At 71.8% G+C, this 115,343-nt stretch carries 90 protein-coding genes, 2 tRNA genes, 2 pseudogenes and 1 riboswitch (2 of these 95 only partly in view); of the genes and pseudogenes, 41 read left to right on the top strand and 53 right to left on the bottom strand.

The window, feature by feature from the left end; translation table 11 throughout:
* Window positions 1-999: the 5' portion of an acyl-CoA dehydrogenase gene (locus AC3ET3_RS12225; protein WP_432135436.1), read on the bottom strand. 159 nt of this gene lie to the left of the window's left edge; the window shows 999 of its 1,158 coding nt (coding positions 1-999); its start codon is at window positions 997-999; the stop codon falls past the left edge of the window.
* Between the two features lie 204 nt (window positions 1,000-1,203).
* Between AC3ET3_RS12225 and AC3ET3_RS12220 the strand changes: the two genes are divergently transcribed.
* Window positions 1,204-2,550 (top strand): UDP-glucose dehydrogenase family protein, encoded by a 1,347-nt coding sequence (locus AC3ET3_RS12220; protein ID WP_432135437.1) that lies wholly within the window; start codon window positions 1,204-1,206, stop codon window positions 2,548-2,550.
* Between the two features lie 121 nt (window positions 2,551-2,671).
* Here AC3ET3_RS12220 and AC3ET3_RS12215 read toward each other — a convergent pair whose 3' ends face one another.
* Window positions 2,672-3,181 carry a CGNR zinc finger domain-containing protein gene (locus AC3ET3_RS12215; RefSeq protein ID WP_432135438.1) on the bottom strand — a complete coding sequence of 170 codons (510 nt, stop codon included), beginning with the start codon at window positions 3,179-3,181 and terminating at the stop codon, window positions 2,672-2,674.
* 109 nt (window positions 3,182-3,290) lie between these two features.
* Here AC3ET3_RS12215 and AC3ET3_RS12210 point away from each other — a divergent pair, with 109 nt between their 5' ends.
* Window positions 3,291-3,650 (top strand): VOC family protein, encoded by a 360-nt coding sequence (locus AC3ET3_RS12210; RefSeq protein WP_432135439.1) that lies wholly within the window; start codon window positions 3,291-3,293, stop codon window positions 3,648-3,650.
* Window positions 3,651-3,668: 18 nt separating this feature from the next.
* Entirely contained in the window at window positions 3,669-4,058 is a 390-nt protein-coding gene (locus AC3ET3_RS12205) for a VOC family protein (RefSeq protein WP_432157743.1), read from the top strand.
* A gap of 107 nt (window positions 4,059-4,165) precedes the next feature.
* On the opposite strand, the gene AC3ET3_RS12200 is transcribed toward AC3ET3_RS12205, so the two are convergent.
* From AC3ET3_RS12200 to AC3ET3_RS12185, 4 genes are all read right to left on the bottom strand, one after another.
* Window positions 4,166-5,293: a dipeptidase gene (locus tag AC3ET3_RS12200; protein WP_435612102.1), complete on the bottom strand. Its 1,128-nt coding sequence runs from the start codon at window positions 5,291-5,293 to the stop codon at window positions 4,166-4,168.
* Window positions 5,294-5,902: 609 nt separating this feature from the next.
* Complete coding sequence (locus AC3ET3_RS12195) at window positions 5,903-7,084, bottom strand: dipeptidase (protein ID WP_432157761.1); 1,182 nt, start codon at window positions 7,082-7,084, stop codon at window positions 5,903-5,905.
* 8 nt (window positions 7,085-7,092) lie between these two features.
* Window positions 7,093-7,617 (bottom strand): 5-(carboxyamino)imidazole ribonucleotide mutase, encoded by a 525-nt coding sequence (gene purE / locus AC3ET3_RS12190; protein ID WP_432135441.1) that lies wholly within the window; start codon window positions 7,615-7,617, stop codon window positions 7,093-7,095.
* Window positions 7,614-8,774 carry a 5-(carboxyamino)imidazole ribonucleotide synthase gene (locus AC3ET3_RS12185; RefSeq protein ID WP_432135442.1) on the bottom strand — a complete coding sequence of 387 codons (1,161 nt, stop codon included), beginning with the start codon at window positions 8,772-8,774 and terminating at the stop codon, window positions 7,614-7,616. The genes purE and AC3ET3_RS12185 overlap by 4 nt, the downstream gene beginning before the upstream one ends.
* A gap of 140 nt (window positions 8,775-8,914) precedes the next feature.
* Here AC3ET3_RS12185 and AC3ET3_RS12180 point away from each other — a divergent pair, with 140 nt between their 5' ends.
* Complete coding sequence (locus AC3ET3_RS12180) at window positions 8,915-9,478, top strand: GtrA family protein (protein ID WP_432135443.1); 564 nt, start codon at window positions 8,915-8,917, stop codon at window positions 9,476-9,478.
* A 152-nt stretch (window positions 9,479-9,630) separates the two neighbouring features.
* On the opposite strand, the gene AC3ET3_RS12175 is transcribed toward AC3ET3_RS12180, so the two are convergent.
* Window positions 9,631-10,899 carry an ATP-binding protein gene (locus AC3ET3_RS12175; RefSeq protein WP_432135444.1) on the bottom strand — a complete coding sequence of 423 codons (1,269 nt, stop codon included), beginning with the start codon at window positions 10,897-10,899 and terminating at the stop codon, window positions 9,631-9,633.
* Window positions 10,900-10,948: 49 nt separating this feature from the next.
* The gene (locus AC3ET3_RS12170) at window positions 10,949-11,626 is read right to left on the bottom strand and encodes a response regulator transcription factor (protein ID WP_432135445.1); all 678 of its coding nucleotides are present in this window, start codon (window positions 11,624-11,626) and stop codon (window positions 10,949-10,951) included.
* A gap of 535 nt (window positions 11,627-12,161) precedes the next feature.
* Between AC3ET3_RS12170 and AC3ET3_RS12165 the strand changes: the two genes are divergently transcribed.
* On the top strand, window positions 12,162-13,658 hold the full coding sequence (locus AC3ET3_RS12165) for an oligopeptide:H+ symporter (RefSeq protein WP_432135446.1): 1,497 nt from the start codon (window positions 12,162-12,164) through the stop codon (window positions 13,656-13,658).
* 90 nt (window positions 13,659-13,748) lie between these two features.
* On the opposite strand, the gene AC3ET3_RS12160 is transcribed toward AC3ET3_RS12165, so the two are convergent.
* The 6 genes from AC3ET3_RS12160 to AC3ET3_RS12135 all read right to left on the bottom strand — a co-directional run bounded on the left by AC3ET3_RS12160 (window position 13,749) and on the right by AC3ET3_RS12135 (window position 19,898).
* Window positions 13,749-15,047, bottom strand: a complete 1,299-nt coding sequence (locus tag AC3ET3_RS12160) for a hypothetical protein (protein WP_432135563.1) — start codon at window positions 15,045-15,047, stop codon at window positions 13,749-13,751.
* 179 nt (window positions 15,048-15,226) lie between these two features.
* Complete coding sequence (locus AC3ET3_RS12155; RefSeq protein WP_435612101.1) at window positions 15,227-16,567, bottom strand: hypothetical protein; 1,341 nt, start codon at window positions 16,565-16,567, stop codon at window positions 15,227-15,229.
* Window positions 16,564-17,571 carry a COG1361 family protein gene (locus AC3ET3_RS12150; RefSeq protein ID WP_435612100.1) on the bottom strand — a complete coding sequence of 336 codons (1,008 nt, stop codon included), beginning with the start codon at window positions 17,569-17,571 and terminating at the stop codon, window positions 16,564-16,566. Before AC3ET3_RS12150 ends, AC3ET3_RS12155 begins: the two co-directional genes overlap by 4 nt.
* Window positions 17,572-17,666: 95 nt before the next feature.
* Window positions 17,667-18,422 (bottom strand): LPXTG cell wall anchor domain-containing protein, encoded by a 756-nt coding sequence (locus AC3ET3_RS12145; RefSeq protein WP_435612099.1) that lies wholly within the window; start codon window positions 18,420-18,422, stop codon window positions 17,667-17,669.
* A gap of 353 nt (window positions 18,423-18,775) precedes the next feature.
* Window positions 18,776-19,252, bottom strand: coding sequence for an ATP-binding protein (locus tag AC3ET3_RS12140; RefSeq protein WP_432135448.1), 477 nt, complete (start codon window positions 19,250-19,252; stop codon window positions 18,776-18,778).
* Window positions 19,253-19,520: 268 nt separating this feature from the next.
* Window positions 19,521-19,898 carry an STAS domain-containing protein gene (locus tag AC3ET3_RS12135; RefSeq protein ID WP_432135449.1) on the bottom strand — a complete coding sequence of 126 codons (378 nt, stop codon included), beginning with the start codon at window positions 19,896-19,898 and terminating at the stop codon, window positions 19,521-19,523.
* A gap of 251 nt (window positions 19,899-20,149) precedes the next feature.
* Between AC3ET3_RS12135 and AC3ET3_RS12130 the strand changes: the two genes are divergently transcribed.
* The 3 genes from AC3ET3_RS12130 (at window position 20,150) to AC3ET3_RS12120 (ending at window position 23,420) form a co-directional block, all read left to right on the top strand.
* Window positions 20,150-21,043, top strand: coding sequence for an RNA polymerase sigma factor SigF (locus tag AC3ET3_RS12130; RefSeq protein WP_432135565.1), 894 nt, complete (start codon window positions 20,150-20,152; stop codon window positions 21,041-21,043).
* A 347-nt stretch (window positions 21,044-21,390) separates the two neighbouring features.
* Window positions 21,391-23,040, top strand: a complete 1,650-nt coding sequence (locus AC3ET3_RS12125; RefSeq protein ID WP_435612098.1) for a ricin-type beta-trefoil lectin domain protein — start codon at window positions 21,391-21,393, stop codon at window positions 23,038-23,040.
* Window positions 23,037-23,420, top strand: coding sequence for a transposase (locus tag AC3ET3_RS12120; protein WP_435612097.1), 384 nt, complete (start codon window positions 23,037-23,039; stop codon window positions 23,418-23,420). The genes AC3ET3_RS12125 and AC3ET3_RS12120 overlap by 4 nt, the downstream gene beginning before the upstream one ends.
* Here AC3ET3_RS12120 and AC3ET3_RS12115 read toward each other — a convergent pair.
* The 4 genes from AC3ET3_RS12115 to AC3ET3_RS12100 form a co-directional block, all read right to left on the bottom strand.
* Window positions 23,328-24,014, bottom strand: coding sequence for a DUF6193 family natural product biosynthesis protein (locus tag AC3ET3_RS12115; protein WP_435612096.1), 687 nt, complete (start codon window positions 24,012-24,014; stop codon window positions 23,328-23,330). The two genes, AC3ET3_RS12120 and AC3ET3_RS12115, sit on opposite strands and share 93 nt — an antisense overlap.
* Window positions 24,015-24,042: 28 nt before the next feature.
* The gene (locus tag AC3ET3_RS12110; RefSeq protein ID WP_435612095.1) at window positions 24,043-31,098 is read right to left on the bottom strand and encodes a polymorphic toxin-type HINT domain-containing protein; all 7,056 of its coding nucleotides are present in this window, start codon (window positions 31,096-31,098) and stop codon (window positions 24,043-24,045) included.
* A gap of 118 nt (window positions 31,099-31,216) precedes the next feature.
* Complete coding sequence (locus AC3ET3_RS12105) at window positions 31,217-34,828, bottom strand: LamG-like jellyroll fold domain-containing protein (RefSeq protein ID WP_435612094.1); 3,612 nt, start codon at window positions 34,826-34,828, stop codon at window positions 31,217-31,219.
* Between the two features lie 602 nt (window positions 34,829-35,430).
* Window positions 35,431-35,982 carry a PIN domain-containing protein gene (locus tag AC3ET3_RS12100; protein WP_435612093.1) on the bottom strand — a complete coding sequence of 184 codons (552 nt, stop codon included), beginning with the start codon at window positions 35,980-35,982 and terminating at the stop codon, window positions 35,431-35,433.
* Between the two features lie 218 nt (window positions 35,983-36,200).
* Between AC3ET3_RS12100 and AC3ET3_RS12095 the strand changes: the two genes are divergently transcribed.
* The gene (locus AC3ET3_RS12095; RefSeq protein WP_435612092.1) at window positions 36,201-37,205 is read left to right on the top strand and encodes a DMT family transporter; all 1,005 of its coding nucleotides are present in this window, start codon (window positions 36,201-36,203) and stop codon (window positions 37,203-37,205) included.
* Here AC3ET3_RS12095 and hutI read toward each other — a convergent pair.
* The 4 genes from hutI to hutU all read right to left on the bottom strand — a co-directional run bounded on the left by hutI (window position 37,145) and on the right by hutU (window position 42,652).
* Window positions 37,145-38,359 carry an imidazolonepropionase gene (gene hutI, locus AC3ET3_RS12090; RefSeq protein WP_432135452.1) on the bottom strand — a complete coding sequence of 405 codons (1,215 nt, stop codon included), beginning with the start codon at window positions 38,357-38,359 and terminating at the stop codon, window positions 37,145-37,147. The genes AC3ET3_RS12095 and hutI overlap by 61 nt on opposite strands.
* Before the next feature lie 77 nt (window positions 38,360-38,436).
* Complete coding sequence (locus AC3ET3_RS12085; RefSeq protein WP_432135453.1) at window positions 38,437-39,771, bottom strand: formimidoylglutamate deiminase; 1,335 nt, start codon at window positions 39,769-39,771, stop codon at window positions 38,437-38,439.
* Window positions 39,768-40,991 carry an allantoate amidohydrolase gene (locus AC3ET3_RS12080; RefSeq protein ID WP_432157756.1) on the bottom strand — a complete coding sequence of 408 codons (1,224 nt, stop codon included), beginning with the start codon at window positions 40,989-40,991 and terminating at the stop codon, window positions 39,768-39,770. The genes AC3ET3_RS12085 and AC3ET3_RS12080 overlap by 4 nt, the downstream gene beginning before the upstream one ends.
* Window positions 40,988-42,652, bottom strand: a complete 1,665-nt coding sequence (hutU, locus tag AC3ET3_RS12075) for a urocanate hydratase (protein ID WP_435612091.1) — start codon at window positions 42,650-42,652, stop codon at window positions 40,988-40,990. Before hutU ends, AC3ET3_RS12080 begins: the two co-directional genes overlap by 4 nt.
* 152 nt (window positions 42,653-42,804) lie before the next feature.
* Between hutU and AC3ET3_RS12070 the strand changes: the two genes are divergently transcribed.
* From AC3ET3_RS12070 to AC3ET3_RS12050, 5 genes and pseudogenes are all read left to right on the top strand, one after another.
* Window positions 42,805-44,370: a type III PLP-dependent enzyme domain-containing protein gene (locus tag AC3ET3_RS12070; RefSeq protein ID WP_435612090.1), complete on the top strand. Its 1,566-nt coding sequence runs from the start codon at window positions 42,805-42,807 to the stop codon at window positions 44,368-44,370.
* Between the two features lie 184 nt (window positions 44,371-44,554).
* On the top strand, window positions 44,555-44,947 hold the full coding sequence (locus AC3ET3_RS12065) for a hypothetical protein (protein WP_432135457.1): 393 nt from the start codon (window positions 44,555-44,557) through the stop codon (window positions 44,945-44,947).
* Window positions 44,944-45,420 (top strand): annotated as a pseudogene (locus AC3ET3_RS12060) (transcriptional regulator); the annotation flags it as partial. The gene AC3ET3_RS12065 and the pseudogene AC3ET3_RS12060, both read left to right, overlap by 4 nt.
* Window positions 45,421-46,411: 991 nt before the next feature.
* Entirely contained in the window at window positions 46,412-46,918 is a 507-nt protein-coding gene (locus AC3ET3_RS12055; protein WP_432135458.1) for a roadblock/LC7 domain-containing protein, read from the top strand.
* Window positions 46,919-46,931: 13 nt separating this feature from the next.
* On the top strand, window positions 46,932-47,306 hold the full coding sequence (locus AC3ET3_RS12050) for a roadblock/LC7 domain-containing protein (protein WP_432135459.1): 375 nt from the start codon (window positions 46,932-46,934) through the stop codon (window positions 47,304-47,306).
* 164 nt (window positions 47,307-47,470) lie between these two features.
* Here AC3ET3_RS12050 and AC3ET3_RS12045 read toward each other — a convergent pair whose 3' ends face one another.
* Together AC3ET3_RS12045 and AC3ET3_RS12040 are read right to left on the bottom strand one after the other, a co-directional pair.
* The gene (locus tag AC3ET3_RS12045) at window positions 47,471-48,055 is read right to left on the bottom strand and encodes a hypothetical protein (protein ID WP_432135460.1); all 585 of its coding nucleotides are present in this window, start codon (window positions 48,053-48,055) and stop codon (window positions 47,471-47,473) included.
* A 127-nt stretch (window positions 48,056-48,182) separates the two neighbouring features.
* Entirely contained in the window at window positions 48,183-49,019 is an 837-nt protein-coding gene (locus AC3ET3_RS12040) for a MurR/RpiR family transcriptional regulator (protein ID WP_432135461.1), read from the bottom strand.
* A gap of 483 nt (window positions 49,020-49,502) precedes the next feature.
* Here AC3ET3_RS12040 and AC3ET3_RS12035 point away from each other — a divergent pair, with 483 nt between their 5' ends.
* The gene (locus AC3ET3_RS12035; protein ID WP_432135462.1) at window positions 49,503-49,955 is read left to right on the top strand and encodes a hypothetical protein; all 453 of its coding nucleotides are present in this window, start codon (window positions 49,503-49,505) and stop codon (window positions 49,953-49,955) included.
* Between the two features lie 473 nt (window positions 49,956-50,428).
* Here AC3ET3_RS12035 and AC3ET3_RS12030 read toward each other — a convergent pair whose 3' ends face one another.
* A complete protein-coding gene (locus tag AC3ET3_RS12030) occupies window positions 50,429-51,817 on the bottom strand; it encodes a cystathionine beta-synthase (RefSeq protein ID WP_432135463.1) in 1,389 nt (462 codons plus the stop codon).
* Window positions 51,818-51,966: 149 nt separating this feature from the next.
* Here AC3ET3_RS12030 and AC3ET3_RS12025 point away from each other — a divergent pair, with 149 nt between their 5' ends.
* From AC3ET3_RS12025 to AC3ET3_RS12010, 4 genes are all read left to right on the top strand, one after another.
* Window positions 51,967-52,998, top strand: a complete 1,032-nt coding sequence (locus AC3ET3_RS12025) for an SGNH/GDSL hydrolase family protein (RefSeq protein WP_435612089.1) — start codon at window positions 51,967-51,969, stop codon at window positions 52,996-52,998.
* 782 nt (window positions 52,999-53,780) lie between these two features.
* Window positions 53,781-54,461: a PH domain-containing protein gene (locus AC3ET3_RS12020; RefSeq protein ID WP_435612088.1), complete on the top strand. Its 681-nt coding sequence runs from the start codon at window positions 53,781-53,783 to the stop codon at window positions 54,459-54,461.
* Window positions 54,462-54,611: 150 nt separating this feature from the next.
* On the top strand, window positions 54,612-55,832 hold the full coding sequence (locus tag AC3ET3_RS12015; protein WP_432135466.1) for an acetyl-CoA C-acetyltransferase: 1,221 nt from the start codon (window positions 54,612-54,614) through the stop codon (window positions 55,830-55,832).
* Window positions 55,833-56,102: 270 nt separating this feature from the next.
* A complete protein-coding gene (locus AC3ET3_RS12010) occupies window positions 56,103-56,891 on the top strand; it encodes a hypothetical protein (protein ID WP_432135467.1) in 789 nt (262 codons plus the stop codon).
* A gap of 3 nt (window positions 56,892-56,894) precedes the next feature.
* Here AC3ET3_RS12010 and AC3ET3_RS12005 read toward each other — a convergent pair whose 3' ends face one another.
* Window positions 56,895-57,206: a hypothetical protein gene (locus AC3ET3_RS12005; protein ID WP_432135468.1), complete on the bottom strand. Its 312-nt coding sequence runs from the start codon at window positions 57,204-57,206 to the stop codon at window positions 56,895-56,897.
* 102 nt (window positions 57,207-57,308) lie between these two features.
* Between AC3ET3_RS12005 and AC3ET3_RS12000 the strand changes: the two genes are divergently transcribed.
* Window positions 57,309-57,539 (top strand): DUF4287 domain-containing protein, encoded by a 231-nt coding sequence (locus tag AC3ET3_RS12000; protein ID WP_432135469.1) that lies wholly within the window; start codon window positions 57,309-57,311, stop codon window positions 57,537-57,539.
* A 69-nt stretch (window positions 57,540-57,608) separates the two neighbouring features.
* On the opposite strand, the gene AC3ET3_RS11995 is transcribed toward AC3ET3_RS12000, so the two are convergent.
* Window positions 57,609-58,475 (bottom strand): Bax inhibitor-1/YccA family protein, encoded by an 867-nt coding sequence (locus tag AC3ET3_RS11995; protein ID WP_432135470.1) that lies wholly within the window; start codon window positions 58,473-58,475, stop codon window positions 57,609-57,611.
* A 288-nt stretch (window positions 58,476-58,763) separates the two neighbouring features.
* Window positions 58,764-58,847: transfer RNA gene (locus tag AC3ET3_RS11990), tRNA-Leu, on the bottom strand.
* A gap of 382 nt (window positions 58,848-59,229) precedes the next feature.
* Here AC3ET3_RS11990 and AC3ET3_RS11985 point away from each other — a divergent pair.
* Both AC3ET3_RS11985 and AC3ET3_RS11980 read left to right on the top strand, forming a co-directional pair.
* A complete protein-coding gene (locus tag AC3ET3_RS11985; RefSeq protein WP_432135471.1) occupies window positions 59,230-60,003 on the top strand; it encodes an ABC transporter ATP-binding protein in 774 nt (257 codons plus the stop codon).
* Entirely contained in the window at window positions 60,003-62,531 is a 2,529-nt protein-coding gene (locus AC3ET3_RS11980; RefSeq protein WP_435612087.1) for an ABC transporter permease, read from the top strand. Before AC3ET3_RS11985 ends, AC3ET3_RS11980 begins: the two co-directional genes overlap by 1 nt.
* Window positions 62,532-62,672: 141 nt before the next feature.
* On the opposite strand, the gene AC3ET3_RS11975 is transcribed toward AC3ET3_RS11980, so the two are convergent.
* The 3 genes from AC3ET3_RS11975 to AC3ET3_RS11965 form a co-directional block, all read right to left on the bottom strand.
* The gene (locus AC3ET3_RS11975; RefSeq protein ID WP_432135473.1) at window positions 62,673-63,962 is read right to left on the bottom strand and encodes a class I SAM-dependent methyltransferase; all 1,290 of its coding nucleotides are present in this window, start codon (window positions 63,960-63,962) and stop codon (window positions 62,673-62,675) included.
* Between the two features lie 393 nt (window positions 63,963-64,355).
* Entirely contained in the window at window positions 64,356-65,744 is a 1,389-nt protein-coding gene (locus tag AC3ET3_RS11970; protein ID WP_432135474.1) for an NAD(P)/FAD-dependent oxidoreductase, read from the bottom strand.
* A gap of 677 nt (window positions 65,745-66,421) precedes the next feature.
* A complete protein-coding gene (locus tag AC3ET3_RS11965) occupies window positions 66,422-67,378 on the bottom strand; it encodes a PRC and DUF2382 domain-containing protein (protein ID WP_432135475.1) in 957 nt (318 codons plus the stop codon).
* Window positions 67,379-67,595: 217 nt separating this feature from the next.
* Here AC3ET3_RS11965 and AC3ET3_RS11960 point away from each other — a divergent pair, with 217 nt between their 5' ends.
* Entirely contained in the window at window positions 67,596-67,868 is a 273-nt protein-coding gene (locus tag AC3ET3_RS11960; RefSeq protein ID WP_432135476.1) for a type II toxin-antitoxin system Phd/YefM family antitoxin, read from the top strand.
* Window positions 67,865-68,134, top strand: a complete 270-nt coding sequence (locus tag AC3ET3_RS11955) for a type II toxin-antitoxin system RelE family toxin (protein ID WP_435612086.1) — start codon at window positions 67,865-67,867, stop codon at window positions 68,132-68,134. The genes AC3ET3_RS11960 and AC3ET3_RS11955 overlap by 4 nt, the downstream gene beginning before the upstream one ends.
* A 37-nt stretch (window positions 68,135-68,171) precedes the next feature.
* On the opposite strand, the gene AC3ET3_RS11950 is transcribed toward AC3ET3_RS11955, so the two are convergent.
* The 12 genes from AC3ET3_RS11950 to AC3ET3_RS11895 form a co-directional block, all read right to left on the bottom strand.
* Window positions 68,172-69,125, bottom strand: coding sequence for a Ppx/GppA phosphatase family protein (locus AC3ET3_RS11950; protein ID WP_432156925.1), 954 nt, complete (start codon window positions 69,123-69,125; stop codon window positions 68,172-68,174).
* Entirely contained in the window at window positions 69,122-69,652 is a 531-nt protein-coding gene (locus tag AC3ET3_RS11945) for a DUF501 domain-containing protein (RefSeq protein WP_435612085.1), read from the bottom strand. The genes AC3ET3_RS11950 and AC3ET3_RS11945 overlap by 4 nt, the downstream gene beginning before the upstream one ends.
* Before the next feature lie 53 nt (window positions 69,653-69,705).
* Window positions 69,706-70,182: an FtsB family cell division protein gene (locus AC3ET3_RS11940; protein WP_435612084.1), complete on the bottom strand. Its 477-nt coding sequence runs from the start codon at window positions 70,180-70,182 to the stop codon at window positions 69,706-69,708.
* Between the two features lie 208 nt (window positions 70,183-70,390).
* Entirely contained in the window at window positions 70,391-71,671 is a 1,281-nt protein-coding gene (gene eno, locus AC3ET3_RS11935) for a phosphopyruvate hydratase (RefSeq protein ID WP_432135481.1), read from the bottom strand.
* A 291-nt stretch (window positions 71,672-71,962) separates the two neighbouring features.
* Window positions 71,963-72,673, bottom strand: a complete 711-nt coding sequence (locus AC3ET3_RS11930) for a transglycosylase family protein (protein ID WP_432135482.1) — start codon at window positions 72,671-72,673, stop codon at window positions 71,963-71,965.
* A 4-nt stretch (window positions 72,674-72,677) separates the two neighbouring features.
* Window positions 72,678-72,844, bottom strand: a riboswitch (cyclic di-AMP (ydaO/yuaA leader).
* Between the two features lie 195 nt (window positions 72,845-73,039).
* Window positions 73,040-74,158, bottom strand: a complete 1,119-nt coding sequence (locus AC3ET3_RS11925) for a transglycosylase family protein (RefSeq protein ID WP_435612110.1) — start codon at window positions 74,156-74,158, stop codon at window positions 73,040-73,042.
* A gap of 194 nt (window positions 74,159-74,352) precedes the next feature.
* Window positions 74,353-75,588, bottom strand: a complete 1,236-nt coding sequence (locus AC3ET3_RS11920; RefSeq protein ID WP_432135484.1) for a cytochrome P450 family protein — start codon at window positions 75,586-75,588, stop codon at window positions 74,353-74,355.
* Window positions 75,589-75,840: 252 nt separating this feature from the next.
* Entirely contained in the window at window positions 75,841-76,989 is a 1,149-nt protein-coding gene (locus AC3ET3_RS11915; RefSeq protein WP_435612083.1) for a nucleoside triphosphate pyrophosphohydrolase, read from the bottom strand.
* 125 nt (window positions 76,990-77,114) lie between these two features.
* On the bottom strand, window positions 77,115-77,762 hold the full coding sequence (locus tag AC3ET3_RS11910; protein WP_432135486.1) for a SurA N-terminal domain-containing protein: 648 nt from the start codon (window positions 77,760-77,762) through the stop codon (window positions 77,115-77,117).
* Between the two features lie 502 nt (window positions 77,763-78,264).
* Window positions 78,265-79,761, bottom strand: a complete 1,497-nt coding sequence (locus tag AC3ET3_RS11905; protein ID WP_432135566.1) for a serine/threonine-protein kinase — start codon at window positions 79,759-79,761, stop codon at window positions 78,265-78,267.
* 38 nt (window positions 79,762-79,799) lie between these two features.
* Window positions 79,800-80,456, bottom strand: a complete 657-nt coding sequence (locus AC3ET3_RS11900) for a hypothetical protein (RefSeq protein ID WP_435612082.1) — start codon at window positions 80,454-80,456, stop codon at window positions 79,800-79,802.
* 188 nt (window positions 80,457-80,644) lie between these two features.
* Window positions 80,645-82,750, bottom strand: a complete 2,106-nt coding sequence (locus AC3ET3_RS11895) for an N-6 DNA methylase (RefSeq protein ID WP_432135488.1) — start codon at window positions 82,748-82,750, stop codon at window positions 80,645-80,647.
* A gap of 244 nt (window positions 82,751-82,994) precedes the next feature.
* Here AC3ET3_RS11895 and AC3ET3_RS11890 point away from each other — a divergent pair, with 244 nt between their 5' ends.
* Window positions 82,995-83,699: an Rv1352/Rv1906c domain-containing protein gene (locus AC3ET3_RS11890; protein WP_432135489.1), complete on the top strand. Its 705-nt coding sequence runs from the start codon at window positions 82,995-82,997 to the stop codon at window positions 83,697-83,699.
* Window positions 83,700-83,914: 215 nt separating this feature from the next.
* A complete protein-coding gene (locus tag AC3ET3_RS11885; RefSeq protein ID WP_435612081.1) occupies window positions 83,915-84,697 on the top strand; it encodes a hypothetical protein in 783 nt (260 codons plus the stop codon).
* Window positions 84,698-84,965: 268 nt separating this feature from the next.
* Here AC3ET3_RS11885 and AC3ET3_RS11880 read toward each other — a convergent pair whose 3' ends face one another.
* Window positions 84,966-85,694 (bottom strand): HNH endonuclease family protein, encoded by a 729-nt coding sequence (locus AC3ET3_RS11880; protein ID WP_432135491.1) that lies wholly within the window; start codon window positions 85,692-85,694, stop codon window positions 84,966-84,968.
* Between the two features lie 194 nt (window positions 85,695-85,888).
* Here AC3ET3_RS11880 and AC3ET3_RS11875 point away from each other — a divergent pair, with 194 nt between their 5' ends.
* Window positions 85,889-86,074 (top strand): antitoxin, encoded by a 186-nt coding sequence (locus AC3ET3_RS11875; RefSeq protein WP_432135492.1) that lies wholly within the window; start codon window positions 85,889-85,891, stop codon window positions 86,072-86,074.
* A 251-nt stretch (window positions 86,075-86,325) separates the two neighbouring features.
* Here the strand turns inward: AC3ET3_RS11875 and AC3ET3_RS11870 are convergent.
* A pseudogene (locus tag AC3ET3_RS11870) lies at window positions 86,326-87,214 on the bottom strand (SCO6745 family protein).
* 116 nt (window positions 87,215-87,330) lie between these two features.
* Here AC3ET3_RS11870 and AC3ET3_RS11865 point away from each other — a divergent pair.
* Window positions 87,331-88,020 (top strand): TetR/AcrR family transcriptional regulator, encoded by a 690-nt coding sequence (locus AC3ET3_RS11865; protein WP_435612080.1) that lies wholly within the window; start codon window positions 87,331-87,333, stop codon window positions 88,018-88,020.
* 236 nt (window positions 88,021-88,256) lie between these two features.
* On the opposite strand, the gene mfd is transcribed toward AC3ET3_RS11865, so the two are convergent.
* The 3 genes from mfd to AC3ET3_RS11850 all read right to left on the bottom strand — a co-directional run bounded on the left by mfd (window position 88,257) and on the right by AC3ET3_RS11850 (window position 95,467).
* Window positions 88,257-91,790, bottom strand: a complete 3,534-nt coding sequence (gene mfd, locus AC3ET3_RS11860; RefSeq protein ID WP_435612079.1) for a transcription-repair coupling factor — start codon at window positions 91,788-91,790, stop codon at window positions 88,257-88,259.
* Between the two features lie 312 nt (window positions 91,791-92,102).
* Window positions 92,103-94,682 (bottom strand): ABC transporter permease, encoded by a 2,580-nt coding sequence (locus AC3ET3_RS11855; RefSeq protein WP_432135496.1) that lies wholly within the window; start codon window positions 94,680-94,682, stop codon window positions 92,103-92,105.
* The gene (locus AC3ET3_RS11850) at window positions 94,679-95,467 is read right to left on the bottom strand and encodes an ABC transporter ATP-binding protein (protein ID WP_432135497.1); all 789 of its coding nucleotides are present in this window, start codon (window positions 95,465-95,467) and stop codon (window positions 94,679-94,681) included. Before AC3ET3_RS11850 ends, AC3ET3_RS11855 begins: the two co-directional genes overlap by 4 nt.
* A 567-nt stretch (window positions 95,468-96,034) precedes the next feature.
* Between AC3ET3_RS11850 and AC3ET3_RS11845 the strand changes: the two genes are divergently transcribed.
* From AC3ET3_RS11845 to AC3ET3_RS11835, 3 genes are all read left to right on the top strand, one after another.
* Window positions 96,035-97,720: an MFS transporter gene (locus tag AC3ET3_RS11845; protein ID WP_435612078.1), complete on the top strand. Its 1,686-nt coding sequence runs from the start codon at window positions 96,035-96,037 to the stop codon at window positions 97,718-97,720.
* Window positions 97,721-97,912: 192 nt separating this feature from the next.
* Window positions 97,913-98,374, top strand: a complete 462-nt coding sequence (locus AC3ET3_RS11840; RefSeq protein ID WP_435612077.1) for a DUF485 domain-containing protein — start codon at window positions 97,913-97,915, stop codon at window positions 98,372-98,374.
* A gap of 86 nt (window positions 98,375-98,460) precedes the next feature.
* Window positions 98,461-100,041 carry a sodium/solute symporter gene (locus AC3ET3_RS11835; RefSeq protein WP_432135567.1) on the top strand — a complete coding sequence of 527 codons (1,581 nt, stop codon included), beginning with the start codon at window positions 98,461-98,463 and terminating at the stop codon, window positions 100,039-100,041.
* Between the two features lie 29 nt (window positions 100,042-100,070).
* Here the strand turns inward: AC3ET3_RS11835 and AC3ET3_RS11830 are convergent, their stop codons facing one another.
* The 4 genes from AC3ET3_RS11830 to AC3ET3_RS11815 all read right to left on the bottom strand — a co-directional run bounded on the left by AC3ET3_RS11830 (window position 100,071) and on the right by AC3ET3_RS11815 (window position 105,317).
* Window positions 100,071-100,280, bottom strand: a complete 210-nt coding sequence (locus tag AC3ET3_RS11830; protein WP_435612076.1) for a hypothetical protein — start codon at window positions 100,278-100,280, stop codon at window positions 100,071-100,073.
* A gap of 75 nt (window positions 100,281-100,355) precedes the next feature.
* The gene (locus AC3ET3_RS11825; protein ID WP_435612075.1) at window positions 100,356-100,661 is read right to left on the bottom strand and encodes a GNAT family N-acetyltransferase; all 306 of its coding nucleotides are present in this window, start codon (window positions 100,659-100,661) and stop codon (window positions 100,356-100,358) included.
* A 387-nt stretch (window positions 100,662-101,048) separates the two neighbouring features.
* On the bottom strand, window positions 101,049-104,312 hold the full coding sequence (locus AC3ET3_RS11820; protein WP_435612074.1) for an SUKH-4 family immunity protein: 3,264 nt from the start codon (window positions 104,310-104,312) through the stop codon (window positions 101,049-101,051).
* Between the two features lie 9 nt (window positions 104,313-104,321).
* Entirely contained in the window at window positions 104,322-105,317 is a 996-nt protein-coding gene (locus AC3ET3_RS11815; RefSeq protein WP_432135503.1) for an SMI1/KNR4 family protein, read from the bottom strand.
* Between the two features lie 618 nt (window positions 105,318-105,935).
* Between AC3ET3_RS11815 and AC3ET3_RS11810 the strand changes: the two genes are divergently transcribed.
* Together AC3ET3_RS11810 and AC3ET3_RS11805 are read left to right on the top strand one after the other, a co-directional pair.
* Entirely contained in the window at window positions 105,936-106,400 is a 465-nt protein-coding gene (locus AC3ET3_RS11810) for a YwqJ-related putative deaminase (RefSeq protein ID WP_432156972.1), read from the top strand.
* 225 nt (window positions 106,401-106,625) lie between these two features.
* Window positions 106,626-107,120 carry an SUKH-3 domain-containing protein gene (locus tag AC3ET3_RS11805; protein ID WP_432135504.1) on the top strand — a complete coding sequence of 165 codons (495 nt, stop codon included), beginning with the start codon at window positions 106,626-106,628 and terminating at the stop codon, window positions 107,118-107,120.
* A 103-nt stretch (window positions 107,121-107,223) separates the two neighbouring features.
* Here AC3ET3_RS11805 and AC3ET3_RS11800 read toward each other — a convergent pair whose 3' ends face one another.
* A complete protein-coding gene (locus AC3ET3_RS11800; protein WP_435612073.1) occupies window positions 107,224-108,612 on the bottom strand; it encodes a sensor histidine kinase in 1,389 nt (462 codons plus the stop codon).
* 177 nt (window positions 108,613-108,789) lie between these two features.
* On the opposite strand from AC3ET3_RS11800, the gene AC3ET3_RS11795 reads away from it, so the two are divergent.
* From AC3ET3_RS11795 to AC3ET3_RS11760, 8 genes are all read left to right on the top strand, one after another.
* Window positions 108,790-109,662, top strand: a complete 873-nt coding sequence (locus AC3ET3_RS11795; RefSeq protein WP_435612072.1) for a hypothetical protein — start codon at window positions 108,790-108,792, stop codon at window positions 109,660-109,662.
* 11 nt (window positions 109,663-109,673) lie between these two features.
* A tRNA-Gln gene (locus AC3ET3_RS11790) sits at window positions 109,674-109,744 on the top strand.
* Window positions 109,745-109,859: 115 nt separating this feature from the next.
* A complete protein-coding gene (gene glmU, locus AC3ET3_RS11785) occupies window positions 109,860-111,308 on the top strand; it encodes a bifunctional UDP-N-acetylglucosamine diphosphorylase/glucosamine-1-phosphate N-acetyltransferase GlmU (RefSeq protein ID WP_432135507.1) in 1,449 nt (482 codons plus the stop codon).
* Between the two features lie 133 nt (window positions 111,309-111,441).
* Window positions 111,442-112,422: a ribose-phosphate diphosphokinase gene (locus tag AC3ET3_RS11780; RefSeq protein WP_432135508.1), complete on the top strand. Its 981-nt coding sequence runs from the start codon at window positions 111,442-111,444 to the stop codon at window positions 112,420-112,422.
* Between the two features lie 188 nt (window positions 112,423-112,610).
* Window positions 112,611-113,207 (top strand): 50S ribosomal protein L25/general stress protein Ctc, encoded by a 597-nt coding sequence (locus AC3ET3_RS11775; RefSeq protein WP_432135509.1) that lies wholly within the window; start codon window positions 112,611-112,613, stop codon window positions 113,205-113,207.
* Between the two features lie 74 nt (window positions 113,208-113,281).
* Window positions 113,282-113,884 carry an aminoacyl-tRNA hydrolase gene (pth, locus tag AC3ET3_RS11770; RefSeq protein WP_432135510.1) on the top strand — a complete coding sequence of 201 codons (603 nt, stop codon included), beginning with the start codon at window positions 113,282-113,284 and terminating at the stop codon, window positions 113,882-113,884.
* Between the two features lie 72 nt (window positions 113,885-113,956).
* Window positions 113,957-114,460, top strand: a complete 504-nt coding sequence (locus AC3ET3_RS11765) for a hypothetical protein (protein WP_432135511.1) — start codon at window positions 113,957-113,959, stop codon at window positions 114,458-114,460.
* Between the two features lie 169 nt (window positions 114,461-114,629).
* Window positions 114,630-115,343 carry the 5' portion of an LPXTG cell wall anchor domain-containing protein gene (locus AC3ET3_RS11760; RefSeq protein ID WP_435612071.1) on the top strand. Its footprint extends 30 nt past the window's final position, so the window shows 714 of its 744 coding nt (coding positions 1-714); it begins with the start codon at window positions 114,630-114,632; its stop codon lies off the right edge, out of view.

Genomic DNA, 115,343 nt, shown 5'->3' with positions numbered 1-115,343 from the left:
GACGTCGGAGGCGAAGCACTTGGCCGCGGCGCCCTGGAAAGTGAGGTCGCTGTCGCCGCGCTCGGACTTGGCGGCGGCCGCGTAGGTCAGCTGGCGGGCGGCCTCGATCTTCATGGCCATGTCGGCGAGCATGAACTGGATGCCCTGGAAGTCGGCGATCGGCTTGCCGAACTGCTTGCGCTCCTTGACGTAGCCCTTGGCGTAGTCGAAGGCGCCCTGGGCCACGCCGAGGGCCTGGGCGGCGATGGTGATGCGGGTGTGGTCGAGGGTCTGCATCGCGGTGGCGAAGCCGGTGCCCTCCTTGCCGATCATGCGGTCGGCGGGGATGCGGACGTTGTCGAAGTAGACCTCGCGGGTCGGGGAGCCCTTGATGCCGAGCTTCTTCTCGGGCGCGCCGAAGGAGACGCCCTCGTCGGACTTCTCCACGACGAACGCGGAGATGCCCCGGGAGCGCTTGGCCGGGTCGGTGACGGCCATCACCGTGTAGTACTCGGACTCGCCGGCGTTGGTGATCCAGCGCTTGACGCCGTTGAGGATCCAGTGGTCGCCGTCGCGGACCGCCTTGGTCTTCATGCCGGCCGCGTCGGAGCCGGCGTCCGGCTCGGACAGGCAGTACGAGAACATCGCCTCGCCCTTGGCGAGCGGGCCCAGGTACTTCTTCTTCAGCTCCTCGGAGCCGGAGAGGATCACCGGCAGGGAGCCCAGCTTGTTCACGGCCGGGATGAGGGAGGACGACACGCAGACGCGGGCCACCTCCTCGATGACGATCACCGTGGCGAGCGCGTCGGCGCCCGCACCGCCGTACTCCTCGGGTACGTGCACGGCGTGCAGGTCGCCTGCGACCAGGGCCTGAAGGGCCTCGCGCGGGAAGCGGGCCTCCTCGTCCACCGCGGCGGCGTGCGGCGCGATCTTCGCCTCGGCCAGCGAACGGACGGCGTCGCGGAGCATGTCGTGCTCCTCGGACGGGCGGTACAGGTCGAAGTCAGCCGATCCGGCCAAGGTCTCTCACGCTCCAAAGACGCTGTGATGCTGCCGCTTACTACCGTTGCTAATTACCGTTAAGTAACCCAAATTTTAGAGGGCCCGCCCCCGGCACGGGTACGTGACCTTGGCGACAGCCCGGAAACCGCCCGGTGAGGGGCGCTGCCCCACCCCCGATATGCTCGGGCAGCGCAGAGAACGCCGTCCAGTCCAGGAGCACGCATGGCCGCCCTCAGGATCACCGTGATCGGTACCGGCTACCTCGGGGCGACGCACGCCGCCGCCATGGCGGAACTGGGCTTCGAGGTGCTGGGGCTCGATGTCGCCCCCGAGAAGATCGCGATGCTGGAGCGCGGCGAGACGCCGATGTTCGAGCCGGGGCTGGAAGACCTGCTGCGCCGCCACGTCGCCGGGATCCCGGGGTCCACCGGGCGGCTCAGGTTCACCACCGACTGGGCCGAGGTGGGCGCCTTCGGCGACGTGCACTTCCTCTGTGTGAACACCCCGCAGAAGCACGGCGAGTACGCCTGCGACATGTCGTACGTGGACGCCGCGATCGCCTCCCTCGCGCCGCACCTGGACCGGCCCGCGCTGGTCGTCGGCAAGTCGACCGTGCCCGTCGGCTCCGCCGACCGCCTCGCCGCCTACCTGGCCGCGCACGCGCCCGCCGGGGAGGGCGCCGAGCTGGCGTGGAACCCGGAGTTCCTGCGCGAGGGGTTCGCCGTGCAGGACACGCTGCACCCGGACCGGATCGTGGTCGGGGTGCGCAGCGAGCGGGCCGAACACACCCTGCGCACGGTGTACGCGACGCCGGTCGAGGAGGGCTCGCCCTTCGTGGTCACCGACTTCCCGACGGCCGAGCTGGTGAAGACCTCCGCGAACTCCTTCCTCGCCACCAAGATCTCCTTCATCAACGCCATGGCCGAGGTGTGCGAGGCGGCCGGCGGTGACGTGGCCAAGCTGGCGGAGGCGATCGGGTACGACGACCGCATCGGGCGGAAGTTCCTGCGGGCCGGCATCGGCTTCGGCGGCGGCTGTCTGCCGAAGGACATCCGGGCGTTCATGGCGCGCGCCGGTGAGCTGGGCGCCGACCAGGCGCTGACCTTCCTGCGCGAGATCGACTCCATCAACATGCGCCAGCGCGGCCAGATGGTGGAGCTGACCCGGCAGGCGCTGGGCGGCGGGCCCTTCCTGGGACGGCGGGTCGCGGTGCTCGGGGCGACCTTCAAGCCGGACTCCGACGACGTGCGGGACTCGCCGGCGCTCAACGTCGCCGGGCAGATCCACCTCCAGGGCGGCCAGGTGACCGTCTACGACCCCAAGGGGATGGAGAACGCCCGGCGGGTGTTCCCCACCCTCGGGTACGCCGAGCGCGCGCTGGACGCGGTGCGCGGTGCCGACGTGGTGCTGCACCTGACCGAGTGGCGGGAGTTCCGGGAGCTGGACCCGGCGGAGCTGGGGGAGGTCGCGGCGGGCCGCGTCATCCTCGACGGGCGCAACGCGCTGGACCCGGAGGTGTGGCGCAAGGCGGGCTGGACGTACCGAGCCATGGGCCGTCCCACGGCCTAGCACGGCGCACCCGGACAGTCGCGTCGCAGGGGCGGGCCGGGCGGCGGACGGACGCCGGTTCGGCCGAGGCTCAGTCGGCCGAACCGGCGTCCGAGTGCATTCTGCACCACCTCGGGGCGCGTCAGGGCGCCTTCGCGCGGTAGCGCCGCATCTTCGCGCGGGCGCCGCACACCTGCATCGAGCACCAGCGGCCGCGGCCGGCCGGGCTGCGGTCGTAGTACGCCCAGTGACAGGTGGGTGCCTCGCACGCCTTGAGCCGGGCCCAGGTGCCGTCGACCAGGGCGCGAGCGACGGCGACGGCGACCCGGGAGAGCAGCGGGCCCTCGTCGGCCCGCAGGGACGCGGAGCCGTCGTGCTCGTCGACGGCCACGTACAGGGGCGCCCGCGCGAGAAGGTCGCCCAGGGGGGTCACCGCGCGGTGCGGTGGGTGGCCGGCGTGGGCGAGGAGCGTGGCCCGCAGGGACTCGCGCAGGTCGCGGGCTTCGTTCACGGCGTCGGCGCCGTCGGTGAGCCCGAAGCGCGCCCGGCCGTCCGCCGTGTCGAGCGCGTCGGCGCCCGACTCGATGTCCAGCGTGTTCACCAGGGCCTCGACCAGCGCCAGGCCGCCCGGCGCGGACGCTCTCTCACTCATGGCTGCACGGTACCTCCCGGGATTCCCCTTGCGACGTTACCGGCAAGAGGGCAGGATGCGGTTACACGGTTACCGGCAATCGCTGGTAACGGGTAACGAGGAGGAAGACATGGCTGTCGCCGAGCTGGGTGCCGTCGTCCTGGACTGTCCCGACCCGCGCTCGCTCGCCGGGTTCTACGCCGAGGTGCTGGGCGGGACCGTCGAGGGGGACGGGGAGTGGGTGGACCTGAAGATGCCCGGCGGTCGGTCGCTGGCGTTCCAGGCGGCCCCGGGGTTCGTGCCGCCGCGGTGGCCGGCTCCCGACCACTCGCAGCAGTTCCACCTGGATCTGACCGTGCCCGACCTCGACGCGGCGGAAGAGAAGGTGCTGGCGCTGGGCGCGCGGCCGCTGGACACGGAGGACCGTTCGCGCGGCTGGCGTGTGTACGCGGACCCCGCCGGGCACCCGTTCTGCCTCTGTGCCTGCTGACCTCACCGTGGAGGTGCCATGGCGTCCGTCGCCCGGCTGCGCAACGTCGTCCTCGACTGCCCCGACCCGCTCGGCCTCGCCCGGTTCTACGCGGCGGTCGCCGGGGGCACCCCGCAGGCCGAGGACGACGACTGGGTCGTCCTGGACGTTCCCGACGGCCCCCGGCTCGCTTTCCAGCGGGCGCCCGGCCACCGGCCGCCGCAGTGGCCGCGGCCGGACCACTCCCAGCAGTTCCACCTGGACTTCGACGCCGGGGCCACCTGGGCGGAACTGGACGCCGCCCACGAGCGGGTCATCGCCCTCGGCGCCCGCCCCCTCGACCTGACCGACCGCGAGGCCAAGGACTTCCTGGTCTACGCCGACCCGGCCGGCCACCCGTTCTGCCTGTGCCGCATCGAGCACGGCTGAACCCGCTCCCCCGTGCGCTCCCACGGCCGGTCCCGTCGCCCCGGGGCCGGCCGTCGCGGTGGCGGGGTGCCCGGGGCACGGGCGGTGCGGGGCGGCGCCCGCGGCGGCTACGCGTCGAGGGCGGCGATGTCGGCCGTCGAGGGCTCGTGGCGGTCCCGGCCGGCTCGGGAGAGGAAGTCGGCGGCGCGCAGGGCGCGTTGGGCGTTACCCCAGGTGAGGAGGGCGAGGTCGGTCTCGGACCAGCCCCGGCCGAGGAGCTCGGCGATGAGCCGGGGATAGCCGGAGGCGTCGGCGAGTTCCCGGGGGTGGGCGGCGCCGGAGTCGTAGGTGCCGGCGAGGCCCACGCTCTCCGGTCCGGCCAGGGCGCGGACGTGGTCCAGGTGGTCGGCGACGTCACGGATGCCCGGCCCGGTCTGCTCCGCGGTCAGCGGGACCATGCACAGGCCCTTGGCCGCGCCCAGCTCGGTGAGCAGGTCGTCGGGCAGGTTGTCCGGGTGGGGCCGCAGCGCGCGGGCGGCGGAGCGGGTGCACAGCACCGGCGCCTTGGACAGCACCAGCGTACGGGCGATGGTGGCGTCGGATGCGCCGGAGAGGTCGGCGAGCACCCCGAGCCGGTTCATCTCGCGGACGACCTCCTCGCCGAACCGGGTCAGTCCCGCCTCGCTCGCCCAGGAGGTCCCGGCCAGGGTGAGGACGCGCAGTCCCAGCGAGTGCAGGACGCGCAGGATGCCCAGGGAGTCGTCCAGAGCGGGCGCCGCGGCCGGACCCAGCAGCACCGCGACCCGGCCGCAGTTGCGGGCGTCGATGACCTGCCCCGCCGAACGGGCCAGCCGCAGCCCCTCGGGGTGCGCCTTGATCACCGAGCGGACCAGGTCCAGCTGCTCCAGGGTGGCGCCGACGGCCCGGTTCGCGACCAGTCCCTCGGGCAGGTGCAGGGACCAGAACAGCGCCGCGACATGGCCCTCGCGCAGCCGGGGGACGTCCGTGTCGACGGCGGTCTCCCCGGCCTGAAGGTCGTACCAGGGCAGATGGCGCAGCGCCCAGGGCAACCCGCTGTAGCCGTCGGCGATGGGGTGGGCGGCGAGCAGGGCGTGCGCGCGGTCCAGGGGGTCGCCCACGGGCTCGTCGACGCCGGGCCCCGCCAGGTCCGGGCCCTGTGGCTCCGGGAAGGGGCCGTCCAGCGGCCGCTCGCCGACCTCGGGCGCGGTGTGCAGTTCGTCCTGGAGGTCGGCCATGGCGGTCTCCGTACGTCGTGATCGGCGGCATGGTCTGCGCTGGGCGATCAGCAGTACGCATCACCGTCGCACGGAGGCGGGCGGGTCACCCGCCGGACGGTGCGTTCGGGTGCCCCGCGCCGGACCGCGTCGTCCGTACGCCGGGCTCGCGCGACCCGGCGTGCGCCGGGTCGCCCCCTCGCGCCGGGCGCACACACCGCGCACGCACGCCCCTCCAGCACACCGGACCGCGCGCGCCATCTCCCGCGCACGCCCCTCCAGCACACCGGACCGCGCGCACCGGGCCCCGCACGCCGGACCGGAGGCCGCCGGGCGGCGCACACCCAGCCCCGCACGCCGGACAGCGCACGCCGCCCACATACACCGGGCCGCGCACACCGGGTCGTGCACGCTGGACCGGGGCCGCCGACGGCGCACACCGGAGCGCGCATACGGATCCGCACGCGCCGGGCCGTGGAGGCCGCTCGCCCCACGCCGGGCGGCGCACGCCGCTCACCCACACCGGACCCCGCACGCCGGACCGGGGCTACCGGCCCCGGTCGCGCGGCCGGGCGCGCACGACTCGCCGCACCCCCGGGCACCCCGCACCCCCGGGCGCCCCCGGGCCGCTCAGCCGCCGTCCAGCGACTCGATCGTCGCGTTCGACGCCCCCCGCGTCGCCCGCAGCTCGCGGGCCACGTCCTCCGCCGCGCCCAGCACCCGCACCGCGTTGCGCCAGGTCAGCTTGGCGAGGTCGGCGCGCGACCAGCCGCGCTCCAGCAGTTCCGCGAGCAGGTTCGGGTAGCCGGAGACGTCGGCCAGGCCGTCCGGGGTGAAGGCCGTACCGTCGTAGTCCCCGCCGATGCCGAGGTGGTCGACGCCCGCGACCTCGCGCATGTGGTCGAGGTGGTCGGCGACCGTGGCGACGGTGGCGACCGGGCGCGGGTGCGCCTCCTCGAAGGCGCGGTGCACCGCCATGGCCTCCGGGGTGGTGGCCAGGTGGTGGAAGCCGTGGGCGCGCATGTTCTCGTCGGCGGCGGCCGTCCAGTCCACGGCGGCCCGCAGCACGAACTTCGGCACGAACGTCACCATCGCCATGCCGCCGTTGGCGGGCAGCCGCTCCAGCACGTCGTCCGGGATGTTGCGCGGGTGGTCGCACACCGCGCGGGCCGACGAGTGGGAGAAGATCACCGGCGCCGACGTGGTGTCCAGCGCGTCCCGCATGGTCGTGGCGGCCACGTGGGAGAGGTCGACGAGCATGCCGAGCCGGTTCATCTCCCGCACGACCTCCCGGCCGAAGGCGGACAGCCCGCCGACCTTCGGCTCGTCGGTCGCGGAGTCCGCCCAGGCCACGTTGTCGTTGTGGGTGAGCGTCATGTACCGCACGCCGAGCGCGTACAGACCGCGCAGGGTGCCGAGGGAGCCGGCGATGGAGTGCCCGCCCTCCGCGCCCATCAGGGAGGCGATCCGCCCCTCCGCGCGCGCCGCCTCCAGGTCGGCGGCGGTCAGCGCGGCCCGCAGCTGCCCGGGATGCCGGTCGATCAGCTGCCGTACGCAGTCGATCTGCTCCAGGGTCGCCGGAACCGGGTCGGGGAGGTCCGACCGCACGTACACCGACCAGTACTGCGCGCCGACCCCGCCCGCGCGCAGCCGGGGCAGGTCGGTGTGCAGGTGCGCGTCCTGCCGTACGGCGATGTCGCGGGCGTCGAGGTCGTAGCGGACCTGCTCGCGCAGCGCCCAGGGCAGGTCGTTGTGGCCGTCGACGACGGGGAACTCGCGCAGCAGTTCCCGCGCCTCGTCGAGTGAGGTCATGGCGGCCGTCACGTCCCGAAGCCGAAACCGCCGCCCGCGCCCTCGACCTTGGCGCGCAGCCGCTTGCCCTTCTCGGTGGCCTGGTCGTTCAGGTCCTGCTGGAAGTCGCGCATCCGGCCGAGCAGGTCCTCGTCATGGGCGGCGAGGATCCGGGCGGCCAGCAGACCGGCGTTGCGGGCGCCGCCGACCGAGACGGTGGCGACGGGCACACCGGCCGGCATCTGCACGATCGACAGCAGGGAGTCCATGCCGTCGAGGTACTTCAGCGGCACGGGCACGCCGATGACCGGCAGGGGCGTGACGGAGGCGAGCATCCCGGGCAGGTGGGCGGCGCCGCCGGCGCCCGCGATGATCACCTTGAGCCCCCGGTCCGCGGCCTGCTCGCCGTAGGCGACCATCTCGCGCGGCATCCGGTGCGCCGAGACGACGTCGACCTCGTAGGCGATCTCGAACTCGTCGAGCGCCTTGGCGGCGGCCTCCATGACGGGCCAGTCGGAGTCCGACCCCATGACGATGCCAACTACAGGGCTCATTCCGTGATCGTTCCTCTGAGGTAGCCGGCTGCGTGACGGGCGCGCTCCAGCACGTCGTCCAGGTCGTCGCCGTAGGTGTTGACGTGGCCGACCTTGCGGCCGGGCTTCACGTCCTTGCCGTACATGTGGATCTTGAGCTTGGGGTCGCGGGCCATGCAGTGCAGGTACGCGGAGTACATGTCGGGGTAGTCGCCGCCGAGGACGTTGACCATGACCGTCCACGGGGCGCGCGGGCGCGGGTCGCCGAGGGGGAGGTCGAGGACGGCCCGGACGTGGTTGGCGAACTGCGAGGTGATCGCGCCGTCCTGGGTCCAGTGGCCGGAGTTGTGGGGGCGCATCGCCAGTTCGTTGACGAGGATGCGGCCGTCGCGGGTCTGGAACAGCTCGACGGCGAGGTGGCCGACGACGCCCAGTTCCCTGGCGATGGTCAGGGCCATCTCCTCGGCCCGCAGCGCGAGCGCCTCGTCGAGGCCGGGCGCGGGGGCGATGACCGTGTCGCACACGCCGTCGACCTGTCGCGACTCCACGACCGGGTAGGCGACGGCCTGGCCGTGCGGGGAGCGCACGACGTTGGCGGCGAGTTCGCGGACGTAGTCGACCTTCTCCTCCGCGAGGACCGGGACGCCCGCCTTGAACGGCTCGGCGGCCTCCTCGGCGCTGTCGACGACCCACACGCCCTTGCCGTCGTAGCCGCCGCGGACGGTCTTGAGGACCACGGGGAAGCCGTCACCCTCGGCGCCGTCCGCCAGGCCCTCCGCCGCGAAGGCCGCCACGTCCCGCGGATCGCTCACGATGCGGTGGCGCGGGCAGGGGATGCCGATCGCGTCGAGCCTCGCGCGCATCACTCCCTTGTCCTGGGCGTGCACCAGCGCGTCGGGGCCGGGGCGGACGGGGATGCCGTCCGCCTCCAGCGCCCGCAGGTGCTCGGTGGGTACGTGTTCGTGATCGAAGGTGATCACATCGCACCCCCTGGCGAACTCGCGCAGGGTGTCCAGGTCGCGATAGTCGCCGACGACGACATCGTTCACCACCTGGGCCGCCGAGTCCTGTGGGGTGTCACTGAGGAGCTTGAACCTGATGCCGAGCGGGATGCCCGCCTCGTGTGTCATACGAGCGAGCTGGCCACCGCCGACCATGCCGACTACCGGGAACGTCACGCCCCTAGGGTATCGGCCGCCGCCGGAGGGGAGGATTCCGCCTCGGTGGCCATGAGAGCGACCACAGGAAATCCTCGAACGTGGATGGTTAGCATGGCTGGGTTGACGCATCCGCGACCCGGACGGGGGCCTGTACGACCATGGGACATGGTTCCTCGGGGCTGCGCCGCCTTGCGCACGAAGTCGCCAAGTTCGGCGCCGTGGGCGGGGCCGGCGTCCTGGTCAACCTGGGCGTCTTCAACCTGGTGCGGCACACGACCGACCTGCAGGTCGTGCGGGCCGGTGTCATCGCCACGGTCGTGGCGATCGTCTTCAACTACATCGGGTTCCGCTACTTCACCTACCGTGACCGCGACAAGAGCGGCCGCACCCGCGAGCTCGCGCTGTTCCTGCTGTTCAGCGGGGTCGGCCTGGTGATCGAGAACGGGCTGCTCTTCGCGGCGACGTACGGATTCGGCTGGGACACCCCGCTGCAGAACAACATCTTCAAGTTCCTCGGCATCGGTGTGGCGACGCTGTTCCGCTTCTGGTCCTACCGCTCGTGGGTGTTCCGGGCGCTGCCGGTGCGGGAGGCGGAGGCAGGGCCGGGAGCGCGGCCGGAAGCGGAGGCTGCCGCGCCGGGGACGCGGTCGTCCACGGGCGTCCGGCCGGCCGCCCCCGCCCAGCAGCAGCCGCACGAGTACCTGACCCGGACGACTTCCTGACCCGGATGACTTCCTGACCCGGACGACTTCCTGAGGCGGTCGGCTCGGGACAGCGGGGCCGCGGGCCGACGACTGCCCGGCCCGTCGGCTGCCTGGCCCGACGGCTGCCTGGCCCGACGGCTGCCTGGCCCGACGGCTGCCTGGCCCGACGGCTACCTGACCGTCTGTTCCTGCTGCTCCGACTTCCGCGGCGGCGTCCGCGACAGGAACAGGCCGAACACCGGCGGCTGGGCCTGCAGCATCTCCAGCCGCCCGCCGTCCGCCTCCGCCAGGTCGCGGGCGACCGCGAGTCCGATGCCGGTCGAGTTGCGGCCGCTGATCGCCCGTTCGAAGATCCGCGCACCGAGGTCGGCGGGGACGCCGGGCCCCTCGTCGGTGACCTCGATGACCGCCTGGTTGCCGGTGACCCGGGTACGCAGCGCGACGGTGCCGCCGCCGTGCATCAGCGAGTTCTCGATCAGCGCGGCCAGGACCTGGGCGACCGCGCCGGGCGTGCCCACCGCCCTCAGGTGCCGCTTGCCGGAGCTGACGATGGCCCGGCCCGCGCTGCGGTAGGCCGGCCGCCACTCGGCTAGCTGCTGCTGGATGACCTCGTCGAGGTCGAAGGTGACGGCCGAGCCGGTGCGCGGGTCGCGGGAGTTGGTCAGCAGCCGCTCGACGACGTCCGTCAGCCGCTCCACCTGGGCCAGCGCGACGTTCGCCTCGTCCTTCACGGTGTCCGGGTCGTCGGTGAGGGTGATCTCCTCCAGCCGCATGGACAGCGCGGTCAGCGGTGTGCGGAGCTGGTGGGAGGCGTCGGCGGCGAGCCTGCGCTCGGCGGTCAGCATGCGTGCGATCCGCTCGGCGGAGGAGTCCAGCACGTCGGCGACCCGGTCCAGCTCGGGGACGCCGTAGCGCTTGTGGCGGGGGCGCGGGTCGCCGGAGCCGAGGCGTTCGGCGGTCTCGGCGAGGTCGGTCAGCGGGGAGGCGAGGCGGTTGGCCTGCCGGACGGCGAGCAGTACGGCGGCGACCACCGCGAGCAGGGCCACCAGCCCGATGATCAGCAGGGTGCGGCCGACCTCCCGGGTGACCGCGGACCGCGGTTCCTCGACCCGTACGGTCTCGCCGCCCTCGCCGCGCTCCTCGGCGTGGATGACCTCGCCGCCGGGTTCGGTGCCGAGTTCGATGGGGTCCCGGCCGGGGATGCGGACGACCGCGTACCGGTCCTCGGTGACCTGCTCGCGCAGCAGCTCGGCGGTCACGTCCTCGTGCCCGAGGAGGCGGCTGTCCACGATGCCGACGAGGCGTACCGCCTCGGAGTCCACCCGCTCCTGGGCGCTGCTGCTGATGGTCCGGGTCTCGACGATGACGAGGGAGATCCCGAAGACGGCGATCACCACCAGCACGACGGCGAGGGTGGACTGGATGAGTCGACGACGCACGGAACGGCTCTCCGGGTCAGGTCCTGCGGCCTTCCGGCCCTGTCTGCGCTCAGCTCTTCTCGAAGCGGAAGCCCACGCCGCGGACGGTGGCGATGTACCGCGGGTTGGCCGCGTCGTCGCCGAGCTTCTTGCGCAGCCAGGAGATGTGCATGTCGAGGGTCTTGGTGGAGGACCACCAGGTGGTGTCCCAGACCTCACGCATCAGCTGGTCGCGGGTGACGACCCGGCCGGCGTCGCGCACCAGCACCCGCAGCAGGTCGAACTCCTTGGCGGTCAGCTGGAGTTCCTCGTCGCCCATCCACGCCCGGTGCGACTCGACGTCGATCCGCACCCCGTGGGTGGCGGGCGGCTGCTGGGGCTCGGTGGAGCCGCGCCGCAGCAGGGCCCGCACCCGGGCGAGCAGTTCGGCGAGGCGGAACGGCTTGGTGACGTAGTCGTCGGCGCCCGCGTCCAGACCGACCACGGTGTCGACCTCGTCGGCCCGCGCGGTCAGGATCAGGATGGGCACGGTGTGGCCGTCGGCGCGCAGCCGGCGGGCCACCTCCAGGCCGTCCATGCCGGGCAGGCCCAGGTCCAGCACCACCAGGTCGATGCCGCCCTGCATCCCGGCGTCGAGCGCGGCCGGTCCGTCCTCGCGCACCTCGACCTCGTACCCTTCGCGGCGCAGTGCGCGGGCCAGCGGCTCCGAGATGGACGCGTCGTCCTCGGCGAGCAGTACACGGGTCATGAGCCGATGGTAGTCCGCGGCGCCATTCGGCCGAGGTGTGATCGCTGAGCCGGATTCTTACCGAGGGACACACCGGACAAGCCGCCCTCCGACGAGGCGCCCGATTGGTCACCGAGAGTGGTCCAGACCTATGGTTTCCATGGTGGTACCGGATATGGACCTTGGAGCCCATGCATCTGGCTCCTTGATCGCCTGTGATCCATCTCTCAAGTGCTTCCATATCCGGCACTGTCCTGCCGTATGGTGAAACAACGCCTGTAGCACCGCAGGGACCTTTGGCGACGACTTGACGCTGAAGGTCTCTTTTGTGTGCGGGCCGGCCGAGGCCGGCCTCGAAAGGAATGACCTGTGGCCGGGCCTCATGCGCGACGACATGCGCAAGGGCGTGGATCCCGGTGGTCGCCGTCCCCGCTCCCCGACCCGGTCGGAGCGGACTCCCCCCGGGCGTGGGGCGGACGGGCCGATCGCGCCGGTGCCGGCCGCCCCACCGGGCGCGCGTCGCTCCACTCGCGCGTCCCGACCAGCAAGGAACGACATGGCGACCAGCCTGACGAAGGACTCGGTCCAGCCGGGCACCCCCGGCCCCGACAAAGCCTTCTTCGGCCACCCCCGCGGTCTGGCCACCCTCTTCATGACCGAGATGTGGGAGCGGTTCTCCTACTACGGCATGAAGGCCCTGCTCCCGCTGTACCTGGTTGCTCCGGGCGGCCTGCACCTGAGCGCGGGCACGGCGACCGCGATCTACTCGGTGTACCTGTCCCTGGTGTACCTGCTCGCCCTGCCCGGTGGCTGGTTCGCGGACCGCGTGCTCGGCCCGCGCAAGACCGTCGCCGTCGCCGGCGCGATCATCATGCTCGGCCATCTGACCCTGGCCCTGCCGTGGGCCGGCACCTTCTACGGGGGCCTCGGTCTGGTCGCGATCGGTTCCGGACTGCTCAAGGCCAACATCTCGACGATGGTCGGCCACCTCTACGACGGCCCGGAGGACCCGCGCCGCGACGGTGGCTTCACGGTCTTCTACATCGGCATCAACCTCGGTGCCTTCGCCGCCCCGCTGGCCATCGGCACCGTCGGTGAGAACGTCAACTGGCACCTGGGCTTCGCGCTCGCCGCCCTCGGCATGGCGCTGGGCCTCACCCAGTTCCTGCTCGGCGGCCGCCACCTGGACAGCCGGTCGGACGTCGTCCCGACCCCGCTGACCGCCCCGGAGAAGGCGGCGACCCTGCGCAAGGCCGCCTTCTGGGCCGCCGTCGCCGCGGTCTTCTACCTCGTCGTGGGCGTCTCCGGCGTCTACACCCTGAACTGGCTGCTGGTCCCGATCACGATCGCCGGCCTGGTCATCCCGGTCCTGGTCATCGCCCGGATGAAGCGGGACAAGGAGCTGGACCGCGCGGAGCAGTCCAAGCTGACCGCCTACATCTGGTTCTTCGTCGCCGCGGCCGTGTTCTGGATGATCTACGACCAGGGCGGCTCGACCGTGTCGCTGTTCGCCGAGTCCTCGGCGGAGAACTCGGTCTTCGGCTGGGAGTTCCCGGTCTCCTGGTACCAGTCGGTCAACCCCGTCATGATCATGGCGCTGGCCCCCGTGTTCGCCTGGGCCTGGCTGGCGCTGGCCCGGCGCGGCAAGGAGCCGAGCACCGCGGTCAAGTTCACGATGGGCCTCGTCCTGATCGGCGCCTCCTTCTTCCTCTTCCTGGCGCCGCTGTCGATCGCCGAGGGCGGGCACAAGGCCGCCGCGCTGTGGCTGGCCGCGATCTACTTCGTGCAGACGCTCGGTGAGCTGACGATCTCCCCGGTGGGCCTGTCCGTCACCACCAAGATGGCGCCGCAGAAGTACGCCTCGCAGATGATGGGCGTCTGGTTCCTGGCGGTCACCGCCGGTGACGCGACGACCGGTCTGCTGTCCATCGCCGAGGTCGACCTCAACCGGATGGGGGTCGTGGCGCTGGAGGCGGTGCTCGCGGTCGTCGCGGGTGCGGCCGTGTGGATGTACCGCAAGAAGGTCAAGGAACTCATGGGCGACGTTCACTGACGTCCGCCGTCGGCAGGGCCGTGAAGGCCGTCGCACCCCGGTGGGGCGCGACGGCCTTCCCCTGTTCGTGGGCGGCCGCCGGCGGGCAGGTCACCTGGCCCGGCGACGGGGCATGTACGTGAAGACGGCCGCTCCCAGGAGGACGGTGGTGCCCGCGACCAGCCCCAGGGCCTTGAGGGCACCGTGGTCGCCGGAGCCGGTGTCGGCCAGGCCGCCGCCGGTGGACGTACCGCCGGAGGAACCGCCGGCCCCGGAGGAACCGCTGCCGCCGGAGGCGCCGCTCGCCTGTTCGGTGGTGTCCAGAGTCAGGGAGACGGCCGTGCGGTCGGGTGCGCAGGTCGTCGTCGTGCCCAGGGCGTTGATGGTGAGGACGCCCGGGGAGAGGGTGGAGACGCCGGTCGCGCCCGGCCTGTAAGTGCCCTTGAGGTCGGGAATCTCGATCGGCTCCCCCGATTTGACCGGCCGGGCGTTCGCCGGGCCCTCGACGTGGACGGTGCCGGAGTCGGCGCCGCCCAGCGCCACCTCCATCGACGGTTCGACGGAGTTCGCCGGGATGTCGGCGGGGCTGTTCATCACCGACTTCCTGAACCGCACGGTGAGGTCGTAACCACCGCCGCTCTTCCTGGCGTCGATCTGGACCGGCGACGTCGCCTTCTTCTCGCCGAGGGGCGACTGGCAGGTGTACGGCACGTCCACGACCTTGCCGGTGAAGTCGGTCTGCCCGCCGGTGTCGCCGGGTGACGGGCTGGGGCGGCTCGACGGCGACGGGGGCGGCGAACCCGACGGCGGCGCCGAGGGCGAGGAGGACGACGGGGGCGAGGAGGAGGGCGGCTGCGACGCCGTCGGGGACTGGCTCGTCGGGCCGCCGTCCCCGGCCGTCACCGTGATCGTCGCCGCCGGCGCCACCGGCTCGGTCGGTGAGCAGGTCGTGTTCGTGCCCATCGCGTTGACGACGTACGCGTCCGGGGTCAGCGTCACCCGGCCCGCCGCCGTCAGCTCCAGCGTGCCCCTCATGTCCGACAGCACCATCTGGGCGCCCTTGGGGATCGGGGGGTTCTTCCGGGGCCCCCGCAGCGCGATGTCGGTGGTCTGCGCGCCGGCCGCCCGGAGGGTGCCGGAGGGCTGCACCGAGTCGGCCGGGAGATCGATGATGTCCGGGTTCCTGGACGCGGGCCGGGTGAACTTCCAGACGATGTCGACGGTCTCGCCCACCTTCGCCGTGGCCGGAACGGTGATGTCGACCTTCGTGGTGCCGTCCACCGGGGGGATGCCGGCGGGCGGCACGCAGTGGGTGGCGTACGACACCTCGGCGGCCTGGGCCGGTCCGGTGGCCAGGCCGAGCAGGGCTGCCGTGCCGACGGCCAGGGCGGCGGCGGTGACGGCGGCCAGGCCTCTGGGGAGGGGAGGGCGGCCGGAGGCACGTTCCGGAGCGCGTCGGGGAGCACGTCCGGGGGCGCGTCCGGGAGGACGCTCGGGGAGGGGTGCGGGGCCTGGGGCGGTGGCTGGGCCTCGGGCGGGGCCGGTGGCTGGGCCGGGGACCGGGCCGGGGGTGGCTCTCTCGCGCTCGCTCACGTGGGGGTTCCCTTCCTGCCGGGCGTCGTGGGGGTCGTGCGACGCGTCGGGCGGTCGTCTTCGTGCGGTGCGGAGAGCCGCCCCGCCGGGCCCGGATCGGTGTCCGGGGTGAACCACGGCAGGGTCGGGGTGCGGGTGGGTGCCGGTGCCGGTGCGGGTTCGGATGGGCGGGGGTTCCTGCGGCCGGTCAGGCGTACGGCGAGCGCGGTGGCCCCGCGTACGGCGGGCGCGGTGAGGCGGCGTACGGCGGCGAGCGGCCTCGGGGTGAGGCCGGGGTCGGGGCTCGGGGTGGAGCTCGGGGTGGAGCTCGGGTGAGGGAGAGGCTGCTCGGGGAGGAGTTGCTCGGCGGGTCGCCGCTCGGCGAGAGGCGGGGCCGGGGGAGGCGGGGTAGGACCCCGGGCGGGGAAACGTCGGGTGACGGCGGGTCGCGCGGGGCCCCGGGGACGTACCCGGTCCACCACCGCCATCCCGGCACGGAACACCCCCACCGGGACCACCAGGCACAGCAGCACCCAGAACACGGTGACGCCCCACGGCCGGCCGACGCCCCACGGCTGCCGGGCGAGGACCTTCCCGCCGTACCGGACGGAGACCGTGTAGTCGCCGTGCGCCCCGGCGGACAGTTCGACCGGCAGTTCGACGCGGGCCTTCTTGCCGGGGGCCAGGGTGCCGCGCCAGCGCCGCTCCTCCCACTGCGGGGCGAACACGCCGTGGGCGGTGCCGACCTGGAAGACCAAGTCCTTCAGCGGCTCGGTGCCGACGTTGCCCACGGTGAGGACCAGGGTGCGGGCCGGGGGCGCCCCGAACCAGGTGAGCAGGGAGCCGGAGCCCTCCAGCCGGGGCGGGGACAGCATCCGCAACCGGCCGGCGGAGGGCGGGGGCAGCGCCGCCACGGGGTGCCCGGCCACCTGGAACACGGCGTCGGCCCGTGCCCGCTCGCCGGTCGCGGTGGCCGCGTGGACCACGCAGGGACAGGGCACCGGCGGTTCGGCGACGGGGAGGCGGTGGCTGAACCGGCCGTCGGCGTCCGTGGTGACGGCCCGGCCGTCCGCGTTGGCACAGGAGTTGGTGCCGCCGATCACGCCCCGGGCCGGCACCGACTGTCCGCAGATCAGCAACATCACCAGGGTGCGGGGCCGCCAGCCGCTGCCCCTGACGGTGACCGAGCCGCCGACGCCGGCCTGGGTGGGGGCGACGGTCACGACCGGCCCGGCTTCGGCCGCCGACGCCGGGCCGGTCAGGGGGGACAGAGGGAGCAGGGGGAGCACGGCCAGGAGGGACACCAGCAGCGGCAGAAGCAGCCGCCTCGACGGCCTGGCCCTGACCCGCGGCTTCACTTCGGGGCTCCCGTCGGTGCGGGCGCCGGCCGGAGCGGTCCGGCCGGCGCAGACGGTTCCTGCGGCGAGGTCGGTGTCGTCGGCGCGGGCGGTCCGGGCACGGACGGCTCGGTCGGTCCGGGCGGTCCGGGCGGTCCGGGGGGCGCGGGCGGTCCGGGGGGCGCGGGCGGTCCGGTGAGCATGGCGTGCGCGGGCGCGCGGTCGGCTCCCCGCCTGCGGCGTCCCCGTCGCCGTAGCGAAGCGGCCGCACCCACGAGCGCCGCCGCTCCCGCCGCCGTACCCGCCACCGCGCCCCACGGGACGAAGGTCGCCGACGCGTCGGCCGTGGCGCGGGCACCACCGGGGGCGGTCACGGTCAGGCGTACGGTGACGGCGTCCAGCACCGGGCGGTCCGGCCAGGGCTCGGTCAGCCGCAGCCGGCCGCCCGGGGGCACGATCACCGGCAAGGGGCGCTCGGCGCGGTCGAGGACGGGGCCCAGGACGCCGTCGGCCCGTACGGCGAGGTGCGGTGCGAGTGCGGTCGTACCCCGGTTGACCAGCGTGTACGTGATGCCGTCGGCACCCACGGCCGCCTGCTCCACGCTGAGCGCGGCCAGCTTCGGTCCGCCGACCCGCAGCAACAACCGTACCGTCGCCTCCCGGCCCTGCGCGTCCCGTACGACCACGCTGCCCGTGCGGTCACCTGGTGCCGCGTCCGCCGGGACCGTGACCGTGAAGGGGATCTCGGCGCGGGTGCGGGCCGGGACGCGCGGTGCCGGGTCGGCGAAGACGAGGGGCGGGCCGGTGCCGGACAGGCGGACGGCGAGCGGGTGGTCGTCCGGGTTGGTGACGGCGACGGTGTCCTGCAGAACCGTTCCGGGGGTGCCCTCGGCGTAGAAGGAGGGGCGTCCGCCACCGGAGGGCGCGGCCGACCAGCCGCCCCCGGTCTCCGCGAGCGGCGGGGCGGCGCCCAGCAGCAGCGGCAGGGCCGGCAGCAGGACACGGACGGCGACGGCGTACGGCATCGGCGGCTCCGGCGGTCGTATCCGCAGTGCTCGGGTCGGCAGTGCTCGGGTCGGCTGTACTCGGGCGGGCTGTACTCGGGTCAGCAGTGCCCGGGTCAGCGGCGGGTGGGGCTGCCGGGGGCGGGCTCGTTGCGGGCGGGCCGGCGGCGGCTCAGCCACAGGGCGCCGGCCGCGCCCGCGAGGAGGACCGTGCCGCCGAGGGTGGCGAGGGCGACGGCGGAGTCCTCGGGGCCGGTCCGCGGGAGCCGGTTGCCGGAGGCTTGGCCGCCGGAGCCCTGGCCGCCTGCGCTTTCGTTGCCGGAGCCGGGTTTTGACGGGGTGTCACCGCCCCCGCCACCGCCGGCCGCCGTCACGTCGAGAGTGAGGGACGGGCCGGGGCTGTTGGTGGGCGTGCAGGTGGTGGTCGTGCCGAGGGCCTTGATGGTCAGCACGCCGGCCGTGAAGGTGACCTTGCCGCTCTTCTTCGGGGTGTAGGTGCCGCTCAGATCGCTGATCTTGATGGGGGTGTCGGCGGGGATGGCCGCCTGGTTGGCCGGGCCGGTGACGTTCAGCGTGCCGCTGTCGGCGCCGCCCAGCTTGATGGTGGCGCTCGGGTTCATCGCGCCCTTGCCCAGTTCGACGGGGCTGGAGGAGACACCCTTCTGCCAGGACATGGTGATGCGGTAGCCGGAGCCGCTCCTGACGCCCTTGATGTCGATGGGCGACACGGCGCTCTTGTCGCCGATGGGCGTCTCACAGTGGTAGTTGACGTCGACGACCTCGGCCCGGGCGCCCGGCGCGGCCGTCAGGACGGCGGCCCCGGCCAGGGCGGCGGCCGACGCCAGCGCGGCGCCTCGCTTGTGCTTCGACACGGTCCGTCCCCTCACTCCCGCGGTGTCCCTTGCCCGGCCGCCTTCCTGACGGCACATCAGATCGGCCGTCAAGGTACGCCCGGGGACCGAAGGAGGGAAGACAAGCGGCGCGCCGGAAGCGCCGGGCGGCGCCGAAGGACGTGGGGACCGGAGAAGGCGGGGCCGCCCCCGCTCAGGCGCCCCGCACCGGCAGCCCCGGACCGCTCCCTGCGCCGGGGCGCCGAAATCCTCACCGAAGCGCCAGAGGTCAACGCCGGAGCCCCCAGGATCTACGCCGGATCGCCCAGGATCTACGCCGCGGCACCCAGGACAGCAGCCTCAGGGCGCCAGGGGCTGCGCCGAAGTGCCCAGGTCTACGCCGGAGCGCCCAGCTCCGCCCAGACGGTCTTGCCGGCGACCCCGGGCGTACGGACGACCCCCCAGTCCAGGCACAGCCGCTGCACGATGAACATGCCGTGCCCCCCGGGCCGCCCGGAACGGTGCGGGGTCCGGGGTGCCGGCTGCCCGCTGCCGCGGTCGACGACCTCGACGCGGATGACCTTGTTGTCGCAGCCCAGCCGCATCTCCTGCGGCCCCTCGGCATGCAGGCAGGCATTGGTGACCAGCTCGGAGACCACGAGCAGTACGTCCTCGGCCGCGGCACGCTGGTCCGCGGTGGCGGCGGGCAGCCACCCCCACGCGTACAACGCCTGCCGGGCGAAGTCCCGGGCCAGCGGGACGACGCCACTCGCGCCGTCGAAGTCCAGTCTGCGGACCTGACGGCCGGCCGATGCCCCCGAAGCGCCGCTGGGCTCCGGGGAGCCCGGCGAGACAGGCCGGGTGGTGCTCATCAGCGCTTCACCTCACCGATTCACCAGTTCACGATGGAAAGATCACGTTTTGAAGGGTCCAGGACATCGAAGAAGTCGCGGTTGCTGCGCCACCGCTCCGTACGGCTGTCCGTCGCCGTTGCTCTGTGCCGTTGTTTGCGTGTGTGCCGATGTCCGGTTCCGTCGGCACGTCGGGACACCGCCGCCCGCATGTCTCCTGCCCGACGGATGCGACGGAACACCCCCCTTTCGGCACTCCGTGCAGGAAGGGAAGTGACCTGCGCGACAATCAGCCGTCTTCCTCGGCGAGGGCCGCCTCGACCGAGTCGTGCACGGTGAAGACGGCGTCGGCGCCGGTGATCTCGAAGACCCGGGCGACGACCGGCAGCATCCCCGCCAGATGCACTCCTCCACCTGCGGCCTCCGCCTTCAGCCGTGCGCCGAGCAACACGTTGAGTCCGGTGGAGTCGCAGAACTCCAGCCGTGAGCAGTCGATCACCAGTCGACTGAAACCCTTGGTGAGACAGGCGTCGAGGGGTTCACGCAGCAACTCGGCGGTGTGGTGATCGAGCTCACCCGCCGGCGTCACGACGGCGCTGGAGCCCTCTTCCCGCACCTCCACCAGAAGCCGGCCCGACTGTGCGCTGCCGACTGTCCCGCGGTCCATGCCGTCTCTCTCCCGGGGTCGTCTCGGTCCGTGCTGATGCCCTCGAACACTACGCCTTCGTTACGCGTTTCCACAGCCGAACAACCCCCCGTAAACGGACATAAGTACACAGATCGTACTTGCGGTGACCTCGGGAAAGCGGGTAGGGCTAGTAGAGACACGTAACCGACACGGCCGGCTTTGGAGGCGCCGCACACCGCAGTGCACGTACTGGCTTCGGCAGCCATATGCCGAGAACGATGGAGGACATCATGTCACCGCGGCTCGACGCACCGCATCCCTACGGTGCGACGTCGACACCCACTCCGGAACATCTGGATCCCATCCATCCCGTCGATGTCATCGAGGGACTCCCCGAGATCCCTCCGTACGACGAGGTCGGACCCGTCGACGCGCGGGCTCTCTCCAAGACCCTTTTCGAGCGGCTCGAATCCCTCGAAGAAGGCACCCACGAATACTCGTACGTCCGCAACACCCTGGTCGAACTCAACCTGGCCCTGGTCAAGTTCGCCGCCTCCCGCTTCCGCTCCCGCAGCGAGCCGATGGAGGACATCATCCAGGTCGGCACCATCGGCCTGATCAAGGCGATCGACCGCTTCGAACTCTCCCGAGGCGTCGAGTTCCCCACGTTCGCGATGCCGACCATCGTCGGCGAGATCAAGCGCTTCTTCCGCGACACGTCGTGGTCGGTACGGGTACCGAGGCGACTGCAGGAACTCCGTCTCGACCTGGCCAAGGCGGGCGACGAACTGGCCCAGAAGCTCGACCGCGCCCCCACCGTCGCGGAACTGGCCGAGCGCCTCGGCATATCGAACGACGAGGTCGTCGAGGGCATGGCCGCCTCGAACGCCTACACCGCCTCCTCGCTGGACGCCCAGCCCGAGGAGGACGACACCGAGGGCGCGCTGGCCGACCGCATCGGCTACGAGGACCACGGACTCGAAGGCATCGAGTACGTCGAGTCGTTGAAGCCCCTCATCGCCGAACTCCCGCCGCGCGACCGCAAGATCCTCTCCCTGCGCTTCGTGGCGAACATGACCCAGTCCGAGATCGGCGAGGAGCTGGGCATCTCCCAGATGCACGTCTCACGGCTGCTGTCGCGGACGCTCGGGCGGCTGCGCAAGGGGCTGATCTCGGAGGAGTAGGCGTCGCCGGGCGCGACCGGCGACGGAGCCGGTTACGCGACGGGCGGTGACCCGCGAACGATGCCCTCCGCGGCGCGAAGGGCGACCGGCGACAGCCCCGAGAGGCGCCCGGCGTCGCGACCGGCGAAGTGCCGGCGATGCCGATGCGCCGGTGATGTGCCCAGCGGTGTGAACCAAGAGCGCGGGCGGCAAACCTGATGAGGTGGCCGCCCGCTCTTGGTCGTCCGGACACGCACTCCCCCGAGCCCCGGTTACCCCGGGAAACCTCCCCAAACGTGTTCTGCGCCACTATGGTCACCCCACCCCAGACCGACCAGTAGGTCAGTTTCAGGTGAGGAGCGACCCCCATGCCCCGTGCCGACGCGAGCGGCCGAATCGGCGGACCGTCCATGTCCGGTGCCCCCGACACGCGTCTCGCCGAGCTGCTGCGGGCGGCGCCCGCGCTGGCGTACCCGGCGCTGCGGGAGCTGCGCGAGCGGCACGAGCCGTACCTGCTCGACTACGCGCGGCTCTGCACGGTGGGCGAGACGGCGGCCCGCGGTCTCGCGGCCCGCGCCTTCGCCCTGGCGGCCCGGGAGACGGCCCACGGCAACGACCCCGGGCTCCCCTGGCGCCACCACCTCCTCCTGCTGTCCTGCCGACTGGCCGCCGACTGGGCCGGCGACGACCGGGCCGCGTCCCTCAACACGGCCGTGGTCACCACCCCCGTCCCCACCCCGCCCCTCCTCCCCGCCTTCCGCAGCCTCTCCTCCCGCACCCAGGCCCTGCTCTGGTACGGCCTGGTCGAGCGGGAGCCCGCCCCCCGTACGGCGGCCTTCCTCGGGCTGCCCCCCGAGGACATCACCCCCGGCGTCGCCCCGGCCTTGCAGACCCTGGCCCGCACCGCCCTCCGCCTGCGCCTCACCGCCTCCCCCGACCCGGACTGCGCCGACTTCCACCGCCTCATCGAGGAGTCCGTCCGTCCCGACACCCCCCGCCACAGCGCCGACCTCACGTCCCACAAGGCCCACTGTCCCCACTGCACGGCCGCGTACGAGGAACAGTGCGCCCTGCGGGACGCCCCGGCCGCGACCCTGGCGGAGGGCCTGCTGCCTTGGGCGGGGACGGCGTACGCGGCGGAGCGGCGTACGGCCGCTGCAGCGGTCGCGGGCAGCGAACACCCGTCGACGCCGGCCACCACTCCCCCGCCGCTCCCGACACCGCTCCGGGAGCAGACGCCCGCGACGGCCTGGCCCCCACCCCGCCGCTTCGTCCTGGCCTCGGCGGCACTGGGCGTGGCCCTGGCCCCCCTGCTGCTTCTCCTCACCCCCGGGGACGCCCCGACCGACCCCGCGACGGACACGGTGGCGGCCACCCCTCGCCCCCTCCCCCCGGTCACGGTCCCGCCACCCCAGCCGTCCCCCGCACCGGCCTCTCCGTCACCTTCTCCGTCTCCCTCACGCACCGCCACATCCCCTACCCCGACCCCCACCCCTCCCCCCACCCCGGCCCGCACGCCCACCGCGCCCCCGAAGACCCCGAAACCGACCCCGAAGCCCCAGCCGGCCCCGACCTACCCGCCCGGCGCCGCCTACGCCCAGGTCGTGAACCTCACCACGGGCCGCTGCCTGGAGGTCGCCGGCGACTTCACCAACGGCACGGACGTCGTCACCGTCCCCTGCTCCGCCTCCCCCAGCCAGCGCTGGCGCTACGACGCCGACCTCGGCGTCCTCCAGTCGTACGCCGACCCCGCCTACTGCCTGGACAGCCGCGGGTCCACCGACCGGGGCGCCGGCATCTGGACCTGCTCCTCGGTCTACGGCCGCAACGGACGCAACCTCACCTTCCTGATCCCCTCCGACGGCACCATCCGCCCCGCCATCGACCCCGACACGACCCTGACCGACAACGGCTACGGCGACGTGTGGTTCCAGCCGGCGGGGTGGGGCGGGGGGCAGCGGTGGGGGGCCTTGACACTGGATCCTGAGGATCTGAGAGCGGACATCTCGTGGTCGTGAAGAACTATCCGCCGCAGTTCAAGGCGGACGCGGTCGCGCTGTACCGGTCGCGGCCCGAGGCGACGATCAGGCAGGTCGCCGCCGATCTGGGGATCAACCCCGAGACCCTGCGGAACTGGGTCCGCGCCGCTGGTGCGAGCCGGCCGCGGGGGCGCCGGGCGGAGGTGCCGACCGAGCCGCCGACACCGTTGGAGGCGGAGAACGCCGCTCTGCGCAAGAAGGTCCGCGAGCTGAAGGAAGAGCGCGAGATCCTGCGGAAGGCGGCGAATGAAACAAAGGAAGCCACCTCATTCCAAATCTGGTCCTCGCTCAAGAAACTCGGCGGCGGATACGACCGCCTCCATCAAGCCGCCAGCGACGAAAGACGAACCAGGCACTGAAGTATCTTCGACACGATAGCGACCGCTATCCAGAGGTTTGATGTGAATCTCGCGCGATCCCTGCACTCCAAAATTCGCACTGAGCCGCAATGTCCCATGGCTCAAATTCGGGAACAATCGACGGAGGCGATACTCGGCGTGAGCGGCCTCCACAAGAGGTCGCTCGTCTTCAAATATTTCCGAATTCAGAAGCCAGTCCCACTGGGCCCGCACCGGATCACCCGCCTCCCGCTCCCTAGCGAGTCGCGTAAGCACCATGAAAGGAAAATTCTCTGCGAACTCACCTACCGACATGCCATCACGCCACGCCACCGACGCAGCAACCAGAGCAGCGAGATCATCGGTGGCACCTTCAGCCCAGACAAACCGGCCCTCTTGGACGCCAACAAAGAATGTCCTTGTGGACTCGTCGAGCCACACCAAGATTTTTCCACGACTTGAATCCACCTGCGCGGTGGAGATCACGCCGGACCCACCCTCGGATTGACTGCACACTCCGGCCAAATCGAGGCCGACTTTATCTGCCACTTCAGCCATGGCCGAAGATAGCGAGCCAGCATCCCGAATCTCCGGATAGAGATCGAAGTTGATCATTCCCATCAACACTACCCCGTCCACAAACTCAATCTATGTAGGGACGAATTCTACCGAACGAACCCCAGTCAGGTTCCGGCACTGGGAATTCAACGAGAGAACCGCCCTTACCTGGCCGATAGAACTTGATACTGTCCCACGAACGTCCGCCATGAACCACAGACCTTGCAATCATACCCATCTCGATATCTGTGGCATACGGGTGCCCTGCGGTAAGCCCGTCCCTCGCAGCGTCAGCGAAAGACCCAACTCCCTTCATGTTCACGTGAAGAGTATTTTTGGTATCCCTGATCGCTGCCTCCACCGGCCCTTGCCAGCCTTCCACTTTCCCGAAGTGCTTGTAGCCCTGCTTTTCGGCCCACTCGTAGGTGCCTTCAGCCTTCTGACCCAACGCAACGTTGCAATTGTGAACGAGTATTGGAGTCTGTCCAGCCAGCACATAGTACGCATGGATGTCCTCGATGGTGAGATCATGCGTGCGCTGGCGCTTGGTGTAGTGGCTGACTGCAGTGATCTGGACATGGGTCCCAGTGCTGGTGCGGAGCATCTGGCCAACTTGGAGGTCCCCTGCCTCTACCCATTCCTTCAGGTCGGGAACCCAGAAGGGGTGGGTATCAGTTGCCACGATGCTGGAATAGTCGCCGCCCACGGACAGGACAATCTCGGTGAAGTCCTTGTCATCTTCAGTAGTGATCGTCTCAGCTACGCGCCTTTCAGTGGTCTCACCTGTCTCCGTGTCCGTGGTGACGACCACATCACCGACTTCGACGTCTTCGATAGCCTTTTGCGTTCCGTCTGCAAGGAGGACATCGGTCCCCGGAAGGAAACTGTGCCGGCACCCGCCGAGGATCGTTGAGGCCAGGTTTCCTACGATTTTTGCTTCCATGAGTGCGTAGAAGCTGCCGCCCCAAGCGGCGCCCCAGGCGGCCCCCTCGCCCTGGTCTGCGAGTTGACCTGAAGCGCTGTGATCAGCTTCGTCGTCCAGGTAGTTACCTACTGCACTGCTAGCTGCCCCAGCAACTCCACTGCATCCAGCCGCTACAGCGAACCCCGCACCACCCGACAGCGCCCCTGTGCCTCCGGCGACGCTATAACAGACCGTACCTACAACGAATTCGGTTCCGAACTGAACCAATTCTCTATGATCAGATGCCCATTCCTTGGTGTCCTGCAGTGCCTCACCTACGCCACACCATGTGTGCCAACTGCAATCATTGCCGCCGTCGTCGCCGGTATCGCCGGTACTCTCATCAGCTGTACCTCCGCCGCTTCCGGTGCTGCCCCCGATCTGGGTTCCGACAGTCGTGGCGGCAGGGGCGTCGCCACCACTGCTGTCGATCCAGCCGCCACTATCGCCCGGGAAGATCTTCCGGCCATCGGGGTCGGAGTAAGTGACAGGGCTATTCGCCGCGTAGCTGTAGCCGTTCAGGGTCTGGGCGTTGGTGGCGTCCAGGACAGGGTCGACGCTGATGAACTGGCCGATAGTGGGGTCGTACTCGCGGGCGCCGATGTGAGTCAGGCCAGTCGTGGTATCGCGGGTCTTGCCGAGGAAGCCCTTGTCATCGGGCCAGGGGCCGTAGAGGGGCTTGCCACGGTCGGCGCCGAAGGGGGTGGTGTAGCGCTTGGTGAAGGTCTGGTTGGTGTCCGGGGTGAGCGCCAGGCTGGAGGTGCCGTGGTGGTCACCGGACAGGTAAGTGAGCTTTTCGGTGCCTGATTCGTTGGAGCGGACTGCTGCCGTGACGCCGCCGGCCGCGTAGTAGCGCTGAGCCCAGGTGGTGCCGTCGGCGCGGAGGTGGAGTTCGGTGGCGCCCGCGTACAGGATGCGTTCGCCGTTCTCGGTGGCGCGGATCAGCAGGGCGCCGGTGGCGTCGTAGACGTAGTCGGTGGACTTCCCGTTCTCCGTGACCTTGCTCAGCTGACCCTCGTCGGACCAGAGCAGGTCCTGGCCGGCGGCGGGGCCAGGGCGCTTGATGGTGTTGCCGATGGCGTCGTAGGAGTAGCTGCGCTGCGGGGTGGTGCAGTCCGTGCCCGTCGTGGTGCCGGTCAGGGTGTGCGGCTGGGCGGGCTTGGTGTAGCAGTACGTTGTCTTCGTGTCGCCGTCGCTCTTGTGAACCGTTTCGCTGGTGCGCTGGCCGGCGGTGTTGTACGTGTAGCTGTTCCAGTACGGGGCCGGGCCCGAAAGGGCGGAAGCGCTGCGGGTGTCGGCGCAACCCTGGGAAGTGGGCGTCCAGGCCTCGGTCAGACGCTGGTGGCCGTCGTAGGCGAAGCACTGGGTGTCCGGTGAACTGCCGCCGCCGAGCGTCGTCGGGTCGCTGATCGCGGTGACGTTGCCGGTCTGGTCATAGGTGTAGTTCAGGTCCTGCAGCATGTACGGGTGGGTCTGGTCCGTGACATTGCTGCGGGTGAGGCGATCCGTGCCCTCCTCATAGCGGTTGGTGACGTAGAAGTTCTTGTTCTCGGAGCCACCGGTGCCCAGCGTGAGCTGGAGAGGCTGGGCGAGGGCCGAGTAGGCCACGGCTCTGAGGTAGCCGGTCGAGCCTGTGATAGCGGTCAGGTCGCCCAGACCGTCGTAGGCGAAGCTGATGATCTCCGAACTCAGGCCGCCCATCGCGGGCTCGCTGCTGTACTGCAGCGTGCCGTCGAGGTTGTAGTACGAGGTGTATGTCAGCGCCGACGGTGCGCCTGCCTTCACGAACGCTTCGCTGCCGGGCAGTTCGAGCTTCGAGGCGGTGGGGCGGTTGAGTTTGTCGTAGGCGGTGACGGTCTGCGTGTAGGCATCGCCCGTCCTACCTCCCACGTAGCGGGTGGAGGACGTCGGCAGACCTTTGAAGACCGTGTCGTACGTGTAACCGGTGAGCTGGTTGGCGTCCGTCATCGAACCGGACCATGTGCCGGTGACACGGCTCAGCTCGTCGTACGCGCTGAGGACGGAAGCGCCGCGCGCGTCTGTGGTCTTTGTGACACGGTCCAGGACGTCGTACTGGAGGGTCGTGTTGCCCTTGTCCGGATCCGACATGCTGGTCTGGCGACCGAACAGGTCGTAGACGTAGGACCAGGTGGCCCCGTCGGGGCCGTTGATCGTCTTCGGCTTACCGTCCGGGGTGTATTTGAACTTCGTCGACGTGTACGAGGCCCCGGGGCCTGTGCCGTAGGCGGCATCGGCGGGCGTCGTGCTCGCGTAGGCGCGCGTCTCCGTCGTCCGGCCGCGTACGTCCGTGATCGTGCGCTGGGCCGATCCGCCCTCCAGGGCGGTCGTGGCGACGGAGTCGCCCGTATAGCTCGTGGTGGTCGACCACTTCTTCACGCCGTAGACGTACAGGGTGCTTTGCGTCGCGCGTCCAGCGCCGTCGAACACCGTCTCCGACTGCTTGGGAGCGCCGCCGTACTCGGCCCGCGCGTAGGTTCCGTTGGGGGTGCTCGTTGTGTCGAAGATGTCCGCGTACGTCTGGTACGCCAGGCCGCGCGTGTCGTAGCGGGTGTCCGTCAGGAGCCGACCACCCTCCGGAGTCGGCGACTGGGTCTGCAGCGGGCGCAGCAGCGCGTCATAGAGGGTGTAGCTCGTGTTGTAGGTCTTGCCGTCCCTCTTCAGCGTCGATGTCGACACCCAGGACGGCTCGGGGCTGCCGAGGTGGTAGTCGAAGGTCACGCTGGCCGCGTCGCCACCGCCACGGACGCGGTTGGCCTGCCACACGGCAGTGATGCGTCCGAGCGCGTCATAGGTCGTCTCGGTCTTGTTGTTGTTCGGGTCGTAGGTGCGCAGGGCCAGGCTGCGACGCGGGTCCAGGTAGGTGATGGTCCGGTGCCCTGTGGTGGCGGATCCGACGGGAGGTGCGGTGACGGTCGTTCTCGTCAATGGTCCCGCGTCGGCCGGCACGTAGGCCGTGGTGCTGGTGCCGCCGTCGGCGTTCGTGACGCTCACCGGGCGGCCAAGGGTGTCGTAGGTGGTGGTGGCCGTGGTCTGCCAGCCCGTGGGCAGGCGTTCTCCGCCCAAGTCCGCGGTGGCGGCGTAGCCGGTGGCGCGGCCGGTCCAGGTGGGCTGGCCCTTCGTCGGCTTCTGGGTGGCGGACCAGCTGCTGGCGCCTGGGGTGTCATAGACGGTGGCGCTGTCCGCGAGCACGTCGCCGCGCGTTGCGTATGTCGCCGGCAGGTTCAATGAAGCGTCTGCGGTCGCGCAGGTGCGTGCGACGGTGCGGATTCGGGAGACCAAGCTGATCAGGCCGACGTCGGTGTTGCGGGCGTACCACGTCCGGGTACAGGTCTCATCGCCGTTCTTGTCGGCATCCCCCAGGTCCTCGACCGTGGTGGGCATGCCGTAGGCGTCGAAGGTCGTGGCTGACTGCCGCGAACGCCATGTGTTCGATGCCGTCAGATAGGTGTAGCCATATGTCTTCTGGGTGCGGACGTAGCGGGCCACGTGATCACCGGCACCGGGTGGGCTCTGGCGAGCCGTCTCCTGCGACCACGGGTCGTTCGCCGTCGCCGCGAGGGCGGTGGTGCCGTTGTACGTGACCTGCTCGCGCAGCTGTCCCGCGTAGGGGGCACTGTCGGTGATCGAGGCCACGGTCAGCCCCGGTACGGACAGCGGGGCGACGGAGACCGACTTCGTGGTCCCGTCCGTCTTCTTGTCGCCGTGCATGCCCTGCATGTACAGGGAAACCGTCTTGGAACGTGTCCTGCCGGTTGCACCCGTCCAAGCGGTGACCTGGCGGTAGCCCCGCCAGTCCGACCACGTGCGCTCGTCAGCCGGGGCGAACGGGTCGTCGTTGTAGTGCCACGCCGCACCGCTGTACTCGTAGGCGTGCTGCACCGCCTCGTTGTTCGCCGCCGGATCGAAGACGCCTACAGACAACACCCGGTACTTGTGGAACCAGTCGATCGAGGCGTTCTCGGCACCGTTGATGTTCCAGAACTGCGGGTAGCACGAACGCGTGTTGGTGTCCGGGGCCGCGTCCAGGACCTCGCTGCGCACGCACTCCTCACCCGACAGCGTCACTCGTGTGATGGCTCCCGTCTCAGACGTCACCGTCGAGATGCGAGGCCGGGTCAGCGGCAGGATGTCGTCCGTCGCGTCCACCCGGTTGGGGCGAAGCTGGTAGGTGAACGAGATGGGGTTGAGCCCGATCGCCGTGTCACCGGCCTTGCCGGTCCGCTTCAGCGACTTCAGCGTGAGCACCTGGTCGCTGCTGTCGCCGATGTCCCCACCGTCGAGGTACTCCTGGGTCAGTTCCCAGGAGTCCACCGGGTCGTAGGTGGCCGTGGTGGCTTTGTACGAGAAGGTGTCGATGCCGGTCAGACGCTTGAGGATGAAGAACGACGGACCGGCCGCGTAGCACTCGGTGTCGCCGCTGGCGCAGATGGCGTCGTAGGGAACGTCAGGCCAGTCCTCGGCGGTCTCCTTGGTCGGGCCGCCGGAGCAGTCCGAGGCTGTGCAGCGATCGGCGTAGCGGAAGGTGACCTTCGCGTCCGCCTTGTCGGTGAACAGGACGCCGGCCCGCAGACCGTACTCGACGCGGTTGAGGAAACCACCCCGGGTGTAAGCGGCGTTGGCGGTCGTCGCCTTGTTCTTCTTGTAGTAGTTGGTCTTCTTCGTGTACCAGTACGTGGCCGCGTTGCCCCGGGTGTCCTCGACATAGTCGAGATTCCAGCGCCAAGCTTGCGTCAGCGCCCGGTCGGCGAACGTGCTGCCTGCGGAATAGCCCGGCTCGCCCGAGTCATCGCCGAACACGGGGACTGTCCACACCGAGTTGGTGCGCTGCGTGTCCGCGCCGTCCAGTTTGTTCTTGCCGAACACGTACTTGGTACCGTCTCCTGTGGTGACGGTCCAGTACTCGCCGTTGTCGTCCTCGTTGTCCGCGCCTGTGGACCGGGTGACCTTGGAGGCGTCGTCGTCCTCCAGGCGCCACGCGCCGCTGTTCTTGTCCTTGACCAGCCGGGTGGATTTGCCGTTCAGCACCAGACGCGCGTTGTCGTACTTCCAGCACTGGTCGAAGACGTCAGTGTGGCCGTCGTCGTCGCAGGAGCCGTAGGCGCGCTCGATGTAGGACTCGGTGAGCGCGAAGCCCTCACCGACCGTCGTGCCCTGGTTGTTGGTCGTCGCGGTACGGCCGTCCACGCTGCCGGAGTCGTACGACAGCGACAGCGACGGCGCGGGACCCGCCGCTGCGGGCGGCATCGTGAAACCGTACGACCAGGTGAAGGAGCCCGAGCTGCCACCCGACTGCCACGCCGAGGACTCCGACAGCGGTGTGGCCGAGAAGTCCCCCGCCCCCTTGGGAGACTCCCCCGAGCCGGAGGACGTGGCGGTGACGGCCAGGACTGTGGCGGTCGAGGAGCCGCTGTCGGCGGCCCGCAGGAGCTGGGGCGACGCGCCGGACGCAGACTCGGCGAGGCTGACCTGTGCGGAGACCGACTGGCGTTCGATGTCGTTCTGCGAGTTCAGGGGCGTCTGTTTACGGCATTCAGGCTTCTGCGGTGTCGTGAGTACACAGGCGGGCAGTCGCACCAGGTGCAGCCGCTGAGACCAGCCACCGCCGATGGCCGAGGCGAAACTGCTGTAGTCGACACTCACTTCGGCAGCACCTGGCGTGGCTGCCTCAGCGGTGAGCAGCACCCCAGTGATACCGGCCTTGTCGGCAGCCTTCTGGTCCAGGACGGTCACCCGTGCGGAGCCGCCCGCAGCGGCTGTGCCGGCCTTGGCAGGAGCCATCGTGACAGGGACACCCGCCAGGGCTGCCCTGCCCGCCTTTCCGCCGGCCAGGTTGACGGCCGCTGCCCCCGGCTTCGGCCAGACGGCCTTCCGCTCCGACTCGGCGCGTCGGGCCTGCTCCGCGTTGGCCTTCTGCTCCCGTGCCACCTGTTCGCGGGCCTTCTTCGCGCCCGGCCCGTCGAACTCCTTGACCTTGCTCACACGGGACTCGGGCACTTCGGGCCGACCGAGAGCACTGGGCCCTCCGGCAGCCTCGGCCGCCTGGGCCACGCCTACCGGAACGACGAGGGCCAAGGCCAATGACTGCACCAGCAGCCGACCCGTGCGCCGCCGATGGCGTCTACCGCGCACCTTTGAGGTGCCTATGCCAAAGACCATTGCTCTCGTCCCACCCAGTCCCGTTTCAAGAAGTTTCGGCAAGTCGCTCGCGCGGCACCGCGTGCACCGCGCCTCAAGGTGAGGTCAACCCGCTCGGGCTGACGTCACCACCTGCTCGTCAGTCGCCTGCGGTCTCTGCGACCTGGTTCGCACTGGCCATGGCGCCAGCCCATACACGCACCTCAGCGATGCGTCCGTAGTACTGCCGGGTGCCGCTGTCAAAGCCCTTGCCGACGATGAAGTCACCCGATCCGACCTTCGCCGTGTATGCCTGGGCATCTTGGTTTCGGTTGATCCCGAGATAGAGGCTGATGGTGGCTGCCTGGGCGTCGAACACACCGGTCAGCCGGGTCATTCCGTTCGGCAGCGGCGTTCGAGCCGACACCACCGACGAGGACGTCCCGTCGGCGTTCAACCGCCCGAAATGCCACTTGCCGTACGGGACCAGACGCTCATCGCCGACAGCGTCATCGAACTCGCTCACCAAGTCGGTCAGTTCGAACCATATGTTCCACGCGGAACCGTCCGCGGCCTTCTGGCCCAGCACTTGTCCCGTGTAGCCGACGCCCTTGCCGGCCAGCGTGTCCGCATTCACGGAAGCCAGCGTGGTGACCGTGAAGGACCCGGTGTCGTCCACGATCGGCCCTGCCGCAGTGGCGGCCTCACCCGCGCCGTCCAGCAGGATCGTCTCACCGTCCAGCGAGGCCCCGCCGGTCAGGGTCAGCGACCTGCCGTAGCCGGCCGTGTCCTGGATGGTGCCACCGATGCTCTGGCTTGCTTGCCAGTCCGCGACCAGTTCCACGCTGTTGAAACCGTCACTGATCGCGAGCCGGGCCTCGTCGGCGATCTCAGCTTCGCTCAGGGCCCGCTGCCAGGCCGCAACCTCGTCGATCGAGCCCGGGAAGTAGTCGACGTAGCTGCCGTGCCACACTACGCGTCCGATCTGCAGCGGCCCGGCCGCCTGCCAGGAAGGCTCTACCGAGTCACTGCCCTGCAGCTTGCCGTTCACGTACAGCCGGATCTGCTTGGCCGGAGCGTCGTACACGGCTGCCAGATGTGTCCACACGCCGGGTGTCGCCGGCTGCTTGGCCACCACAGTCTGGTCGACGATATTGCCACTGCTGTCGTCCCTTGGCGACGTACGCAACGACCAGGTCCCCAGCGCGCTCTGGTAGGAGAGGTAGAAACCGCTGTAGAAGTCGCCGTCCTGTCCAAGCACCGTGCGGTTCCCGGTGGCACCAGGATTGATCATGGCCCACGCGGACACCGTGTACGAGGCCCGTGTGTCAACGACCTGACCCTCGGCCGACGCGTATGCGCTGCTGCCGTTCAGGGACAGGCCCTTGTCCGCGATCGGGCTCTCCGGACTTGAGCCGTCCTGCTTAAGCTCTCCCCGGCGACCTCGGTCATCAGGCGTCGCATCACCCGCGAGGGTCGCGTTGTACTGCGGGACTCCGTCACCGGCTGCGGAGTCGACGGCCGCGCCCGTCTCCTGATCGATTTTCTCGAACTGCCAGCGGCCCACCGGACCAGCCCCCGGTGCGACCAGGAATTGGATCTGGTTGAACGTTCCCGTGCGTCCGGCGCCTATGTTGTCCACGCCCCGCGCTCGCAGGATGTACGTCCCCGAACGGTCAATGGGCACCGTGACCGTCGAGCCGCTGGACACAAGCCCGGTGGACCAGTCGCCGGTGAGAAGGGTGTACTCGTAGGACACCACAGTGCTGTCCTCCGCCGTGTTCGGCGACAACGTGAACGTCACCGGGGTTCCAGGACCGCCCTGCGCCGCGCAGGTGGTACCGCACTCGCTGTACGGACTCTTGAGCGTGATCTGTGGTGGCTTGGGCGCCTGTGAGTCCACCCGGAAGTAACAGAACCCGTCCGACACCTCACTGCTGAGGTAGCTGGATCCATTGTTGTAGTACGACCATGTCCAGGCGTGATAGCGATACAGCTTGCCGTCGGTGAGATTCGACCACTTCAGGCTGACCAACTGGTCGTCCTTGGCGGGAGTGGGCGTAGGTGCCAACGAACCGTTGCCCGCAGGCGTGTCCGTCCAGGTGCCGTCGGGGTTCTGGTGGTCCAGGTCGAAATAGACACGCAGCTGGGCGTTGGCCTCGCCACCCGGCTGAGTCTGGGCCACCGCCCGCAACAGGGGTGCGGGGTCGGACACAATCGCGGGCTTCGAGGCGTCCTTCATGCACGAGGTGCCCGTTCCGGTGGCCAGTCCCAGCCCAGTCGGCTTGGCCGGCAGGCCGACGAAGGTCACCGCCAGTACCGCGTCGTTCTTGAACCGCTTCCACGCCGAGGTGTCCGACTCGTCGTGCGCACGGACTTCCAGTGTCAGCCGCGAGAACTTCCCCTGCGCGAAGGCCTGCACGGTCGGAGTGAGGTTCTCGTTCGTCTCTTCCGGGTTGTCGTGGAACTCGATCGGCGCGTCCGGCGCGTCCGGGTCGCACAGCGAACCCCGGCCGGCCGAGACGTACCGGTCCACCATCCAGTCAAGCTCGGTGGGCCGCGTCGACCACGTCGTGGAGGAAGAGATGTTGTTCGTCCGGACCAGATCCACCCATCGCGGAGCGCACTGGAACGCCCACGGCTCCGTCACCCGGAACGTGGCATCAAGCACCTTCTTGCCGGCCAGCTTCGCCGGAGAGAACTCGAAGTACAGCTTCTGCACATACCCGGGGCCGCAGTAATAGCCGTTCCAGGTACCGCACTTGCCCGCACCCTTACCCTGACCGTCGTCGCCGTTGCTCCAGCCGTAGGACTCGTAACCGTCGCTGCGCAGGAGAGTGCGCTCCGAGGAACCCCAGGTCACCGGTGGGTCGATGAAGAGAGGGAATGCCGATGCCTCGGTCTGCGTCAGCATCTCCGGGGCGGGAACCACCGAGAGCGAGTCCTCGGTGACTTGTACGTCCATTCGGGCAACCTTGTCGCCCTGGCCGGGTTCCAGGCCCGAGCCCGAGGGTGCCGTCTCCGACGGGTCGGACGGCTCGGCGGCGGTCGCGCCCGACGTCTCGAGCCTCGCCAGCTGCGTCTGCGTCCCGGTCGGCTCATCCGCACCCGCCGAGTCCCACATCCGCGCGGGCGGCGCCCTGAACACCGTACCGCCGTTCCCGTCGACGGCCGTGAGGTTGCCCGACACTCCCTTGTGTATCTTCAGGCCGTCGCTCTTCATCCCGAACGTCAGCTTCTTCAACTGGTCGTTCGTTGCCGCCTCGGGCGTCTTGACCACGAAGACCTGTTGGAGGCTCTCCGGCGTCGTCGTCACTTTCAGGTCAACGCCCGGGAGCACCTCGGGGTACAGGGCGTTCGGGCCGTCCAACTGCGGTGCAGGAAGTGCGCCGGGCCACTGCAGCTCCAGCGAGCGGCCTTCATCCTCGATCACTGCCAGCGGGCTCTTGTCGCCGCCCGACGAGAGGGCGATCCGTACGGCCGCCGCCTTCGGACCCACCGAACCGTCGGAGCGTCTCTCCAGCGTCGCGTCCGGCGCCTGCCATCCGCCGTCCGGTGTGCCCACCCGCACGGGGACGGCCGACTCTTCCAATGTGAAGGTGTCACCATCGGGGTTGGCGTAGACCGTCGAGCGTTCAGAGCGCTCCCCCAGTACCTCAACCCGCTGGCCGGTCTCCTTGGCCTTCGCCAGCGCCTGTTGAGCCTCGGACAAGGGGGCGGGATCTGATGTGGGAACGGCCGCGGATGCCTGCTGAGCAGGCAGCACCAACATCCCCAGCACAACAGCGAACGCAGCGGCCGTAGCGGCGGCGCCTCTAGGTCTCCGGCGTCCAGGACGACCTGCCGCGTTTGTACCCACCTGCACCGATACCCGCCCCCGAAATCACAAGATCTTCAAAAAGTGGCCACATTCAAGGTGCAACCTCACGGTGCGTCAAGGGAGATTCACGGTAGGCAGTGGTTATAAGTCGACACCAAAGGTTCAAATGGGGCGGCATCCAAACGATCAAATTCGGTCAGGGTTCGATGACGACGTGATTGCGCCGTCTGATGCAGTCAACCCTGGGCCGGAGGCTCTCGGCAGCACGCTGCAGATCGCACTGGCAGGTCAGAGGGGAGGCGGCCACTGTCGGTGGGGCGATTGACAGCAATACGGGGTAGTCGATTCCAAGCCAACGATGAGGCAGCGGATCGGTCCCAACACCAGCTCAGCGCCCCGACGCGACCCAGCAGGCCCAAGTACGCGCCTTCATGGCACGGGGCAGCCCCCGCCGAGGGAGGTCGCCTCGGGCGAGGGCTGTTGAACTGCGCCAACTTGAACCAGTGCGCAGCGGACATCGAGGAGGCGGGGTCCCCGACGGCCCGCACCGACGGTCAGGGCTGACCGATATCCACGGCCCACACGCCCGTGCCGTCATCGGCCTCTGGTCTCGCGGTCAGGATCTGCCCCTCCACGCCATCCGACGCGGCGGCGCATACCGCGTGCACGCACGGCCACTTCATCCACGCCGCCGCCAACTGTTCGACCGCGGCGGCACCCGCGAAGTCGAGCGGCAGGAACTCCAGGCCGGGCAGGGCGCCGGCATACGCGGCCACGCCGGGGTGCTCCAGGCCTGCGGCGACGAGGCACAGGGCGGGGACGCGCGCGCTGGACCGGATCTCGGCCTCCACGACGGCCAGGCCGGAGACCAGTCGGTGTCCGCGGCATAGGGCCAGGACCGCCGTGTGATCGAGAGTGACCATGTACGGGCCCAGTCGACCGGTGTCGATCGCGGCCCGCCACTCCCACGCTTCGCGGACGTCGTCGTCGGTGAACTCCTCCCGCAGGTGGGCACGGACGTAGGCCATCGCCTTGGCCGTGTCTTCGGCCTGCTCGGCCCCGGTGGGGGCGGCGACGACTCGTTCGGCGTAGGCACGCCTGCTCATGCCGCGTTCTTCCGCCAGCACGCGGAGGCGATCCCTTGTCGATTCACTGATCTTGAGCGTGGTGTCAGCCGTAGAGGAAGAACACTCCTGAACACCGGCAGACGGCGGCTCCTCGCCCGGCCGCGCTCACCTGCTGGAACACACTCAGCGCATACGCGTCGCGCGGCTACCCTGACCCGGCTCTGTGCCAACCCGTCGTCGATCGCCGAGGAGACCCCATGTCCGCCAGGTCCGTCCGTGTCGGCCGATGGGCCGATCTGCCCGTGCTGCTGGTGGCGGTGGTGTGGGGGTCGAGTTATCTGGCCGCCAAGGGGGTGACGACGGCGGGGACGGTGGTGGGGGTGCTGGTGCTGCGGTTCGCGGTGGTGGTGCCGGTGCTGGTGGCCGTGGGGTGGGGGCGGCTGCGGGCGTTGAGCGCCGCGCAGGTGCGCGGGGGTGCGGTGCTCGGGGTGGTGCTGGCCGGGATCTTCCTGCTGGAGACGTACGGGGTGGTGCACACGTCGGCGACCAACGCGGGGCTGATCATCAGCCTGACCATGGTGTTCACGCCGCTCGCGGAGAGCCGGGTGCGCGGGACGCGGCTGCCGGGGGCGTTCCTCGCGGCGGCCGGGGTGTCGGTGGCGGGGGTGGCACTGCTGACGCAGGGGGCCGGGTTCACCGCGCCGTCCGGGGGCGATCTGCTGATGCTGGGGGCGGCGCTCGCCCGGACCGTGCACGTACTGGCGATGGCGCGGATGGAGTCGGTGCGGGGCGCCGACTCCATGTCGTTGACGACCCTTCAGCTGGCCGGCGCCGTGGTCGTGTTCGGGGCGCTGGCGGTGGTGCCGGGGACCGGGGCGTCGCCGTGGGCGACGGCCGGCGGGTTCGACGGCGGGGACTGGGCCGGGCTGCTGTACCTGTCGGTGCTCTGCACGCTGTTCGCGTTCTTCGTGCAGATGTGGGCGGTGCGGCGGACCTCGCCGTCCCGGGTCAGTCTTCTGCTGGGCACCGAGCCGGTGTGGGCGGCGCTCCTCGGTGTCGCGCTGGCCGGGGACCGGCCCGGGTGGCTCGGGTACGTGGGTGCGGTGCTGGTGCTGGCCGGTACGGGGTGGGGGCGGACGGTGGCCGACCGCGCGGTGCGGTCGGCCGGGGCCGGAGAGACGGGGGTGCGGGCGGAGGGCGGTCAGGCGACCCGTACGCCGGCCCGCCACACCCCGGACACCAGCGGGACGCCCGGGCGGTAGGCCAGGTGGACGTGGCTCGGGGCGTCGAGGAGGAGCAGGTCGGCGCGGGCGCCCGGGGTGAGGCGGCCGATGTCGGTGCGACGCAGGGCCGCCGCGCCGCCCGCCGTGGCCGACCAGACCGCCTCGTCGGGGGTCATGCGCATGTCCCGTACGGCGAGGGCGATGCAGAACGGCACCGAGGACGTGAAGGACGAGCCCGGGTTGCAGTCCGTGGACAGGGCCACGGTCACGCCCGCGTCCAGGAGGCGGCGGGCGTCCGGCCACTCGGCGCGGGTGGAGAACTCGGCGCCGGGGAGGAGGGTCGCGACCGTGTTCCCGGCGGCCAGGGCGTCGACGTCGGCGTCCGTGAGGTGGGTGCAGTGGTCGGCGCTCGCCGCGTCCAGTTCGACCGCGAGCTGGACGCCGGGGCCGTAGGAGAGCTGGTTGGCGTGGATGCGCGGGTGCAGTCCCCTGGCCTTGCCGGCAGTGAGGATCGCCCGGGCCTGGTCGCCGTCGAAGGCGCCCTTCTCGCAGAAGACGTCGATCCAGCGGGCGTGCGGGGCGCAGGCGTCGAGCATCTCGCCGGTGACGAGGGCGACGTACGCGGCGGGGTCGTCGGCGAGGTCCGGGGAGACGATGTGGGCGCCGAGGTAGGTGACCTCGTCGGTGTGGCGGGCGGCGATGCGCAGGGCTCGGGCCTCGTCCTCGACCGTCAGGCCGTAGCCGGACTTGGTCTCGAAGGTGGTGGTGCCCTGGCGGAGGGCCTCGGCGAGGTGGTGGGTGAGGTTGGCCTCCAGTTCCCCGTCCGTGGCTGCGCGGGTGGCGGCGACCGTCGTACGGATGCCGCCGGCGCTGTACGGGCGTCCCGACATCCGGGCGTTGAACTCCTGTGTCCGGTCGCCCGCGAAGACCAGGTGGGAGTGGGAGTCGACGAAGCCGGGGAGGACCGCCCGGCCGCCGGCGTCGACCCGATTGTCAGTGGCGGGTGCTTTGCTTGATTCACCGGTCCACACGACACGGTCGCCTTCGATGACGACGGCCGCGTCCTGGATCAGGCCGAGGGGGGAACTGTCACCCAGGGAGGGGTCGTTGGTGACCAGGGCTGCGATGTTGGTGATGAGCGTGGTGGCGGTGCTCGCGGAGTGGTCGGGGCTGACGTTCGTCGCGCTGCTCATGGCTTCCTTGCTGGCCTGGTCGGCGTTGGGGGCGGGTTCGGGGGCCGGCCGCGCGGGGGCGCGGCAACGGGCCGGGGTCAGTCGCGCAGGGCTGCGACGGCGTCCGCGAGGGCGCGCGGCACATCCGGTACGAGAGTGTGCGCCCCGTCCCGGACGACGTGCCGGCCTGCCACGACCGTATGCGACACGTCCGCTGCCGACGCGGCGAATACGGCCGTCTCGGCGCCGAGTCGCGCAGGCGGCCCTGCCGTCCTGACCGAGTCGAGGGCGATCGTCGTGAAGTCGGCGAGCGCGCCGGGCTCCAGCGTGCCCGCGCCGTCCCAGCCGAGGGCGGTGTGGCCGTCGGCGGAGGCCGCCCGCAGCAGGGCCGCCGCCGTCCAGTGGCCGCGGGTGCGGCTGCGCAGGCGTTCGTTCAGCTCCATCGCGCGGGCCTCTTCGAGCAGGTCGATGACGGCGTGGCTGTCGGAGCCGAGGCACAGCGGGGAGCCCTCGTTCTGCAGGGCCACGGCGGGCCCGATGCCGTCGGCGAGGTCGCGCTCGGTGGTCGGGCACATGCAGGTGCCGGTGGCGCTGGAGCCGATGAGGGAGATGTCCTCGGCGGTGAGGTGGGTGTTGTGGACGCCGGTGGTGCGCGGGCCGAGGACCCCGTGCAGGGCGAGGAGCTGGGTGGGGGTGCATCCGTGGATCTCCCGGCAGGCCTCGTTCTCGGCGGTCTGCTCGGACAGGTGCACGTGCAGCGGGGACCGCCGCTCCTGCGCCCACCGGGCCACGGTCGCCAACTGGTCGGCGGGCACGGCCCGCACCGAGTGGATCGCCGCTCCGATCCGTGCGTGATCCCGTTCCTTGAGAAGTGAACAGCGTGTGGCCCAGTTCTCGGCGGTCCGGTCGGAGAAGCGGAGCTGGTGGGTGCTGGGCGGTTGTCCGAAGCCGGCGGAGAGGTAGGCGGTGTCGAGGAGGGTGATCCGGATGCCGGCCTCGGCGGCGGCCGCGATCAGGGCCTCGCCCATCGCGTTGGGGTCGGCGTACGGGGTGCCGCCGGGGGCGTGGTGGAGGTAGTGGAACTCGCCGACGGCGGTGATGCCGGCCAGGGCCATCTCGGCGTACACCGCGCGGGCGAGGGCGTGGTAGGTGTCGGGGGTGAGCCGGTCGGCGACGGAGTACATCACCTCGCGCCAGGTCCAGAAGGTGCCGCTGCCGACCTGGACGGTGCCGCGCAGGGCCCGGTGGAAGGCGTGCGAGTGGGCGTTGGCGAGGCCCGGGAGGGTCAGCCCGCGCAGCACCTCGGCGCCGGGCGGCGGGGTGTCCGCGTCCGTGCGGACGGCGGTGATGCGGCCGTCGTGGACGTCGAGCGCCACGCCCGGCTCGACGCGGTCGCCGAGCCAGGCGTGTTCCAGCCAGTACGTCTGCGTCACCTGCAGGCCAGTCCTTCCAGTACGTCGGCGAGGGCGAGCACTCCGGCCACGCAGTCGTCCTCGGCCGCGGACTCGGCCGGGGAGTGCGAGACGCCGGTGGGGTTGCGTACGAACAGCATGGCGGTCGGGACGGTGCCGGACAGGATCCCGGCGTCGTGTCCGGCACCGGTGCCGAGAACGGGGACGGCGAGGTCCGGCGCCTTGTCCCTGCCGAGGATGCGGGCGAGTTCGTCGCGCAGGGCGTGGTCGAACTCGACGACCGGGGTGAAGGACTCCCGGACGACGTCCAGGCCGATGCCGTGGGCCTCGGCGTGGGCGCGGGCGGCCTTCTCGATGCCGTGCACCACGGTGTCGAGGCGCTCCTGGTCGGCGGCCCGGCTGTCCAGCCAGCCGCGTACCAGGGAGGGGATGGCGTTGACGCCGTTCGGTTCGACGGAGATCTTGCCGAAGGTGGCGACGGCGTCGGCGTGTTCGGCCTCGCGGCGGGCGGCGAGGACGGTCTCGGCGTAGGACAGCATCGGGTCGCGGCGGTCCGCCAGCCGGGTGGTGCCGGCGTGGTTGGCCTCGCCGCGGAAGTCGAAGCGCCAGCGGCCGTGCGGCCAGATGGAGCTGGCGACGCCGACGGCGTCCCCGGTGAGGTCGAGGGCGCGGCCCTGTTCGACGTGGAGCTCGACGAAGGCGCCGATGCGGGCGAGGCGTTCGGGGTCGGGTCCGATGGTCTCGGGGTCGTACCCGGCGGCTTCCATGGCCTGCGGGAGGGTGGTGCCGTCGCCGTCGGTGAGCCGGTGGGCCTGCTCGACGGTGAGCTGTCCGGCGGTGAGCCGGGAGCCGACGCAGGCGAGGCCGAAGCGGGCGCCCTCCTCGTCGCCGAAGTTGACGACGGCGACCGGCTTGACCGGCCGCGCCCCCCGGCTGCGGAGTTCGTCGAGCGCGGCGAAGGAGGACACCACGCCGAGGGGGCCGTCGAAGGCGCCGCCGTCGGGGACGGAGTCGAGGTGGGAGCCCGTGACGACGGCGTCGCCGGCGGTGGGGTCGCCGAGCCAGGCCCACTGGTTGCCGTTGCGGTCGACCTCGTAGGTCAGGCCGCGGCTCGTCGCCTGGTCCCGGAACCAGGCCCGGCAGTCGGCGTCGGCGGCGGTCCAGGCGAACCGGCGGTAGCCGCCGGAGGCGGAGCTGCGGCCGATCGGCAGCAGCTCCGCCCACATGCTGTGGAAGCTCAACGCGGGTCACCCTCGCGCATCGGGACCCGGACGCCGCGCTCGGTGGCGACCGACTCGGCGATGCCGTAGCCGGCGTCGACGTGCCGGATGACGCCCATCCCCGGGTCGTTGGTGAGGACGCGGCGGATCTTCTCGCCGGCGAGCGGGGTGCCGTCGGCGACGGTGACCTGGCCGGCGTGGAGGGAGCGGCCCATGCCGACGCCGCCGCCGTGGTGGATGGACACCCAGGAGGCACCGGAGGCCACGTTGACCATGGCGTTGAGCAGCGGCCAGTCGGCGATGGCGTCGGAGCCGTCGAGCATGGCCTCGGTCTCGCGGTAGGGGGAGGCGACGGAGCCGCAGTCGAGGTGGTCGCGGCCGATGACGATCGGTGCGGACAGCTCGCCGCTCGCGACCATGTCGTTGAAGCGTTCGCCGGCCTTGTCGCGCTCGCCGTAGCCGAGCCAGCAGATGCGTGCGGGCAGGCCCTGGAAGTGGACCTTCTCGCCGGCCAGCTTGATCCAGCGAGCCAACGACTCGTTCTCGGGGAACAGGTCGAGGATCGCCTTGTCGGTGCGGGCGATGTCGGCCGGGTCGCCGGACAGGGCCGCCCAGCGGAAGGGGCCCTTGCCCTCGCAGAACAGCGGCCGGATGTACGCGGGCACGAAGCCGGGGAAGGCGAACGCGCGGTCGTAGCCGGCGAGCCGGGCCTCGCCGCGGATGGAGTTGCCGTAGTCGAAGACCTCGGCGCCGGCGTCCTGGAAGCCGACCATGGCCTCGACGTGCCGGGCCATGGACTCGCGGGCGCGGGTGGTGAAGCCGGCCGGGTCCTTGGCGGCGGCGTCGGCCATGTCCTCGAAGGCGGTGCCGACGGGCAGGTAGGCCAGCGGGTCGTGGGCCGAGGTCTGGTCGGTGACGATGTCGATGGGGGCGCCCATGGCGAGGAGCTGCGGGACCAGTTCGGCGGCGTTGCCGAGGACGCCGATGGACAGCGGGCGGAGGGCGTCGCGGGCCTCGACGGCGAGCTGGAGGGCGTGGTCGAGGGAGTCGGCCTTCACGTCGAGGTAGCGGTGCTCGATGCGGCGGTCGATGGCGCGCGGGTCGCAGTCGACGCAGATCGCCACGCCGTCGTTCATCGTCACGGCGAGCGGCTGGGCGCCGCCCATGCCGCCGAGGCCGGCGGTGAGGGTGATGGTCCCGGCGAGGGTGCCGCCGAACTTCTTGGCGGCGACGGCGGCGAAGGTCTCGTAGGTGCCCTGGAGGATGCCCTGGGTGCCGATGTAGATCCAGGAGCCGGCGGTCATCTGGCCGTACATGGTCAGGCCGAGCTGCTCCAGGCGGCGGAACTCCTCCCAGTTGGCCCAGTCGCCGACGAGGTTGGAGTTGGCGATGAGGACGCGCGGGGCCCACTCGTGGGTCTGCATGACGCCGACCGGGCGGCCGGACTGGACCAGCATGGTCTCGTCCTGCTTGAGCGTCTCCAGGGTGCGGACCATGGCGTCGAAGGAGCGCCAGTCGCGGGCGGCCTTGCCGGTGCCGCCGTAGACGACGAGCTTGTCGGGGTGTTCGGCGACCTCGGGGTCGAGGTTGTTCTGCAGCATCCGCAGGGCGGCCTCCTGCTGCCATCCCAGGGCGCTCGGCTGGGTGCCGCGCGGAGCTCGGACGGGCCGGGGTCCTGACATGGTGCCTCCTGTGGACGAGAGCGGGTCCGGGCGGTCGGCTCCGGGCCGGGTCTGCGTGTTGCTGTGGATATTCACATCCTGCTGTTCTGAATAGAACTAGTCAATAGGGGTGGCTGCCGACACGCGCGCGATGGGGGTGTTTGGCTGGATCCATGGGCGCGACCGAGAGACCGACGGGCAATCCTGGAGCGGGCGACGGAGGGGCCGACGAGGCCGAGGGCGACGGCACGGGGGCGCGAGTGGACTTCCTGCGCGGCGACGACGACAGCCACCATGACGGCGACCACGACGGCCGGAGCGGCGCCGGCCGCAGCGGCGACGACCGCGCCGACGGCCGCGACGGTCGCGACGACCTCGACGAGGCCCCCGGGCGGGAGCGCGCGCTGCGGCGGGACGCGGCCGTGCGGGCCGCCGTGGCGCAGGGGCTGCTGGGGCCCGGCTCCCCCATCGTCGGATTGCTGGACGTCACCGGCGTTCGCGCGGTCGCGGCGGCGCTGCGATCGGCGTTCGCGGCGGTGGTGCCGGCCGGCACGCCCGTGCTGCACGCGTTCGCCGTGAAGGCGACGCCGCTGGTGCCGGTGGTACGGCTGCTGGGCGAGGAGGGGCTGGGCGCGGAGGTGGCGAGCCCGGGGGAGCTGGCGCTGGCGCGGGCGGCCGGGATCCCCCCGTCGGCCACCGTCCTGGACTCCCCCGCGAAGACCCCGGCCGAACTGCGCGAGGCCCTGGCGCTGGGGATCGCCGTGAACGCGGACAACCCGCAGGAACTGGGGCGCATCGACGCGCTGAGGGCCGCCGCGCCCAGCGCGTCACCGGTGGGCCTGCGGGTGAACCCGCAGGTCGGGGCCGGCTCCATCGGGGCGCTGTCGACGGCGACGGCGACCTCGAAGTTCGGGGTGGCGCTGCGCGACGAGGGGGCGCGGGAGTGGGTGGTGCGGGCGTACGCCGAGCGGCCGTGGCTGACCCGGCTGCACGCGCACACGGGGTCGCAGGGGGTGCCGCTGCAGCTGATGGTGCGGGGCGTGGCGGCGGTGTACGAGCTGGCCGAGGAGATCAACGAGCGGCTCGGACGCCGGCAGATCGACACCGTCGACATCGGCGGCGGGCTGCCGGTGAACTTCGCGTCGGAGGCGACGACGCCCACGTACGCCCGCTACGCGCGGCTGCTCGCCGAAGCGGTGCCGGGGCTGGTGGACGGGCGGTACGGGCTGGTCACCGAGTTCGGGCGGTCGCTGCTGGCCGAGCAGGGCGTGGTGGTGGCGCGGGTGGAGTACACCAAGACGGCCGGCGGCCGGCCCGTCGCGGTGACGCACGCGGGCGTGCAGGTGGCCACCCGGACGGTGTACGCGCCGGGGGCGTGGCCCCTGCGGATCGCCGCGTACGACGCGCAGGGCCGCCCGAAGCCGGGGCCGGCGGTGGTGCAGGACGTGGCGGGACCGGCGTGTTTCGCGGGTGACCTGCTGGCGGAGGGCCGGGAGCTGCCCCTGCTGGAGCCGGGGGACCACGTGGCGGCCCTGGACACGGGCGCGTACTACTTCGCCCACCACTACGCGTACAACTCGCTGGCCCGGCCGCCGGTGCACGGATTCGCGCCGGACGGGCGGGGCGGGGTCGCCTTCGCGCCGGTGCGCGCGGGCCAGACGGTCGACGAGATCGTCGCCGAGGCCGGAGGGGCGCACGCGGACGCGCTCACCTCGCTGCGGGAACCCGGGCGCGGTTGACGCACGCCGGGGTCCGGGGTGTTGAACAGCCCTGTGCACAACAGCCGTTCGAGGGACTTGAGTTGGGTCACCATAGCGGCTGCGGGCACGTTCCACAGGAAAATGCCAGAAGACTCACTCCTCGTCCACACAGTGCGTAACGTCCCCCTCACTCAGCCGAACCGAAGGCGGGAGGGGAGCCACGGTGCCCGGAATCGACGAGTGCCTACTGGAGGCCATGCGGCTGCCCGGAGCAAGGGGGGTCGCGCTGGTCGACTGGACCAGCGGACTGGCCCTGGGAGCGGTCGGGGAGTTCCCCGGCGGCGACCACGAGGCGGCCGCCGCGGAGGCCGCCGAGATCGCCCGGCTGACCGCCGAGCAGCGGGCGTTCGCGCCGGACGACGGCGGCGACGCGCCCGACCCGCCGCTGGAGGACCTGATCGTCAGCAACCGGGACAGCTACCACCTGCTGCGCTTCGTGCAGACGTCGTTCGACAGCAGCGTGTTCCTCCATCTGTTCCTGGGCCGGGCCGAGGGCAACCTGGCCCTGGCCAGGATCCGGCTCGGCGAGATGGCCGGACGGCTGGTGCTGGAGTGACCGCGACCAAGGCGGCCCCGCCGCCCCCGCCCCCACTGCCGGTCCGTGACGGGTCGGCGGCCCGTGAGCGCGCGGCCGGCGGCGGCGTCTCGCTGTCGCCGATGCTGACCCGGCTGGCCGCCGAGCGGGCCACCGGAGTGCTGGAGCGGGAGCACGGCACGCTGCACCTGGCCGAAGGCAGGGTGGTGCACGCCGAGAGCCCGCTCGCCCCCGGCCTGGGCGACCTCCTGCTCGCCCACGGCACGATCGACGCCGACACGTGGCTGCGGACGCTGGCGGAGGGCCCCGGCGGGGAGTACGGGGCGGCGCTGCGGCTGCTCGACTCCGGCCGGGTGGCGCGCGGGGCGCTGGAGGTGTGCCATCTGGGGGCGCTCTGCGACGCGGCGTACTTCGCGCTCGCCCCGAGCAGCGCGCCCGGACGCTTCCGCTACGGCACGGCACTGGTGCCGGGGCTACTGTCCCCTGACCCGCTGCCGGACCCACTGCCGGACCGGTTCTCGGACCCGCTGCCGGACGCGGTGCAGTCGGGCAGGTGTCCCGGCGGCTCGTCGGCGGGGGGGCTCGCCACAGACGGCTTGCCCGCGACCGCCCTCGCCTGGGGCGAGGCGTCCTCGGGCGGCCTGCGACCGGCCGACCTGGCATGGGGCACCGGCCCCTCGGCCGACCTGCCGTCGGGCGACCCGCACTCCGCCCACCTGACCTCGGGAGAACTGTCGCCGGGAGAACTGTTGCCGGGTGGTCTGACGTCGGACGACCCCTCGTCGTACGGCCTGCCCTCGGACGGTCGGCCGGCCGACGACCCGTCCTCAGGCGGTATGCCGTCGGGCGACAGGGCGTCCGGCACCTGGGCTTTCCACGGCCGGGGCAGCGGCGGCCGGTCCTCCGTCGCCCATGCCCCGGGCGACCGGGCTTCCGGCTACCGGACCTCCGGTGACCGGGCTTCCGGCGACCAGGCCTCCGGCTGGGGGCGTGCGGGCGGAGCCCACCCGCACGTCCTGGGTTCGATCGCCGTGGCCGCGCTGCAGCGGGCGACCCTGCGCCGTCGGGCGCTGCTGGACCGGCTCTGGCCGCAGCAGCTCGCCGACACCGCGCCGCTGCTGCGCACCGGGGCGGCCGCCGTCTCCGCGGCCACCGCCCGGCACGGTGCCGTGCTCGCGCTGGTGGACGGGGAGCGCACCGCCTCGGACATCGCCCGCGCACTGGGCCGACGCGCCTGTCCCACGCTGGCGGACGTCCGCCGGCTGGCCGCCGCCGGCCTGGTTTCCCCCAAGCCCCCACCCGTCGTCCCACCCCCACCCCACCGACCGCACCGACCGCCGGGACCGCCCGGACCACCCCTGCCCGGCGCCTGGCCGGGCGGCCTGCCCCCCGTCAACGACCCCGACATCACCCTGCTGAAGAGGCTCAGGGATGCGCTGGAGGCCCTTTGAGCGGCAACGACCGCACGCCGAGAGGAGAGAAGTCATGGCCGACGAGCCCGCGCTGCTCGACGAACTGCGGCGGCTGCGCGCCCGTGTGCCCCAGTTGACCGGTGCGCTCGTGGCCAGTGTGGACGGCCTCGTCCTCGCCCACGACACACCGGGCGTCGAACCGGAGGGCCTCGCGGCGCTGACCGCCGCCGCGCTCGGCGTCGCCGTGCGCACCACCGACGCCACCGGCCAGGGCGCCCTGCGCGAACTGCTGCTGCGCGGCCAGTACGGCTACGTCGCCAGCTACGCGGCGGGCGACCAGGCCGTGCTGACACTGCTCGCGCAGGACCGCGTCAACGTCGGCCGGCTCCATCTGGAGGGCCGCCGGACCGGCGCGCGCGTCGGGGAGCTGGTGGACGCGGCCCCCGAGCCCGCCCACCACCTGCCCGGCCCCGTCACGGCCCCGAGGCCCGTGCGGGCCAGGGCCGTCACCCGCACCACCACCGCCACCACCACCGCCGCCAACACCACCGACCACTCCCGTACCACCAGGGAAAGCTGAGAGGAAACCTGTCATGGCCAACACCGAGATCGCCCTCAAGGAAGCGCTCGCGTCCATCGAGGGCGCCACCGGAGTCGCGCTCGTCGACTACACCAGCGGTATGGCGCTGGGCACGATGGGCGGCAGCAAGGACTTCGACCTGAACGTCGCCGCCGCCGGCAACACCGACGTCATCCGCGCCAAGATGCGCACCATGGAGCACCTGGGGCTCAAGGCCGAGATCCAGGACATCCTGATCACCCTGAGCGACCAGTACCACCTGATCCGCCTGGTCGGCGGCCGCAGCGGCAACGGGCTCTTCCTGTATCTGGTGCTGGACGCCAAACGGGCCAACCTGGCGATGGCCCGCCACCAGCTCCGAAGGATCGAGGAGACCCTGGAGGTCTGAGCCCGGCCGGTCCGGGCCCGGCGAGTGCGGGGCCCGGACCCACCGGGCCGACCGCCTCACCCGCGGTCAGACCGGCGTCACCCGCCGTCAGACCGCCGCCGTCAGACCGGCCTCACCCGCCGTCAGACCGGCCTCACCCGCCGTCAGACGGACGCCGCGGGCCGTCAGACCGGCGCCGCGGTGCGGCGGCGGGCCCCGCCGGGGGCCGCGTCGCCCGCCGCGACGCCGGTGCCCCGGAAGCCCTTGACGGCCTTGCCCGCAGGGCGCCCGCCGCGCCGGTCCAGCCAGTCGACGCGCACCCACAGCAGCGCCTCGGCCTCCTGCTCCCGACGCCCCAGCCAGGCCGCCTTCAGCCACAGCCCGGCCGCGCAACCCGCGAGCAGCAGCCCGCCGGCGGCCGGCACCGCGAAGGAGGAGCCGAGGGCCGCGGCGAAGGCGAGCAGCAGCCACCAGCGGTGGCCGCGCCGCCAGCTCCGTACGGTCACCGCGCGGTCCTGCAGCACGTCGTACTTGCCCGCGCGGGCGGCGCCCGCGGCGAGCGCCCGGTAGCGGCGGCGGCCCCGCACGGCCACCACGGCCGTCGCCAGGACGAACAGCGCCGCCCCGGCCATTACCCCGATCCGCCGCCCGGTGATTCCGGGCACCAGTACGCCGACGCCCGCCGCGAACACCCCGCACCACCACAGGGGGGCCGCCCCGGCACGTACGACGACGGCCACCCGAGCCAGTCCCTGACCTCCGCGTGCCACGTTCCGCCTCCTCGTCGTCCCGGCTCCGGGCGCGCCCGTCGCGAGCGCGCCCGCCATGAGCACATCCGGACCGGAGAGTAGCGAGCGAACCTGAGACGGTCATGAGAGCCCGCGCCACGGGCCGGGGTCACTCCACGAACAGACCCCGCGCGGCGGCCCTCGCGTCGAACTCCTCCAGCCGGGCCTGCGCGTCCGGCAGGTCGTCGCACATCGCCTCCAGCAGCACCCGGCCCAGCAGCATCGGGGCGCAGGCGGTGTCGAAGGCGAGCCCGGTGCCGACGGCGGCCGGCAGCAGCAGGTCGGACACCTTGGCGATGGGCGCGAAGGCGGAGTCGGCGACACTCACCACGGTCAGCCCGGCCTCCCGCGCGTACGCCAGGGTGTCCAGCACCTCACGCGGATGCCGGGGCAGCGCGAAGCACAGCAGGGCGGTGGCGCCGGCCCGGACGGCCGCGTCGACCCGGTCCTGGACCATGGAACCGCCCTCGTCCAGCAGCCGCACGTCCGGGTGGACCTTGGCGGCGAAATAGGCGAAGCCGTACGCCTGTGCGGCGGCGGCCCGCAGGCCCAGCACCGGCAGCGGGCGGGACGCGGCGAGGGCCCGGCCCGCCCTGCGCACGGGGGCCGGGTCGGCGAGGGCGTCGGCGAGGTGGCGCAGGTTCTCGATCTCGGCCTCGACGGCCTGCTGGTACTCGTTGTACGAGCCGCTGTCGGCGGTCTGCTCGGCGGGTGCGACCTCGCGCAGGTGGCGGCGCAGCGCCGGGTAGCCGTCGAAGCCGAGGGCGACGGCGAAGCGGGTGACGGAGGGCTGGCTGACGCCGGCCAGTTCGGCCAGCTCGACGCTGGAGAGGAAGGGCACGTCGGCGGCGCGCCGGACCATGCTGTGCGCGATCCGTCGCTGCGTCGGCGTCAGCCGGTGCCCCTCGAAGAGCGTCTGCAGCCGTGCGGCCGGGCTGTCGGTCATGACCTGCTCCCCCTCCACCTATTCAGTCACCAAGCACTCTGCATGAGGTCATACAGGCCGGGCAAGGGGAACGGGCCACGGGTCACCGGACGGGGGACTCAGCCGACACGGCGCCAGATGTGCGCGTCGGCCTCCTCGCCCCGCCGTTCACGGAGGCCGCCCCTCCGCCCTTCCGCCCCTCGGACTCTCAGCCCTCCCTCCCTTCACCCCTCAGCCCCTCCGCCCCTCACTCCTCGGTATGCCGCACCGCCCGCTCGGGCAGCCACAGGGCGCACAGGGCGGCGCCGGCCACGAGGGCGAGGGCTGCCCAGAGGGCCGTGGAGGCCGCAGTGGGGAAGGCCGCCGGCCCGTCCTATGTTGATCTCCGGGATCGCGGCGTTCGTTCCGGCCTGACCCGGCGGCCGCGACCGCGTGCCGCCCCCGCTCCGACAGGGGGGCTACCCCCAGTGCGACCGGTGGCCGGAATGCGTAGCGTGGCTGCCCATGACGGGATGGGAGACCACCATGGACGCCGCGCGCGACGCCGAGCTGAAGAAGGAACTCGACGCCACTCTGCACGCCCGCAGGGAACTGGGCGAGGACTACGACTCCGCGCTGGTCGAGTCCTTCCTGGAGAAGGTCGACCAGCGCATCGACGGGGCGGTGGAGCGCCGGGTGCGCCGGCAGCTGGCCGAGCAGCAGATGACGGAGGCCCGCGACTCCCGCTCCCCCGGCGACGGCGACTCCTGGGGCGAGCGGTTCGGCTTCGGCATCGTGTCGCTGGTGCTGGCGATCCCGCTGTCCGGGATCGGCGCGGGCACCGCGGGCCTGTCCGGTCTGTTCGTCTCCTGGGCGGGCATCGTCGGCGTCAACGTGGTCCAGGCGGCCCGCGCCAACCCGGGACTGTTCCGCCTGCGCCGCCGTAAGGAGTCGCAGAACGGCGACTGGGAAGGCTGACGACGCACGACGCCGGAACATCGTGGGGGGAGGGGTTACGCGGGGACCGCCGCACCCCCATCACTGGGGGGCGGGACGACGGCGGTCCCCGCGAGGGACGCGGGCCGGCCGGAACCGGATGTGCGCGTCCGTGGCGTCCATGGAGGTCCGGGAGCCGCTCCGGAGGTCCTGGCGCCGTTCGGTGCCGGCCCGGGAGGGGAGCCGCTCCCTCCCTGCCGACACCCCACACTCTGCCGAACGCGTGTTAAGCGTGTGCTGCGTGGACGTGACACCCTCGTACCGGTTCCGCGTCCGGCCGATCGGCCCCGGTCACCGCAAGTTCGCCGTGTACGGGGCGCGTTCACCGCAAGTTCGCCACCCGGACCGGTCCCGGCCCGCCAGGACGCGCCCCGCCCCGGCCGGACCCGGCCGGGACCGTCCGGGACCGTCCGGGACCGTCCGGACGCGCCCGGCCCCGCCCGGCGGGCCGGGCTCTAGCGGCTGCCCTTGGCGAGGAACGCCAGCAGGTCCTGCCGGCTGACCACCCCGGTCGGCTTGCCCTCGACCAGGACGATCGCCGCGTCGGCGGTGCCCAGCACCGACATCAGGTCGCCGACCGGCTCACCGGAGCCGACCTGCGGCAGCGGCGCCGACATGTGCTTCTCCAGGGGGTCGTCCAGCGACGCCTTCTTGCTGAACAGGGCGTCCAGCAGCTCGCGTTCGACGACCGAACCGACGACCTCCGCGGCCATCACGTCAGGGTGCCCGGCGCCCGGCTTGACCACCGGCATCTGCGAGACGCCGTACTCGCGCAGCACCTCGATGGCCTGGCCGACCGTCTCCTCGGGGTGCATGTGCACCAGCGACGGGATGGCGCCGTGCTCCTTGTCGTCGAGGACGTCACCGACCCGGGCGTTCGGGCCGGTGTCCTCCAGGAAGCCGTAGTCGGCCATCCACTCGTCGTTGAAGATCTTGCTGAGGTAGCCGCGGCCGCTGTCCGGCAGCAGTACCACCACGACGTCGTCCGGCCCGAGCCGCTCGGCGACCCGCAGCGCGGCGACCACGGCCATGCCGCAGGAGCCGCCCACCAGCAGGCCCTCCTCCTTGGCGAGCCGGCGGGTCATCTGGAAGGAGTCCTTGTCGGAGACGGCGACGATCTCGTCCGCGACGTCACGGTCGTACGCGCTCGGCCAGAAGTCCTCGCCGACGCCCTCCACGAGGTACGGCCGCCCCGAGCCGCCCGAGTAGACGGAGCCCTCCGGGTCGGCGCCGACGACCTGGACCCTGCCGTCGCTGACGTCCTTCAGGTAGCGGCCGGTGCCCGAGATGGTGCCGCCGGTACCGACGCCCGCCACGAAGTGGGTGATCCTCCCCTCGGTCTGCTCCCACAGCTCCGGGCCGGTGGAGTGGTAGTGCGAGAGGGGGTTGTTCGGGTTGGAGTACTGGTCCGGCTTCCACGCGCCGGGGGTCTCGCGCACCAGCCGGTCGGAGACGTTGTAGTAGGAGTCCGGGTGCTCCGGCGCGACGGCGGTCGGGCAGACGACCACCTCGGCGCCGTACGCCCGCAGCACGTTGATCTTGTCGGTGCTGACCTTGTCAGGGCAGACGAAGATGCACTTGTAGCCCTTCTGCTGCGCCACGATCGCCAGCCCCACACCGGTGTTGCCGCTGGTCGGCTCGACGATCGTGCCCCCCGGCTTGAGCGCCCCGCTCTCCTCGGCCGCCTCGATCATGCGCAGGGCGATGCGGTCCTTGACCGAGCCACCCGGGTTGAAGTACTCGACCTTGGCCAGGACGGTGGCCTGGATGCCCTTGGTCACGCTGTTGAGCTTCACCAGCGGGGTGTTGCCGACGAGGCTGATCATCGAGTCGTGGAATCGCACCGTTGTCTCCGGTTGCTTGCAAAAACAGTGGTCCTAGTGGTCCCGCCAGCCTAAGGCGTGCACGGACCGTTCACTCCCTGTCGCGATTGGACAGCGCCCGGTACGGGGCAAGGAGTGGGTGTACGGCTATGAGGAGGTGGCGGCGAGGCATGACGAGCATGTCGAGGGCGAGAGTGGCCCGGCGTATCGCGGCCGGCGCGGCCTACGGCGGCGGTGGCGTCGGCCTGGCCGGGGCGGCGGTGATGGGCCTGCTGCTGGCGGAGGCCCACCTGGCCCGCCGGTATGTCAACGGCACGGGCGCGGCCCCGCACGTCCCGGGCGCGGACGGGCTGTACGGGCGCGCGTACGACACCACCGCCGCGTCCCTGCAGGAGGAACCGCTGCTGCTGGTGATGCTCGGCGACTCGACGGCCGCGGGTCAGGGCGTGCACCGGGCGGGCCAGACCCCGGGCGCGCTGCTGGCGTCCGGCCTGGCGGCGGTGGCCGAGCGTCCGGTGCGGCTGCGCAACGTCGCCCTCCCCGGCGCCCGCTCCGACGACCTGGACCGCCAGGTCGGCCTGGTCCTCGGCGACTCCGATCGGGTGCCCGACATCTGCGTGATCATCGTCGGCGCGAACGACGTCACCCACCGGATGCCGCCGAACCGTTCGGTGCGCCATCTCGCGTCGGCGGTACGGCGGCTGCGGACGGCCGGCGCGGAGGTGGTCGTCGGCACCTGCCCCGACCTCGGCACCATCGAGCCGGTGCAGCAGCCGCTGCGCTGGCTGGCCCGGCGCGCCTCACGCCAGCTGGCCGCGGCGCAGACCATCGGGGTGGTGGAGCAGGGCGGCCGTACGGTGTCGCTGGGCGACCTGCTGGGACCCGAGTTCGAGGCGAACCCCCGGGAGCTGTTCGGCCCCGACCACTACCACCCCTCGGCGGAGGGGTACGCCACGGCGGCGATGGCGGTGCTGCCCACGGTGTGCGCGGCCCTGGAGCTGTGGCCGGCCGACGAGGAGCGTCCGGAGACCGCCCGCCGCGAGGGCTTCCTGCCGGTGGCGCGGGCGGCGGCGGAGGCCGCCGCGGAGCCCGGCACCGAGGTGGCGGCGGCCATGCCCACCGGCCCCCGGGGCCCCTGGGCCCTGCTCAAGCGCCGACGCCGCCGGCGCGTCCCCGAGCCGGAGAGCACTCCGGTGACCTGACAGCCGCCCCGGTCGGGCCCGGCCACCACCCGCACCGGCGCCCCGGCCACCGCCCCCGGCCGGTTCCGGGGCGCCCGGCCCGCCTCCGCGCGCCCGTCCTGCGCCCGCCTCCGAGCCCCGGGCCCCCGTACCCGGGGCTCGGAGGACCGTGGCCAAGCCCCGGCCTCCCCCACACCCGACCGGCAACCGGCGGCCGACCCCCGGCCACCCCGCACACCCGCGCACCCGCGCACCCGTCGGCGACCGGCGGCCGACTCCCGGGCCACCCGCGCCCGTCCACGCCCGTCCGCCACCGCGCACCCCGGTGGCCCGCGCCCTGACAACCACCCCGGCCCCCACCCGCCCGCGCCCTGACAACCACCCCGGCCCCCATCCGTCCACCCCCATCACAGACCCCGCCGCCCCACAGCCACCGAGAGGGCCGACCGGAACAGCCGCACCACCCCGCCGCACCCGTGCTTCAGCCGACCCGGAACCCGCCACCACGCCGGACCACCTGGGCAGACCGCCCCGGAACCCGCACCCCCTCCGCGCCACCCGCGCCACCCGCGCCACCCATGCCACCCGCGACGCCCGACCCGGAACCCGCACGCCACCCCGCCGCGCTCACCCCCACAGACCGGCCGGTCCCCGCCAGTTGGCCGGAATGTGCCGCTGTGGGAAGGGTTCGGCCGGCTCTAGAATCCCTCGCCCCCGGATCGCGGGGTGGCGAGAGGGGGCACATGGACGTCGGGGTGTCGTTGCCGCGGAGGTACGGGACCGGGCCAGGGCGGATGGTGGGCGTGGTGGTCGCCACGGTGCTGTCCCTGCCGGCCGGGCTGTACCCGCTGTGGACGGACGGGAGCATCCCGCCCGGTGTGCGGTTCCTGGTCACCGTGGCGTTGCTCGCCTTCTTCGCCTGGCTGTTCGCGGCGGCCGCCCGGGCGGCGACGGTGGCGGACCGCCGGGGCCTGCGGGTGCGCGGCTTCCTCGGCACCCGTGCCATCGCCTGGGCGGATGTCCAGGACATCCGGTCGGAGACCAACCCGGGGTCGGCGTTCCAGGACGGCGCGGCCCGGCGCGTCTGCTGCGCCTACGGCTCCACCGGCCGCCGGGTGCTGCTGATGTACGTGGACGACACCCATGTCCGGCTCGACGACGAGCTGGCGTTCCTGCGGCGTGCCTGGCGGGAACTGCGGGGCCCCGGCTGGCGGCCGGTTCCCGGGCTCGCCGCGCGGATCCGCAGGGGTGAGGCCCGCCGGCTGGCCGTGCTGATGGGGGTGGCGGCCGCCGTCGCGGTCGGGATCCTGGCGGTGCTGCTGATGGTGGTGGCGATGTTCGTCGACCTGCCGGGGGCGGCGCGGGTGGCGCTCTCCCCGGCCGTCGCGATCGGCGTGGTGGTGCCCGCGGTCTTCGTGGTCACCGCGTCGGCGTTCTACCTGCGGCGGCGGAACACGGGGGAGCCCCAGCCGGACGCGCGGTGAGACCCGGGCCGCGGGAGGGGCGCCCAACAGGCAAAGCAAGCGCTTAGAAAGATGCGGCCAGGGTCACACCGCGTCACCCGTGACCTGGGCCATACGGCCGGGTAACTTCCCCCTCAGTCCGCCGATCTCCCTCAGCCCCATGGAGCCGTGATGCCCGAAGCCGTCATCGTCTCGACCGCCCGCTCCCCCATCGGCCGCGCCTTCAAGGGCTCCCTGAAGGACCTGCGCCCGGACGACCTCACCGCCACGATCATCCAGGCCGCCCTGGCGAAGGTCCCCGAGCTGGACCCCAAGGACATCGACGACCTGATGCTCGGCTGCGGCCTGCCCGGCGGCGAGCAGGGCAACAACCTCGGCCGGATCGTCGCCGTGCAGATGGGCATGGACCACCTGCCCGGCTGCACGATCACCCGGTACTGCTCCTCGTCCCTGCAGACCAGCCGGATGGCACTGCACGCCATCAAGGCCGGCGAGGGCGACGTCTTCATCTCGGCCGGCGTCGAGATGGTCTCCCGCTTCACCAAGGGCAACTCCGACAGCCTCCCGGACACGCACAACCCGTTCTTCGCCGAGGCCGAGGCCCGTACCGCGGCCGTCGCCGAGTCCACCGGCTCCACCTGGCACGACCCGCGCGAGGACGGCCTCGTCCCGGACGCCTACATCGCGATGGGCCAGACCGCCGAGAACCTCGCCCGCCTCAAGGGCATCACCCGCGCGGACATGGACGAGTTCGGCGTCCGCTCCCAGAACCTCGCCGAGCAAGCCATCAAGAACGGCTTCTGGGAGCGGGAGATCACGCCGGTCACCCTCCCCGACGGCTCGGTCGTCGCCACGGACGACGGCCCCCGCGCCGGTGTCACCCTGGAGGGCGTCCAGGGCCTGAAGCCGGTCTTCCGCCCCGACGGCCTGGTCACCGCCGGCAACTGCTGCCCGCTCAACGACGGCGCCGCCGCGCTCGTCATCATGTCCGACACCAAGGCGCGCGAGCTGGGCCTGACCCCGCTCGCCCGAATCGTGTCGACCGGCGTCTCCGGCCTCTCCCCCGAGATCATGGGCCTCGGCCCGGTCGAGGCGAGCAAGCAGGCCCTGTCACGGGCCGGCCTGACGATCGACGACATCGACCTGGTCGAGATCAACGAGGCGTTCGCCGCCCAGGTGATCCCCTCCTACCGCGAGCTCGGCATCGACCCGGACAGGCTGAACGTCAACGGCGGCGCGATCGCCGTCGGGCACCCCTTCGGCATGACCGGCGCCCGGATCACCGGCACGCTGATCAACTCCCTGCAGTGGCACGACAAGCAGTTCGGCCTGGAGACCATGTGCGTCGGCGGCGGCCAGGGCATGGCCATGGTCATCGAGCGCCTGAGCTGACCCCTGGGTGACCGTCACGGCACCACCCGTGACCGCCCGGCCCGGAGTCCGGTACGCCACCGGCCTCCGGGCCGTTTTGTGATCCAATCTCCCCCAGGATGTGACCTATCTCGCTCCCCGCCGGGAACCCGCAGCTCAGAGCAGCTTCACCCCCGGACGCCGGGCGCAAAGTCCTGTCCCTTTCGTGACGTTACGCACTGACAGCCGGATGGTCAGCCCTTCAAGCTGTTGTAGGAAGTCGGGGGTCGACTTTGAACCGGGAGTACGTCAGTGAGCGCCATGCCGATCGCCCTGCTGGTCACCACGGCCGCCACCGGCGCCGTGGGCGTCGCCGTCCTGCGCACCCTCATGAAGCTGCGCCGGCAGGTCGCCGCCCTGCACACCCAGCTCGCCGCCGACCACGCCGAGCTGACCCGGGGGCTGGTGCCCGCCGCCCGTACCGCCGACACCGAGGAGATACGCGCCGCGGTCGCCGAGGCGCTGGCCGAGGAGCGGGAACGGGAACTCGCCGAGGCGCGGGCGTTCTGGGCCGCGCAGGAGGCCCGTGACGCCTCCGACGCCCCGACGCTGCTGGGCCTGCCCGACAGTGAGCTGTTCCTGCCCCGGCAGGCCGATTTCGCGGGCCTGGAGCCGCTGGAGCCGGTGAGCGAGCCCACCACCGACGCCGACGAGTTCGCCGGGGAGTCCCCGGAGCTGGCCGCGGCCCGCCGCCGGCACCCCTCCCACCCGGACTTCGTGCCGGTGCAGTCGCCCGTGGTCAACGACCACGAGCGCACCGTGGCCGCCCTGGAGGAGCTGGCCTCGTCCGGCATCGAGCTCACGGACGTCCGGCCGGGCCCCCTGGGCACCCTCGACGTCTACGTCTTCGCCGACGGCACCACCCTGTGCATGACCCCCGGCCACCGCGAGACCGCGGAGCGCCTGGCCGCCTCGCTCACCGCCGGCGAGGCCCCGGTCCTGCTGGGCGGCTCGGGCATCTCGGGCGCCTACACCCTGACCTTCGCGTGCGGCGAGGAGAACGTCTACATCCTGGCCGACCGCGTCATCGCGAGCCTGTAGCCGTCACACGCCGGCCCGCTTCTGCGCGGCCTCGACCAACGTCACCGCATCGGAGAGCTGGCCCTCGTCCCGCAGGACGAGGGCCAGGTCGTGTGCGGCCACGGTGATCTGGTCGGCCGCGGCGAACATGCCCGCGTCCGGCATCTGCCGGGGCTCGCAGCCCGGCGTCTCCAGAACCTGTGCCCGGCGGGCCAGTTCCCTGGCCAGTTCCAACGCCTCCGCGGCGGCGCTCCGCTGCAACCGGGACTGGGGTGCCGCCCTCAACCGGTCGGCGAAATGATCAACGGCGCGGGTCAAGGGAGTCGTATCCACCACGAGCCGAGCGTACGCGCCGCACCGCGACTGTTGCCAACAGGCGAACGCTGAGGCACCGTGACCTGAAGGACCGGCTCACAGCCCAGTCGTTCGGAGGCGCCGATGTCCCAAGTCTTCTCTGACGAGACCCATCGCAACCTGCTAGCCCGCATCCCGCACTGCACCGGCCGCGAGATCTCCGACTGGCTGCGCGCCGTCGAGGAAGGCCCCGCTCTCTTCCGCTTCGAGGAGAAGGTCAGCTGGTTGCGCCACGAGCACAACCTGGCGTACGGCCACGCCAAGGCGATCGTCCACGAGTACGACCTGAGGAGGGCCGCGCGCAAACTGGCCTGAGGACGCCGAAGGGCCCCGGGAGGAACCCGGGGCCCTTCGTGGTGCGCGGCGCGGCGCGCTCGGGACCGGTCAGTCGTCGCCGCTGAAGATGGCGACCAGCCGCAGCATCTCGATGTAGATCCACACCAGGGTCATGGTCAGGCCGAACGCGGCCAGCCAGGACTCCTCGCGCGGGGCGCCGTAGGCGATGCCGTCCTCGATCTGCTTGAAGTCCAGCGTCAGGAAGAAGGCGCCGAGCACGATGGCGATGATGCCGACGATCGCACCCAGCGGGCCGAAGCTGCGCAGACCGCCGTCCTCGGCGACACCGAACGCGACCAGCAGCAGGTTGACCGCCATGACGAGCATGAACGCCACGGCGATGGACAGGCCGACCCGGGCGTAGCGGGCGGTCACCCGGACCCAGCCGGCCTTGTAGACCAGCAGGGTGGCGCCGGTGACGGCCATGGTGCCCAGGACCGCCTGGAAGGGGGCGCCGGACCAGCGGCTGTTGAACATCTCGCTGATCACGCCGAGGAAGACGCCCTCGAAGGCGGCGTACGCCAGGATCAGCGCGGGGGACGCGGTCCGCTTGAAGGACTGCACCATCGCCAGGACGAACGCGACGATCGCGGAACCGATCGCCAGGCCGTAGCTGGTGGACGACACCGGCAGCAGGACCCACGCGAGGACGGCACCGAGGACGACGGTGCCGAGCGTGGAGGCCGAGCGCATGACGACGTCGTCCATCGTCATCCGGCCGGTGGTGGCCGGGGTCTGCGGCGGGGCGCCGTGCTGCTGGGCGTACGGGTTCTGCGCGTACGGGTTCCCCGCGGGCTGCGCGTACGGGTTGCCCTGGGTGCCGACAGTCCCGGCCTGCGGCGCGGTGCCGAAGCCCGCGTAGCCGTTGTCGCGGCTGAACCCCCGTCGCGAGAAGACCGGGTTGCTGCTCCTCATTTCACTCCTCCATGGCCGCACGTCGCGACCTTGGCTCAAGAGTAATGGAAAGGCAAAGGAATGACCCTACTACCTGCGGAGGATCTTTCCCTCGCCACGCTGGTCAACACGCTACGCGACCGGGTGATTCCCGCCACTGTCCCGCCCCACTCGTGACCGAACGGGAACCGCGCGGCGACATGGGAGGGGTCGGACCGGCCGGGAGGCAGCGAGGGTCGCGGGGAGTGAAGGGCGTGACCCCGGGCTCACCCCGCGCCGGGAGGAGGTGCGGGGCCGCCGGGGCGGGAGTGCCCAGAGCCGGACTTGAACCGGCACGCCCACGAAGGGGCAGCGAGGTTTAAGCTCGCCGTGTCTGCATTCCACCATCTGGGCAGGCCGAAGGCTCCGCATCGAGATCCCGAGCCTATCGGGAGGCGCTCCTCCAACAGCGGGGGGTAGACCCGATGTTGTCTTATTTTATTGGCGTCTGAGGGAGCATCAGCCTCCGGAACTCGCCATCCGCACTTGCCAACAGCCTTGCAAGTGACGGTCCCTCATGTATGCGGAATGACGGAATTTCACCGCTTGAACAAGGGTGGTCCACCGGTTCTGCGGTCAGGGGCGCGCGTCATCCCCAGGTATGACGGGGAGGCCTCCCGTGCGACCGGAGTCGCCCCCGGGAACCGGAACAGCGGCTGACTACATGCCGTGGTGCGGCCGGAACGATGGAGCACGTCCCCGATCCACACCGTCGTCCCGACAGGAGCACCCTCCCGTGACCACCAGCCCCCTCGCCGCCTCCCGGACCACCGCGGTGGCCGCCCACGCCCAGGAGCTGTCGAAGATCTACGGACAGGGCGAGACCCAGGTGGTCGCCCTGGACCGGGTCACCGTCGACTTCCGGCAGGCCGAATTCACCGCGATCATGGGCCCGTCGGGCTCCGGCAAGTCCACCCTGATGCACTGCGTGGCGGGCCTGGACACCTTCTCCTCCGGCTCCGTGCGCATCGGCGACACCGAGCTCGGCGCGCTGAAGGACAAGCAGCTCACCAGGTTGCGCCGCGACAAGATCGGCTTCATCTTCCAGGCGTTCAACCTGCTGCCGACGCTGACCGCGCTGGAGAACATCACCCTGCCCATGGACATCGCCGGCCGTAAGCCGGACCAGGGGTGGCTGGACACCGTCATCCGGATGGTCGGCCTGTCGGACCGACTCGGCCACCGCCCCTCGCAGCTCTCCGGCGGCCAGCAGCAGCGCGTGGCCGTCGCCCGCGCCCTCGCCTCCAAGCCGGACATCATCTTCGGCGACGAGCCGACCGGGAACCTCGACTCCCGTTCCGGCGCCGAGGTGCTGGGCTTCCTGCGCAACTCGGTGCGCGAACTCGGCCAGACGGTGGTGATGGTGACCCACGACCCGGTGGCCGCCGCCTACGCGGACCGCGTCGTCTTCCTCGCCGACGGACGCGTCGTCGACGAGATGACCCGTCCCACCGCGGACGGCGTACTGGACTTCATGAAGCAGTTCGACGCGAAGGGCCGCACCAGCTGATGTTCCGCACCGCCCTGCGCAATGTGAGCGCGCACAAGGCCCGGCTCCTGATGACCGTGCTCGCCGTGATGCTCGGCGTCGCCTTCGTGTCGGGAACCCTGGTCTTCACCAACACGATCACCGACGCCTACCAGAACAGCTCCGCCAAAGGCTTCGAGCAGGTGGACGTCGCCGTACAGCCCCGGTACCAGGAGAGCAGCGGCGACCGCGTCGGCCGGACGCCCGAACTGCCCGCGTCCCTGCTGGAGCGGACCGCCCGGGTGCCCGGCGCGGGCGACGCCATCGGTGTCGTCGGCGGCTTCACCGCCCTCGCCGACAAGGACGGCAAGCTGATCGGCGGCGGCTTCCAGTCCCGCGGCGGCAACTACTGGGGGACGAAGGACCCCCGCTACCCGTTGCGGGAGGGCAGGGCACCGCACGGCGCGGGCGAGGTCGCCATCGACGCCGAGACCGCGCGGCGCGCCGGCTACGCGGTCGGCGACACCGTGCGCCTCTCGGTCGACGGCCCCGTCCTCACCCCGACCGTCACCGGCGTCTTCACCACCGACGACGGCAACGTCGCCGCCGGCGGCAGCCTCGCCCTGTTCGACACCCCCACCGCCCAGCGGCTGTTCGGCAAGCCGGGCACCTACGACGAGATCGATGTGACGGCCGCGCCCGGCACCTCCCAGACGGCGCTGAAGGCCGCCCTGGACAAGGCGCTGCCCGCCGGCCTGGTGGAGACCACGACGGGCGAGCGGCTCGCCGACGAGCAGGCCGAGGCGATCTCCTCGCAGATGAGCGGGATGAAGCAGGGCCTGCTGGTGTTCGCGGGCATCGCGCTGTTCGTCGGCACCTTCATCATCGCCAACACCTTCACCATGCTGGTCGCCCAGCGCACCAGGGAACTGGCGCTGCTGCGGGCCGTGGGCGCCTCGCGCCGGCAGGTCACCCGGTCGGTGCTCGTCGAGGCGTTCGTGGTCGGCACCGTGGCCGGCCTGACCGGACTGGTGGCGGGGGTCGGCATCGGCGCCGGGATGCGCTCGCTGATGGGTGCGCTCGGCGCGACCGTCCCGGACGGGCCGCTGGTGATCTCACCGGGCACGGTCGCCACCGCGCTCGCCGTCGGGATCGTCATCACCATGCTGGCCGCGTGGCTGCCCGGCCGCCGGGCCGCGAAGATCCCGCCGGTGGCCGCGATGAGCAGCGTGCACGCCAAGGCCACCGCCCGCTCGCTGGTGCTCCGCAACACCCTCGGCGCGCTGCTCGCCGTGGCCGGCGTCACCGTCGTCCTCGCCGCGACCGGCATGGACGGCTCCACCGGGCAGGGCCCGATGGGGATCGGCGCGGTGCTGCTGATCATCGGTGTGTTCGTGCTGACGCCGCTGCTGTCGCGCCCGCTGATCGCGGCCGCCACACCCCTTCTCCGGCTGTTCGGCGTCTCCGGGAAGCTCGCCCGCCAGAACGCGCTGCGCAATCCGCGCCGCACGGCCGCCACCGCGTCGGCGCTGATGATCGGCCTCACCCTCATCACCGGCATGACGGTGATGGCGGGCAGCCTGCAGAAGTCGATCGACAAGATGGCGGCGGACGCCATCAGGGCGGACTACGTGGTGTCCATGGCCAACGGCAACGAGCTGTCCCCGGACGTCGAGAGGAAGATCGCCGCGACCGAGGGAGTCACCGCCAGCAGCGCGCTGCGCAACTCGCCCTCGCGCATCGGCGGGACGACGGAGTACCTGACGGGCGTCGACGCGTCCGCGTTCCCCCGGCTCACCGCGCTCACGTTCGACAGCGGTGCCTTCGAGGTCGGCGGCACTCACGTCGTGGTCGACGCGGACCGGGCGGAGGAGCACGGCTGGAAGACCGGCTCCGTGTTCACCGTGGCGTACGAGGACGGCGCGAAGCAGCGGCTCACCGTCTCCGGGATCTACCAGGGCAACGACCTGATCAGCGGCGTCATCGTGGACAACGCCACGCTCTCCCCGCACATCGCGGACCCCGCCGACATGTCGGTGATGGTCAGGACGGCCGACGGGGCGACCGGCACGATGAAGGACCGGCTGGAGAAGGCACTCGGCTCCAACCCGGCCATCCAGGTGCAGAGCAAGCAGGACATCTCGGACAAGATCGCGAGCATGTTCACCCTGATGCTCAACATGCTGTACGGCCTGCTCGCGATGGCCGTGATCGTGGCGGTCCTCGGGGTCATCAACACTCTGGCGATGTCGGTGTTCGAGCGCTCCCAGGAGATCGGCATGCTGCGCGCGGTCGGTCTGGACCGGCGCGGCGTGAAGCGGATGGTCCGGCTGGAGTCGCTGGTGATCTCCCTGTTCGGCGGGGTGCTCGGGATCGGGCTCGGGGTGTTCTTCGGCTGGGCGGCCGGCGAGTTGCTCGGCACGAGGATGCCGACGTACGAACTGGTGCTGCCGTGGGCCCGGATGGCCGTGTTCCTGCTGCTGGCCGGCGCGGTGGGCGTCCTGGCGGCGCTGTGGCCGGCGCGGCGCGCGGCCCGTCTGAACACGCTTCAGGCGATCAAGGCGGCGTAGGAGGCGCGGGAAGCGCGGGAAGCGCGGGAAGCGCGGGAAGCGCACGCAGGAGGCGCAGGAAGCGCCGGCCGGAGACGTGAAGGGTCCCCTCGTTCCGTATCCGTGGGCGAGGGGCCCCTTCGCGTGCGCGTCAGCTCCACGTCAGTTCCAGGTGCGGGTCCGCAGCGGCAGACCCGAGTCCCCCGATCCGGGGGTTCTCACGGCCAGCACCTGGTTGACGCCGAGACGGTTGCGTTCGAACGCCAGCGCGGAGGCGGCCATGTAGAGCAGCCAGACACGGGACCGCCCGGCACCGGCGAGCGCCACCGCCCGCTCCCAGCCCGCCTCCAGGTTGGCGACCCACTGGCGCAGGGTGAGCGCGTAGTGCTCGCGGATCGACTCCAGGTCGCGCACCTCGAAACCGGCCCGCTCCAGCTGGGTGACGGTGGTGCCGACGGGGGCCAGCTCCCCGTCGGGGAAGACGTAGGCGTCGATGAACGCGTCGACGTCGTACGCCGACTCGTCGCGTCGCGGGCGGCGGGCGATCTGGTGGTTGAGCAGCCGGCCGCCGGGTCCGAGCAGCCGGTGGAGGTGGCCGGCGTACTCCAGGTAGCGCTCGGAACCCACGTGTTCGGCCATGCCGATCGAGGAGACGGCGTCGTAGGGCCCGTCGGTGACGTCCCGGTAGTCCAGGACCCGGATCTCCACCCGGTCGGTCAGCCCCGCGTCGGCGACCCGCTTGCGGGCGTAGGCGGCCTGCTCCTGGGAGAGGGTGACGCCGACGGCGTGGACACCGTGTTCCCGGGCGGCGTGGATGACCAGTGAGCCCCAGCCGCAGCCGACGTCGAGCAGCCGCTGCCCCTGCGTCAGGGCGAGCTTGCGGCAGACCAGTTCCAGCTTGTCGCGCTGGGCGTCGGCCAGACCGGCGTCGGGCGAGGCCCAGTAGGCGCAGGAGTACACCATCGACGGGCCGAGGACGAGCGCGTAGAAGTCGTTGCCGACGTCGTAGTGGTGGCTGATGGCGCGCCGGTCGCTGCGGCGGGTGTGGAGATGGCGGGGGCGGCGGACCTCCTCGGGCGGCGGGGCGGGCGGCAAGGGCGGGCCGGCGAGCCGTAGCAGTCCCCGCACGGCGGCCCGTACGTGCGGCTCGCGCAGCGACCGCAGCAGGCCGGGGGCCTCCTCACCGCGCTCCCAGATCAGCGGGGAGACCAGGTCCAGCGCGGCGTACAGATCACCCTCGATCCCGACGTCACCGGCCACCCAGGCGCGGGCCAGACCGAGTTCGCCGGGCTTGAACAGCAGTCGGCGCACCGCGCGGCGGTTGCGGACCACCAGCGTCGGGGCGCCGGGCGGCCCAGCCTGCGAGCCGTCCCAGGCGCGGATACGGACCGGCAGCGGGGCTCCCAGCAGCTGTGCGAACAGGCCCTGCAGCCGCGACGCGGCGTCAGCCATGGCGTGCACCTCCGTGACAGGCGAACGTTGCGGATGTCCCGTGACCACGAAAGCACCGCAACGCGCGTCACAGTCCCGCATCGGGGTCATGGCAGCGCAAAATGACCGGCCGCTTACCACGCCCGGAGCAGTCGGCCGCTTTCCAAGGCCTCTCCCGGCCGTGCTCCCGCACCGCGCCGCCCTCGCCCCGGCGCAGTCTCGGCCTGACCCCGGCACCGCGTCGCTCTCGCCCCGGCACCGTGTCGCTCTCGCCGCGGGGCTGCCCGAGTGCGCGCCGGGACCGGCCGGGTGCGCGCCGGGACCGGCCGGGTGGGCGTCGGGACACGCCGAAGGGGCCGCCCGCACCACGGATGGCGGGCGGCCCCTTCGGGACGGAGTGACGGGGAGGGCCGGCTAGGAGGCCTTGGCCTTCTCCTCGGTCTTCACGACGGCCGGAGCGGGCTTCGGGGCCGGCTTGGCGGCCTCGTAGAACTCCTCGCGCGGGGTCTCCAGGGCGCCGAGGGAGACGACCTCGCGCTTGAGGAACATGCCGAGCGTCCAGTCGGCGAAGACCCGGATCTTGCGGTTCCAGGTCGGCATCGCCAGGCCGTGGTAGCCGCGGTGCATGTACCAGGCGAGACGGCCCTTGAGCTTGATCTTCATCTTGCCCATGACGATCATCGCGACGCCCTTGTGCAGGCCGAGGCCCGCGACCGCGCCCTTGTTGGCGTGGCTGTACTCCTTCTGCGGGAAGCCCCGCATGCCGGAGATCACGTTGTCGCCGAGGACCCTGGCCTGGCGCAGCGCGTGCTGGGCGTTGGGCGGGCACCAGGCGTTCTCGTTGCCCGCCTTGCGGCCGGCCAGGTCCGGGACCTGGGCGTTGTCGCCCGCGGCCCAGATGTAGTCGGTGCCCTTGACCTGGAGGGTCGGCTCGGTGTCCACGTGGCCGCGGGGGCCGAGGGGCAGGCCGTAGCGGGACAGCACCGGGTTGGGCTTGACGCCGGCCGTCCACACGATGGTGTTGGAGTCGACCTCCAGGCCGTTCTTGAGCACCACGTGGCCGTCGACGCAGGAGTCCATGGAGGTGGAGAGGTAGATCTCCACGCCACGGCTCTCCAGGTGCTCCTTGCCGTAGGCACCGAGCTTGGGGCCGACCTCGGGGAGGATCTTGTCGGCGGCGTCGACGAGGATGAAGCGCATGTCCTCGCGGGAGACGTTCTTGTAGTACTTGGCCGCGTCGCGGGCCATGTCCTCGACCTCACCGATGGTCTCCGCGCCGGCGAAGCCGCCGCCGATGAAGACGAAGGTGAGCGCCTTGCGGCGGATCTCCTCGTCGGTGGTGGAGTCGGCCTTGTCCAGCTGCTCCAGGACGTGGTTGCGCAGGCCGATGGCCTCCTCGATGCCCTTCATGCCGATGCCCTGCTCGGCGAGGCCGGGGATCGGGAAGGTGCGGGAGACCGCGCCGAGCGCGATGACCAGGTAGTCGAACGGCAGCTCGTACGACTCGCCGACCAGCGGGGCGATCGTCGCCACCTTGCGGTCCTGGTCGATGGTGGTGACCCGGCCGGTGAGGACCTCCGCCTTCGGCAGCACGCGTCGCAGCGGGACGACGACGTGGCGCGGGGAGATGTTGCCGGCGGCGGTTTCGGGAAGGAAGGGCTGGTAGGTCATGTACGACCGGGGGTCGACGACCGTGACGGTCGCCTCGCCGTAGCGCATCTTCTTCATGATGCGCCGAGCTGCGTACAGGCCTACGTACCCACCGCCTACTACGAGGATCCTGGGACGCTCCGTGGTGCTCATGCCATCGAGTATCCACCCGTTGCCGGGGGGTACTTCGTGCGCCCCTTCACAAGCTTCTGGGGAGTGTGTGCTATTCTCCGCGGCCCCCGTGATCCAGATCATGGACCGGGATGGGAACCAGCCCATCGGGCGACCCGTTGTCAATGCCGCGTGAGCTGCCTCTCCGGGCGTCGCAGACCCCTGTGAGGGGGCTAGGATCGGCGTACGGGGATCTCCGCGAGAGACCTTTGCCCCCAGCTTTTGAACATGTTCATACGGCGATCGCTCCCCCGAAAGGGCCAACCGGCCCCACTCCGGGGACCTAAGGCGCGGTTTTCCTTGTGAAGAACTTCACGAACTTTTCCGGCGGACCACTGGGGGGCGGTCCCGGGACCGCCCAGAAACGGCTCAGGACGCGCTCATGCGCCACCCCAGCCGCTCAGCGGAGGCCCGTTGACCGGCGAAGACCGGTACCGGCCGGTAGGGCCGTGGGAGGGGCGGTAGGGCGGGCTGCGGGGCCGTGGGCCGTGGCTGCCACCGGGCGACCTGTCGACCCTCCCCGCCCGAAGGGCGAGGGGCCAGAGCCGATAGCCGATAGCCGATAGCCGATAGCCGACGAGCGTCGACCGGGGGCGCACTCCGGTGCAACCCCCGGCCGGCGCCGGAGAACCAGCCCGGGCACGCTCCGGGCCAGGGGACTAGCCCGGGCGCTCCGTGCCGAAGCCGCCGGGCTCGTCGGACTCCTCGGCTTCGCCCTCGATGCGCTCCTTGCGGACCTGTCCGCGCACGGTCTCCTGCTCCGCCTCCTCGTCGACGGTCAGGCGCACCCGCTCCACCGGGACGGCCTCGGTCTCCACGACGGCACGCTCCTCGTGGAGCACCACCTCGTGCTCGGCCTCGGCGATCTCCGGCCCGGACAGCGCGGCATCCCGGTTCTCCTCGGTGATCGGCTCCCGTTCGACGCGCACCTCCTCGTGCCGGAGCGGAACGGTCCGCTCCTCCTCCTCGGTGACGACGTACTTGCGCAGCCTGGCCCGGCCTGCCTCGCGGCGCTCCACGCCGACGCGCATCCGCTCCTCGGAGCGCGTCATGGCGTCGTCGCCCGGCCCGGGCGCGCGGCCCTCACCGGTGTCGTACGCCCGGCCGGCGGCCCCGGCCATGCCGGCAGTCCCGGCGGCACCGGCCATGCCAGCGGCGTCGGCGGTACCGGCCATACCGGCGGTGTCGGCAGTTCCGGTGGTGCCTGCCGTGCCGGTGGTGCCTGCCGCTCCGGGGGCTTCGGCCTGGTAGGCCCAGCCGCCCTCGCCGGGCTGGTTGGCGCGGGACCAGGAGTCGTCCCAGTCGATGCCGTAGTGGGCGTAGAGGCGGTGCTCCTCGTCCTCGGACAGGTGGCCGCCGGCGTCGACGTCGACGTGCGGCGCGTCCTTGATCATGCCCCTGGAGTACGGAACCTCCGTGTGGTCTCTCACCATCGTGGCGTCACGGATGGGCACGAAGGACTCGCTGCTGCCGAACACGCCGGTCTTGACCGACACCCACTCGGGGCGCCCGGTCCGGTCGTCGAGGTAGATGTGCTTGGCGTCCCCGACCTTCTTCCCGCCCTCGTCGAGAACGGGACGGTCGAGTACGGCCGGGATCTGCTCTCTTGTGATCATGGTCCGTCTCAATCCTTCCGTCGTGGTGACCCCCTCACCGCTTGCACCACGACAAAACGGACGAAACGACTCAATCCTCACGTCGGCACCGAGACCACCGGGCCTCGACCCTCAGTCCGACTCACTCGCAGCGTAGTGAGCGATCCCGTCGAGCATCGCTCACGAACGCGACTCCCGACCGAGGTCGCGTGTACACGTGCGCGCGTACACTGTCCTCATGATTGAGAACACCGTGACCGTTCGGGAAGCCCGCGCACACCTCGCCGACCACATCAACCGGGCCGAGGAAGGCGTCCCGACCGTCATCACGCGCAACGGCGCCCCGGTGGCGGCGGTGGTACCGATCTCGGACTTCGAAGCATTGGAGAAATCCGCCGACGTGATGCTGGCGCGCGAGGCCGAAGCGGTGCTGGCCGAGGGAGGCAGCACCGTGACCATGGCGGAACTGCTGGCGGACCTGTTCACCGAGCGGGATGGCGAGGCGTCGTGAAGTACGCCTTCCGTTTCACCACGGCGGCGCAGCGGCAACTGCGGTTCATCAGCCGACCCGACGCCATGCGCATCCTGACCGCGCTGGCCTCGCTCGGTGACGACCCCTACCGCCAGGACGCCGACGTCAAGAAGCTCACCGGCCCGTCCGGGCTCTACCGGCTCCGGGTCGGAAGCTACCGGATCGCTTATCAGATCAACGACGGCGAACTCGTGGTCCTGGTCGTCAAGGTGGGCGACCGGCGGGACGTCTACCGCACCCTGTGACGCCCCGCCCGACCCCGAGGCCGCCGGGCACCGCCCCTCAACGCACCTCGCTCGCCGTGAAGTGAGCGATCCCGTCCAGGATGTCGTGCTCGCTCACGACGACCTCCGCCGCGCCGGTCCGCTCCATGATCGACAGCAGCACGAGCGCGCCCGCGCCGATCACGTCCACCCGGCCCGGGTGCATGGCGCCGATCGCCGCCCGCTCGGCGTGCGTGGAACGCAGCAGCCACTCGGTGATCTCACGGACGCGGCCGACGGGGATCCGGGAATGGTGGATCGCCGCGGAATCGTACTCGGGCAGTTCCTGCGCGATCGCGGAAAGGGTGGTGACGGAGCCCGCGAGACCCACCAGCGTGCGCGCCTCGCGCAGCGGGACGGTCTCCTCCGCGAGGTCGAGCGCTGCCGCGATGTCGGCGCGCATGGCCGCGATCTGCTCGGCGGACGGCGGATCGGTGACCGCCCCGTCGACCACCAGGTGCCGCTCGGTCATCCGCACGCAGCCGACGTCGACGGACCGGGCCGCCCGCACGTGGTCCTCGCCGACGACGAACTCGGTCGAGCCGCCGCCGATGTCCACGACCAGGTAGGGCTTTTCCAGGTGGTCGCGTCCGGCCAGCTCCCTGGTGGCCCCGGTGAAGGAGAACTCGGCCTCCTGCTCCCCGGTGATGACCTCCGGCTCGACACCCAGGATGTCCAGCACCCCGCGCACGAACACGTCGCGGTTCTCCGCGTCACGGGACGCCGAGGTGGCCACGAACCTGACCCGCTCCGCGCCGTGCTCCTTGATCACGGCCGCGTACTCCCGGCACGCGGCGAAGGTCCGCTCCAGCGCCTCGGGGGCGAGCCGTCCGGTCCGGTCGACCCCCTGGCCGAGCCGCACGATGGTCATCCGGCGGTCCAGGTCGACGAGTTCGCCGGTGCCGGGGGCGACGTCGGCGACCAGCAGCCGGATGGAGTTGGTGCCGCAGTCGATCGCAGCGACGCGGGTCACTTCTCGTCCTCCTTCGCCGGGTTGACGCAGGTGCCCTTGTCCCACCACTGCGGCAGCATCGCGAGCGCCTCGTCGCCGAGCGGGTTCACGCCCGGTCCGGCGGCCAGCGAGTGGGCCACCAGGACGTGCAGGCACTTCACCCGGTCCGGCATGCCGCCGGCGCTCGGGAAGCCGGTCAGCTCCTCGATCTCGTCCCGCCGCCGGATGTAGTCCTCGTGCGCGGCGCGGTAGGCCGCGGCCAGCTCCGGATCGCTCTCCAGACGGGCCGTCATCTCCTTCATCACGCCGTTCGCCTCCAGCGTGCCGATGGCGGAGTTCGCCTTCGGGCACGTCAGGTAGTACAGCGTCGGGAAGGGTGTGCCGTCGGGCAGGCGGGGGGCCGTCTCGACGACGTCCGGCTGACCGCACGGGCACCGGTGCGCGATGGCGCGCAGCCCGCGCGGCGGACGCCCGAGCTGCTGCTGGAAGGCCTCGACGTCGGCGTCGGTGGGCTCGGTGCGCGGTGTGGTCGGCGGGGGCGTGTGCATGCCTGTCTTTCTCTCGGTCGGTTCAGTGCCCGGTCAACGGGTGGGGAGGACCCCTAGCGGTTCGAGGCGTCGGCCTTGTCGACCCCGTCCCAGACGTTCGAGTACCAGGGACGGTCGGCGGCCCCCTGGTCGGCCCGGGCCCGCCGGGCCGCGTCCGGGTCGGTCATCACGAACCCGGTCTCGCCGGGCAGCACGTAGTGCAGCCGCAGCCGGATCTGCTGCTCGGCGTAGGCGTCGTCCTGCCAGCGCGCCTTGAGGTCGCGCAGCCGCTCCACCCGGTCCTCGGCCGCCTGCCGCTCGCGCTCCAGGTCGGCGATCTCGGCACGCTGGGAGACGTACTGGCGCATCGGGTACGCCAGGGCCACGATCAGCGAGCACAGCACCAGCGCGAGCAGCGCGGCCCGGCCGGTGAGCCGCGAGCGGCGGGCCTGCCGTCTGGTCTGGGAGCGGTAGACACGGGCCGCGGTCTGCTCGCCGAGCACCCGCAGCCTGGTCGCGGTGGAGAACCGGTCCCGGTCCTTCACGGCCATGTGCCCCGCCTCCGTTCACACGTGCGTACGTCCCCGCACACGGTACGGGACCGCGTACGGGGACGTACGGACGACGCTGCTCTCGGGGCGCTGGCGGTCCACGTGGACGCCGCCGGTCCGCGGGGGTGCCGTCAGCGCGCCACGCCCCGGAGTGCCGTCAGCGCGCCGCGCCCCGGGGTGGCCTCGACGCGCCGGGCGCCGGCGCCGCTCAGCCCTTGAAGCGCGGGAAGGCGCTGCGGCCGGCGTAGACCGCCGCGTCGTCGAGGATCTCCTCGATGCGCAGCAGCTGGTTGTACTTGGCGACGCGCTCGGAGCGGGCCGGGGCGCCGGTCTTGATCTGGCCGCAGTTGGTGGCGACGGCGAGGTCGGCGATGGTGACGTCCTCGGTCTCGCCGGAGCGGTGGGACATCATGCACTTGAAGCCGTTGCGCTGGGCCAGCTCGACCGCGTCCAGGGTCTCGGTGAGGGAACCGATCTGGTTGACCTTCACCAGCAGGGCGTTGGCGGCGCCCTCCTCGATGCCGCGGGCCAGGCGCTCGGGGTTGGTGACGAACAGGTCGTCGCCGACGAGCTGGACCTTGTCACCGAGCTTGGCGGTGATGGTCTTCCAGCCCTCCCAGTCGTCCTCGAACAGCGGGTCCTCGATGGAGACCAGCGGGTACGCCTCGACCAGCTCCGCGTAGTACTCCGTCATCTCGGTGGCGGAGCGCTCCTTGCCCTCGAAGGTGTAGGAGCCGTCCTTGTAGAACTCGGACGCGGCGACGTCCAGCGCCAGGGCGATCTGCTCGCCCGGGGTGTAGCCGGCCTCCTTGATCGCCTCCAGGATGAGGTCGAGGGCCTCGCGGTTGGAGCCGAGGTTCGGGGCGAAGCCGCCCTCGTCGCCGAGGCCGGTGGACAGGCCCTTGTTCTTCAGGACCTTCTTCAGGGTGTGGTAGACCTCGGTACCCCAGCGCAGGGCCTCGGAGAAGGACTCCGCGCCGATCGGGGCGATCATGAACTCCTGGATGTCCACGTTGGAGTCGGCGTGCGAGCCGCCGTTCAGGATGTTCATCATCGGCACCGGCAGCAGGTGCGCGTTCGGACCGCCCAGGTAGCGGAAGAGCGGCAGGTCGCTGGCCTCGGAGGCGGCGTGGGCGACGGCGAGCGAGACACCGAGGATGGCGTTGGCGCCGAGCGAGCCCTTGTTGTCGGTGGCGTCCAGGTCGAACATCGCCTGGTCGATCAGGCGCTGCTCGGTGGCGTCGTAGCCGACGAGCTCCGGGCCGATCTGCTCGATGACCGCCAGGACGGCCTTCTCGACGCCCTTGCCCTGGTAGCGGTTGGGGTCACCGTCGCGCAGCTCGATGGCCTCGAAGGCACCGGTGGAGGCGCCGGACGGGACGGCGGCACGACCCGTGCTGCCGTCGTCGAGGCCGACCTCGACCTCGACCGTGGGGTTGCCTCGGGAGTCCAGGATTTCCCGGGCTACGACGACGTCGATGGACGGCACGAGCATCTCCTTCTTGGGATGTGACGCTGAAAGTGCGGGGCCACGTGGGCCGTGCGACTAGAGCCTAACCGTCTCCGGGCCATCGGCCAGCCGACCGACCGTCCCGTGGACAAGGTCTGACGGTACCCATTGTTCCCACCCGGAACAAAGGGGGGGTGAACAGGGAGTCAAATAGGAGGGTGAGCCGGGGCGAGGGGCGGGCGCGCAAAACCCCGCCCCGGCGCGTACGGGGGATGACGCGCCGGGGCGGGGAGCCGGGACGAGGTGCGGGGCCGCCCGGGCGGCCGCTCGTCACTTCAGGTGGAGCTGCTGACCCGGGTAGATCAGGTCGGCGTCCTCGACGATGTCCTTGTTCAGCTGGAACAGCTTCTGCCAGCCGCCCTCGACGTGGTGCTTCGCGGCGATGCTGCTGAGGGTGTCACCCTTGACGACCTTGTACTCGCCGTCGCCCTTCTGGACCTTCTTGCCGGTCGGGGTGGTGACCGTCTTGTGGCTCTTCTGGGTCTTGGGGGCGCTCTTGGGCTTCGGCGCGGGGCGCTCGGCGGAGCGGGAGGTGCCCTGCTCGCCGGTGGAGCGGGTGGTGCCCGCGCTGCTGCCGGTGCCCGAGCCGGAGTCGCCGGTGTAGGAGGCACCGGACAGGCCGACGCCGCAGACCGGCCAGGCGCCCTTACCCTGGCCCGCGAGGACCTTCTCGGCGACGGCTATCTGCTGGGACTTGGTGGCGAGATCGGCACGCGGGGCGTACTGCGTGCCGCCGTACGCGGCCCAGGTGGAGGAGGCGAACTGCAGGCCGCCGTAGTACCCGTTCCCGGTGTTGATGGACCAGTTGCCGCCGGACTCGCACTGGGCGACGGCGTCCCACTCGGAGGCGGTGGCGGCGGAGGCGCTGCCGGCCGCCATCAGCGGGGCGGCCACGGCGGCGGCGCCGGTGACGCCGACGACGGCGATGGCACGAGCGGTCTTGGACGGACGGCGGTGCTTGCCCTTGCCGGAAAACAGCATGGATCGATCCCCTCACCGACGCCTGCGAGGTGAGCTGTCGGGTTCGGGCCGGTTGAGTTGCCCGGCCGGGCCTCCTGGGAGGCTCGGCTCCACCCCTAGCCGCTCCGGCGCAACTGCCGGGCACGGCGCTTACCTTGGGTCCCCCGCTCCTGCCTGCGGCGCTTGACGCGACGACTGTTCCCGGGCAGCCGCTGGCAGGATTCGGCGTTGCGACGGCCGGGGCTCGGGTTGCCGAGCGGTCACGACCGTAGACAGGCGCTCGGCGGAATTTCAAAGACGATCAGCACTTCTGAGACTCATCCCACACTTTCACCAAACCGGACATTATGGAGTGAAGTGGGGCGTGAACTCCCTTGCGTTTTCGCCCTATTCGCTACCGACAGACAGGGTCTGACCGGGGACGATGTGACTCGGGTCGGGCCCGATGACGTCCCTGTTGCCGTCATAGAGCGCATGCCATCCGCCGGTGACCTCAAGGGAGTCGGCGATGGAGGCGAGCGTGTCGCCGTCGCGGACCACGTACGAGGATCCGTCCGCGGCGCCTTCGCCGGACTCCCGGGCGGCGCCCTGTACGGACTCCTCGGCGGGGACGCCGCGATGCCGCCCGGTGCCGATCGAGCCGGTGTCGACAAGGCTCCAGGTGCCCGCGTACTGCCCCGAGTTGTCCGGGTCGCCCCCATCCGGCGCGATCGAGGACGAGCCGTCGGACGCACGCCCGCCAGCGGCCCCGGGTTCACCAGAGGCGGACACATCGGACTCCGGGGAGTTTTCCGCCGTACCGGACGAAGAGCCCGAAGGTGCCCCATTGTCAGCGGAGGGGCCGGCCGACGAACCGGCAGCCGGGCCGTCGGACGGTGACCCCGACCCGTCGCCGGACACCCCGGCGGAGGTGGAGGAACCGGAGGAGCTGGATGAACCGGGCGTACCGGTCGAGCCGCTGGAAGGAGATGAAGCAGACGAACCGGATGAATGGACTGAGCCATCGGCATTCGATGACTTGCCTGATGAGCCAGACGAACCGGGCGAACCGGGCGAACTCTTACCGGAGTCCGACAGGCCGCCGGTCGAGGAGTCCGCGGCCACGCCGGTGTCCACGGAGACCGCGCCGTTCTGCTGGGTGAGCCCGGAGGTCAGTCCACAGGTGCCCCAGGCGCCGATCCCCTCGGCGGCGAGCAGCTTCTGCGCGACCGCGATCTGCTGGCTGCGGCTGGCCATGTCGGCGCTGGGCGCGTAGGCCAGACCGCCGTACGCCTCCCAGTCGTCCTGGGTGAGGCTGAGTCCGCCGTACTCGCCGTTGCCCTCGTCGGCACTCCACGAGCCGCCGGTCTCACACTCCGCCACCTTGTCCCACACCGTGCCGTCGGCCGCGCTGGCGCCGGAGGCGCCGAGCAACGGGATGGCGATGGCGGACCCGGTCACCCCGGCCGCGACGAGGAGGGCCGGAGCCTGGCGGGGGCGACGGTGACGACCGTTCCCGGAGAGCATGCGAAGGCCTTTCTCAAGACAGCGGTGACCCACGCGGCGGGTGCGCTGCCTACCCCGTCGCATTGACGAGTGAACGTATAGGCAGACGATCACTTGTCACAAGTTCATGCCGCGCAGATCACGTGAAGATCACAGCGGTGAGGGGGCGTCACGCTTGCGGACGCACCGGTACGGGCCCCTACGGTGACGTCCACTCAGATCTGAGGCGGCGTGAACCGCACCGGCAGTGTGCGCAGTCCCCGCATGATGAGCCCGCCGCGCCACCGCAGCTCCGCCGGGTCGGCGTCCAGTCGCAGGTCGGGCAGGCGGGTGAACAGGGTGGCCAGCGCCGTCTGGCCCTCCAACCGGGCGAGCGGAGCGCCGAGGCAGTAGTGGATGCCATGCCCGTAACCGAGGTGCTGGTTGTCGCGGCGGGACAGGTCCAGAGTGTCGGGGCCGGTGAAGCGGTCCGGGTCGCGGTCTGCCGCGGCCAGCACCACGAGAACCGGATCGCCGGGCGCGATGTCCTGCCCGCCGAGGGTCAGCGGCTCGGTGGCGAACCGCCAGGTGGCCATCTCCACCGGACCGTCGTAGCGCAGCAGCTCCTCCACGCCCGTCTCCAGCAGGGCGGTCTCCTGCCGCGCCAGTGACGCCTGCAGTTGGGCACGCTGCCCGGGGTGGGTGAGCAGGGCGTAGGTGCCGTTGCCGATGAGGTTGACGGTCGTCTCGAACCCGGCGAAGAGGAGGATGAACGCCATCGCCGCCGCCTCGTTCTCGGTGAGGTGCTCACCGTGGTCCGAGGCGCGGATCAGACCGGAGATCAGGTCCTCGCCCGGCCCCGGCTCAGCGGGCAGCGCGGCGCGCTTGCGGTGGATCAGGTCGGACAGGTATCCGCGCATCATCTTCACCGACCGCGCGACCCCGCCGCGCGGGCCCCCGCCGTGCCGGATCATCATGCCCGCCCAGTCCCGGAAGTCGTCCTGGTCCTCCCGGGGCACGCCCAGCAGGTCGCAGATCGCGTAGATGGGCAGCGGGAAGGCGAACTCGTGAATGAGGTCGGCGCTTCCCCGCGCCGCGAACCGGCCGATGAGCTCGTCGGTCAGCTCCCGCACCCGCGGCTCGAACTCGGCCACGCGACGCGGCGTGAACGCCTTGCTCACCAGCCGGCGCAACCGGGTGTGGTCCGGCGGGTCGATGTTGAGCAGATGCGTCATCAGCTCGGCCTTGCGCTCCCCCGGGATCCCGGTCTTGCCCTTGGCGTGCGCCGGCTCGTCATGGTGCGCCGGGTTCTTCGACAACCGCTGGTCCGCGAGCGCCTGCCGGGCGTCGGCATACCGGGTGACCAGCCACGCCTCCACACCGCTGGGCAGAGTGGTCCGGCGCACGGGCGCGTGCTCGCGCAGCCAGGCGTAGGCGGGGTACGGGTCGGCCGCGAACTCCCAACTGAACAACTCGGGTGCGGGGGCCGGGGGGTCCTGGGGGGCGCGGGTGGGGCCGCCGGGGGGAGGGGTGGGTCCAGGCCCGCCAGGGGTGGGGGCGGAAGCGGGGCCAGAGCCGCCAGGGGTGGAGGCGGAAGCGGGGCCAGGGCTGGGGGCGGGGTGGGGCTGGTCGGTCACGCCTTGACGTTATCGGGGCGGGTGGGAGGTCGTAGGTGGGTGGTGGCGACAGGGCAGGTGGTCGTGGTGGTGGGAGGCGCTCCCCGATCAGCGGGGACGGTCGAGGTCAGAAGCCGGTGGAACACTCCGGTCAGCGGGAGCGGGCGGGGTCGCGGACTGCTCGGCGGTCCGTATGGCGTCTCGGTAGGCGCGGGCGGCGGCGCGCAGGGCGGCCTCCGGGTCGATGCCCTCGGACTCGGCGCGGGCGGCCAGGGACAGCAGCTCGTAGCCGACTCCGGTGGCGGCCGGCAGCGCGACGTCGAGGCCGGCCGTCCGGACCCGGGAGGCCAGCTTGGCCGCGAGGGCCAGGCCCGGCTGCTGGAGCGGGATGCCCTCCGTCACCGAGGTGCGCCGCTTCTCGGCGGCCTTGCTGCGCAGCCAGTGCTCCTTGACCTCCTCCGGAGTGGTGGCCGTCGCGTCGCCGAAGACATGCGGGTGGCGGTGGATCAGCTTGTCCACGATGGTGCCCGCCACGTCGTCCACGGAGAACGGGGACTCCGTGTCCTCCTCCGCTATCCGCGCGTGGAAGACGACTTGGAGCAGGACATCGCCCAGTTCCTCGCGCAACTCGTCGCGGTCCCCGTCCTCGATCGCCTCGACCAGCTCATAGGACTCCTCGACCGCGTACTTCGCCAGGCCCTGGTGGGTCTGGCGCGACGACCACGGGCACTCGGCGCGGATTCGGTCCATGACCTGGACCAGGTCGAGGAGACGGGCGCCCGGCAGGTCGTAGGAGGCGGGAAGGAGCTCAAGCTCGGGCATGGCCACCCGGCCGGAGCCGGCCAGCCGGGCCAGGCCGTCGGTGAGGGCCGGCTCGCCCTCACCGGTCGCCACGACCACCACGGTCCGCCCGTCGGCGCATCGGGCGACCAGTTCCTCGGCCGTGGGGGACGCCTCCGTCACGGCTGTCCCCGCCTCCCGCAGATACGGCAGCTGCGGGTGGGCGCCGTCGGCGCACAGCACCTGGTCCGCCTCGCGCAGCGCCTGCCAGGCGGGCCAGGACAGCAGGCCGGGAGCGACACGGTGACTGGTGGTGAGCAGGATGATCCGACCGGCGGCGGGGGCGTCGGGAGCGGTGCCGGGGTGGGCCGGGGAAGCGGGCGCGGAGCCGGGGCGAGCGAGGTCGGAGCCGGAGCGGGCAGGTTCGGAGCCGGGGCCCGTGCCGGTGGAGCCGTTGGGTGGGGTCACGTCGTTCACATCTCGAACGTAACGCACTCCCGCCGCCGGGCCCGTGGGTTATCCACAGGCCCGGATGCGCGGTCGTATTTTCAGATCGAATATGAGGTGCGGGCCCTGTCCGGCTGTCCGCAGGACCTCGTGGATCAGGCCGTCTGCTGGGTCCCGGCGGCGGTGACCTCGCGTACCCACGGCGTCGGCGCGTCGACCCGGCCGACCTTTTGCACGTCCCAGTTGCCGTAGCGGGGGTTGAGGTCGACGCCGAGTTCCTGCGACGCCTCGGACAGGGCGGTCCAGAACTCGGGCCGGTTCGTGTCGGTACCGAGTGCCTGCGCGAGCTTACGTGCCTGCAGCTGGAGGCGGAGGTTCTCGTCGAGGCGCTGCGGCGGGACGCCGTACTGCTGCAGCCAGGCCATCTCCAGCCCCTTGGCACCGCCCGCCTGCTGTTCCAGACCGGCCCGCATCTGCTGGATCTCCTTGCGGCTGACCGTCACCCCCGCGTCGTCGGCGGCCCGCTGCAGCACCTGATCGAGGACCATGCCGTGCAGGGTGTCCCGGGTGAGGCTGCCGGTCTGGGCGACGGCCTGCGCGTACTGGGCGTCGTCCGTGACGGCCGAGCGCTGCGCCGCGCGCACCTCGTTGACCCGGCTCTCCAGCTGCGCGACGGTGATCCGCTCGTCGCCGACGACGGCCGCCGCGCCGGGATGCGCATCGTTTCCGCAGGCGGTGAGGAGGGGCCCGGCCGCGACAATCGCGGCGGACAGCAGAAGCGCGGTGCGGCGACGGCGGTGCAAGGGAGCCTCCCGAGGAGATTGTGCGGCGGTGCACAAAGTCTTGCGGTGATCGATGGTAGGCAGTGGGGCGCCTGTGGCCAACCCATTCGACCAACGATTCATCTCGACTTCGGGCATCGCCGCGCCCGCCGGGCAGAGAGGCGGGGCCACGGCAACCGCAGCAGCCGCTTGCGACGCACCATTCGGGACGCTCGCACCGGCCGCCGCTCTCGGGTCGTCCTGGGCGCCCTCGCTGTCAGCCCCGCAGCGTCCCACGGGGAGAGCCCGAGCTGCCCGGCGCGGAGGAATCGTCTCCGGGCCTCAGGCTGCCCACCCCACAGGGGTCGTCGCCTCGGACGGGCGCGGCGGCGACCCTCGGGAGTCACTCTCCTCGGCTCGGACGGGCGCGCCGCCGGCCCGCGGGAGTCACGCTCGTCGCCTCGGACAGGCGCGCCGCCGACCCCGCAGGAGACACTCCCGCCGCCTGCCGGCCCGCTCGGGTGTGAGCGCGACGCGAGGCGTCCTACCCGCGCACCTGTCCCAGCCACTGCAGCGTTCTGCGGACCTCCACCGCCAGGGGGTGGGCCGGGCCCTGGAAACGCTCGACGTCGTGCAGGAGCCGGACGAGGGTGTCGTGGGCAGCGGCGCGGTCCCCGACGGCGAGCAGCAGCTGGCCGATGCGCCGGCGCACGTCGTGGGCGAGCGCCGGGTCGCCGGAGACGTACTGGTTCTCGTAGTACGGCAGCAGCGCACGGTACTCGGCGAGCGCTGCCGCCGGTTCGCCGAGCTGCTCCAGGCATTGCGCGATGTCGTAGCGGAACCGCAGCGACTGAGGGTCGGCCTGGCCGGCCTCGGTAGCGCGTTCGTCGGCGAGGCGGCGCAGTTCCGGCAGCGCGCGCCGGTACTGGCCGTCGTCCATGAGCGTGGCCGCGTACTGCTTGCGGAGGGTGCGGACGACCGGGGAGTGCTCGCCGTGCTGTTCGGCGGCGGCCGGCAGGATCGCGCTGAGGATGTCGACGGCCTGGGTGATGCGGCCTGCGCCGAGGAGGCGCTTGACCTCGTCCACCGCGTCGGCGACGTCGGGTTTCCCGGCGCGGCCGGGCACGGGGGTGGCGGAGGCGGCGGGCTGGGGCGCGGGCGTGCGCGCCCGGTCCGGCCAGGGGGCGTGGGGCCGCGCGAAGGGGCGCGTCGGGTCGAGAGGCGCCCCCGTGGGCGCCCCGCGCGCGGGCAGGAGCAGCGCCAGGTCCTCGTACACCTCCTGCGCGGACCCGGGCCGGTGCTGTGGATCCTTCGCGAGCAGGCGCAGCACCAGGGACTCCAGCGCCTCCGGCACCTCGGGGCGGAGGCGGCGCACCGGCACCGGGGGCTCGTACAGATGCCGGTGGAGCACGCCGAGCGCCGTGGACCCGGAGAAGGGGACGTCGCCGCTGAGCAGTTCGTGGATGAGCACGCCGAGCGCGTACAGGTCGGTGTACGGACCGACCGCGCCACCCATCGCCTGCTCGGGCGCCATGTAGGCGGGGGAACCGATGGGGGACCCGGTGTGGGTGAGGCGCGTGGTGTCGCTGTCCATGACGGAGGCGACGCCGAGGTCGAGAACCGTGACCGTGCCGTCCTGCTTCACCATCACGTTCCGTGGCTTGAGGTCGCGGTGGACGATCGGCACGGCGTGCACGGCGCTCAGCACGGCGCACAGTTGCGCGGCGACCGCGACGGCCCACTGCCACGGGTAGGGGTCGTGTTCGGCGAGGTGGTCGGACAGGTCCGCGCCGTCGACGTACTGCATGACGAGGAAGAGTTCCTCGCCCTCGCTGCCCGCGTCGTGCACGGTGACCAGCCCGGGGTGGTCGACCTGGGCGGTCACCCGGCACTCGCGCAGGAAGCGGCGGCGCAGCTCGTCGGCCTCCGCGCCGGCCACCTTGTCCGGGCGCAGCAGCTTGACGGCCACGCGCCGGTCGAGCCGGCGGTCGTAGGCCGTCCAGACCTGGCCCATGCCGCCCTGGCCGATGAGGGTGGCCAGTTCGTACCGGTCGGCGATGACGCGCCCCTGCGCCACGGTCACCTACCGCTCTCGTGGTCGCCCTCGGAACGTCCCTCCTGCTTGCGCAGGAAGTCGCTGAGTTCGTCGAGTTCGGCCCGCACCTGGTCGATGCGCGCGGGCGCCGGGCGCTGCGTCGGCGGGACGGGGCCCGGCGGCGTCGGGTGGGCGGGCGGCGGCCCGGGGACGGGCGTGTGCGAGCCGGAGCCGATGGTCGTCCGGTACGGGGATGCCGGCGGTGTCGGGTGCATCGGCTGGGCGGGCTGCGCCACGGGCGGGTAGCCGTAGGGCTGCTGCACGGGCGGCGGAGCGGGGGCGGCCGCCTGGGGCGGGGCGTAACCGGCGGGCTGGCGCCGTCGGCCGCCGAGCTGAACGTCCACGGTCAGGAAGTAGGCGGCGCTCGCGGCGCCGAGGATCAGCACCGTCGCCAGGGCCACGTCCCCGCGCGCGTCGTCCTCGGGTACCGAACCGACCACCGCCAGCGCGATGATCGACAACGGCAGGCTCACCCAGGCCGCCGCCCAGTCGTACCACCGGCCGCGCAGGTGGGCGACTCTGAACAGCGGTACGCACGCGAGCAGTCCGCACGACAGGAAGCCGGCGGCGGCGAACAGCACGCGCAAGGTGATGACGGTTCCCTCATTGCGGGAGGGCGGCACCGCGCCGTGGCCGTACATGACTGCTCCTGGACCGGGTGAGTTCTGACTGGCGGATCGAGCGTATAGGCCGACAAGGACAACCGGTCCGGGTTGTACCGAACCGTTGCCGCACTGATCGCTTTCCGCGGCGTGGCAGCGCTGCCGGAGACGGGACGCCCGGTGGGTGCGGGGCACCCGGGGGGTGCACTTCGCGCCGGGGTGACGGGTCAGTCCGGGGCCACCGTGCCGTCGGCCAGGCCGTCGTACATGCCGCGCACGAGTTGGTCGCCGAGCCGGCTCGCATGCCTGAGCGCCCGCTCGAACTCGTCGAGTGCGCGGAATCGCGCGCCGTAGCGCCGTTGTTCGTCGAGCGGGAGCCGGGGGAGCTGCAGTCGGCGCACGTCCAGCCGCGTGGCCGTGGACGCGTAGCTGCTGGCCTGGCGGGTGTTGGCGGTACCGCGCAGGAACCCGGCGAGGAACCACGGGTCGAGCGCCGCGGGATCGGGGCGCAGGAGAACCAGGTTGCGCCCCAGGGCGGCGCCTCCCGTCGCCTCGTCGATCACCCGCGCCATCGCGCCCCCGCCGAGCACCGGCACGACGATGTCGCCCGGCTCGGTGAGCACGGCCTCCTCATCGCTCTCGGGAAGCGTGCCGGAGGGCGCCGCGCCGGCGAGCACGTCGTGATCGGTGAGCACGGGCACGCGCGCGGGTCCGCCGCTTCCGCCGGTGCGAAGGGTGAGCGCGCCCCCGCGTGCGAGTTCCCCGACGGTGGTGAGGGGCCATCGCACGGGCTGTGCGGAGGCGGCAGGCGGGGGCGTGAGCCGGGTGGTCAGGCGCAGGGTCTCGTCCAGGCGCGCACGCACCGACGCGAGCGCCTCCGCGCCGTCGGCCACCGCCGGGGGCGGCAGATGGCGGGCGGGGGCCAGGTCCACGTCGTCGTCGAGGAGTTCGACGACGGGCACGGTGCGGGCCAGGCCGGGCCGTTCGTCGAGGGCGCCGGTGCGGTCATAGGTCCGCCAGGCGCCCAGGGCAGCCTCGCGCACGGCCTCCCAGTCGGGGCCGCCGCGCCCCTCCCCCGCGTACTGGCCCGTGTCGGCGAGCAGCACCTCGGCCCGGGACGGCGCCGTGCCGGGCCGGCGCAGCACCCAGAGGTGGAGAGCGATGTTGTTCGGGGGTGCCGCGCCGACCGGCAGCGCGATCACCGCGCGCAGCGCGCCCCGGCGCAGCAGGTCGGCGCGGATCCGGCGCCCGGAGCGCCGGGACGCGGAGGCGGGAGGCATGAGGACGACGGCGGTGCCGCCCTCGCTCAGCCGGGCCAGCGCGTGCTGCACCCAGGCCAGCTCGGACTCGGTGCGCGGGGGGAAGCCGTACTCCCAGCGGGCGTCGTAGGCGAGTTCGTCGTGGCCCCAGTTCCGCTCGTTGAAGGGGGGATGGCACAGGACGACGTCGGCGCGCAGTTCCGGGTGCGCGTCGGCGCGCAGGGTGTCGCCGACGGCGCCGTGCACGGCGGCCCGGGAGTGCAGGGCGAGCCGCAGCGAGGTGAGCGCGGCCAGTGCCGCTGAGCTGTCCTGCGCGTAGAACTCCTGGCCGGCGCTGGGGGCAACGGCGCGCAACAGGGCGCCTGTGCCGCATGCCGGGTCCACGACGGTGCGGGCGGGGCCGGCCAGCTCGGCCATGAGACGGGCGAGTTCGGCGGGGGTGAGCGTGTACTGGCGCGGGTTGGCGTCCAGGTGCCGCCCGAGGAGGAACTCGAAGGTCTGGCGCGCGCCCAGGTCAGCGGCGAGTTCGGCGACGCCGCGCAGCAGCGGGACGGAGGGCAGCAACTGCTCGTCGGTGGGCGCGTGAACGGCACAGGCTCCGGCGTCCGGGGTCCCGGCTTCTGCGGTCCCGGCGTGCGGAACCCTGGCGTGCGCCCCCCCGGCCGGCTCCTGGGCGCTCTTACCGAACCGCGGCGCGAGCACTGCCGCCAGTGCCGTGGGCAGCCGCTCCGCGAGACGCTCGTCCGGGTCCGCGCTCAGCTCCAGCCAGACCGTCGGCCGGTCGTGGATGAGCAGCAGAACGAAGCCCGCGTGGGTGAGCGCGGCGACCGGGCCCTCGGGGTGGCCTGCGAGTTGCTGCCAGACCCGTTCACGCAACGGCACCTCGGCGAGTTTGCCCTGCTTGCGCAGCCAGCCCTCCACCTCCATGAGGGCGAAGGAGGGGCTGGTCTCGGTGCCGCCGACCGGCTTGGGGAAGTCGGCGTGCCGACGGCGCCAGTTACTGACGGCGGCCCGGCCCACCCCCGCCATCCGGGCAATGCCGGCGGCGGTCACCTCTGTCGCGTTGTCCTGCACTCGCCCGCTCCCCTCGTCCGCCTCGTACCGAGGCCGCACACCCGCCAGGCCGACACGCACCCTGTGATGCCGAGCTGTGACGCCGAGCATACCGAGGCTCGCAAGAGCACCCGCTTCACGGCCGTGTACTCGACGACTTCCGTGAACAATGTTGACTCGGTTCACAGGCCATGCTCTGATTGACCCAGCGGAACGGCGGCGGCCACAGAGAGGCCGTCACCACGCACGGGGAGGGAATCCAGCCATGGGCATGAAGACGAAGATCGCGGTGGGGGCCGTCGTCGGGGCCGTCGTCATCGGAGTCGTCTCGGCGACCGCCGGCGACGACGGCGACGGCAGCAAGGACAGCGCCGGCAAAGGCACCACGTCCTCCGCGGCTCCGACGCCCGGCAAGAAGAAGGACGCGGACGGCGACGGCAAGAGCGCCGGCCAGGACAAGACCGGGACCGCGCTCTCCGGGGACGGCGACTACGAGGTCGGCATGGACATCAAGCCCGGCACGTACCGCTCCACCGGCAACACCGACGACCTCTGCTACTGGGAGCGAGCCAAGGACTCCTCCGGCGAGGCGGACTCGATCCTGGCCAACGACAACGTCACCGGCACCAGCTACGTGACGATCAAGCCCACCGACAAGCTGTTCAAGACCAGCGACTGCTCGGACTGGGAGGCCGTCGACCCCAAGGTCAAGGGCACCGGCAACCCGGCGACGAAGATGGCCGGCGAGGGCGGCATGTTCAAAGTGGGCGTCGACATCGCCCCGGGCACCTACAAGTCCACCGGGAACAGCGACGACTCCTGCTACTGGGAGCGGTCCAAGGACGCCGAGTACGGGGACGAGTCGATCATTGCGAACGACAATGTGAACGGCTCCGCCGTCGTCACCCTCAGCGCGTCGGACGGCTACTTCACCACGTCCGGCTGCCAGGACTGGGTCAAGACCGGCTGACCAACCCACCGGCCCCGGCCGGCCGAGGGGCTCAACGTCACCCATGCCGGGGGCCGAGCGTCTCTCACACCGGGGTGAGCGCCCTTGACCTTCAGCGCTCACCCCGTCCTCACACCGTCCTCATCCCGCTCACCCCCGCACCGCCGGGCCCCCGCGCCCCCCGCACCGCTCGACTCACCCACAGCACAAGATCACACCCCCATTCGAGGAACCCCATGCGCCGTACCGCACTCGCCGCTCTCTGCGTCGCCGCCGCGACCGCCACCACGCTGACCGCCTGCCAGTCCGACAAGGGCGACACCGTCAGCACCTCGGACAAGTCCACCGGCGCCACCGCCTCGGCCACCACCACACCGGAGAGGGACCCGTTCGCCGGGCTCAGCGGTGGCGAGATCGCCGACCGCGCGCTGACCGCCACCAAGGGCACCTCGTCGCTCCGCGTCAAGGGCGACATTCCCGACGATGAGACCGGCGACGTCATCACCATCGACATGGCTCTGAACAAGAAGGGCGAGTGTGCGGGCACCCTGAGCATGGGCGGTGGCAAGACCGACCTGATCCGGACCGGCGACACCGTGTACATGAAGTACAACGAGGCGTTCCTGCGCGCGCAGAGCAAGGGCGAGTCGCCGGACGAGGCCGATTCGATCGTGACCATGCTCGCGGGCAAGTGGACGAAGACCACCGCCACGGGCGAGGACGCGATGGACCTCTCCGAGTTCTGCGACCTGAACTCCCTGCTCGACGACACCGACGAAGGCCGCCCGGTGGCCACCCGGGGCAAGACGACCACCGTCGACGGCACGCCCGCCGTCACCGTCACCGAGAAGGACGGCAAGGACGTCTACACGGTGTACGTCGCCACCGAGGGCAAGCCGTACGTGCTGCGCATCGACAGCACCTCCGCCGAGGACCCGGGCACCATCTCCTTCAGCGACTTCGACAAGCCGGTGCAGGCCCGGAAGCCCAGCGGCGACATCATCGACCTGGACAGCTGACCGGGGCGGCAACGGTCATCGGGGCGGGCGCGATCCGCTCGCCCCGTCGCCCCGGTAGGGGCACGCAGACGCAGTCACGGATGGCACGCAAGTCACGGGTGGCACGGCAGCCGGTCCGACCGCGCGTGGCGGGTCAGCCGCATCGGGCGGATGGCCCCCGCCGGTACGGCCTCATCGGCGCGGACGGCTCCCTGCGGCCCGGGCAGGATCTCCTCAGCCGACGACGCCCCGGCCGGTCCGGTCGCCCCGGTTGCCCCCGTCGGTCCGGTCAGTCCGCATGGAAGCGCTCCGGTGCCCGTGTCGGGTTGCCGCCCGACGGGAGCTTCTGCTCCGGACAGGCGGACAGCACCTTCACCATCGCGGCCTTCTCGGCCGCCGTCACCCACAGCCCGTACTTCTTCTTCACCGCGACCTGCGCGGCAACGTAGGGACAGCGGTACGACTTGTTCGGCGGGAGCCAGGTCGCCGTGTCGCCGTCCCCCTTGGAGCGGTTGGTGCTCGCGTCCACGGCCAGCAGGTTGAGCGGGTCGTTGGCAAGGGCTATGCGCTTGCTGCCGTCCCAATACTTGGCGCCCTTCTGCCAGGCGTCCGAGAGGGCGACGACATGGTCGACGTCGACCTGGCTGCGACCCCGCCGGTAGGTGACCGCCTTGCCCGAGTAAGGGTCCGACTCCAGCACTCCGTAGGACACCTTGCAGTCACCGCCGGTGAACTTCACCCGCTCCAGGTCGCGCTTGAGGATGTCGTCGCGGGTGTCGCAGCCGTTGGAGTCCGTGTCGGCCCACGGTGTGCCGAACCTGTCGCGGTCGTACCCCGTCTTGGGCGCCCGCCCCTTGACCGTCAGCTCCTTCGCGGCGGTCAGAGCGGCGCCTCCGGCGGCGGCGGAGGAGGGGTTCGTTCCTGGGGTTCCGGGGCCGGTGACGCCGTCCGTGCACCCCGCCGTCACAGCGCATATCAGTGCCGCGCCGACCGCCGCCCCGCCCTTCAGCCGCTTCACGTCTGCCCACCCCTCGGTCTGACTCCCGTTACCGTTCCGCCCAGGGCGGTCTTCCCCCGGCGGATGCGCCTACACCGTAACGAGGGGGCGCACAGTGGCTGTCGGGAGGTTCGGGCGGCACCTCCCTCCAGGTGGGCATTCTTCTTGATTCCGACATATGGTCGATGGTGAGTCGTCTCCGGAAGGAGCTCTGGATGGGCATCTTCGACAGGTTCAAGAGCAACCGCCACATGCAGGACAAGGGCAGGGACATGTCCGACGCGGCGGAACGGAAGGCCAACGAGAGGACCGACAGCAAGTACGAGGATCAGGTCGACGCTGCGCAGCAGAAGATGGAGGACCGGCTCGGCATGGACCGCGACCGGCCGGAGCAACCATAGGACTTCACCGCTGCCCAGCCCGGCCCGCGGCCCGTCACAGACGACTCACGGACACCGCCGCGGAACGGAGCCGCCCGCGGATCACCTGCCGCGGGCGACTCCGCGCGTTCCGCGCCACTCGTCCGGCCCTGCTGTGCGCCCTCCGCTGACGACCCGCTCTACCGCCCGGCTCTGACGCTTCGGAAGCCCCCGCCTCTCGCCTTCCGGCACCCGGCGCCCGCCGGGTTGCCCCTCTGCCCCGTCGGCCGAGTTCAGACCTTGCCTATCCCCAAGGTCGTCTCCGATGGCAGCAGGCCTGAGCCGATCACCGCCACCCAGTAGTCACCGAGGAGGTCAGAGAGGCGGTCCGCGGCATCCTTGCCGAGGGTCTGCCAAGGCCCCAGGGCGAGGCGGTCGGTGTCCTGCTCGACACGGCGGCGCAGGTCACGGCCGGCCTGCGTCGCCGCGCCGTCCCGCTCGTCCACCAGGCCGCGGTCCGCCAGGCGGGCTCGGGCGGCCGCCCACTCGTCGGCGGTCCAGCCCCGGCTCTCGAATCGGCGCTCCGAGGCCGCGCCCGTCACAGCGAACGACACCAGGGCCTCCACCGGGTCCAGTCCGGCGAGGAGCAGGGCGGCGAGATGACCGTCGCCGCGGTGCTCCCGCAGGATCGTGGCCGCCTGCCAGAGCTGGAGATGGGGCTGCTCCGGCCACGCCAGTGCGGCGTTGGCCGCGGCCAACGGCCGGCCGGCCGGATCCGCCGCCTCGGCGGCCCGTCGAGTCAGGGCGGCGGCCTCCGCCAGTTCGGAGCTGTTCACTCGGTCACCGAAGAGCGCGCGGTACGCACGGTCCACCCCCCCGCAGTCGCGCCGCCAGCACCTCCTCCGGACTCGCGGTCTCCCACGCCCCGGCCATGCAGGTGGCGACCATGACGGGACTGAAACTGTAGAACGCCGAGGCGACGACACCATCGGCGACCGGACCCAGCGGCGCGGAACGCAGCGGGAAATAGCTCAGCCATCGCTCCCGCGTGTCGTAGCCGAGCCCGGCCGCCTCTTCGAAGACCTCCGGCGCGAAATACAGCACCGAGTGCAGTGGCTCCAGCAGATGCCAGAGCCGGCGCGCCCGGCCCGGCTCGACCGTCTCCTCGTTCACCTCGGACATGCGCATCCCCCTCGTCACGGTCAGCCCGCACGGCCGCCTCAGTAACTAGTCACTGACAAGATTGCACCGACCCCATCGAACTTGTCAATGCCTAGATCTGGCGTACGCTGCTGTCCATGAGTGCAGAACCCCCCGCCGTGCCTTCCCTCGACGCCTCCCGCCGCCCGTACCACCACGGTGATCTCCGGCGGGCGATCCTCTCCGCCGCGCTCGACGTCATCGCCGCCGACGGGCCGTCCGCCCTCAGCCTGCGCGACCTGGCCCGCCGCGCCGGCGTCTCCCACGCGGCACCCGCCCACCACTTCAAGGACCGCACCGGCCTGCTCACCGCCATCGCGGCCGAGGGACATGGGCTGCTCGCCCAGACGATCGCCCAGGCGACGGACCTGCGGGACGCCGGAGTGCGCTACGTCCGCTTCGCACGTCGGCACCCCGCGCACTTCCAGGTGATGTTCGCTCCCGAGTTGCTCCGCGCCGACGACCTCGAACTGATCACCGCCCGCGCCCTCTCGGCCGCCGCGCTCACCGACGCGATCGCCGCCCGGGACTCCGACGGCTCGACCAGCCCGGACGCCGGTCTCGGCCGCGAGCCGGGTTCCGTTCCCGGGCACGAGCCGGGTTCCGTTCCCGGCGCGGACCACGCCGGGTCTCCCGCCGACCCCCGCCTCTCCCGCGTCGCCGTCTGGTCACTCGCTCACGGTTTCGCCACTCTCCTCCTCAGCCACAACCTCGACACCCTCATCGGCGAGGACGACCCAGAGGACGTGCTCCGTGCACTGCCTTTCACCCTGTTCCCGGCGCGCTGACAACGCGACACCGCCGTCCGGCGCGACGAGGAGCGGGCACGTCGCTCAGGGCCGGCATCACCGAAGACGACGGCTCCCGGCAACTCCCACCGCACGACGTACCGGCGCTACACGCCCGACTGGTACTACGACGCCCTGAACCGCGCCACTGCGCGCCCGCCGCACCGCCCTCACGCCCGCCGAGCCACCGCTCCCCCGTCGAACCGCGGCCCGGCGCGCCGAACCGCGGCGCCGCCCTACGACCCCAGCACGGACGCCAGGAACTCTCCGACCCAGCCGAGCAGTTCCCGCCCGACCAGTGGCTTTCCGCCGACCTTCGCGGTCTTCGGCCGCGGCACGAGCACCTGGTGGACGGCCGGCTTGATGACCGTCCCCGGGTAGAGACGCTTCAGGCGCAGCTCCTGGGACTCCCGCAGCTCCACGGGCGCGAAGCGAATGTTGGTGCCCTGGAGGACGATCTCGCCGACGCCGCACGCGCGGGCCAGCATCCGCAGGCCGGCCACCAGGAGCAGGTTCTCCACCGGCTCGGGCAGCTTGCCGTAGCGGTCGGTGAGTTCCTCCCGTACGGCCTTGATGTCCTGCTCGGTGTTGGCGGAAGCGATCGAGCGGTACGCCTGCAGGCGCAGGCGCTCGCCGGGGGCGTAGTCGTGCGGGACGTGCGCGTCGACGGGCAGCTCGATCTTGACCTCGAGCGGCGGCTCCTCCTGGATCTCGCCGGTCTCCAGCTGCCGTCGGTAGTCCGCGACGGCCTCGCCGACCATGCGCACGTACAGGTCGAAGCCGACGCCCGCGATATGGCCCGACTGCTCGCCGCCGAGGAGGTTGCCCGCGCCGCGGATCTCCAGGTCCTTCATCGCCACGTACATGCCCGCGCCCATCTCCGTGTGCTGGGCGATGGTGGCGAGCCGCTCGTGTGCCGTCTCCGTCAGGGGCTTCTCCGGCGGGTACAGGAAGTACGCGTACCCGCGCTCGCGTCCTCGTCCGACACGACCGCGCAGCTGGTGCAGCTGGGACAGACCGAAGGTGTCGCCGCGCTCCACGATCAACGTGTTCGCGTTGGAGATGTCGATCCCGGACTCGACGATGGTCGTCGAGACGAGCACGTCGAACTTCTTCTCCCAGAAGTCGACGACGACCTGCTCCAACGCCGTCTCCGACATCTGCCCGTGCGCTGTGGCGATGCGGGCCTCGGGGACGATCTCACGCAGTCGCGCGGCCGCGCGGTCGATGGACTCGACCCGGTTGTGGATGTAGAAGACCTGGCCCTCGCGCAGCAGCTCGCGGCGGACGGCGGCGCCGATCTGCTTCTCCTCGTAGGGGCCGACGAAGGTCAGCACCGGGTGGCGCTCCTCCGGCGGGGTGGTGATCGTGGACATCTCGCGGATGCCGGTGACCGCCATCTCCAGGGTGCGGGGGATGGGTGTCGCGGACATCGTCAGGACGTCGACGTTGGCGCGCAGCTTCTTCAGCTGCTCCTTGTGCTCGACGCCGAAGCGCTGTTCCTCGTCGACGATGACCAGGCCGAGGTCCTTGAACTTCGTCTCCGAGGAGAACAGCCGGTGGGTGCCGATGACCACGTCCACCGAGCCCTCGCGCAGGCCCTCCAGGACCGCCTTGGCCTCGCCTTCGGACTGGAAGCGGGACAGTGCCTTCACGCTCACCGGGAACTGCGAGTAGCGCTCGGAGAACGTGCCGAAGTGCTGCTGCACCAGGAGCGTCGTCGGTACCAGCACGGCGACCTGCTTGCCGTCCTGGACGGCCTTGAAGGCCGCGCGGACCGCGATCTCCGTCTTGCCGTAGCCGACATCGCCGCAGATCAGCCGGTCCATGGGGACCGACTTCTCCATGTCGTCCTTGACCTCGGCGATGGTGGTCAGCTGGTCGGGGGTCTCCGCGTACGGGAACGCGTCCTCGAGCTCGCGCTGCCAGGGCGTGTCGGTGCCGAAGGCGTGGCCGGGGGCCGCCATCCGCGCGCTGTACAGCTTGATCAGGTCGGCCGCGATCTCCTTGACGGCCTTCTTGGCGCGCGCCTTGGTCTTGGTCCAGTCCGCGCCGCCCAGGCGGTGCAGGGTGGGTGCCTCGCCGCCGACGTACTTGGTGATCTGCTCCAGCTGGTCGGTGGGAATGTACAAGCGGTCGCCGGGCTGGCCGCGCTTCGCGGGCGCGTACTCCACGACCAGGTATTCGCGCGTGGCGCCCTGGACGGTGCGCTGCACCATCTCGATGTAGCGGCCGACGCCGTGCTGCTCGTGGACGATGTAGTCGCCGGCCTCCAGGGTGAGCGGGTCGATGGTCTTGCGGCGGCGGGCCGGCATCCGGGTGCCGTCACGGCCGGCGGCCTTCTGGCCGGTCAGGTCGGTCTCGGTGAGGACGGCGACCTTGAGGGCCGGGTCGACGAAGCCGTGGTCGATCGATCCGCACGCCACGTGCACGACCGACGGGCTCAGCTCGCCGAGGTCGGTGTGCAGGCGGGCGGCGATGCCCTCGCCGCCGAGCACCTCCACGGTGCGGGCAGCCGGGCCGTGGCCCTCGGTGACGAACACGGTGCGCCAGCCGTCGGCCAGCCAGCCCTTGGTGTCGGCGAGCGCCCGCGCGGTGTCGCCGCGGTACGTCTCGGGCGCGTGCATGCCGAGCTTCAGCGTGTCCGCTTCCAGCTCCAGGTCCGCGGCGAACGGCGACACCGACCACCACATCATGTCGAGTTCGCGCGCGCGGTCGCGGACGTCGGCGATGGACCACAGGGAGGCCGCGCCGACGTCGATGGGCGCCTCGCCGCCGCCCGCCGTGGCCGCCCAGGACGCCTGGAGGAACTCCTGGCTCGTCGCCACGAGATCGGCCGCACGCGTGCGCACCCGCTCCGGGTCGCACACGACGGCCATGGCGCCCTTGGGCAGCACGTCGAGCAGCAGCTCCATGTCGTCGACGAGGACCGGCGCCAGGGACTCCATGCCCTCGACGGCGATGCCCTCGGCGATCTTGCCGAGCAGTTCGCCCAGCTCCGGGTGGTCCTCGGCGAGGGCACGCGCGCGCGTACGGACGTCGTCGGTCAGGAGCAGCTCGCGGCAGGGCGGCGCCCACAGGCCGTGCTCGGCGACCTCGAGGGAGCGCTGGTCGGCGACCTTGAAGTAGCGGATCTCCTCCACGTCGTCGCCCCAGAACTCGACGCGCAGGGGGTGCTCCTCGGTGGGCGGGAACACATCGAGGATGCCGCCGCGCACGGCGAACTCGCCGCGCTTCTCGACGAGCTCCACGCGCGCGTACGCCGCCGCGGCGAGGGCTTCGACGACCTCGTTCAGGTCGGCCGTCGAGCCGGACCTCAGGGCCACCGGTTCCAGGTCACCGAGCCCCTTGACCTGCGGCTGCAGCACCGAGCGGACGGGCGCCACGACGACCGAGACGGGCCCGGTCTCCGGGTCCTCCTCCCTGGGGTGGGCGAGTCGGCGCAGCACGGCCAGGCGGCGGCCCACGGTGTCGCTGCGGGGGCTGAGGCGCTCGTGCGGCAGGGTCTCCCAGGCCGGGTACTCCACGACGCCGGCCGGGGGCAGCAGCGAGCGCAGCGCTGCGGCCAGGTCCTCGGCCTCACGTCCGGTCGCCGTGACCGCGAGGACCGGCCGGGCCGACTCGCGGGCCAGCGCGGCGATCGCGAACGGGCGGGCCGCCGGCGGGCCGACCAGGTCGAGGTGCATGCGGTTGCCGTCAGCGGCCGCCTTGATCGCTTCCGCGAGGGCGGTGTCCTTGACGACGGCGTCGAGCAGACCGTGCAGGCTCATGGAGCGGCTTTCTCCAGGTGTGGGAAAGGTGTGGGCAACACGAAGGGCCCGACGCGGAACCCGCCGGGGGTGTCCAGCGTACGACTTGCCCGCGCGGCGTGCCGGGGCTGTGGACAACCCCGGGCCGCGGCGGGCACCGCGCCGGGCGGGCGGGTACGCGCGTTCGGAGGAAGCGATCCGCCACGCCGACGCACCCGGCGCCGGCGAGCCCCTGGGACTCGCCGGCGCCGGGTTCTTCCCCCGCAACCCCCGTGTGCGGTGGTCCTGCCCTCCGGGCGACCGTGTGCGCCGTGGTCTGCCCGCGGGACTCGCTCAGTCGGTCGCGATGGCGTTCAGGACGTTCATGCGGCCCGCGCGGAAGGCCGGGACCAGGGCGGCGAGCAGGCCCACGAAGGCCGAGCCGACGAACACGTAGGTGATCGTGGGCCAAGGGATGTCCAGGACATTCAGGCCCTCCAGGGCGAGGAGCTTCTGGGCGGTGGCGCCCCAGCCCATGCCCAGGCCCAGGCCGAGGAGGGCACCGAACAGGGCGATCACCACCGACTCCATCCGGATCATGCGGCGCAGTTGGCGGCGGGAGAGGCCGATGGCGCGCATCAGGCCGATCTCACGGGTCCGCTCGACGACCGACAGGGCCAGCGTGTTCACCACTCCGAGGACGGCGACGATGATCGCGAGGGCGAGCAGGCCGTAGATCAGGTTCAGCAGTTGGCCGATCTGGTCCTTCAGCGCCTGCTTGTAGTCGGTCTGGTCCCGCACGGTGTACTGGGGGAAGTCGTGCAGCGCCGACTTCAGACCCGCGTATGCCGCGTCCTGCTGCCCCTCCTTCGCCGAGGCGAAGACCATCTGGTCGAGCGGCATCCTGCCGGCGGGGACGTACTTGGCCATCGTCTCGATGGACATGTACATCGCACCCTGGTCGATGACGACGTCGCTGCTGGTGATCGCCCGGACGGTGAGGTCGGCCGTCCGGCCGTCCCTGAAATCGACCTTCACGGTGGAGCCCAGCTCGACCCCGTGGTCCTGGGCGAACTCCTCGTCGACCGACATCGAGTCGGGCCGGTAGGCGTCCGCGAGCTTGCCGGCGACCGTCTCGGTGCGCAGGTCCGTCGCGTAGGTCGGGTCGGCGGCGGTGACCGCTGTGCCCAGGGTCTCGCCGTCCGGAGTGGTGAGGTCGGCCTTGCTCCACTTGTACTCGGTGACGTGCGCCAGGCCGGGTGTCTTCCTGACGGCCTCGACAGCCTGCGGGGTGATCTTCTGCCTGCCGTTGTCCGACTGGATGATGAAGTCGGTGCCGACGCTCTTGTCGAGCTGGTCGGTCGCCGAGGCCACCATGGAGGAGCCGACCACCGACAGGCAGGCGACCAGCGCGAGGCCGATCATCAGGGCGGCACCGGTGGCACCCGTACGGCGCGGGTTGCGCAGCGCGTTGCGCTCGGCCATCCGGCCGACGGGACCGAAGACGCGCAGCAGGAGGGCGCCCAGGACGCGCACCACGCCGGCGGCGAGGAGCGGGCCGATGACGACGAAGCCGATGAGGGTGAGCACCACGCCCAGCCCCAGCCACCCGGAGCCCGTCTTGGCCTTGTCGGCGCTGCCGGCCAGGTAGAGGGCATAACCGCCCGCACCGGTCAGCAGCAGGCCGAGCCCGGCGCGGACGAGGCCCGCCCTGGCGTCGGCGGGAGCACCGGCGTCGCGCAGCGCGGCCATCGGGGAGACCTTGCCGGCCCGCCGGGCGGGCAGGTAGGCGGCCAGCAGCGTGACGACGACGCCGAGGATCATGCCGATCACCGGGGTCGTCCAGGCGACGGTCAGATCGTCGGTGGACAGGTTCATGCCCATCTGGCCCATGAGCTTCATCAGGCCGATCGCGATGCCGACGCCCGCGCCGACGCCGAGGACCGAGCCCACGAAGCCCAGGAGCAGCGCCTCGACGAGAACGGACCGGTTGACCTGCTTGCGACTGGAGCCGATGGCCCGCATCAGACCGATCTCACGGGTGCGCTGCGCCACCAGCATGGAGAAGGTGTTGATGATCAGGAAGATGCCGACCAGGAAGGCGATCCCGGCGAAGCCCAGCATCGCGTACTTCATCACGTTCAGGAACTCGCCGACGTCCTCACGGTTGGCGTCCGCGGTCTCCTTGGCCGTCTGCACCTTGTAGTCGCCGCCGAGCGCGGCCGTCACGTTCTTCTTGAGCTGGTCGTCGCTGACGCCGCTCGCCGCGGTGACGTTGACGTTCGTGTAGACACCGGTCTCGCCGACCAGGGTCTCCTGGGCGGTCCTGGTGTCCAGGTAGAAGATGGCGGCACCGGGGTTGGTGACCTCGAAGGTGGCGATGCCGGAGATCTTGGCGGTGTGCGTGCCCACCGCGGTGATCACACCGAGCTGGTCGCCGATCCCGAGACCGTGCTTGTCGGCGGTGTCCGCGTCGACGACGATCTGGTCCGGGCCCTCGGGTGCCGCGCCGGGGGAGATCGTCATGGTGCGCGCATCGTTGGCGTTCCAGTTGCCGACGATGGTCGGCCCGCCGTTGGACGGCGACAGGCTGTCCTTGTCGGCGTCCACGACGGTCACGGACGTCGAGAAGACGGTTCCCTCCGCCGCCTGCACGCCCTGGGCGCCCTTCACCTTGTCGAGGACGGCGGCGGGCATGACCGGCGGCTTGCCGTTGTCGGCCGTGGTCTCACCGGTGTCCGAGGCGCCCTTGGCACTCACCGTCACATCGGACGAGGTGGCTTCGAAGAGCTTGTCGAAGGTCGTGTTCATGGTGTCGGTGAACACCAGGGTCCCGCAGACGAAGGCCACCGACAGCAGGACCGCCACAGCCGACAGGGCCATGCGTCCCTTGTGCGCGAAGAAGTTGCGCAATGACGTCTTCAGGACGGTCATGACGTGCGCCCCCGGGCGTCGAAGTCCTTCATGCGGTCCAGGACCTGCTCGGCGGTCGGATTGGACATCTCGTCCACGATCCGGCCGTCGGCGAGGTACAGCACGCGGTCCGCGTACGACGCCGCCACCGGGTCGTGCGTGACCATCACGATGGTCTGACCGAGCTCGTCGACCGAGCGGCGCAGGAAGCCGAGGACCTCGGCGCCGGCCCGCGAGTCGAGGTTTCCGGTGGGCTCGTCCCCGAAGATGATCTCCGGGCGGGCGGCCAGGGCGCGCGCCACGGCGACCCGCTGCTGCTGACCGCCGGAGAGCTGGGTCGGGCGGTGCTTCAGCCGCCCGGCGAGACCGACGGTCTCCACGACCCGGTCCAGCCACGCCTGGTCCGGCTTGCGGCCGGCGATGTCCATGGGCAGCGTGATGTTCTCGATGGCGTTGAGTGTCGGTAGCAGGTTGAAGGCCTGGAAGATGAATCCGATCCGGTCCCGGCGCAGCCGGGTCAGCTTCTTGTCCTTCAGGCCGGTGATCTCGGTCTCGTCCAGGTAGATCTGACCGCTCGTCACGGTGTCGAGACCGGCGAGGCAGTGCATCAGGGTGGACTTGCCGGAACCCGAGGGGCCCATGATCGCGGTGAACTGACCGCGGGCGATGTCCACGTCGACGTGGTCGAGGGCGACGACCCGGGTCTCCCCGGACCCGTACGCCTTGACGACCTGCCGCGCCCGCGCGGCAACGGCCGTACGCCCTCCAGTGCCCCCGTGCCTGGGAATGGTCACAGCCGATGTCACGGTAAGTCTCCTATGTCGGTCAGCGAAACGGCACGCGCCCGGGCGGGCGGTGGTGCCTGGTGGTCGGCACCGTTGCCGGTGCCCGGTGCCTGGTCCGCGGTACGTCCGCGGGTTCGTGCGCTCTCGCGGTCGCGCGTCGAGCGGTGGTGCGTCCGTGCGGTGGTGCTGTGGTGCTGTGGTGCGTCGCGCTCGGTACGTCGTCCAGTCTTCCGGCCGGACCGGGTGCGGCGCGCTGGTGCTCGGCACCGTCTTCTCCGGGGGTTAACCCCACCCCCGAGAGGTGGGGTTGTCCGCCCCGCCGCCCCCCGACGACGTGGAACCAGGTTAGGGACGACGGTGGTCCCCCCTCCTCCTCCGACGGTACGAACCCTCCCCGAGCCGTAGTACGGAGGCACCCCTAAGGGGAGTCCCCCCTGAGGTGGATCCCCTCTCGGGGTCCTCCCGCACCTCGGCCCCGTCAGCCTCCCTCCTCACGTGGGGTGAGGAGCAACTCTCCCCCCGCGCCGGTGCCCGGGATGGGAAGCTGTCCCCGGCGGATGGCTGCAAGGGGCACGGGAGGGCTGCGGGGTGGGCGGTACGAGTCCTGCGGTGCGCGACGAGGCCGCCCCGCACATCGGCACCGAGCGGCGGGGCGCGGTCGTCGCCGCCCTGATGCTCGCCATGGCACTGGCCGCCCTCGACGCGACCATCGTCTCCACCGCCGTACCGCAGATCGTCGGGGATCTGGGCGGGTTCTCGGTGTTCTCCTGGCTGTTCAGCGGATACCTGCTCGCCGTCACGGTCTCCCTGCCGGTCTACGGCAAGCTCTCCGACACCTTCGGCCGCAAGCCCGTTCTGGTGGCCGGGGCCTCCGTGTTCCTGCTGGGTTCACTGCTGTGCGCCGCGTCGTGGAACATGGGGGCGCTCATCGCCTTCCGAGTCGTGCAGGGGCTGGGTGGCGGGGCGCTGCAGGGCACGGTGCAGACGCTCGCCGCCGATCTGTACCCGTTGGAGCAACGGCCGAAGATCCAGGCGAAGCTGTCGACCGTGTGGGCGGTGTCGGCGGTCGCCGGGCCGGCCGTGGGCGGGGTGCTGGCGGCGTACGCCGACTGGCGCTGGATCTTCCTCGTCAACCTGCCGATCGGCACGGTGGCGGTGTGGCTGATCGCCCGGCACCTGCACGAGCCGCAGCGGACGGCGAAGCCGGCCGCGGATCAGGGGGACACCTCGAGGCTCGCGTGCAAGGGGGATGTCTTCAGGCGCGGCCAGGAGGCGGAAGCACCGGTACGCGCGCGAAGAGGCCGTTTCCCCGGACGCAGACGGGGAGGCCGTTCGTCCGTACGCGCGCGTGCGGGCTGTTCGCGCGTACCCGCGCGTGACGGGCGGGCGTCCGTACGCGCGCGCGTGGACTGGGGTGGAGCGCTGGCCGTGTTCGCGTGCGGTGGCGTGCTGCTGACGGCGCTGGTGCAGGGCGGGGTGGCGTGGCCGTGGCTGTCGGCACCCTCGCTGGCGCTGTTCGGCGCGGGGCTGGTCCTGGTGGCGGTCGTGGTGCTCGTGGAACGCAGGGCGGCGGAGCCGATCATCCCCGGGTGGGTGTGGCGGCGCCGCACGATCGTGGCGGTGAACCTGGCACTGGGCGCGTTGGGCCTGCTGATGGTCGCGCCGACGGTCTTCCTGCCGACGTACGCGCAGGCCGTGCTGGGGCTGGGTCCGGTGACCGCCGGGTTCGTGCTGTCCGTGTGGACGCTCAGCTGGCCGGTGTCGGCCGCGTTCAGCCAGCACGTCTACCGGCGCATCGGCTTCCGCGACACCGCGCTGCTCGGCATCGGCGCGGCCGCGCTGATCCTGCTGGCGTTCCCCTTCCTGCCGTACCCCGGCACGCCCTGGCAGCCGACGCTGCTGATGCTGCTGCTCGGGGGCGCGCTGGGCCTGTTCCAGCTACCGCTCATCGTGGGTGTGCAGTCGACGGTCGGCTGGTCGGAGCGGGGCACTACGACCGCCTCTGTGCTGTTCTGCCGACAGAGTGGGCAGACGGTCGGCGCGGCCGTGTTCGGCGCGGTCGCCAACGGCGTCCTGGCCGGTCGGCTCGGCGGGGCCGGCAGCCTGGATGCCGTCGCGCACGGCCTGGACACCGGCACGGCGTCCGAGACCACCCGGCGCGCCGTCGCCGACGCCGTGCGCGCCGTCTATCTGTGCGCGTCCTGCGCGGCCGCCCTGGCCTTCGTCGCACTGCTGGTGCTCGCCCCGCGCCGGTTTCCGGTCCGAGGGGAGTGACAGCGGCGGGAGGCCGGTCGGTTAACGCCGGCAACACCGCAGGTCACACCCCGCCTCGCACAGTAAGCGCATACCGACCGGCCAGTTCGGTGAAAACTCTTCGCGTCCGGCCTACCAGCAAGTAACGTGCGGGCTCGCCCCCCACTCCCTGCGGTCCACCGCCCAGGACCCGAGCCACGCAAGGAGCACGGGATGTCCTACGACCCCTCGTCGTACCCGTCGTACCCGCCGTACCGACCACCGCACCCGACGTCGTACCGAGCGCCGCACCAACAGCCGACGTACCCCTGGCAGCCGCCCGCGCCACCAGCGCACGCGCCGGCGCACCGGACCGAGGCCCACGCCCCCCTCGGGCACCACAGCGACCTTCGGGAACTGCGCACCGCCTACCGCCGGCAGCGCCGCGTCGCCACCCTGACCGCGCTCGGCTACTTCACGGTCTTCCTGCTGCTGTCGGCGTACGCACCGGGCCTGATGACCGCCCGTGTCGCCGACGGGCTGCCCGCCGGGCTGCTGCTGGCGCTCGTCCAACTGCCCGTCACCTGGCTGGCGATCGCGCTCTACGAGCACACCGCACGCCGCCAGGTCGACCCCCTCGCCCAGCTCATCCGCCGCCAGGCCGAGGTCGACGCGAAGCGTGAGGCACGCCGGTGAACCCCTCACACGCACTCAACGCACTGCAGACCCAGGCGCAGAGCGACGGCGGCCTCCCGCTGCGGCTCGGCGGCACCGCGCAGACCATGTCCCTGGTCGCCTTCACCGCCGTCGCCACCATCACCCTCCTGCTGTGCGTGATGACCGGCCCGGACCGCGACGACCTCGACGAGTTCTACACCGGCTACCGCTCCCTCTCCCCCCTGCGCAACGGTCTGGCCATCGCAGGCGACTACATCTCGGCGGCCACCGTGCTCGGCACGACCGGCGTGATCGCGCTGTGCGGTTACGACGGGATCGTCCTCGCCCTCAGTACGGCGCTGTCGCTGATGCTGCTGATGTTCCTGCTCGCCGAACCACTGCGCAACGCGGGCCGGTTCACCATGGGCGACGCGCTCGCCCGCCGGATGCCGGGGCGCGCGGTACGGATCACGGCGTGCGCGGTGACGCTCGCGGCGCTGGTGCCGATGATGCTCGTCCAACTCGCCGGCACCGGCCAGCTCATCGCCTTCATCCTCGGCTTCTCGGGCGACTCGCTGAAGACGGGATGCGTCATCGGCATGGGCGTCCTGATGATCAGTTACGCGGCGATCGGCGGCATGAAGGGCACCGCCCTCATCCAGATGCTGAAGATCGTGATGCTGCTCGGCTCGGGCGCGGTCGTCGCCGTCGTGGTGCTGGCCCGCTTCGACGGCAACCCCGGCGCCCTGTTCGACGCGGCGGCGCAGGGCAGCGGGGTGGGGGACGCCTTCCTGCGCTCCGGCCTGGAGTTCGCCGGCAGCCCGTACCCGCGCCTGGACATGATCACTGCCCAACTGGCGGTCGTCCTGGGCGGTGCCTGCCTGCCGCACATCACCATGCGCATGTACACGGCGTCCAGCGCCCGGCAGGTGCGGCGCTCCCTGTCCTGGGCGGTGTCGTGCGTGGCGCTGTTCGTGGTGGTGCTGACCGTCGTCGGGTTCGGCGCGACGGCCCTGATCGGCCGGGCCGTGATCGCCGAGGCGGACCCGCAGGGCAACACCGCCTATCTACTGGGCTCCCGGGCCGCCTTCGGCTCGGAGATCTCCACTGGCGAGACACTGCTGCTGACCACGGTCACGACCGCGATCTTCCTCACCGTCCTCGCCTCCGTTGCCGGCATGATCCTCGCCTGCGCCAACTCCCTCGCCCACGACGTCTTCGCCGCCCACGTCCGCGACATCTCCCCGCGCCGCGAGATGCTCCTGGCCCGGCTCTCCGCCCTGGCGGTCGGCGTACCGACGGTGCTGCTGGCGGCGCAGGTCCAGCACCGCAGCCTGCAGCCGCTCGTCACCCTCGGCTTCTGCCTCGGCGCCTCGGCGCTCGCGCCCGCCCTGGTCTACAGCCTCTTCTGGCGCCGCTACACGCGGACCGGCCTGCTCACCACGCTGATCGGCGGCACCGTGTCGGTGCTGCTGCTGATGCCGGGCACCAATCTGGTCTCCGGGTCACCCGTCTCCGCCTTCCCGGAGGCCGACTTCAACTGGTTCCCGTTCACCACCACCGGCATCGTCACCATCCCGCTCGGCTTCGCCCTGGGCTGGCTCGGGACGGTGCTCTCCGGCCGCCGCGACGCGGAGGAACAGCGCCGGCGGTACGAGTCGGTCGAGAGCTGGATCCTGGCGGGGGCCGCACGGAGGGATGCCTAGCGGCAGCCTGCCCGGCGCCGCATCGGCCATCAGTGGGCCGGCCGGCAGCGGGCAGCCTGGGCCCGGCTCACCCGCAGGGGTTCGTCGTCCCAGTCGGGCAGCGTCGTCGTGCCGGTCCGCCAGTCCCGGCGGAGGATCGCGTAGCCGACCGCGTCGCACACCGTTCCGTCCTCCGTCGGCCAGGCCTGCCGGTAGTGCGCCTCCTCGACGTATCCGCAGGCCCGGAAGACGCGGCGCATGGCCACGTTGTCCTGACGTGTCGTGCCTTCGATCCGCGTGACGTGCGGGAACGTGTCGAACAGATACGCCGTCAGTCACGTCACCGCCCGGCTGCCGACACCCCGCCCCCGGTCCCGGGAGCGGAGCCGCAGGTCGAACAAGGGGGTAGCGTCCTCCAGGTCCATGAGGCGGACCAGGCCCAGGACTTCCTCGCCCGCGCCGATCCAGAATGTCCTGGTGCCGTCGCCGTCGAAGTCACCGCCCGCGACCCGCTGACGCGTGCCCTCCTCGTCGACCACCGCCTGCCCGTGGAACGGCCAGGTGTCCGAGGTGAGAAAGCCGACCGGCGCGTCGACGTCGGTGGCGTCGGCAGGGTCGAAACGCCGGTAGGTCAGCTCCACGGCGCAACCGTAGAGGCGCCTGTACCGGGCCGGGAAACGCTTTTCGCGGGGCGCCCGGGGAGCGTCGGGTGGTGTGGTGGGGGCGGGCACACCCGGGCGTTTGCCCCGCCCCTGCACTCGCGCCCCCCCCCTGCGCGCCCCGCGCCCTCACGCCCTCACGCCCCCGCGCCCAGAAAGGTGTCGCGCTCGTCTCGGGATCGGACGCAGGGTTCATGACACGGCGCGGCGAGGAGGCCGCGAGCGGGCACGAGTGTCACCCGCCTGTGGGTTCACCCGGCGAGCGGCACGGCACGGCACGGAGGTGAACACCGAAAGGCCGGGCCCGCTCAGGTACGACCGGGCCCGGCCCTCGGGGACACCGCCTTCAGTGCGGCGTCCGCGTCCTCGCTACAAGAGGCCGTCCCACATCTGCTCCAGCAGCACCGACCACCAGCTCTCCGGCGAGCCCAGCGCGGCCGGGTCGAGGGCGGCCAACTGGGCCTGGAAATCGACGGTCCAGCGGCCGGCCTGCTCCTGGTTCAGACCGAACCGCAGCCGCCACATCCGGCCGAGCAACGCCAGGCAGCGCTGGAACTCCGGCAGCCCCGTGTTCACGAACTGCGGCGCCACCGGCGCACCGCCCGGCCCCGCCTCCACCGGCACCGCGACGATGTTCGCCGTGCCGTACTGCACGCAGACGGCCCTGCCGAAGTCGCTTCCCATGACCAGGTACGACCCGGCATCCGACGCCGGCTGCACCCCGCGTTCCTGGGCCAGCTCGGCGAGCGTCGGCACCGGGCGGCCCGGCTGGGCCTGCGCCCAGAAGAACGGGCCCATGTCCGTCGGCAGCCCCGCCACCACCAGGGTGTGCGCCACCACCGGCGGCACTCCCTGCCGGGACACCGCAGCCTGTTCGAACCGGAAGATCCCCGGCCCGAAAGCCGCTGCCAGCTCCTGCGCGATCGCCTCCGGCGGAAGCGGCGGCGCCGGCTGCACCGGCGGCAGCGGCGCCCGCACCGGCGCCGGACGCGCGGGGCCGTCAGCCACCTGGTGCAACTCGCCCTGGTGCGCGAGCAACTGCCGCATGCCCTGCTGACGGCTGGCGTGGTCCGTGCCGTACGGCGCGATGCTCGTGATGCGCGCCTGCGGCCACTGTTCCCGGATCATCCGCGCGCAGTAGGCACCGGGCAGTTCACACGACTCCAACTCGGTGTGCAGCTCCAGCACCTGGTTCGGCGGCACGTTCATCGCCCGCAGCTCGTGGAAGATCTGCCACTCGGGGTGCGGTGTGCCCGGCGCCGAACGCCGGATCACCTGCTGCTCCGAGCCGTCCTGCGCCCGGTACCGCAGTACGGCCTGGTAGCCCGGGCCCACGGTCGGCTGACCGGTCGGCTGCTGCGGATACCCGTACGACGGCGGCCGGCCCGGCCCCGGCACGCCCGGCGGCGTCGGCTGCGGGGCGCCCGGCACCGTACCGGGGGCGCCCGGAGCTCCAGGTGCGCCCGGCGGAGGCGGCGGCGCGCCGGGGCCGCCCACCGGGGGCGCGGCGAGCACCGTTTCCGCATGGTGCACCGCGCCCCGACCGCCGCCCGGGGCGGCGGGGGCCGCGGGGGCGCCCGGCACATTCGGCACGCCCGGCGGCTGCGCGGCCGCGGGGGCGCCCGGCACTCCCGGCACGCCGGGCGCATGCGGAGCACCTGGGGCGGCAGGGGGCTGAGGGGCGCCCGGCGCGTTCGGCGCACCCGGGGCACCCGGGGCACCAGGAGGCTGAGGAGCGCCTCCACCCACGCCCCCACCCGCGCCGGCACCCGCTCCCATCTGGGAAGGATCGGCGAGCACCGTCGCGGCATGGTGGACGCCGCCCGGGGGGGTACCGCCAGGCGTGTTCGACTCGCTGGGGGCGCTCGGAGGTTGCGGCGCGCCGGGTGCACCCGGCGTACCCGGAGCGCCCGGAGCATCTGGTGCGCCCTCAGGCCCGTCAGGCCCCAGGGCCGACACGAGCTGAGTCGGCACATACCCACCCGCCGACCCTCCCGGCACCCCCGGCGCGGACGACGGAGGGGGCGTACCACCGGGCCGCGCGCCCGGCGCGCCCGGCGCTGACGGAGGTGGCGGAGGCGTCCCGCCGCGCCCCCGACGCGGTGGAGGCGCCGCCTTGCTGGTCGCGGCGTCGGCGATGTCACCGGCGTTCGGCGCGAGCGGCCGGCCGGGCGCCGGCATGTCCTGCGGAGCGCCCGCCGGCGGAGTTCCCGGTGCGCCGGCGCCCTGCGGATAGCCGTACGACGGCGCAGCCGGAGGCGCGGGTGGCGGCGTGTGCGTCTGGGGGGCGCCGGGAACTGCCGGCACACCTGCGCCCGGCGCTCCCGGGTAACCGTACGCAGGAGGTGACGGAGGAGGCGTGTGCCCCGGCACGTACACCGCGCCCGCGCCCTGCGAGCCGTGCGCCCCTGGAGCACCAGTCCCGCCAGACGCCCCCGCACCTCCGGCCCCGCCAGGCGCACCGGCCGTCCCCGCGCCGGGCGCACCCGGCACACCACCCGGCGCACCAACGCCCGAAGGCGCCCCCGAAGGGCCCGCCGTACCCGGCTGGTCGAAGTCCCGCAGCGCCGGCGCCACCGCGGTCGGCGGAAGCTGGCTGCCGCCCGACATCAGCGCCGTCTTGGCATCGGCCGGGGCGACGGGCGGCGCCCCCTCGTCGTCGGAGCCACTCAGCGGCGGGGCGAAGACGGTGGCCGGCAGGGGGACGGAACGGTCGTCGGCCGCGTCGGCGTTCGTGTCCGTACCCGTCCACGGCGTCGCGCCAGGCGGCACGGCGGGAGCACCCGGCACCGAGGCGCCCGCCGCCGGAGCACCCGGCGCACCGGAGGCGGCACCACCGGCACTCGGACCCGCACCACTGGCACCCGGACCCGCGTCACCGGCACTCGGACCCGCATCACCGGCACTCGGCCAGGCGGAACCGTCACCGACGGCACTCCCGGCCCCGGACCCGGCCCGCGTCTCCGCAGGCCCACTCCCCGGCACCCCCGCCTGCGTCTGCGGCAGCGACGGATCCGGCGCCACACCACCCGTGCCACCGGCAGCGCCCGCCCCATCCCCAGACGCCCCACCCCCGGAAACCCCACCACCGGAAACCCCGGCACCAGAGCCCCCGCCCCCAGTCGCCCCGAGCCCAGTCGCCCCGGCTCCGGACGGCCCGGCCGCAACCCCAGCCGCCCCAGCCGTCAAACCCCCAGCCACAGAACCCCCGGTCCCGGTCCCGGCGCCGTCCCCCCCGGCCTCACCCCGCCGATCCGGGATCCCCAGCTTGTCCGCCGCCTCCTGCAACCACTCCGGCGGCGACAAGAGGAACGACGTCTGGTTGAGGTCGACCCGGGCAGGAGGCGACGGCGGTGCCGGGACCGCGTCCTGGGGAGCGCCGTACTCCTCCTCGTAGCGCCGGATCACCTCGCCCACCGGCAGCGCGGGCCACAGCGTGGCCTCCCCGCTGTCGCGGGCGATCACCAGCCGCTGCGCGCCCCCGTCCGAGCGCGGTCCCTCGGGCCGGTCCTCGGCCCACACCACGAACCCCAGCTCGAACTCCCGCACCCGCACCTCGCGGTGCAGATAGGCCGGAACGTCACCGTTGACCCACTCTTCCGCGCGCTCCTGCGCCTGCGCGAACGTCACCATCGCTTCAGCTCACTCCCCGCCCACGGAAGAAGAAACCGGGACGACGCGTGCGAAACCGCCGTCCACCATGAGATTGGCCACCGTCTCCAACTCCGGCGGGTTGCCGGCCAGTCGGGACAGGAAGACGTCGAAGTCCTCACCGCACGGCAGCAGCAGCCGCTCCACGCGCTCCGCCGGCGACCACGCCGGATCCACGTCGCGCGCGTCGTCGTACGCGCAGAACCACACGGAACCGATCCGCTCGCCCTTCACCTTCACGGCGAGCAGCCCGCCCTGCACGAAACCGACCCCGAGGTAGTCCTTGGTGAGGTGGTCGCGCAGACACTTGTTGACGTACACCAGGTCGTTGACGGCCGCCTCGTCCCGCACCGTGAAGAACGGCTGGTCCACCAGCAGGCCCAGCTCCGCGTCCAGCGCCGCCCCGGCGGGCGCACAACCGCCCGCCGCCTTCAGGAACGCCCGGTAGGCGCCCGGCAGCCGGTAGCCGAGTTCCTCCTCGACGCCCTGCACCTGGGACTCCGTCACCGCCACACCCGACTTGGGCAGCCGGAAGTGGACCGGACGCGTCTCCTGCAGTGGCCGGGTACCGCGCTTGGTCTGGTCGACGTTCGCGGTCGCGATGCCTCCGTGGTGCCGCAGCAGCGCCTTCACCTCGACCGGGACGAGTTCGAGCCGCCTCGAACCGCGCACGTGATGCCACGTCCAGCCGTGCGGCGTCGCCACGGCGGGCACCGTGTCCCAGAGGTCATGGCCGGAAGCCGCCAGCGCCGCGTTCGCCGACACGTAGTCCGTCAGCCGCAGTTCGTCGACGCCGAACCCCTCCGGCGGATCGGCGATCTCGGCCGTCGCCCGGGCGTACGGCGCGAAATCGGGGTAACCCCGTTCGTCCACCCGCACCCCTCTCGGGTGACGTGCGGCACGCACCGGATCCGGGAAGTGCACGACCTGCCCGGCATACGCCGCGTTCGGCGGCGCGGCCTGCTCCCCGAGCCGACCTGTCGTCATGGCGGTTGCCCCCTGCGGCACTCTGTACGACCCCCGGCCGACCGGTTCCGCTTCTCGGCCCCGGCCCGCCACGGCCCGTATTCGACTGTCTCCAACGGCACCGACGCGCGTTGACCGCACTGTCGCGGTGCCGACAGCCTATGCGGTGCGGCGGCACCGGTCACCGGGCCTCCGTTCGAGCGCGCTCGGCCATCCTGTTCGACAGGCACAGCCCCCTTCCGGTTCCGTGACCGGCCGTCACCCCGCCGTGACAGCCGGCCCCGACCTGGGCGTGTCGCACCGCCCCAGCTTCCGCAGCAGCCACGCGATTTGGCACTCTGGGTCCGCCGGGGGGATGCTCAGGAGGGGATAACGATCATGAGCGCGACACAGACAGGACCGCAGACAGGACCGCAGACGGGACCACAGGCAGCCCAGCGGACGGGACCGCAGACCGGTGTTCAGGCCGGCCCGCAGCACGGCCCCCGCGCCGGACAGCACCCCACCTCCCCGCCCCTCGGGCCCGCGGCCCCCCACACCGATCCCCAAGCCGCCCCCACACCCACACCAGCCGCCGCCCCCCGCACCGCCCCCTCCGGCTCACCCGCCCCTCGCACCACCCCCTCCGGAGACCCCCGTATCGGCTGGAGCAGCGCCGAGACCCCCCACACCCCCACCCTGCGCCACCGCCGCGACGGCATCCTGCCCACCGTCGCCGCCGCCCTCTCCGTCCGCGGCACCACCCTCACCGGCACCGCCGCCCGCGGCGACCGGCCACCCGCCCTGCACCCCCTGGTACAGGACTTCCTCGACACCCTCACCAGTACCCAGCGCGACCGTTTCACCGGCCGCTGCGCCGAGACCCTCCTCATCTCCCGCCACCTCGCCGCCGCCGACGCCGCCCGCAGCAAACGTGCCGCCCGCAAACCCATGACCAACGGTGAAGCCCGCAAAGCCCTCAAACAGGCCAAACTCACCGCCCGCCGCATCCGGGAGGACGGCGACCCCCTGCACGGCAGCTTCGCCGCCCCCTGCCGCGCCTGCACCGCCCTCAGCGCGCACTTCGGCGTCCGCGTCGTCGACCCCACCGCGACCGACGCCTGACCCCCACCCCCCGCGCCGCCCCCTCGGCCTCCCCACCCCTCGACCTCCCCCTGCCCCACCACCCGACGAAGCCGCAGAACACCACCCGGCCGAGCCCCACCACGCCACCCGACGAAGCCGCAGAACACCACACGACGAAGCCGCACCACGCCGCCACACGACGCCGCCGCCACGCACGCACCGACCCCCGCGCGCCGAACGCCGCACAACCACGAACAAGGGCAGATGCACACCGACCGCACCTCCACCACCCGCTTCCCCGTCCCCGTCGACGCCGCCCTGCGCACCGCCGGCTGGCAACCCGGACGCTGGGACATCAAGCAGGCGGAAATCTGGGCCGACGCACTGCGCGAACACACCTCACCCGCCGGCCACCGCCACGCGGTCTTCCCGGCCGCGGTCGAAGCCTGGGCCGAGTTCGGCGGACTCCGCATCACCCCCACCGGCCCCGGCCGCCAGGTCGCCCCGGCCGCCCTGCACCTCGACCCCCTCCACGGCCTCCACCTCGCCCGCACCCTCGGCGACCTCGGCCGCGCCCTGGACACCGAACTCAGCCCCCTCGGCACCGAGACCGACACCGAGGCACTCCTCGCGATCGACGCCGAGGGCCGTGTCTACGTCCTCGACCACACCGGCGACTGGTATCTCGGCCCCGACATCGACCACGCCCTCGGCACCCTCGTCTCCGGCACCGAACCGACCCGCCTCACCACCGGCTGAACCCACCCCGCCAAGCCCCCCGGCGCGCCCTGCACCCGGATGCCCACCGTCACCCCCTACGCCACACCCTCACTCCACACCACCACCCCCCACCCGCAAGCCCCTACGACGCACAAGGAATAACCGCCGAAACCCGGAATCCCCCCGCATCCGTAGGCCCCGACACGAACACCCCGCCCAGCCCCACCACCCGCTCCCGCATCCCCAGCAGACCGTTGCCGCCGGACGGCAACCGCGCCGAGGACGCCGACGCCACCTCCGGCGGTGGCCCGTTCTCCACCTGCATGGCGATCTCCGTCACCCGGTGCGCCAACCGCACGTACGTCTTCGCGCCCGCCGCGTGCTTGTGCACGTTCGTCAGCGCCTCCTGCACCACCCGGTACGCCGTCTGCTCGATCTCCGGCGCATACGACCGCGCCGGGCCCTCGACCGACAGGTCCACCACCATCCCCGCCGCCGCCGACTGCCCCACCAACTCGTCCACGTCCGACAGGCACGGCCCCTGACCCGCACCCTCGTCCGGCGCCGCCCCCTCGTCGGCCGCCACCCGTGACGCCGCCACCGCCTCGCCCACCGCGGCCAGCGGCACCGTTCCCGGCCCCGCCCCCGCCCGCGCCCCGGGCGCGGACACCGCCCCCGACGCCGCCGCCGACCGTTCGCGCCGCGGACCCTCGCCGCTGCGCAGCACCCCCAGCATCTCCCGGAGCTCCGTCAGCGCCTGCCGGCCCATGTCGCCCACCAACGCCGCGTTCCGCACCGCCTTCTCCGGGTCCTTCCGCGCCACCGCCTGCAACGCCGCCGCGTGCACCACCATCAGACTCACCCGGTGCGCCACCACGTCGTGCATCTCCCGCGCGATGCGCGTGCGCTCCTCGCCCCGCGCCCACTCGGCCCGCTCCTCGGCCCGCTCCGCGAGCAACTGCAACTCCCGCTCCAGGCTGTCCGCCCGCTCCCGCAGACTCTCCATCAGCCGGCGCCGCGCCCCCACATACAGACCCAGCAGCACCGGCGGCGCGGTCAGCCCCAGCGACGCCGTGATCGACGCGAAGGGCACGAACCACTCCCCCAGCGTGACGCCGCCCCCGCTCGGCTCCGGCGGCCGCATCCGCACGAACATCACGATCAGCGTCCCCACCAGGGACATCCCCGCCAGCGACGCGATGATCCGGCGCGGCAGCTCCGACGCCGCCAGGGTGTACAGCCCGACGATCGTCATCAGGTAGCCCATCTGGGCCGGCGTCACCGCGATCGCCACCAGCACCACCGGGATCGGCCACTGCCGCCGGACGAGCAGCACCGAACCGGCGAGCAGCCCGAACACCATGCCCGCCGCCACCGGAATCCCCGCGTCCCCCGCGAACCGGTACCCCTCGGCCGCACACTCCGCCGCCGACGCCGCCGTCAGACTCCAGTCCAGCAGCGCGCTGCGCCACCTGGCCCACCACCACGGCCCTGACCGGGCCGCCTCGTGGTCTTCCCCCGTCATGGTCATGGCTCCAGCCTAAGGGCGTCCACCCCGGCTTTTCCGGCGAGTTTCCTCCACTGACCTACACCCGACCTGCACCACACTCCGTAATCGAATAGCTACGAAACCACCCACTATCACTCGAACCGATGAACCTCCACCGTTCGAACCCGGAACCCCACATTCCGGCCGGATGGTATGTCCGTGGCACATACCCCTGGCAAGTACGCCGACTTCGAGACCCTGCGGGAGCAGGCGGTGGCACTGCGCCGCCGCGGCTACAGCCTCCGGCAGATCCGCGACGAGTTGAAGATCTTCAACAACGACATCCTCAACCGCCTGGTGAAGGGGGAACCGCCGCCGGAGTGGACCAGGCGCCCGAACACGAAGGACGACCTGAGGGCCAGGGCGAGGGAACTCCGCCTCCAGGGCTGGACCTACGACCGGATCGAAGCGGAACTCGGCTGTTCCAGGAGCTCAGTGTCGTTGTGGGTGCGAGACCTGCCCCGACCGGAGCGAAAGCGCAGCGCCGAGGAAGCGGCGGCCATCGCACGGAGGGGCTGGGAGGCGAAGCTGCGGATCCGGGAGGAGGAGCGGCAACAGACCAAGGATGAGGCCAGGCAGTCGATCGGCAACCTCTCCCCGCGCGAGCTGTTCCTGGTCGGCGTGGGCCTCTACTGGGCCGAGGGCGGCAAGGACAAGCCGTACGACCGCCGCGAGAACGTCGCCTTCGTCAACAGCGACCCGCACATGATCCAGGTCTACCTCGCATGGCTCGACCTGGTCGGCGTCGAGCGCGAGCGCCTTCGATTCACGGTCATGATCCACGAGAACGCGGATGTGGCAGGTGCCGAGCAATATTGGGCCGACCTCGTCGGTGCCGACCGCACCACCTTCAACAAGACGACGATCAAGAAGCACAACCCGAAGACGATCCGGAAGAACATCGGCGACTCCTATCGCGGCTGCCTGGTCGTCAAAGTCCTGAAAGGAGCCGACTTGTACCGTCGCATCGAAGGCTCCTGGTACGGCATAGTGGAGTCCGTGCGCGAGGCCGATCAACAGAATCGGACATAGGGCGCAAGCCATCCCGGATCGTCTAAAGGTAGGACAAACGGTTTTGGTCCGTTGAATGAGGGTTCGAGTCCTTCTCCGGGAGCCGAGAACCTCGGGCCCTGACCCCCCGGTCAGGGCCCGCAGTCATGTCCCCCAAGAAACGCCCCGGTATCCTGCGGGTGTCCACCCCCTCCCCTCCACAGCCGAAGGGCAACCCCGTGAGCGCCATTCGCCCGGCAGCCGTAGTCGTTCTCGCAGCGGGTGAGGGCACCCGTATGAAGTCGGCCACACCGAAGGTTCTGCACGAGATCTGCGGTCGCAGTCTCGTCGGTCATGTGCTGGCCGCGGCCCGTGAGTTGGACCCCGAGAACCTGGTCGTCGTGGTCGGGCACGCGCGGGAGAAGGTCGCGGCGCACCTCGCCGAGGTGGACCCCGGCGTACGGACGGCCGTGCAGGAGGAGCAGAACGGTACGGGTCACGCCGTGCGGATGGGCCTGGAGCAGCTGGGCGGTGCCGTCGACGGGACGGTCGTGGTCGTCTGTGGTGACACGCCGCTGCTGACCGGTGCGACCCTGTCGGCGCTGGCCACGACGCACGCGGCGGACGGCAACGCCGTGACGGTCCTGACCGCGGAGGTGCCGGACGCGACCGGGTACGGCCGGATCGTGCGGGACGGGGCGACGGGTGCCGTGACGGCGATCGTGGAGCACAAGGACGCGTCGGAGGAGCAGCGGGCGATCCGGGAGATCAACTCGGGTGTGTTCGCGTTCGACGGGCAGCTGCTGGCGAAGGCGCTGAAGCAGGTGCGGACGGACAACAGTCAGGGCGAGGAGTACCTGACGGACGTGCTGGGGATCCTGCGGGAGGCCGGCCACCGGGTGGGTGCGTCGGTCGCGGCGGACCATCGCGAGATCGCGGGGATCAACAACCGGGTGCAGTTGTCGGAGGCCCGGCGGATCATGAACGACCGGCTGCTGACGTCGGCGATGCTGTCGGGTGTGACGGTGGTGGACCCGGCGACGACGTGGGTCGATGTCACGGTGACGTTCGAGCAGGACGCGGTGGTGCACCCCGGGACGCAGTTGCGGGGGGCGACGCATCTGGGCGAGGGCGCGGAGGTCGGTCCGAACAGCCGGCTGACGGACACGCGGGTGGGTGCGGGTGCGCGGGTGGACAACACGGTGTCGGACGGGGCCGAGGTCGGTCCGCAGGCGTCGGTGGGACCGTTCGCGTATCTCCGGCCCGGCACCCGTCTGGGGGTGAAGTCGAAGATCGGTACGTACGTCGAGACGAAGAACGCGCGGATCGGCGAGGGCACGAAGGTGCCGCATCTGTCGTACGTCGGGGACGCGACGATCGGCGAGTACTCGAACATCGGGGCCGCGAGCGTCTTCGTGAACTACGACGGGCAGGAGAAGCATCACACCACCGTCGGGTCGCACTGCCGGACGGGTTCGGACAACATGTTTGTGGCTCCTGTCACGGTCGGGGACGGTGCGTACACCGCTGCCGGCTCCGTGATCACGAAGGATGTGCCCCCCGGTTCGCTGGCCGTGGCCCGTGGCCAGCAGCGCAATATCGAGGGCTGGGTGGCTCGTAAGCGTCCGGGCAGCGCGGCGGCGAAGGCGGCCGAGGCGGCGTCCCGTGCGGGCGCGGGCGAGGACTGACCGGGAACGACCGCGTCGAACACGGCGTACCGTGATAGGTGCACAACCGCACCCACCAGCTGAGACGCCTCCCGCACCCAGCCGGGAGGGCTTGCACGACGCCCAGCTGCGACACCTCTGAGGAGACAGTGCTGTGACCGGGATCAAGACGACCGGCGAGAAGAAGATGATGTTCTTCTCCGGCCGCGCCCACCCCGAGCTTGCCGAGGAGGTCGCCCACCAGCTGGGTGTCGGGGTCGTCCCGACGAAGGCCTTCGACTTCGCCAACGGTGAGATCTACGTCCGCTACCAGGAGTCGGCGCGCGGTGCGGACTGTTTCGTGATCCAGAGCCACACCGCTCCGATCAACCAGTGGATCATGGAGCAGTTGATCATGATCGACGCGCTGAAGCGCGCGTCGGCCCGTTCGATCACGGTGATCGTGCCGTTCTACGGGTATGCGCGGCAGGACAAGAAGCACCGCGGCCGTGAGCCGATCTCGGCGCGGCTGATCGCGGATCTGATGAAGACGGCGGGTGCGGACCGCATTCTCACGGTGGATCTGCACACGGACCAGATCCAGGGGTTCTTCGACGGTCCGGTGGATCACCTGTTCGCGCTGCCGCTGCTGGCGGACTACGTCGGCAAGAAGGTGGACCGGGACAAGCTGACGGTGGTGTCGCCGGACGCCGGCCGGGTGCGGGTGGCGGACCGCTGGTGTGACCGTCTGGGTGCGCCGCTGGCGATCGTGCACAAGCGCCGGGACAAGGACGTGGCGAACCAGGTGACCGTCCACGAGGTGGTGGGCGAGGTCGAGGGCCGGGTGTGCGTGCTGGTCGACGACATGATCGACACGGGTGGCACCATCTGTGCGGCGGCGGACGCGCTGTTCGCGCACGGTGCGGAGGACGTCATCGTGACGGCGACGCACGGTGTGCTGTCGGGTCCGGCGGCGGACCGGCTGAAGAACTCCCGGGTGAGTGAGTTCGTGTTCACGAACACGCTGCCGACGCCGACGGAGCTGAGCGACGACCTGGACAAGATCACGGTGCTGTCGATCGCGCCGACGATCGCGAGTGCGGTGCGCGAGGTGTTCGAGGACGGGTCGGTGACCAGCCTGTTCGACGAGCAGTAGGCGTAAACGCTTCTGCATGATCGATTTTTCTGCGGCCTCCCTGGCCGAGTAGACTGCTCCAGTTGCTCGGCGAGGGAGGCCGTCCTCGTGTGGAGGTTCGGCTGTCCGTTATCGACGCGCTCTTCGTAGCAGGCCGTTCGTGGCCGGGTGACCCCGTCCGTTTCCGCTTCCTACGAGGAGTGATCGTCATGTCCGAGGTGAAGCTCACCGCCGAGACCCGCACCGAGTTCGGCAAGGGTGCCGCGCGTCGTATCCGCCGTGACAACAAGGTTCCGGGTGTGCTCTACGGGCACGGCTCCCAGCCGCTGCACCTGACGTTCCCGGGTCACGACCTGCTGCTGGCGCTGCGTACGCCGAACGTTCTGATCGCGCTGGACATCGACGGCAAGTCCAACGAGCTGGCCATCCCGAAGGCCGTGCAGCGCGACCCGCTGAAGGGCTTCCTGGAGCACGTCGACCTGCTGCTGGTCAAGCGCGGCGAGAAGGTCAACGTGGAGATCCCGGTGCAGACCGAGGGCGAGCTGGCGGCGGGTGGCAACCTGCTGGAGCACGTCCTGAACGCGCTGCCGGTCGAGGCCGAGGCCACGCACATCCCCGAGTCCGTGACGGTGTCGGTGGAGGGTCTGCAGGCCGGTGCCTCGGTCCTCGCCAAGGACATCACCCTGCCGAACGGCGTCTCCCTCGCGGTCGAGGAGGACGCGGTGGTGCTGCAGGTCCTGGCCGCGCAGGCCGAGGAGGCCGGCGAGGGTGCCGAGGGTGAGGGCGAAGAGGCCGCCGAGGCCTGATCCCCGCTGTCGTCGTTCGTGGTCAGCCGCTGTCCCCTGTTCCGGGGGCGGCGGCTGGCGCGTATCAAGGAGACATGGACGTGACCACCCCTGCCAACGCCCCCTGGCTCGTCGTCGGGTTGGGCAACCCCGGGCCGGAGTACGCCGGTAACCGGCACAACGTCGGTTTCATGGTGGCCGATCTGCTGGCGGAGCGGATCGGAGGCCGGTTCAAGCGTGCGGGCAAGGCGCAGGCGCAGGTCGTGGAGGGACGGATCGGGCCGCCGGGGCCGGCGAACCGCCGGGTGATCCTGGCGAAGCCGATGTCGTACATGAACCTGTCGGGCGGGCCGGTGACCGCGCTGCGCGACTTCTACAAGGTGCCGGTGGCGAACATCGTCGCCGTGCACGACGAGCTGGACATCGACTACGGGACGCTGCGGCTGAAGCTGGGCGGTGGCGACAACGGGCACAACGGGCTGAAGTCGATGACGAAGGCGATGGGCGCGGACTACCACCGGGTGCGGTTCGGGATCGGGCGGCCGCCGGGTCGTATGCAGGTGGCCGATTTCGTACTGCGGGACTTCTCGTCCGCGGAGCGCAAGGAGCTGGACTACTTCGTGGACCGTGCGGCGGACGCGGTGGAGTGCCTGGTGATCGAGGGGCTGGAGCGGGCGCAGAGCTCGTACAACTCCTGACCCGGTTCCGTTTGCATCTCTGCTCCGCCGCTCTCGCGCTCGTGGAGTTGACCGTCGAGGCGGGCATGGCCAATGATCCCGGCCATGCCCGCCTCTGCTGTGTCCCCTCGCCAGGCCTCGCTCGTCGCCCTCCGGTTCGGGCGGCTGACGGCGATGGGCGTCCTCGCCGTGGTGATTCTGGTCGCCGGGGTGTGGGCGTCGTGGGGCTCGGCGCAGCACGTGATGCTGACGAAGGGGCGGGAGCGGGGCACGGTCGCGGTGGCGCGGTGTGCGGACGGCGTCTGTACGGGGCGGTACACGCCGTCGTCGGAGTGGTCGCGGGCCCGCGCGCGGGTGGAGATCGAGGACTCGGTGGCGGTGCGGGCGGGGCGGACGTACACGGTGGTGGTGAAGCCGGGCGGTGGTGAGGTGGTGCGGTCGGGGCCGGCCGGGATCCTGTACGCGTGGGTTCCGCTGGGCGGGGCGCTGCTGCTGGCGTCGGTGGTCGTGGCGGGTGGGCTGCGGCGGACGCGGATGGCGTGGGTGATGGCGGGGGCGGGGTGTGCGCTGTTGACGGGGGCGTTTCTCGTGATCTGACGGCCCGTATCCGGAGATAGGGGGATGGAACGTTTCTTTTCGCAGCCCGGGTGCCTTGTGAGTTCCCACAGTGTTGCCCGTTCGTGATTGACCGGGTTTCAGCCATGGCAGGATGCTGAGCTGCCCCCTCCACATCTTCCCTTTCGTCACTCCGAAGATGGATTGCCACATGCGTACCCTCACCCGCGTCGGCGTCGTCGTCGCCGCGTCTTCGGCGGCGCTGCTGCTGAGCCCCGTCGCCCACGCCGCGACGAACGACACGTACACCGTTCCGCTGCACCAGGCGAAGGACCTCCCGCTGACCGCCACGTCCTGGACCGGTGACAAGGAGGAGGACTGCGGCAGCGTTCCCTCGGACCAGGACGGCTGGCACTTCGTGCTGCCGGGCAACAGCACCGACTTCGTCAAGCTGACGGTCACCTTCAAGGAGGGCGGCGAGCAGGTCATCGAGACCTTCGGTCCGCCGTCCGACAAGCACGCCTTCGCCGCGTCCGCGCCCGGTGACGAGCTGCTGTCCGCGTCGGCCGAGGTCAAGGGCGGCGAGGTGGACTGGTTCAACCTGTCGCACACCTGCCCGGCGGACGACGAGACCGAGCCGACGGACGACACCACGCCCACCGACGACACCACGCCCACCGACGACACCACGCCGACCGACGACACCACGCCCACGGACGACACCACGCCGACCGACCAGGCCACCACGCCGGGCGGTGACGACACGGCGGCTCCGACCCCGTCCGAGTCGTCCGCCGTGGCGCCGACGTCCGCTCCGTCCGCGCAGGGCACCGTGGGCGACCTGGCCGAGACCGGCAACGGTGCCCCGGTGGGCGCCCTGTCGGCCGTCGCGGCCGTGCTGGTCGCCGCGGGCGGCTTCCTGGTG

Source organism: Streptomyces sp. bgisy159 (assembly GCF_057707805.1).
Note: the sequence above shows the minus strand (reverse complement) of the source record. Positions and strands in the feature narration are given on the sequence as shown.

Bases quoted from the DNA above. Each gene is read 5' to 3' on its own strand.
- AC3ET3_RS12220 (WP_432135437.1), top strand. From the start codon at position 1,204: ATGGCCGCCCTCAGGATCACCGTGATCGGTACCGGCTACCTCGGGGCG.
- AC3ET3_RS12215 (WP_432135438.1), bottom strand. From the start codon at position 3,181: ATGAGTGAGAGAGCGTCCGCGCCGGGCGGCCTGGCGCTGGTCGAGGCC.
- AC3ET3_RS12210 (WP_432135439.1), top strand. From the start codon at position 3,291: ATGGCTGTCGCCGAGCTGGGTGCCGTCGTCCTGGACTGTCCCGACCCG.
- AC3ET3_RS12205 (WP_432157743.1), top strand. From the start codon at position 3,669: ATGGCGTCCGTCGCCCGGCTGCGCAACGTCGTCCTCGACTGCCCCGAC.
- AC3ET3_RS12200 (WP_435612102.1), bottom strand. From the start codon at position 5,293: ATGGCCGACCTCCAGGACGAACTGCACACCGCGCCCGAGGTCGGCGAG.
- AC3ET3_RS12195 (WP_432157761.1), bottom strand. From the start codon at position 7,084: ATGACCTCACTCGACGAGGCGCGGGAACTGCTGCGCGAGTTCCCCGTC.
- purE (WP_432135441.1), bottom strand. From the start codon at position 7,617: ATGAGCCCTGTAGTTGGCATCGTCATGGGGTCGGACTCCGACTGGCCC.
- AC3ET3_RS12180 (WP_432135443.1), top strand. From the start codon at position 8,915: ATGGGACATGGTTCCTCGGGGCTGCGCCGCCTTGCGCACGAAGTCGCC.
- AC3ET3_RS12170 (WP_432135445.1), bottom strand. From the start codon at position 11,626: ATGACCCGTGTACTGCTCGCCGAGGACGACGCGTCCATCTCGGAGCCG.
- AC3ET3_RS12165 (WP_432135446.1), top strand. From the start codon at position 12,162: ATGGCGACCAGCCTGACGAAGGACTCGGTCCAGCCGGGCACCCCCGGC.
- AC3ET3_RS12150 (WP_435612100.1), bottom strand. From the start codon at position 17,571: ATGCCGTACGCCGTCGCCGTCCGTGTCCTGCTGCCGGCCCTGCCGCTG.
- AC3ET3_RS12140 (WP_432135448.1), bottom strand. From the start codon at position 19,252: ATGAGCACCACCCGGCCTGTCTCGCCGGGCTCCCCGGAGCCCAGCGGC.
- AC3ET3_RS12135 (WP_432135449.1), bottom strand. From the start codon at position 19,898: ATGGACCGCGGGACAGTCGGCAGCGCACAGTCGGGCCGGCTTCTGGTG.
- AC3ET3_RS12130 (WP_432135565.1), top strand. From the start codon at position 20,150: ATGTCACCGCGGCTCGACGCACCGCATCCCTACGGTGCGACGTCGACA.
- AC3ET3_RS12125 (WP_435612098.1), top strand. From the start codon at position 21,391: ATGCCCCGTGCCGACGCGAGCGGCCGAATCGGCGGACCGTCCATGTCC.
- AC3ET3_RS12115 (WP_435612096.1), bottom strand. From the start codon at position 24,014: ATGATCAACTTCGATCTCTATCCGGAGATTCGGGATGCTGGCTCGCTA.
- AC3ET3_RS12110 (WP_435612095.1), bottom strand. From the start codon at position 31,098: ATGGTCTTTGGCATAGGCACCTCAAAGGTGCGCGGTAGACGCCATCGG.
- AC3ET3_RS12105 (WP_435612094.1), bottom strand. From the start codon at position 34,828: ATGTTGGTGCTGCCTGCTCAGCAGGCATCCGCGGCCGTTCCCACATCA.
- AC3ET3_RS12100 (WP_435612093.1), bottom strand. From the start codon at position 35,982: ATGAGCAGGCGTGCCTACGCCGAACGAGTCGTCGCCGCCCCCACCGGG.
- AC3ET3_RS12095 (WP_435612092.1), top strand. From the start codon at position 36,201: ATGTCCGCCAGGTCCGTCCGTGTCGGCCGATGGGCCGATCTGCCCGTG.
- hutI (WP_432135452.1), bottom strand. From the start codon at position 38,359: ATGAGCAGCGCGACGAACGTCAGCCCCGACCACTCCGCGAGCACCGCC.
- hutU (WP_435612091.1), bottom strand. From the start codon at position 42,652: ATGTCAGGACCCCGGCCCGTCCGAGCTCCGCGCGGCACCCAGCCGAGC.
- AC3ET3_RS12070 (WP_435612090.1), top strand. From the start codon at position 42,805: ATGGGCGCGACCGAGAGACCGACGGGCAATCCTGGAGCGGGCGACGGA.
- AC3ET3_RS12055 (WP_432135458.1), top strand. From the start codon at position 46,412: ATGGCCGACGAGCCCGCGCTGCTCGACGAACTGCGGCGGCTGCGCGCC.
- AC3ET3_RS12050 (WP_432135459.1), top strand. From the start codon at position 46,932: ATGGCCAACACCGAGATCGCCCTCAAGGAAGCGCTCGCGTCCATCGAG.
- AC3ET3_RS12040 (WP_432135461.1), bottom strand. From the start codon at position 49,019: ATGACCGACAGCCCGGCCGCACGGCTGCAGACGCTCTTCGAGGGGCAC.
- AC3ET3_RS12035 (WP_432135462.1), top strand. From the start codon at position 49,503: ATGACGGGATGGGAGACCACCATGGACGCCGCGCGCGACGCCGAGCTG.
- AC3ET3_RS12025 (WP_435612089.1), top strand. From the start codon at position 51,967: ATGACGAGCATGTCGAGGGCGAGAGTGGCCCGGCGTATCGCGGCCGGC.
- AC3ET3_RS12015 (WP_432135466.1), top strand. From the start codon at position 54,612: ATGCCCGAAGCCGTCATCGTCTCGACCGCCCGCTCCCCCATCGGCCGC.
- AC3ET3_RS12000 (WP_432135469.1), top strand. From the start codon at position 57,309: ATGTCCCAAGTCTTCTCTGACGAGACCCATCGCAACCTGCTAGCCCGC.
- AC3ET3_RS11995 (WP_432135470.1), bottom strand. From the start codon at position 58,475: ATGAGGAGCAGCAACCCGGTCTTCTCGCGACGGGGGTTCAGCCGCGAC.
- AC3ET3_RS11980 (WP_435612087.1), top strand. From the start codon at position 60,003: ATGTTCCGCACCGCCCTGCGCAATGTGAGCGCGCACAAGGCCCGGCTC.
- AC3ET3_RS11975 (WP_432135473.1), bottom strand. From the start codon at position 63,962: ATGGCTGACGCCGCGTCGCGGCTGCAGGGCCTGTTCGCACAGCTGCTG.
- AC3ET3_RS11970 (WP_432135474.1), bottom strand. From the start codon at position 65,744: ATGAGCACCACGGAGCGTCCCAGGATCCTCGTAGTAGGCGGTGGGTAC.
- AC3ET3_RS11965 (WP_432135475.1), bottom strand. From the start codon at position 67,378: ATGATCACAAGAGAGCAGATCCCGGCCGTACTCGACCGTCCCGTTCTC.
- AC3ET3_RS11960 (WP_432135476.1), top strand. From the start codon at position 67,596: ATGATTGAGAACACCGTGACCGTTCGGGAAGCCCGCGCACACCTCGCC.
- AC3ET3_RS11945 (WP_435612085.1), bottom strand. From the start codon at position 69,652: ATGCACACGCCCCCGCCGACCACACCGCGCACCGAGCCCACCGACGCC.
- AC3ET3_RS11940 (WP_435612084.1), bottom strand. From the start codon at position 70,182: ATGGCCGTGAAGGACCGGGACCGGTTCTCCACCGCGACCAGGCTGCGG.
- AC3ET3_RS11930 (WP_432135482.1), bottom strand. From the start codon at position 72,673: ATGCTGTTTTCCGGCAAGGGCAAGCACCGCCGTCCGTCCAAGACCGCT.
- AC3ET3_RS11925 (WP_435612110.1), bottom strand. From the start codon at position 74,158: ATGCTCTCCGGGAACGGTCGTCACCGTCGCCCCCGCCAGGCTCCGGCC.
- AC3ET3_RS11900 (WP_435612082.1), bottom strand. From the start codon at position 80,456: ATGTACGGCCACGGCGCGGTGCCGCCCTCCCGCAATGAGGGAACCGTC.
- AC3ET3_RS11890 (WP_432135489.1), top strand. From the start codon at position 82,995: ATGGGCATGAAGACGAAGATCGCGGTGGGGGCCGTCGTCGGGGCCGTC.
- AC3ET3_RS11885 (WP_435612081.1), top strand. From the start codon at position 83,915: ATGCGCCGTACCGCACTCGCCGCTCTCTGCGTCGCCGCCGCGACCGCC.
- AC3ET3_RS11875 (WP_432135492.1), top strand. From the start codon at position 85,889: ATGGGCATCTTCGACAGGTTCAAGAGCAACCGCCACATGCAGGACAAG.
- AC3ET3_RS11865 (WP_435612080.1), top strand. From the start codon at position 87,331: ATGAGTGCAGAACCCCCCGCCGTGCCTTCCCTCGACGCCTCCCGCCGC.
- mfd (WP_435612079.1), bottom strand. From the start codon at position 91,790: ATGAGCCTGCACGGTCTGCTCGACGCCGTCGTCAAGGACACCGCCCTC.
- AC3ET3_RS11855 (WP_432135496.1), bottom strand. From the start codon at position 94,682: ATGACCGTCCTGAAGACGTCATTGCGCAACTTCTTCGCGCACAAGGGA.
- AC3ET3_RS11840 (WP_435612077.1), top strand. From the start codon at position 97,913: ATGTCCTACGACCCCTCGTCGTACCCGTCGTACCCGCCGTACCGACCA.
- AC3ET3_RS11835 (WP_432135567.1), top strand. From the start codon at position 98,461: ATGTCCCTGGTCGCCTTCACCGCCGTCGCCACCATCACCCTCCTGCTG.
- AC3ET3_RS11830 (WP_435612076.1), bottom strand. From the start codon at position 100,280: ATGCGCCGCGTCTTCCGGGCCTGCGGATACGTCGAGGAGGCGCACTAC.
- AC3ET3_RS11820 (WP_435612074.1), bottom strand. From the start codon at position 104,312: ATGGTGACGTTCGCGCAGGCGCAGGAGCGCGCGGAAGAGTGGGTCAAC.
- AC3ET3_RS11815 (WP_432135503.1), bottom strand. From the start codon at position 105,317: ATGACGACAGGTCGGCTCGGGGAGCAGGCCGCGCCGCCGAACGCGGCG.
- AC3ET3_RS11805 (WP_432135504.1), top strand. From the start codon at position 106,626: ATGCACACCGACCGCACCTCCACCACCCGCTTCCCCGTCCCCGTCGAC.
- AC3ET3_RS11800 (WP_435612073.1), bottom strand. From the start codon at position 108,612: ATGACCATGACGGGGGAAGACCACGAGGCGGCCCGGTCAGGGCCGTGG.
- AC3ET3_RS11775 (WP_432135509.1), top strand. From the start codon at position 112,611: ATGTCCGAGGTGAAGCTCACCGCCGAGACCCGCACCGAGTTCGGCAAG.
- pth (WP_432135510.1), top strand. From the start codon at position 113,282: ATGGACGTGACCACCCCTGCCAACGCCCCCTGGCTCGTCGTCGGGTTG.
- AC3ET3_RS11765 (WP_432135511.1), top strand. From the start codon at position 113,957: ATGATCCCGGCCATGCCCGCCTCTGCTGTGTCCCCTCGCCAGGCCTCG.